The organism is Pelosinus sp. sgz500959 (assembly GCF_042610375.1).
In the GTDB taxonomy this organism is placed as follows: Bacteria; Bacillota; Negativicutes; order DSM-13327; family DSM-13327; genus CTSoil-075.
The window spans coordinates 346,028-461,370 of the sequence record NZ_JBGJZL010000002.1; the positions used below are offsets into that span (position 1 = coordinate 346,028).

A 115,343-nucleotide genomic window follows, 5' to 3' on the forward strand; every position below is an offset into this window, starting at 1 on the left:
TCCTGTCATATCAATATTCCATGCATCTTTCTTGTAAGTTACACCTAATTTATAGCCATTAGGCTGTGTATTAGCAGGATCTAGTGTATAATCGCTGCTAGAACTAGTCTTGCTCTTCATCTGCAAATAAGAATATCCTGCCATCAGACTCCAATTTTGTGTGATATTTGTACGAACTTCTAATTCTGCACCTTGTTTTTTCATCTGATCTACATTAGAAGGAGTTGAAACTGTACCTACAGAGTCCCAGCGAATTGCATCTTTTAATTGACTTTGGAAGTAACTGGCTTTAAGTTCTGTAGTGTCATTCAGTTTCTTGTTCATTCCAATCGTAGTTGTATATCCAGTTTCAGGTTTCAAATTAGGATTGCCACTTACAATCCAAGACCCCATAGCAGAATATGGCCAAAATAAGTCATCAGTAGTAGGAGCATTAAAAACCTTACCCCAAGATACATAGATATCTGTCTTGTTATCCATCTGGTAATTGACAGCCGCACGTGGTGTTGTTGCACTGCCAAACATACTATGATGGTCATAACGCAAACCTGGAGTAAATGTCCATTTGCTAGATAAATTCATTCTATCTTCTAAGTAAACACTTTTATTATTGATACTTTTACCATCGTAGACACCTGGATAAGTCACATCTACATCACGCCATTGTATACCGCTCACTAAAAAGTTTTTATTATCTAATTTCCAACCATCTTGCCATTCTAAACCCTTTTCTTTATTTGTATACAAATAATTGCTGCTATTCATATCATAGTTATAATCATTTTGGTATAAACGCAGATAAGCTGGCAATTCGGATTTTTTGTCGTAGTTATAGGTCAAAGCCCAATTATTAGATGTAGTATCAAGATAAGATGTAGTATCGGGCAATATAGCTCCCCACGGCTGACCTTTGTGATCATCTGAATGCTCAATATTAAAGGTGATAGAGGAATCTTCATTCAATTTTTTATCCAGGCGTACTGTCATGCTATTTTTATCATATGCACTATTAGGCATTGTGATATTCTGCCCTGTGCTTGCTTTTTTATAGGAAAAATGATCTTGTTTGGCTTTACCAGCTGTAACAAACCATTGCCAGTCCTTTTCATGCCCTGAAGTTGTAAAGTTATAATTTTGTGTTCCCCATGATCCGGTACTGATATCGAGTGTCGACTTAGCTTCTGTCCCTTGACGTGTAATAATATTAATGACACCACCTACAGCGTCAGATCCATATTGTGCTGAAGATGCACCTTTAACGATCTCAATGCGTTCGATGTTATCGAGAGAGGGAAATGCATTTAAATCATAGGTGGCGCGATCAAAATTACCTGCTAGTTTACTTAAATTTAACCTGCGCCCATCAATCAAAATACCAACCCGTTGGTCACCATTTAATAATGCATGTTGTTCACCTCCGCCAAATCCTTGACTGATGATGGCAACACCATTAACATGTTTTAAAATATCTGTAATAGTTTTATAATTTCCTTTTTCTATATCTTCCCTAGTAACAACTGTAACATTTGCAGCAGCTTCTGAGGCTTTACTTGGTACACGATTAGCGCTAACAATAACTTGATCAAAACTGTACCCTTCTCCTTGTTCTGCCGCCAATGTAATGCCCTGTAACTGCAAAAATAAGGCACTACTCACCATAGCACAAAGTACAGCTTGTCTTTTTCTAATGCTTCTTGTTTGTTTCATCTTATTTTCCCCCTCAATTTTTTTGTGTTTCATCTTTGCTGTTGACATAAATGTATATATTTATTCCAGAGACCCTCTATCATGTGGCATGAACCACGCAGTCCCATGAATGGACGATCTGTAAGAATGACTTCGTCATGTACTGGTAAGGCGATATGTTGGCAAATTACATTTGCCACCCCTTTTTGTTGCAGTATGGCTTTTTCACGACTACTCCCTAGCAATAATCCTGATGATAACTCTGCCAGTCGACGTTCTATTTCTATACTATTATTTTGTCCATTTATAATATCCATGCTATCTGGTACTACAGAAGATGGCATACCATCATGGAGTATGGCAATCAATGGACCAGTGTCCGCCCATTCCAAATTTAGCGCCCGAGCTATCCCAAGAGCAATGGAAGAAGGTGCAGCAACCACTGCGCGCTCAAACTGCAGTTCCCCCCAAAGTCGTTCTGCATCCCGTATATTGCTACGCAATTCTTTCACCAAACAATTAGCTTCCCGCTTTATTATCTCTAGACTCTGTTCATCCATCCACATGGTTTGTCCTAAGGTTTTCAGCCAATGCAGTGATCCTTCCATACCATAAGGTGGTAATAAGGATAAATACGGAATACCATATTGCTTTTGTAATTGTTGGGCGAGATCTTTCCCTAGTTCTTCATGGACGATAAGATTCAGTTCTGCTTGCGCCATTGTAGCAATTTCACTAGTAGTGCTACCCGCCCCAGGCATTGCGAGGACCTGATATCCAGCTAGGGTTAACATACGCTTTAGCTCTTGCAAATCATTCCTAGAATTATAATAGCCGATGGTACACCCTAATAAGTTTATCGTTCGTGGCTTTACCATTCTCCTTGGCTGAAGAGGCATAGCTTCAAAATAAGCTTTTGCCGCCGCCCGATACCCTTCCCAAAATCCGCCAATCAAACCACCGCTATCAATACATATCACAGGGCAGGGCATATTTGCTTGAGTAGCAATTCCAACAATATCATCGCCAATCAAACTGACGGCACAGCTATTTTCAATAAAAAGTACAGATGGATTATATGATTCTCGTACAGATTGTAGCAGTTCCAGCAAACATTCTTCTGTTCCATAGATAACAGCATTATTATCTGGTTGCGTACCCCAAAAACGCTGCCCAATACTAGGACATGATTTTTCCAGATACCGACGAGCATAAAAATAACACCAAAGGGGTCCGTTCGCTACAATTCCAGCATCAGGAATACCAGCGAAAAAGGCCGCTGCACCAGTCAAAGCACAGGTATTGACCTGTGTACACACATTATCCCATTCCTCTTTACCAGCCATATAGGACTCCCCCCTTATGCGCAGACCGTCTTGCTAGTCGTGCCAGCTTATTTAATAAGTGGATCAAACCGCCTACGCCTAAGGGTGGTAATACTGGCAGGAAAAATTGACGTTTAGCCTCGTCTTCCAGTTCGTGAGTCGTTATTAGAATATCTGCCCCTTCTATCATGGCTTCACCCTCGTCCTCTTCAAGAACAGGTATTATCGTATATTTTTTTAGTTTTTTCTTTATAGCTTCCTTCTGCTCTCCAGTAAGCCCACTAAATAAGATAATTCCTTCAATGTTCACTCCAGCCAATTCAAGTAATTCAAGAACCCACTCTGGTTGGAAATGGAGGAGAGGACGACCGATGCACATTACCACTTTTATGGCCTGCAGATCACCACGACACTTAATGACTTGCTGCTGTAACCGCTCATTTTGCTCTTGAACGATCATTTTTGCCTTCTGTTCCAGCCTGAGTAGTTCACCTAGTTTTCTAATCCAGCTTTGGGTATTTTTCCAGCCTATAGGATCATTATGGTCGAGAAAAGGAATTCCAAACTTGGCTTGAATATCAATAGCAAGCTGCTGCATCGAAAAAGAAGATGGACTTCTTCTCCCTCCTAGGGGAATACAAAGGGCCGAAGCTGTGACTCGGCGAATTTCTTCTAATGAAGCATATCCAGGAAAATGGCAGTGTACCAAAAGACCAAAGGATTCTAGTAATTGCTGAATTTCTTGCCCATCCGTACTATTTGGACCGCCACGCCCGCCCAGTAAGGCAACAGTATTAGCATGCGTTGGTTGCTTACTCATGAAGCGATCAGATAAAATTTTTGCAGCATGATAAAAGCCAGCATAATACTCACCATCTAGAAAACCACTACAAGGTACAGTCATTATAGGAATATTCCATTCTTCTTCCGCTTCTTGGATAATAGACTCAGTATCATCACCAATTACGCCAACTACGCAAGAATTAGCCACCATAATATATTCAGGTTGATATTGCTTGACAACATAATCAATGCATCGACGCAATTGCTCAGTACCACCAAAAATCGAATGTTCTTCCTGTAAATTACTTGTGATTAAGGGAGCTGTATATTGCTTGGGTATAAACGACTGACGAGCTATAGAATGATAATGACTACCGAGTTCCATATCACTACTCACGTGACCACATGCCTTCGGACTATGAAAAATGACCACCGCTCCTTGATTATGGGCTACGGCTCCCCACACACCTGGCATACTACAGCTACAACTTCGTTTCATAGTCACCATATATCGTTTATTCATTGCCATACTCTAATACCAACTCCTCTAAGGTTTCAAAACTAAGGGGCGTCGGTACTGTTAAAGCACTATTATCCATAAGCAAGTCCGCTAATCCTTTATATATACAGGCTTGCTCAGACTGGTTTGCCCATTCAATTACTGTTTTACGATTGATTTCGGCTTGATGTACCATTTGATCCCGGGGAATGAAAGCAATGAGCTTCGTATTGAGTTTTGTTGCAAAGGTTTCCAGTAATTCTTGTTCATTTCTAATGTTGCGACTATTGCCGATAATGCCTCCAAGCCGAACGGTTCCTCGTTCAGCAAACCTTGCAATTCCTTTGGCAATATTATTGGCGGCATACAGGGACATAAGTTCTCCGGAAGAAACAATATAAATATCAGTGGCATAACCCTCGCGAATGGGGACCGCAAAACCGCCACATACCACATCACCTAATACGTCGTATAAGACAACGTCTTCCTTAGTCATTGCCTGTAATTTTTTTAATTTCTCTAAGGCGACAATAATTCCACGACCAGCACACCCTATTCCCGGCTCTGGTCCACCCGCTTCTACACATTTGACTCCAGCAAAACCTGTATGTACAACTTGATCGATTGCGACTTCATCCTCAAATTTTTTCACTACATCGAGTACTGTCTCAGAACAAACTTTACCTAACAATAACCGTGTAGAATCATTTTTAGGATCACAGCCAATTTGGCAAACTGAGTAACCTTTTTCAGCTAATGCCGCTGATACATTAGCTGCTGTTGTGGATTTGCCAATACCACCTTTACCATAAAAAGCAATTTTTTTCATATTTTCCTTCCCTTCATGACTATCACTAGAAAAACCATTAAATTTCCTATAAGAAAATGAGAAACCCTCCCTGAACAAACAAGGAGGGTTGGTATCATAAGAGAAATCCATTCCATCATAACTTCTAGTATCCGTAAAGATCTAAAAAAAATCGACGACTCTCATAATCCCCTCCCCATCGCTCGCAGGTCAAACGGTGATTGATAGTTAGGCAGTTCTCCTGACTCTGGATCATCGCTCGCCCAAACCTTCCCAAAACTTTCATTTCAGTGGCATATTATGGGTTTGCTCCTCATTACAGTGGCGGGACCGCGCCGGTATTACACCGGACTTCCCTATTAAGCCCCGAAGGGCACCTAACTCAATATTATTTAATTTTATCCTAATAAATAAACCTAGCTTAAATAAAAGCTAGGAAGGAAAAATGTCTTACAACCTCATCCCCCTCCCATCACCCGTGGGCACAATCGGCGACTCATAGTTATTGATTTACTTAAAAATTCATACTGCAAATACCATAATTATCATCGCTACTCATCAAAACAAAATAAAAAACTCCAGCCATGAGGCTGGAGTTTTGACAGATTAAGTAAAACAGTTGAAACAAATAAATCTTTCGAACGTTACATACGCCAAAAAGAATACAGTACAACAGTACGAACTTAAAATCCCCTCCCCATCGCTCGTGGGTAAAAAAACGGTGATTGACAAATAGGCAGTTCTCCTGGCTCTGGATCATCGCTCGCCCAAACCTTCCCAAGACTTTCATCTCAGTGGCATACTATGGGTTTACTCCTCATTACAGTGGCGGGACCGCGCCGGTATTACACCGGACTTCCCTATTAAGCCCCGAAGGGCACCTATCTCGACTTTATTTAATTTGAGTTGACTTAATGTTTGTTATAGTAACATTATTTCGAATTTTTGTCAACTTTATATAATTGTTTCTGCCTTTTAGATCTGTTCATTATCTTGCAGAAGATCAAAAAGAGCGAAGGCTAAGACCGTTACAGCATTACCTAGAGCGGTTTCATCAAAATCAAAGGCTCCATCATGATGTCCAGCTGTCCGATTGATGCCAATCATAGCATAGCCGCCGTGTCCCCCATGTTTCTGAACACGCTCTAAAAAACAGGTGAAATCTTCACTAGCTCCTAAATTTCCGCGATCCTTAATCATGCTAAATAAACCTGATCTCTCTGCTGCTTGGCGCAAATAATTTGCGATAACAGCATCGCTTTGACCACCCGCAGCTCCGCCCATCTGGCGAATCTTTACTGACACTCCTTGCATGGCAGCTGCCCCATGAATGATCCTCAGAGCTTCTTCCTGCATAAAATCGTTAATAAGGGAAGTTTCACCTCGTGTTTCTAGTTTCAAAATTGCTTTTTCGGCAATTACATTACGTCCACTGCCAGCTTCAAGTACGCCAACATTAACTCGTGATACACCAGAGGCATGGCGAGAGATCCCATGTAAATTAACAGCGGCATTAGCTGCAGCAAGTAATGCATTGCGCCCTTCCTGTGGGGCTGCCCCAGCATGGGCGGGTACGCCATGAAAAGAGGCATCGATTTTCGTAGTAGCTAAAAAACCATCTGTACCACAGATAAAATGATTGTGATCATCAGCCAGAAAACCTAAATGCATGCCAAACAAATAATCAACATCATCGGCAACTCCAGCCTCGACCATTGCCTTAGCTCCTCGGACTCCTTCTTCAGCCGGCTGAAAAATTAATTTAATTGTTCCGCACAGCTTTAATTGTTGTTCTTGTAAAAGTTTTGCCAATCCTAAGCCAATAGCTGTATGCCCATCATGTCCGCAAGCATGCATGACACCATTGTGAATGGAGGTAAAACCTTCTTGCCATGGCCTATGATGATCATCTGTTTTTTCTTGTACTTCATTAGCATCCATATCAAAACGGAGTGCGACTGTGGGACCTGGACGACCCGTATGTAAAGTGCCAACAACGCCAGTTTTACCACCTGCCATCCTTTGAATAACAATACGGTCTGCGCCTTCTTCAATCGCTCTTTGGGCATTATTTTCTAAAATATCTTGTGGAGGTATTCCCATCATAGCCGTTTCGTTTATAACCTCAGCACCATATTGAACTTCATATCCAAACTCACTCAAAATTTTGATCACTCGATCTGCCGTACGAAACTCAGTCCAAGCTGTTTCAGGATATTGATGAAATTCTCGTCGCCATTCAATGATTTGTCGTTCCATTTGTTTGACGATAGCTTTAATTTCTGTGTACATTTTTCTACCTTCTTCATTATTTTTTCTTATAGTAATAAAAACATAGACGCTATTGCTGCGATCAGCATCCCTGGAGCATTTCGCTTTGCGACTTCCATTGGGCTTACCCCTGCTAATTGTGCACAAATAATAGCGGCTCCAGCTAGTGGTGACATCGTTCTGCCTAAGGCGCCAGTCAGTTGTGCTAACGAACCTAACTGTGCGATGCCTAGACCGAACTGTGTGGCATGTGGTGTAATTGCACCGTTAAATGCTAACGTTGCAGCATCGCCTGATCCACATAACACAGCAATCAGAAAGGGTCCAAAGGTAGCTGCCAATTTGACAACACCCTCGGAATGCTTCATTCCTTCAATTAAAGCATCGGTTAAGCCAATAAGTTGCATGCCCGTTGTAAAAGTTGCTGCTGCAATGATGATGCCCATCACTCCTGCATAAGCCGTTCCCATGGCTTCAAAAAAAGCTTTAGAGATTTCCTGAGGATTATGCAGAGTGATCAAATATCCGAGAATTGTGCCGCATATCATGGCTTGAGGAACACTAATTTCAGGAATAACGTGAAGTTGTTTGCTGCCTAAAACCAGCATAACAAGGGGGACGATCGGGACAATAGCTTTTAGAAAATTAACTTTGAAATTTACCTTTGCATCAAGGAGCTGATTTTCTGTTTGTTCGTATCCACTATGTTCTTTACGTATATATGCAACAAAGGTCAGTACCAGAGCACCGATGAGTCCTGAAATAATCGTTGTTGTGCTATGTACGGCAATGACACTAAGTACATCCATATTGGCAAGTTTAGCTACAAATGGATTGTGAGTAGCACCTGGGCTGAGAACACTACCAATGGTTCCTGCAAAAATAGCTGCACCAGCTACAGCTGGATGAATCCCAGCACTGATTAAAGTGGGGATCATAATGGCACCAACGGCAGCTGCACAACCTGCAGCGCTCGGCAAGGCAATATTAATTAGAAAAGTAATGATGACTGTACCTGGAATCAAAATAGGTCTACATTTGCGTAATATACCTGCCAACATATGGACTAGATGGGCATCACACTGGGTTAGCTTCATAACATAGGCAAAACCCATCACTGTTAAGATGACAGTAACCAGTCCAGGATTGACCATAGCCTTTGCAAATGCATCGATTGCCTCTAAGGGTTTCCCAGCCAATGCAGCCATCAATAGGCCAGACAAGAAGAGAACTAGGCGAACTTCATATCGTTTGAGCACGGCGACACCAGTCATAAAAATGATTAATACTCCTACATAAACCAATTTTCATCCATCCTTTTCTATAAATTGAGACTAGAATTATAATGAGTCCAGTCACTAAATTCATTATAAACGTTTTTAAGGACTATTAAAAGACATTTCCTTAAATAAAAATATTTTATTTATTCATGACCATTATTTATTCGATTGTTTTTCTGATCGCGGCCCCAAATAACAATGCCGTTTCAGAACTATATAACAGGAATGGCTAGGATTCCACAGTTCTAAAACGGCTATAAGGATTTTATTTAGATAGGGAATCTAAGAGTAAGCGATATAAATTGCGAGGACGACCTTTATGCAAGGCTTCTTGGCGTGATACGACTGCTAGGTTATGATCTACCAGTGCTGACAATAAGCGCCTGGCACTGCGTGTCGTCATGGATAAATGAGTTGCTAATTCCTCGGCATCTACAGCTTCAATATCCATTTTATTCAGGCTTGCCAACAAACGATTAATCGTTGTGCCACTGACGCCTAATTGATTTGCTAATTGCTGGCATTCTACATCATCCATGCGCAATGAATATTGCAAGTAAGAAGGCGAACTCAAGGGACCGCTCACTGTCCCATCATCGGAAACGACCATCCAATTCCCTTTTCCGTTGTGGCGGGCAAATCCCATAGCTTTATAAGCATTTTCTTCTGCTGCATGCGCTGTCATACCAAAACCAATACCTCCGCTGACAGGCACAGACAAGGCTTTAATCAGATCTTCTTTTATTGGCATGACTGTAAAGTAGTCAGTAATCTTTTCAATAGCACCACGTGTTGAGTAAATGCTATATTGACCATGACCATGTACATTAATTGAGCCTTTGACCATCTCAGTATAATTAATTAAAATCGTATATAAGGTTGCTTCCAAGCGCCGCACTTCATAACTGGAACGAGCCTCTCTCACCACAGTCGAGTAATCATCAATCGCGATATACTGTACTGCAATCTGGCTTTCTTTAAACGCAGCGGCTTTCACTGTCTGGATGGCCAGATTCAAAGTCGTGCGTATATTATCGCGTAAGGGCCAAATCCGAAATACGGGCATATTTTTCTTTTTCAACTCGGCATATGCAGATTGCAATGTCGTTACAGCTGCTTTCGTCTTTCCATCTTTCCATAGTTTGTAATGATATGTTACCAAATCTTCAGCTGAAATAATGTTGTCAAATTCTTTTACATAAATATTTTTTACCTGCAATGGGATATCAGCAAAGGTGTCCTCAATTTCACTTCGACTTAACAAATCAAAACTAATGCTGTCAAAATCCAACTTCTCAATACAAGAAATTTGCAGCAATACTCGATATAGACTGGAACCTGTATGAGGAATATAAAACAATGGTTTTGTTGTGAGTTGCTTATCGAGGGCATAGTAATAAGGAACCTGTCCGGAAAATAACCAAGCATCAGGACTGATAGGCATTTTCTCCATCAAATGAGGAACTTCTGTCGGTTTGGTATAGGTTAAAGTCGTAAATTCAACCTGTTGTGCATACTCCTTGCCGACTTCTTTAATCAAGGCCACAGAGTCAGCTGGTCCTACGACTGCAATATTGATTTTACGCATAAAGTATCTCTCCAAAGGATTATTTTTATCGATCATATTGTAATTTCTATCTGATTACCATCGGGATCTAAGACACAACTTTCATAATAACCATCCCCTGTTGTACGAGGAAGGCTTACGATTTGATATCCGGATTTTTGTAGTTTGGTCGTTAATTCATTAACCATTTCTTTACTTCCCACAGAGAAAGCCATATGTACAAAACCAAGATAGTGGTTGTTTAGATCAGTTTTACATTCAGTTATCCCCTGCTTACGCATAAGTTCTAATCTAGCACCTGATTCAAATGTAATAAAATAAGATTCAAAGTGTTTTGAGGCATTAGTATATTTTTCATTTGCGCAGCCATTAAAAAATTCTATATAGAAATCTTTCATTTCTTCAAGTTGGTTAGTCCATAGGGCGACATGTTCTATTTTCATTTTGAAACCTCTTTCTGGTGAAACTATATAGCATTCCACCCAATTTTTTATACTAAAAATGTAAGACACCCTAGATTAAAATTACAAAGGGAAAAATCTTGTGAATAAGATATACAATTATTTTACCATAAAAATACAACGTCTCACAATTTTTAAATCATCTCTTTATTCTCATGTTTCTCCATATTTCATGAACAACCCTTGCTATTTATTTTTATCTGTGGGATAATATCCAGCAAATAGGAGTGATGATATGTTTACTATGTTTAGATCGGTTCCCAAATATATATGGCTGATTGCTTTAGGTCATGGTGTAGCGGATTTGTCCCCAGGGGCGCTGTATGTCGCATTGCCTTTTCTAAAAGCGAAGTTAGTTTTAACTTATGCTGAAGTCAGTGCCATTGTATTAGTGCAGAACATTACATCTTCCCTTAGCCAACCTTTTTTAGGGTACTATAGTGATCGCAGGCCACGACCTTGGCTAATGCCGGCAGGGTGTCTATTGTGTGGGGTAGCGATGCTGAGTTCTTTAATCGTAGAAAATTATTATTTGGTCTTACTGTTTACTGCCCTTAGTGGTTTTGGTAATGCTGCTTTTCATCCAGAAGCTGCGAAAATCGTCAATCGTTTGAGTGGTAAATCTGTAGGAAAAGGAGCGAGCTTATTTAGCGTTTGGGGAAGTATTGGCGTTGCATCAGGGTCAATGCTGATGGCCTTTTTTCTTTCTCAAAAATCAGAGTCTATCGTATATTACTATATTGTCCCCTTTTTGTTGGCGAGTGCTGCGTTAACTTATGTAGCGATTCATTTACCTGCAGCTCCGGCCATTACCAAGAACAGTTTACATCAGTTAAAAGCATCTTTTAATTGGTCAGTTCTCTCCTTATTAGGAATGGTCGCTGCTAGAGCAACTGTTTCTTCGGGTATTAGTGCTTTTGTACCTCTGTATTATGTTTCTTATCTCCACGGTAGTGCCTTATATGCGAGTTCTCTTCTTACTGTATATATGGCTTCTGGTGCTGTAGGGACAATGATCGGCGGTATTATGAGTGATAAATATGGCAGTAAAACTGTTATGATTTATTCGATTTTACCTCTATCCCTATTGATGTATTTCTTCCGGTTTGCAGATGGCATATGGCCTTTTGTGATTTTGTCATTGGCCAGCATATTATTGACAGCCACTTTTACGAGCAGTTTGGTTCTGATACAAAAAATGATGCCAGGCAATGTTGGCATGGCATCAGGACTTAATCTAGGTTTTAGTGTAGGATTAGGAACAATGGGGGTATTGGCCTTAGGTAAAGTCGCTGATCTATGGAGTATGCCGGTGATTTTTGATATTTTAGCATTTCTGCCGATCATCGCTTTATTTTTGACATGGTTTATCCGCGAACCTCAAAATGAGAATGTGGTAGGTGTTCGTGTTTAAGAGTTCCCTTTTTAGTTAAGAAAAACGCCGTTTTTACGGCGTTTTTTATTATCCTTTGCTATGAGACGCACTTTGTTAAAAGTTTGGAAGATACCATCTAGAAGATATCATCTAATGGTTTATTTCATTCAAAATAATCTCTAATCGTTTTCTTTGTTCTTCCCGATCGAGAGGAAGACCATATTGATAACAATCAAACACATCAGCGTCTTTTACGATTTCTTCTAAGGGAGTTCCGACTTCTTTTTTACTACTATGATTTTTGGCTGCTTGTGCAAGGAATTCAATCTCATTAATAGAAAAATAACCACTTTCTGTAAGAAAAATTTTGAGCGGTTCATAGCCCACATCTGCATGTCCAGCCTGTTTTCCTGTTATAATGCGACCATAATCATGCACTGAGCAAGCGATAGCAGCTAATTCAGGATCAACGCCACGCTTTAAAGCCATGATTCTTCCCACTGTTGCGCAACTGACCATATGTATTCTTTCCCAATTTAATGAAATGTCTCTTTCTTCAGGACTATTTTCAAATTCTGCAATCTTTTGCAACATTTTTTCCTGTACCTTAAACACTCGATTCATTACATCAGCTCCTTATTATCTAGAAAAAAATTATTGATATAAAAGCTCCAAATTTAGTATACTACGTATCTTACTAGTGATCAAATCAAACAGGAATTTGTCTTTTTCTTCTAGATTTTTTCTATGTGTAAGAATTTTTACACGATATGATCTCTTTTTGGTCACTATACCTCTAAAGAACTTGACGGAGTGAGCATATGTCTGCTTGCAATTTTAGCTTTAAAGAGGCTGATAATCCATGACAGGATTCCGATGGATAAAAGAGAATATAAGGCTTTAATGACCCCAACTGAGAGAACTCCAGACATAACAACCAGAAAATCAATAATAAAGGTCATTTTACCTGGATCCCAGCCAAATCTTTTTTGTAAATATAATACTAAAATATTTGCGCCGCCAAGGGAAGATCCATGGAAGAAAAGATAAGCAACTCCTAGACCAATCGTAATCCCTCCTAAAATAGCACCAAGTAAGGCAGAAATCACAAAATCAGGTGCCCAACGGTTGAGTTCTGTCATACAAGACAGACTCATAACAGCGAAAATGGTAGAGATGGTAAAATTAAGCCCCATACGCATGAGAGCGAGAATATAAAAAGGTATATTAATAATAAAAAAACCAATTGAAAAAGGTATCCCCCAATAATACATTAAACTAAAGGCAAGTCCAGCTGTTCCCCCTGTCATTAATTGGGCATGCTTTAAAATAATAATACCGATACTAACAATCATGCAACCACTTAAAACCTTCGCGAGCTTTATTAAATCTACGTTTTTTCCAATGTGTAAAAATTTCATTATATCCATGACACCTCCATTTTTCTTAAAAAAAATGGAGCCTTTGCTTAAAATGCAAAGGCTCCATTGCCATTTGAAATAAAACCTACAGGGTTTCCCCCATGGCTTCATTGCCGTGTTTCCACTATAGATGTATATTAACAGTAATTATCCTCGATAGCAAGACATTTTTTTTGTGGAAGATAAAAATATAGTAAATTATCTATCCATAAAAAATGATATGTTGTTTCATTTGACTATATTTTGAGAGGTTATTTTCCCTACATATTTTCCAATCATATCCATAGTTTGAGTAAGACTAATGGGCTTACTAATATAGTCGTCCATACCGACTTCCAAGCATTTTTCTCTATCTCCTTTTAGGGCATAGGCAGTCATTGCTATAATCGGTGTGCGGTAATTCATTTGTTTTTCTTTTGATCGAATGGTGGCAGTCGCTGAATAACCATCCATATAAGGCATGTTGACATCCATCAAAATTACATTAAATTTATTCTTTTCAAAAGCAGAAACCGCTTCTATTCCATTTTCTACAGCAGTCACTTCAAAACCTTTTTGTTTTAGCATGATCGTTACCATATTCCTACTTACCATATCATCTTCCGCAAGTAAGACTTTTTTGATGTCTTCGTTATCATACGGAATCGGCTGGTTATCGGTACTATCTTTTTTTATTTCTTTTATTTCCTCTTTTGGGAGTTCAAATACTGCTGTAAAAAAGAAAGTGCTTCCGAGATTTTCTTTACTTTCTACGCCGATCTCTCCATCCATGATTTCAATTAATTTTTTTGAAATAGCAAGTCCAAGCCCTGTTCCGCCAAATTGTCTGGTATTTGAGTCATCGACCTGGCTAAATCTTTTAAATAGTTTATCAAGTTTATCTTCTGGAATTCCAATTCCTGTATCTGTAACGATAAATCTTAATTTTATTTGTTTCTCATATTGTTCGATAACGTCAACATTAATACAAATTTCACCTTCATATGTAAATTTAATGCCATTACCGACTAAATTAGAAACTACTTGACGTAATCTGACAGAATCACCAATGATACGTTTAGGTACTCTCTCATCAATCTTCAATGTAAGGAGTAGCTCTTTTTGTTTTGCACCTATGTCAAACAAATCAATGACTTCATTCATTGTTTCTGTAAGATCAAAGAGCCCTTTTTCCAATTCAATCTTTCCAGCTTCAATTTTTGAATAATCTAGTATATCATTTAGTACGCGCAGTAGTGAAAGTGTCGATGTTTTTACAATCGTTAAATATTCACGTTGTTGTTCTTCTAAATCTGTCATTAACGTTAAGTCTGTCATTCCGATGATTCCATTCATTGGAGTTCGTATTTCATGAGACATATTAGCAAGAAATTGGCTCTTTGCAAGGTTTGCTTTTTCGGCCTTTTTTAGAGCTGCTACCATTTCTTCTACTGCTTTTTTGCGCTCAGCAATATCAATTCCAATTCCGGCAAAATGCATTTTTCCATCGATTTTTAAGGGAACTGCAGTCAAATAGGCAACCAGTTTTGTACCATCTTTTCGTTGTAAATCAGCCTCGATATCTGCAAATCCTTCCTTAAGTGCTCGTTGTATTTTATTGGTAATATGAGTAGTGGTCTCTTCATCTCCCTTGTACCAAGCGAGGATATCCATACCTGATAATTCATCGGGTGAATACCCTGTCATTTTCTCATGCCGCTTGTTCCAACGAACGAGCTTGCCTTGATCATCATATAAATAAAGCATTCCAGGAACACTGTCAAATAAGGCATCTGTCAATAATTTTTCATGATATAATGCTTCTTGAGTTGCTCGTAGATTTTCAAATTGTGCCCGTAATTCTTCGTCTGTAGCTTGTAGTTCTTGATAGGAGGCCATCAATTCAGAGGTTCTTTCTTCGACACGAATTTCAAGTTTTTCGTTCATCACAATAAGCTCTTCATTCATTGACTTGATTTCTTCATTGCTTGCAGATAATTCCTTGGTTCTTTCTGCTACTTTGTTTTCCAATTGTTCGTTTGCTTCTTGCAAATTACCTTCCAATCGGACTGCCTTATGAAAAATAATAGCAGCTAAAAATAGAGATATTCCAAAACTGAGCAGAAGAATTTGAAGAGTTCTACTACGTGTTTCTTGAGCTTCAGAATGAAAAATATTTGCCTTATTATTTGCAAAATCAAGGAGAACGTTGATTTTATTTTCCATTTCTTCAATTTGCTGATTTTCTGTATTTTGAATGAGGGCAACAGCCTCTAGTTTCTTCTCTTGGATGACTAAGGATATGATCTCTTCTCTAACTATCTTCCAATTCAAAAAAGCTTGTAACGCTTCTTGTACCATTTGGGGTTCACCAAGAAATCGCCCCTCGACCAACTGAAAATCAGTCAAAACCTTATTTTCAGTTTGATTAAGAATGGTCTTATAGGTTTTGATTTCTTCTGGTGTTGTTGCTCGAAGTAAGTCGTTCATAACTAAATGCATGCTAAGGATATTGGCATTGATGCGAAGGACGGCTGTAGATACTGTATATGGATGATCATATAAATTGGCTGTCAGATTTGCTACTGTATTAACTGCTCCATAACTGATCCATCCGAGTATGAGTAAAATGACTGACAAGAGCACCACTAAATATGGCATTTTTCTTTTTTTGGGCATTAGCATCATCAAATCTCACCTTTCCCCTGCGCATCAGCTTATCCCTGGACTCAAGGCTTCATTATAATAGGCTTAACTATATATTTATAGATATAAAGACAAAATCCTCTTTATGATTGCTAAATTTGTCGAATTATTTGGAAATTTATAAGGTATTACACTGAAGGCAGTGGTTTCAAAATTTGTTTCGACCACTGCCTTTAGTGTAATTTTATGAGAGTAGTTTACCATAATTTCATTTATTGGAGTTCAGCTTAAAGAGTGAGTAGTGTTTTATTTCCAATAAAATAAAATCAGTAGAATTAAACTCGGAATTTGCTGACAGCTTCTTGAAGATCCATGGCAAGTTTGGACAATGCCTGACTGGATGAGGCTATTTCTTCCATAGATGCTGATTGCTCTTCTGTTGCAGCTGATACAGTCTGGGATTCTGAAGAAGCATTTTTACTTAAATCATTGATTTCTTTCACCGATCCGACAATTTGTTGACTGCTCGTAGCAAGTTGTTCAATGGCAGCAGAAATTTCTTTCGTTTGGCTAGAACCTTTACTGATCATGCCTACAATTTCTTGGAAAGAAATTCCAGAAGCATTTACGACTTCTGCTCCAAGTTTGACTTCGCGTGTACCATTATTCATTGCAATCACAGCTTTTTCGGTGTCGCCTTGAATTCCACTAATCAGTGTGGCAATTTGCTTAGCGGCATCTTGTGATTGTTCTGCAAGCTTACGGACTTCTTCAGCAACAACAGCAAAACCACGTCCTTGCTCTCCAGCCCGTGCTGCTTCAATGGCGGCATTTAAAGCTAATAGATTGGTTTGGCCAGCAATTCCAGAAATTGTATCTACAATTTGTCCAATTTCCTTAGAGCGTTCTCCTAATTGAGCGACAACTTGAGCTGAAGAAGCTACTGTTTGTTCGATATTAGCCATCTGAGTTACGGCTTTATTTACGGATTTATTTCCTTCATTGGCTTTATCAACAGCTTGGGCCGTTTGCTTAGCGACTTCATTGGCATTAGTGGCAATCTGCTGAATTGTTTCTGCCATATCTTGTACCACGGTCGAAGTATTGCTAGCAACTTCTAATTGTTGCTCTGCACCTGTTGCTATCTCGGTGATAGAACAGGCAACTTGGTTGGCTGACTGAGCTGACTGATCGGCACTGGCTGTTAATTCTTCAGAAGAAGCTGCCAATTGATCAGCAGAACTATTAATATTTTTCATCAGTAACGAGAGATTACTTTTCATATCTAGCAAAGAAATTGCCAATTGACCAAATTCATCTTTTCGAATTAAAGTATAGGGTTTATCACGGAAATCTCCAGCAGATAGTTCTTTGCAAAATGTGACCATCAGTTGGAGAGGTGTTGTAATGATTCGAGTGATATAGAACCCACTTAATCCTAATATGACAATAAATAGTACTAAAATACTAATTGTAATTTGTGTTGATGTTTTAAGTGAAGCCTTATTATCTATATTGATTTCTTTAGCTGCGTTAAGAGAATAGGAAGAAAGATCCATGCACTTATTGAGAGCTGCTGTTTCTAAGGGTGCTACACTCGAAAGATATAATGCATAGGCTTCTGCATTTTTATTTTGTGTAGCTAAATCAACTACAATCGTTCGAGCTTCTCGATATTTTTTCATTGCTGCTTTAAGATCTTCTAATTTTTGTTTCTCATTCGTATCTAGATTTGTTTTTTCAATTTGAGCGATATTGGCATTAAAGTTTTTTGCACGATCACTGATCACTGTTTTTAGTGCTTCTTTTTTATTACTATCTGTTGTGAGCATTAATTCTAGTACTGCGGCACTTACCTTATTGATATGAGCCTGATTTTCATTGATGAGTTCCACTGGTATCAAGTTATCCTCAAACATGGTATTCATATCTACACTTGCTTTCTGCAAGTAATAATAACCTGTAGAACCGATCGCTCCTAAGGATATGATGGCGATCATAATCAAAATACCTAACTTTAAACTTACTTTCATGTTGTTCAAAAAATCCACTTAATTTCCCCTTTTCATTTTGTAATTATTTAACTTAATTATTTATCCAACTTTTGCTTTTCGACATAATTCATCATTTTTCCTGCGTTTTATCCAAAAAATGCTATAAAATTCTAAAATTTCTTATTTACTATTTTTTCCTATAAACAATGTGTTTTTGTTTTAAATGACTTGTAAATAAAATAAGGAACGCCTCTTGCAGAGTAGGCGTCCTTCAATGTTATTTATAGAATTGTAAGATAGGTAAATAAATTCAAACTGAAATCGTTTTAGTATAAGACTAAATTTCAGCAGGATATTTTAGTCCCCATTGCATTCTAATATGATCTAATGTCTTCATAATATCTAGGGATTCTTGCAGAGGCATGATATGACTTTCCAATTTTCCTTCTCGTATGCATTTCATCGCTTCGGCTGCTTCATACTGGTAACCTGTACCAAGATATGGAATGTCAAACTTCTCGATTTCCATACCTTTTAGAGAGAGAATTACTGATTGAGCATGCCAAAAATCAGGGATTTTAATATAACCATCGGTACCTAAAATCAAAGCATCATGAGGAGTTTCAGTTCGCACAGCACCGGATAAAGCAGCTAACTTCCCACCTTGATAACCAAATAGTGCCATATATTGTTCATCTACACCTGTTTCTCCCAAATATGAAAGGCTACTGATTTGAGAAGGTTGAACGCCAAATACCATTGAAGCAAAGGATGTGGAATAAATACCGACATCCAGCAGCGCGCCACCACCCAATTGAGGATTGAACAATCGATTTTCTGGATTCCAATCAGCTTGAAATCCAAAATCGGCCTTTACTTGTCTGATGTCACCAATAACCTGATTTTTTAGTAACTCCCGAACTTTTACGATTGCAGGTAAAAATCGAGTCCACATTCCTTCCATAAGAAATTGTTTCACACTTCGAGCGCAATGTATGACTTCTTCTGCCTCTTTGGCATTAAGAGTAAAAGGCTTTTCACACAGTACTGCCTTACCAGCATTTAGGCATAGTAAGATACATTCTTTATGTAGTGTATGGGGCGTTGCTACATAGATAATATCAACTTGTGGATCATGAACTAATTCTTCATAACTACCGTAACTGGTAGCAATCTTATATTGCTGAGCAAATTCCCTGGCTCTTTCCAGTGACCTTGATCCTACAGCACTGATTACTGCGTCAGGTAAGGCTGTAAGCCCCTTAGTAAAACTGTGGGCAATTGCCCCTGGACCTAAAATCCCCCATCTGATATTTCTCATGTTATCACTCCCCATTACTTTTAGTGACAGTACCTTAAGATTCATTCTGCTTTTTAGGCCAAGTGAAAATAAATGTCGCGCCTTCACCAGAGTCTGATTGTAAGATAATGGTCCCGCCTTGGTCTTCGACAATCTTCTTCACCAATGCCAGTCCTATACCTGTATTTTCTTTCTGGTCGCGAGGTTGAAGAACCTGGAATATCTGAAATACTTTATTATGATATTGGGGTGCAATCCCCGGACCATCATCTCGTACTGAGAATTCATAGAACTCACCGAGATCTCGGACTGAGACATGTACAAAACCATCTAGGCGATTGTGATGCTTCATTGCATTATCTAATAGATTTGCTAATACCTGACGCAATTTTAAGGATTCAGTTTTTATTACAGGCATATTAGCAGCAAATTCCATACGAAAAGGTGGCTGCAGATTAAAATCTTCCTTGATATCCTCAAGGAGTTCCCCTACATCACAGACTTCAATCGCTCCTTTCACTCTTCCTGCACGTGAATATTGCAAGATCCCTTGTATAAAATTATCCATACGCTGTACCCGGCGGCGTAACAACTCCATATTAGTGTGAATTTCGTCTGGTGGTGATAATTTAGCCAGATCTTCTTCCATCCAGATCGATAAACTACTAATCGCTCGCAATGGTGCTCTCAGATCATGAGATACGATATAGGCAAATTGATCTAATTCTTGATTAATTGCTTTTAATCTATTTTCGGCTTTCTTACGTTCTGTTAAATCGCGAGCAAGGGAGAAGATGACTGCGTGTTGATTAATAATGATATGACAGGCACTAACCTCCACGGGTATATAGGTTCCATCTTTTGTAACATGAATGGTTTCAAAGGAACCGCGTCCACTAATTCTAATCTGTGCTAGAAAATCCTGTGCCTTTTCAAGATCAAAATTTGGTAAATTAATATTTCCAAAAGTCATATTCTTGAATTCTTCTTTGGTATAACCTAATCTTTTACAAGCCATATCATTCACTTCTAAAAACTTACCTGGGCTATTATTAGGTAAAAGTTCATAGATAAATACTGCATCATTAGCATTTTCAATAAATAGACGATATTTTTCTTCACTTTGTTTAAGTGCCGTTTCGGTTCTTCTTCGAACCCTACGATTGAGCAAGAGTATGACGATTAAAATACCTTGTATACTGACCAGACAAGTTCCCACAAGAATTTGCCATTTATATAATTCCCAGATACTTTTTTCTTTAAATTCAATCTTACTCTCAGAAGGTAACTTATTTTCGTCGATTCCCCAACGTTTAAGCTCTCGCCAGTCAAAGATGTATTCAGCCGCGACCGCCTTTTCAATCGGTCCATGGGATGTTATATTACCTCTTAGTATATCTAAGGCCACTGCGGCTACTTTATTTCCTAGTACGTCCTGGCTAGACATGTATCCGCCCACCGTTCCACGACCGATAAATACGGATACAGAACTGTAGATTGGTACCGGTGCTACCTCGTGTATTTTTTGCAGAACATCTCCGGGAATAAAGGCATTGCCAGCAGCATCCTTGTACATATAAAAATATAAAATAACTGAGTCACCGCTAATTTCTTTTATTGTCGATAGCATTTCTTCCAAGGGCAATTTATTCAGATATACGAATTCCACCCGTCCAGTAAAGTCTAGAGCCACATCTGTAAAAGACGCTATTGCCTTACGTTCTCTCTGTCCGTCTCCTGCTGCCACGTATATTTTTTTTGTGTTGGGCTGGGCTTGCAAGATGAGATCAATCGCTGTTGTCATGCCGTATATTCCCACCACATCGTAATAATTCACAGGAGGATTTTGGTAGGATTCGCTTTCTCCTTCATATAATCCCCTAATTGTCGGTACGCCAGGAAAGATCTGTTCCCCATAGGATGCCATAAAATTACTTGCTGGTTCTAAGTAACTGATAATTAAATCTGGCTGTTTTCTCCCATACTTCTCTCGTAAATACCTCGATAATAATTCTCCGTAGTCCTTCTCGCTAAACCTAGACATATCGAGATATTCATATACATAATCAATTTTATATCCATCATCTTGTCGCAGTCCTTTTTGGAGACCGTGAGTGAATAAACCCTGAACTGGTACATCGGCAGCGAAGGAATATAGAATCAGTACCTTTTTTGTCTGTATTGGCTCGGCTGCTAAGCAAAAAAGATTAGAAGTTCCCCAAAAAAATACAATAAAGCAGGCAATAACAGTTCGTATACATTCACCCATTAAACAAAGCCTCCTTAATGTATTGACATATATACGTAATTATTAAATTGATTTTATGTCATTATTGATAGTTGGTAAATATAGAAATATATAGAATAATCAATATATGATACTATATTTACCTTAAAAGCAGAAACTCCTGCCAAATTTAAACCTACTTTGGCAAGAGTTCATGTACTTTACCAGCGCGTGGTAGCTATGAATTTATGAACTAGATAAGGATCAAATTGTTTTCCCGCATATTTTAGTAATTCTGCAATGGCTTGCTCTTGGGATAATGCCTTTCGGTATGGTCTATCACTTAGCATGGCATCATACGCATCTGCTATGGCAAGAATTCTGCATTCGATAGGAATTTCTTCACCACGAAGTCCTAAGGGATAACCACTGCCATCAAACCATTCATGGTGCTTTAGCACCCAATCAGCAATGACTGCAAATTCTGGAATAGACTGAGCAATTCGAAATCCAATTTTAGAATGGCGGCACATCTCCGTCTTTTCTTCTAGCGTTAGCGGACCTGGTTTAAAAAGTATTTGGTCTGAAATCCCGATTTTACCCAAATCGTGAAATTGAGCAAATAGTTTTAATTCATTAAAACTTGTCACTGGCAAATTCAATTGCTGTGCTAAATTACAGACAAGATGCTGTAATCTGTCGCCATGTTCTTCAGTAAGAAAATCACGCGCCTTTAACATTTCTTTTACCGTTAAGGCTAAAGCGCTTCTATGGCTTTGATTACGAAGTAGTTTTTCTTTCTGCATAGCATCATCAACTCGTTTAAATAATTGATCAAAAGTTTCATTTGCGAGATTGGTGGTAGCGTAACCGCAAGAAACACTAAGAGGAATCATTCCAAGACCAGAATCAATTTTTTTTATACTGCTATCAATTTGAGAACATAAAGATTCAAGTTGAGAAACTTTTATATGAGGAATGATAACTGCAAATTCATCGCCCCCAATTCTAGCAGCAGTTCCCTGTCTTGCAACAATATCTTTTAATACCTTCGCTACCTGAATGAGTATTTCATCACCTTTTCGGTGTCCTACTGTATCATTAATAATTTTTAACCCGTCTACGTCACATATAATAAGACCAATCTGAGTTATTCCCTGAGATAATAAACGATTTGGCGTTTCTTCAAAATATTCACGATTAAATAGATTGGTTAGCCCATCATGTTCACTAATATAAATAAGATTTTCTTCCATTTTTTTACGTTCTGTAATATTGCGGCTTACACTTAGAACCCCTACAATTTCACCGGAAAAATCATAGACAGGATTTTTACATACTTCAAAATGTTGTTCTGTACCATCCGCTAATAATTCACTCTCTAAAAAAATATATTTTTTTCCTGCTTGCACCACTTGATTATCATTGCGAAGGGATTGGACCGCTAGATGATATGGATGAATGTCAAAGTCAGTTTTGCCGATGACTTCATGAGTTGCTTTTTTATAGCGTAGGGCAAATGATTCGCTGATCATCACATAACGTCCATGCAAGTCTTTTACCCATAAGACATCAATGATATTATCTAGAATCGAAGTCGTGACTTGAAGATTTAAAATCTCTGCCATTAAACGTTCTTTACTTTTCTGTACACCACTCATGCTTTAGTACCCCCATACCCGACTCATTTACTATGACAGATCCTTTTTAATAATAAGATCTCATTGCCACGACGATTATAAAGAACTCGATCACACCAATTTAGTATAATCGGTATACCGCGACCACGTTCGTTATATAACACAACTTGAAATATCTGTTCTAGACCGATTGCTAAGATTTCTTTAATCCTTTCATTGCCCTTAAAACCTTTTCCATCATCTTTAACTCGTAGAACAAGTCGATCACCAAATTGATTGATTTTTACTCTGATATGGATACCATGCTCTATCGCATTCGTAATCGCTTCACCTAAAGCCAATCCTATTTTAGATTGTTTTTCAAATGTAAGTTGATTTACAATCCAGTTAATTCGTGAGCGAATTTTATGATGATCATTCTGACGGGAAAAATAAAAAAATAAAGGGAAGGGTTTCTTATCAATAAATTGCATACAGATGGCTGTACAATCATCATGTCTGGTGCGCATAAGCGCTAATTGCTGCAGGCCTTGTACGCTGTCATCAAATTGATATATTTTTTCACTAAATTCCTTTGGTAACATTTCAGAAATTCCATCAGTCATAAAATAAAAAGTATCGCCATGTTGAACTGGGAGCGTCATGGTACTAAATTCGGGTATTTTTGACACTCCAAGGTAACTTCCTCGTATGGTTAATACACTGCTTTGCTCTCTTGTACAAGCTAGTAAATAGTTAATACCACCAGAAATACACGTCAATTTCTTATCTTCTAAATTTAACCAAAACCCCATAAAAGCAACGAAAGAATGATCTTGGAAGTAATCATAAAGATAGTTATTCAAACGTGTAAGTATCTCCACGGTCCAAACCTGTTCATTTTCCATGACCTCGTTTAGCAAGCTGCTGACCGCTGAGGTATGAAGAGCCGTAGCTACGCCATGACCAGTAACATCGATTAAATAGCCATAAAGTATTTTACGATCAGCAGACCAGCGATAGTTGTAAAAATCCCCACTGACCATGGTTAAAGGTTGAAAAATAGTACGAATACTTAATTGTTCATATTGACGATCTGGGAGAAGGAGAGATTTTTGTACGGTAGCAGCGAGTTCCACTTGTTTTTTGATTTCTGCTTGAAGTTTCTGTTGCTCTGTGATGTCCCGATATGACAATAGGAGCAGATAATCACCTCGATGATGAATTAATGAACCAGTTCGTTCAGCATAAATGACTCGACCATCTTTTCGTAAATAATATCGAATATCTGATTCAATATAATCATTTTCTAGGGATTTAACCTTAATCATTTTCAAATCTTCATGGTTAATGAGGCTGAATTGAGTGATTTTTTTGCCGACTACTTCTATTCCTGTATAACCAAACATTGCACTAAAGGCATAGTTCACATCGATTATTTCATTTGTATCTAAACGAATTACGATAATTGCATCTGACGATTGTTTCATTAACGCCTCGTAACGCTCTCGACTTTCTAGTAACTCTTCTTGCACGGCTTGACGTTCCATGACTTCTTCTTCTAATATCGCATTGATATCTTGTAGTTCTCGTGTTCGTTCTTCTACTTTTTCTTCCAATGCGATCGTTAATATACGTAATTCTTCTTCCCTTTGCCGTAAATCATTTTCCGCCTTTGTACGCTCTACTATTTCTTCTTCTAATATTGCATTCATATCTTCTAGTTCCCGCGTCCGTTCGGCCACATTCGATTCTAATTCTATATTTAACTTTTGCAAGGCCTTCTCGGCTTTATCTTGTTCAGTAATATCCCGAACGACACTAAATAAAATATGTCTTTCACCCACTTGCTCAGAGCGTGAACTGACTTGAACAGGAAATAGACTACCATTCTTACGTTTGTGAACTGTATTAAATATAATACTATCTTGAACAGCAACATTCATTTGTTCTATCGTCAATCCGACTTCTCGTTCTATTCTTAAATCCAAGATATGCTTATTTAGAAGTTCATCTCGTAGATAACCATAAGCTTTTTCAGCAGCAGGATTTGCTTCAATAATGTTACCATTTTCTTTGTCAACAAATAGCATAATATCTCGGCTATGAAGAAAAAAGAGTTGGAATTTTTGTAATGTTTCGTGTGTTTCGGTCATTCACGTAGACACCTCCTTTACTTTTCCCACTCTCTCTACAAATAGAAGTCGTTATAGTCGATTCTGTTATTAGCTAACTTGAATATTAAATATTTTATTGAGATATGTGATTTCAAACAATTCTTTGATGTTATCGCATAAATTAATCAATATCACATTGCCTCCTGAATGCAAGACGCTCTTATTAACGGCAATGAGTGCTGCAATACCCGAACTATCAATATAAATCAATTCGCTCATATCAATCACTAAATGATTGTTTCCTTGTAATGCATAGTTTACTAATTCTTGTCGTAATTCTTCGGCATCTTCAAGATACATTTCTCCACTTAATTTAACAAGTAGATCCTTTTTCATAAATGTCATCTGCTTTTTCATTCTAAGGCCCTCCTTGATTAATTTTCATCCGTATTTGCGTATATTTTTTTAGTGCATTTTCAAGATGGCGATAGACAAGAATTGTATCTTCTTCTGTCTGGTTTTTACAATTATGAATCTGCTTTAGAAGTTCTTCAATTTCATCTACGAGTTTACGTTCACGTACCTTATATCGCGAAATAGTCATCCTATTTCCACCCCACAGTACTCTTTAAAGAAAAATGTTATCTTATTTTTTTATTATTCATTGAAATTCGATAAAATTATTATATTGTTTCTAAAATCTTACAACATCCTACTTTTATATACTATTGGTAAAGAACAACAAAAAAGAATGTATTCATTGTTGCTTAATAACAATGAATACATTCTTTTTATTTGATTACTATATTTAAGTTTAAAAGTTTCCAGACCTTTAAGTACAGAATTAGCATACATTTAGTTTCAATATGATCCAAAGAAAGCGACAAGATTTTTTCAATCCGCTGTTTCCTCCAGATCGCTGTATTATAATGAATAAAAAGTTTTTGTGCAGAAATTTTCAAATTCCCATCTTCAAGAATTTGTTCGAGTGTTACTAAAAGATTGCCTGCATTTACCTCGTCATAGTCAGCAAGCTTGCCGATAATTTTTTGGATGGATCTACACTGACTTGTGTCTTTTAATAATTGAAATGCGATGTCATAAACCCCAAGGTCTTCATAATGTAGGACTTGTTTTTGAGTCATTGTAGTAGCGACTATCAGAGAGCGGCGAGCCTGCTCATATAACTCTTTGATATTCAAAGAGTTATATGAGGTACTAGAAATACCGCTTTGTGCTTCAATAGAAAATTTATGTTTAATTTTCCATAATAATACACGTATGAATTGAATTTGATCTTCTTTTGTGTGAATATTATTTTTTATAACAGGAGCAAGAAAAACGATATGTTCATTATATTTCCATACCCAGCCAATTGTTTGTTCAAAAAACCATACTACGATTCTTTCTATAACCATTTCATTGACGGTTATATTTTCCTTATAATCGGAGTCTCTATTCCATTGAAGTATATAACAGCAATATACCATATTGCAATCAATTCCATATTCATTGAGCTGTTGAGTGATATAACTTACAGGATAATCAGTCATGAGTAAGTCATTGAGATATACGCTTCGGTTATAGATTTCATTGGCAAAAGTCTTAGTTTCTTCTGCTTTCTCCATGTGTTTTTCCTCAGTAATGTCTTGAATGGTTCCAATTCTCTTAAGTAATGTTCCATCATCATCCAAAATGCTATAACGACGCACATACAGCCAGCGAATTGAATCGTCCTTCCTAATAATCCGGTATTCGATAGTCGATATGTTTTCTGTGCCAGCTGCTGTAACATTTTTTCTCGCCATTTCTTTATCCTCAGGATGGATGAAAGTAAAAAGAGTTTCAATCGATGGCATAATTTCTTGTGGTGCTAGCCCTAAAATTAGATACATTTGATCAGACCAATAGAGTTCATCCTCAATTACATTCCATTCATAATACCCGAGTTTAGTTGCTTCTTTGCCTTCTAGTAATTTTATTCGTTTTTCTTTTAAGGATGCCTCGATTGCTAATCGCTTTTCTGTTCTTCTTAAGATTGCGTTACTATCCTGTAATTCCTTAGTCCGTTCAATGACTCTAGCTTCTAGCTCTGTATTGAGCATCTCCAAAGTTTCTTTATCTCTTTGCCGTTCGGTAATATCTCGAATAACACTAAATAAAAGGCTATTTTTACCATTCGATTCGCAACGCGAACTGACTTCAACTGGAAATAAACTACCGTCTTTACGTCGATGGATTGTTTCAAATAAAATACTCTCTGTAATGGCAAGACGCATTTGTTCGATTGTCAGGCCCGCCTCTGACTCTACTCTCAAATCAAAAATATATTTACTCAGGAGTTCATCTCGCAAATAGCCATAAGCTGACTCAGCGGCAGGATTTGCTTCGATAATTTTACCATCTTTGCTATCAACAACTAGCATAATATCACGGCTATGGATAAAAAAGCTTCGATTCGCCATGCATATATTCTCCTACCTTTCCAGAGGTATATCCTCATTAAATAATATATATTTACCAGCAATAGATAAAACCCTGCAGATGAGTTAGAAAATTTTATTTTTATACATTTAATGTCCAGATCTCTATTTATAAAAAACATACGAAGAGGTGCAATTTTGAAATTGCACCTCTTCGTTAAATAAACGCAACATAAACCACATTCATTATTCCTATTTTAGCTTATCCTTAATGACCTGCCATGAAGCTGGATCTTCACCACCTAGTTTCCAAAGAGCAATTCCAGCAATATTATATTGATTAACAAGATCTAACTTATACTTTAAACTCTGACTATTTTCATACCATACTTCATGGTTTGTACTATCAGTTTCGGTGTAATTAAAATGAGGAGATTGGGATGCTTCATCCCACTGAATGGTAGCACCAAAACGAGTTATTAAATTATGGATGGCATCATTTTCAACACTTTCTACCCCTTTGCTTGACCAATCATAACCATAACCAGCAATTCCTAAATAGATCTTATTTTTAGGAATTAGGGTTAAAGCGTATTTTAAGTCAGATTCTACAGAGCGAATATCGGCAATAGAACCTGCACCATTCCAACCTGCATGGTAATCGTAAGTCATCAAAATGATTTTATCAGCGTAGTTTGCAAGGGCAGCATAGTCATATGCTACGGCAACGTCATTCTCTTCATTATGTTTTGGGAAAACATCAATCGAAACAATATATCCTTGAGGTTTTAGGCGATCTGCTAATTCACGCATGAAAGCTGTCAAATGATCACGATCACTTGCTGGTACTTGCTCAAAATCAATGTTAATACCATCTAAATTATATTTTTTAATATAGGATTCTAAGTTATCAATCGCAGTTTTTCGTAGTGATGAATCGCTTAAGACGGTATGGATGTCCGAATTTGAATTTTCTTGTTTAGCATTATTCACCATGAGCAATGCAGTCACTTTATTATTATGTGCATATTTGACTACTGAAGCATGGTCATTACCACCGCGGTCTGTCACTGATCCATCACTATGAAGCGTTGACCAAAATGGTGCAATGGTGCCGATTGTATCGATATGATCAACAAGATCATGATAAGAAGTAGTATCTGTTGCAAACCATTCCGTATAAAACCCAAGTACATCTTTGCCTCCAGATGTATTTCTCGTTTGCACGGGAGTCGTTGTATTTGTATGAGTATCTTTAGGATTTAAATCCAAATGAAAAATACTCACTAAGGCATCAAGTAGAGTAGTAAGGAAGCCTTTACTTGAATGATCTGTTGGTGATGCAGCATATACGGGCAGCGGTACTACAATGCTTGCACATATGACAAGCAATAATAAAATAACGGTTGCTTTATGAGTACGCATTGTATAACCTCCTTTGATCTTTTTCATACTCTGCAATGGTAACATAATAAGAAAATATTATCAATACAAATTAATGGTAAAAGTAATGCATATTATTGCCATATTGATATACTTTCTTCTGTATTTTTTCTTCATTTCCTATTTGAAGAAAAAAGAAACAAGGATTTACTCAAAGCTAGTAAATCCTTGTTTCTTTTTACCATTTTTACGGAATCAGAAAGATGAAAGAATCAATTATGCTTGAATCATTTCAAGGAAAGCTTCAATACGCACGCGGAGTTGTTCTGTATCGCTACTTGAATAATCAGTTTCCACTTGCATAAATGGCAGACTAAATTGTTCATCAAGATATTTTTTGATTGAATAGGATTCTACATTATAAGTATGGCAGCCAATCCAGGTCAAATCTAGCACCCCATCGACCTTAAATTCTTTTGCTAAGCGACCTAGTAGTTCATAGCGACCAGGGTTAGGTGACATACAAGAGCAAGCTATGGCTAGATACTTCTCGGCAATCGCTTCAAGAGGATCTTTATTTTCATCTTCGTCAATCAGCAAGTCTACAGGTTTATAGCCAGTACAGTTTTCTTGACAAACAACGGTTCCTCCTAGCTCTTCAACTAGTTTGATCACTTTTTCTGAACCCAGTCCAACGGGTACTCCTGTGAGTAAAATACGTGGTCCTACTTGATGATCATTTTGCCCTAAATTGTCTTTAACAGCAGTTGTCAGCTCTTCCAACATGGTGATTACTTTTTCTTTATCGGGATAGAATCCTCGATTATGGGCAACAGTCAGTATTTCTAAACCGGTAAGGGGGGCGGGAATATGCTGGTTAAGATCATATAGGTTACGTAATGCTCGTCGTTCCCGGTTGACAAGCTTAATCGCTGCCCGTAGTTTATCGGAAGTAATCTCGATGTTAAATTCCTGTTCGAGTCGTTCTTTTAGTTTTTGTACTTCTTGAAACCAAAGTTCTCGAGATTGGGGCGAGGCCTGTTCTTGGGGTAATTGTAGTAAATGGATTGGTTTATACTGAGCCATTAATTCATACATTTTCTTTTTACCATCACAGGTAGTTTCTGCTACGAGTAGATCAGAAAAATTAAAGAAAGGACAGGTATCTGTTGCAGCAAATCCATAGCTAGACTTAATGAGTGGGCACATATTATGAGGCAGGACTTTTTCTGCTGCTGCAATGGGCTCCTGCTTCGTACCGCATAAAGAAACGGGATAAGCGCCAGCTGCTAAAATTAATTCTTGTGGCGAATAGGTACAATACATACCAACAACCTTTTGTCCACTTTCTTTCTCCTCTTTAATTTTCATCATTCCTTGCTCACGCAGTTTGGAAAATTGCTCCATTAATAAGGAATCAATCATTTTTTATCACTCCTTTATTATGATTACGATTTTTTAGCAATCGTAGCGATCGCTCTGATAACGGTTTCCATTTCTTTTTCAGTATTAAAAAAGCCTGGGCTAAGACGGCAAGTCCCTTGTTGTAATGTATGAATGGTCTGATGGGCCAAAGGAGTACAATGAAGTCCAGAGCGAGTCACAATGCCAAACTCTCTTTCCAGTAGGAAACTAAGGTGAGCGGAATCCATCTCACCAATATTAAAGGAAAGAACCGCTGTTCGATCTTTTGGGTTTTCTGGTCCATAGATCTTTATGTCAGTCATTTTTTTTAGATTATCCCATAAAATTCCAACGAGACTTTGTTCATGGGATCGTATTTTATCGATACCTTGCTCCAATACAAAACGAACGCCTTCCCCTAGTCCAATAATTCCTGGGGTATTTAATGTCCCGCTTTCCAAACAGTCAGGCATACATTGAGGTTGTTTAGTATCTTGGGACTGTGAGCCAGTGCCACCTTCTTTTAAAGGTCTAACCGTAAGGCTTGGCCTTACATAAATTCCGCCTGTTCCTTGTGGTCCAAGCAGACCTTTATGTCCGGTGAATGTCAAAATATCAATCGATTGGTCGAAAACATCAATTGGTAAAACCCCTGCACTTTGTGCTGAATCAACCAAAAATAACAGGCCATGTTCACGGCATATTTTTCCTACCTCTTTAATCGGCTGGATCGTTCCTGTTACATTAGATGCGTGCAGTAACCCTACCATTTTGGTATTTTTCTTTATGGCTTTAACGAATGCTTTTATATCAAACAATCCTTCAGAATTACATGGAATCACGGTGATTTCAAGGCCGTGTTCGTTCAATGAAAAAGCTGGTCTAGCTAAAGCATTATGTTCCATACTGCTAATAATCAGATGATCGCCTGGTAATAAACTTCCTTTTAGAGCTACGTTTAACGCCTCTGTAATATTCAATGTAAAAGAAATACGCAGAGGATCACTGATATTAAATAATTGGGCTAGACGTTCTCGGGTTTCTAATACCATACTAGTGGAAGCCAAAGAAAACCTAGTTGTACCTCTCCCTGGATTACCACCAATATTGCGATTGAAATAATCAACAGCACGGTAAACAGCCTCTGGTTTTGGCCAAGAGGTTGCTGCATTGTCTAGGTAAATTTTTTCCATCGTAATACTCCCTCTATCTCCTCTTCACTTTCACGCCCCGACGTACCATGTCGATCCCATTCTCTTCCAAGAATATTACAGCTTGATCAATATCTTCTTCTTGCAGCTGAGCAGCCAATCCTTCACACGGTCCACTTAACTCATGAGGAATGGGAATAAGTTCAACACTAATTTTCTTGTCTTTAAGAAGCTTCTCTGCCCGTAGTGCATGTGTGATAGATAAAAAAGTAATGACCCATATGTCTAATAGCAACCCTATCCCTCCTTCTGCATCATTTCAGTAGCGATTAACATGGCTCCCATTGCACCCGTAAATTGACAGTTCTCAGGTACGATGATCGGCATATTAAGTTGCGCAGAAAGACTGTGAACCAAACTATTGTTTTGTGCAACTCCACCAGTAAAGATGATGGGAGATTCTGGAGTCATTCGCTCAGCCATAGCACTGATTCGGCGTGATATCGCCTGATGTAATCCAGCGATAATTTCCCCTTTTCCAATTCCCTTTGCTAAGAGTCCAACGACTTCTGATTCAGCAAATACAGTACACATACTATTGATTTCTACAGGTATTTTACCTTTACCCAAATCTGATAACTCAGTGATATCAATACCAAGCTTAGCTGCAATGACTTCCATGAATCGTCCTGTACCAGCAGCACACTTATCATTCATTACAAAATCAAGAACTCGCCCTTGTGGACCTATTTTAATGATTTTACTATCTTGTCCACCAATATCGATCACTACCCGAGTTTCAGGTAGTAAATAGGATACGCCACGTGCATGGCAAGTAATTTCAGTAACGGCTTTGTTGGCTATTGGTAGTGCGATCCGTCCATAACCTGTCGCGACGACAAAATCTGCTTTATCAGTAACGCCTGCCTGCTTTAGAGCAGCTGTTAATACAGATTCCCCTGCTTGGCGAGGACTCCAGCCAGTAGGAATAACAATTTTATAGATTTTTTCATCAACTGACAGTGCTACCTTGGTGGAAACTGAGCCAACATCAATACCTGCAACAATCATAAAACCTCCTAAATATTCTACAACAAAAGTGAAATGAATTTTTAAAAATTTTCTGATAGAACTCTTATAAGTATTCGATTTGTAAGCAAATATTTCCTTTTGCTTCATAAATAAAATACTTATTTTTTCTAACATAAATGATTGTTGATATATATAAAACAAGGATAATAAATTCTTTTGTCAAATTACATAGTAAGGTATTATAAATTTTCAGGATAAATCTGTCTATATCTTATGAAAAGTTAAGTTAAGTACTATTTTTCTAAAAAGTGTTTTGATAATTTTTGGAGGTGTTACTCATTGGATTTTGAAATTGCTAACCGAATTATTAATTTTATTTTTGACGAAACAGGTCTTTATTCCATTGTATGTAATGATAAGGGACAGATTATTGCAGCCAAAGTAGCGTCTAGAGTCGGTTCTACACACAGTGGCTCACAGAGAATTCTTGCAGAAAATCTTGACGAAATTATTATTACTGCTGCAGATGCGGAAAAATCCGATGGGAGCATTAAAGCGGGCATTAATTTACCTGTTGATTTTAAAGGCAAACGTATTGGCACTTTTGGTATAACAGGTGATCCTCAGATTGTCAAATCTGTTGTAAAGATCGCTGCTGGACTTGTTCGTATGGAGTTAATGAATAAAGAAAATAAAGAGAGTCTTCGCAGCCAAGTCATTCGGGCAAGTGAGTCTACAACGGTTATTGCAAAAACCGTTCAAAATTTAGAGAGTACACAGCGAGAATTTTCCGCCACTATGCAAAAAGTAGCAGAACTTTCAAGTAAAGCTTCTACTGATGTTAATAATACCAATACCATCATTACAACCATTCAGCAAATTGCAAGTCAGACCAACTTATTAGGTCTAAATGCTGCGATTGAGGCGGCACGAGCAGGCGAACATGGACGAGGATTTAGTGTAGTTGCAGAAGAAGTGCGCAAATTATCGGATCAAAGTAATCAATCTGCTAAAGATATTAAAATCATGCTTCAACAATTAAAAGATTCTATGGAAGCAGTCATTCAAAATACTCAGCAAACAGCTGCCATAACGAGCAATCAAAGTACTGCAGTTCAGTCGATTACTGCAATGGTTTCCAAATTATATCATGTTTGCGAGGATCTTCGATCTATGGCGGATGAAAAGTAAATCTCTTCATATTTTATTTGGAAAAGAATGATAAAAATTACATAACGATTTCATATTTTACGGCACACTGCTTATCTAATTAACATACTATATAGTAGATTAGGAAGGAGTGTTATTTATGAATAGTCGTTGTCCGTATTGTGGCAACTATCTATCTTCCTCAAATAACCGTGTTTGGGGTTGGGGCGGTCATGGCGGTTGGGGCGGTCATGGCGGTTGGGGCGGTCATGGCGGTTGGGGCGGTCACGGCGGTTGGGGCGGTCATGGCGGTTGGGGCGGTCACGGCGGTTGGGGCGGTCATGGCGGTTGGGGCGGTCATGGCGGTTGGGGCGGTCATGGCGGTTGGGGCGGTCATGGCGGTTGGGGCGGTCATGGCGGTTGGGGCGGTCATGGCGGTTGGGGCGGTCATGGCGGTTGGGGCGGTCATGGCGGTTGGGGCGGTCATGGCGGTTGGGGCGGTCATGGCGGTTGGGGCGGTCATGGCGGTTGGGGCGGTCATGGCGGTTGGGGCGGTCATGGCGGTTGGGGCGGTCATGGCGGTTGGGGCGGTCATGGCGGTTGGGGCGGTCATGGCGGTTGGGGCGGTCATGGCGGTTGGGGCGGTCATGGCGGTTGGGGCGGTCATGGCGGTTGGGGCGGTCATGGCGGTTGGGGCGGTCATGGCGGTTGGGGCGGTCATGGCGGTTGGGGCGGTCATGGCGGTTGGGGCGGTCATGGCGGTTGGGGCGGTCATGGCGGTTGGGGCGGTCATGGCGGTTGGGGCGGTCATGGCGGTTGGGGCGGTCATGGCGGTTGGGGCGGTCATGGCGGTTGGGGCGGTCATGGCGGTTGGGGCGGTCACGGCGGTTGGGGCGGTCACGGCGGTTGGGGCGGTCACGGCGGTTGGGGCGGTCACTGGCGAGATGAAGATTAGATGAATGCTGACATGCTCATTTGAATCTTTCTTGAGTTGAATACATAAAAAGCCTAGCGATTTGCTAGGCTTTTTATGTATTCACTATTTTCCCCATTTTCAAGCCACATGTCCACTATCGAACTTAATTGATGAACGTCAACTGGTTTTGAAAGATAGTCATCCATTCCGGCTGCCAAGCATTTCTCACGATCCCCACGCAGTGCATATGCAGTCATTGCTACAATTGGCGTATGACGATATAGTGCTTGTTCCTTTTGTCGTATGAGCTTAACGGCTGAATAACCGTCCATATAAGGCATATTGATGTCCATTATGATTAGATTAAAAATCATTTTTTCAAACATTTCAATCGCCTCTTTGCCATTTTGAGCCAAATAAATATCTAATCCTTTTTTGTACAGTAGAATGCGAATGATATTTCGACTTACTTCATCATCCTCACAAACTAAAACTTTTTTGTTTTGAGTGTTTTCGATCAACAATGTCTCTTTAGTAGGTTCAAATGAGATTTCTTTTCCTACTTCAAATAGTGCTGTAAAACAAAATTTACTTCCAGATCCTTCTTTACTTTCGACCCATATGAGTCCATTCATCAATTCAGTTAATTTTTGAGAAATTGCCAATCCCAGTCCAGTCCCTCCAAATTGCCGAGTATTTGAATTATCTACCTGACTAAAACTTTTAAACAACATGTCAATTTTATTATCAGCAATTCCAATTCCCGTATCCGCTACTGTAAATTTTAACTTAATGTTACCATTACCTGATTCTAAACAGGAAATATTCACGTCGATTGTTCCACTATTCGTAAATTTTATCGCATTACCAAGCAGGTTAGAAAGGATCTGCCGGAGCCTAAAAGGATCACCGATAAGAGTTTTTGGTACTTCTCTAGCGATGTTTTCTGTAATTTTTAATCCTTTTTGTTGTGCGGCAATATTAAATAAAGCAATAACCTCATGGGTTAGTTCAGTTAAAGTAAATGGTATCTTTTCTAATAGCATTTTACCTGCTTCAATTTTTGAATAATCAAGTATGTCATTGAGAACTCTCAGGAGTGACTTGGTTGATTCTTTTACAATTTGTAGGTATTCTCTTTGTTCATCCATTAAATCTGTCATAAGGGTCAAATCAGTCATTCCAATGATTCCATTCATCGGTGTCCTGATTTCATGGCTCATATTGGCAAGGAATTGACTTTTAGCTGCATTGGCGCGTTCTGCTTCATCCTTGGCTTTGCGCAATGCCTCTTCACTATTTTTACGTTCTGTGATATCAAGAAAAATAACAATACCCGCTTTGACTTTTCCAGATAAGTCTTTAATTGGTGCCGCATTGGCCCAGACTATACAGTCTTGGAAGTTTTCTCGCCTGATAACCAATTCGTTGCTGCAAGTTTCTCCATAAAGTATTGTTCGTGCTAATGGCAGTTCATTACGTTTAAAAGGACTTTGATCTTCATGTAGAATTTCCCAGCTAGCAATATATTTATCAATATCTATTTCTTTAATCATCTCTTCATCAGATTGATCGCTAATAAGCAGTCCCGCTTTATTGAGATAGCGTAATTTTCCATCTGGAGCATCGACAATTGCGATACCTGCTTGACAATTATCCAATGCTGCCTGCAATATAGCTTGCGTTTCTTGCAAGGTTTCCTCTGTCGCTTGCCGTTCCATAATTTCTTCTTCGAGTACTGCATTCATATCCGTCAATTTGAGTGTGCGTTCTTGTACTAAGGCTTCTAAATCCACATTTAGAAGTCTTAGTTGTTCTTCATAATGTTTTTTATCTGTAATGTCGCGAGCACTGATTGCCACCCCATCATGCAACTTGATGACTTGTCGTTCATATATTCCAGTAAGATGCTGATTTACATCATCAGAGTAAAAAAATTGTTCATCCATCAATGATTTACCTGTTTCACAAACATCACAGTATTCGTCAAAAATTTTACCTTTTACACCAGGCCATATTGTGAGCATACGCTTTCCGATTAATTCTTCCCGTGTCTTGCCATATTCTCGGCATTCTGATTTATTGACAAATTCGCAGATGAAATCTATAATTTTTCCAGATTCATCTCGCAATGCTTTAAAAAAAGTGTAGCGGTCATGAACATTATCAATGCATTCATGGAAGTGAATTTCACTTTGCCGCAAACTCTCTTCGGTCATTTTTTGCCGAGTTATATCATGACTGACTTCGAAAATTGATACAGGATTGCCTGCTGCATCACGCTCTAATGTCCAATGACATTTAATAAAAATTTTATCTCCAGACCTTCCTGTATCGATTAGTTCTCCTTCCCAGTAATCCTTAATTAAAAGTTCTTCTATAATTTCTTTCAATGGCTTTGGAAGATCAGTTTTTAATAAGTCGTAAATTCTATGACCTAAAACTTGATCTTTGGACAAGCCATAACAGAGCTCAGCACCTCGATTCCAGTATTTGATTGTACCGTCCAGCGTAAAAATGATGATATTATTATGAGCTAAATCTAGCATTTGAGCTTGCTTGCTAATCTGTTCCTGCGCTTCTCTTCTTGACTTTAATCCGGCATTGACCATTAAGATAAATAAACCAGCTAAGAGAATTGTAAGTAAACTTCCCCATAAAATAGTTTGTCTTAAAAATTTTTCACTTTCGCGAAGTAGCTGCGCTCGTTCTTCACGTAAGATTTTTTCATCATGATTGAACTCGCTTAGCAGAGTACGCATATTGTCCATATATTGTTTACCGTACATTGTACGTACTGATATGCTAACAGTGTCTGATGCTACCCGACCATTATCGACATCGCGCCTTAGATTAATAAGACTTGTTGCGTAATCCTCCCATTCTTGCTCGTCTTGTCGTAATTGCTCAAGTCGTAGCTGTTGACCAGGATTATCTTTAGTCAATAAATTAATAGTTGCAAAGTGTGCCTTAAAATCATGTTTTCCTTGCTGAAAAGGCTCCAGAAATGGGTCAAATCCACCAGCAGCAAAACCGCGCATTCCGGTTTCCATGTTCAGTAAACTGGCTAATAAGGCATCCGACTCTTCCATTACTTGATAAGTATGAATATTCCATTCGAGTGCGCTTGATTCATTAATACTATTTCGATATGTAATAAAATTTATTGCACTCATTAAAAGAAACATTAGGAAAAAGAATAGATACGTTCGTTTCAAGTCTTTAAAATTCTTTATAAAAAACATACAATCACCTCCTGCACTATATACAGATATTTCAGAAATTTCTTCCTACGTTAAATTTAATTAGTGTCTTTATGCTTCAACATTTTTACGTAAAGTCCTCTTAATCCTTCTATATTTAATTATAATTCTGAATTTTAATGAGTTGTATAAAGAAATTCCATATCATAGTTGATTCATATAAAAAACCTGCTAATGATTCTTTCGAAAAAATATCATTAGCAGGTTTTTTTGAGTATTTTATTTCAAGTCCTGTAAAAAACTTGTACCGTATTCAGGCATCTTCACTTGAAAATTCTCTGCGATCGTTGCACCAACATCTGCAAAGGTTTTTCTGATGGGCAGCTCATTACCGTGAACGAATTGAGGAGAATAAATGAGCAAAGGTACATATTCTCGCGTATGATCAGTACCACGATAAGTTGGATCATTTCCATGATCAGCCGTAATGATTAATAAATCTTCATTCGTCATTTTTGTAAATACTTCGGTTAAACGTGCATCATACTCTTCTAAAGCCTTACCGTAACCTTTAGGATCACGACGGTGACCGAATAAAGCATCAAAATCAACTAAGTTCAAAAAACTAAGTCCCGTAAAATCTTCATCTAAAAGGGCGATTAATTTATCCATACCATCCATATTGGATACCGTATGAATGGCTTTGGTAACGCCCTCACCCGTATAAATATCTGAAATTTTCCCCAGAGCAATCACATCATATTGGGCATCCTTCAGTTCATTCATTACAGTGCGTCCAAAAGGCTTTAATGCATAATCATGTCGATTCGCAGTACGAGTAAAGTTACCTGGTTCTCCTACGAAAGGACGAGCAATAATGCGTCCTATTTTATAAGGTTCTTCTAAGGTGATTTTCCGACAAAACTCACAGATTTCATAGAGTTCTTGTAAAGGAATCACTTTTTCATGAGCGGCAATTTGCAATACTGAATCAGCTGATGTGTAAACAATGAGTGCTCCTGTTTTCACATGTTCTTCCCCTAATTCTTTCATGATTTCTGTCCCGCTTGCTGGTTTATTGGCAATTACTTTTCGTCCAGTTTTTTCTTCAATTTTCTTGATCAGTTCATCTGGAAATCCGTTGGGAAATACGCGGAATGGTTTTTCAGTATAAAGGCCCATGAGTTCCCAGTGGCCAGCCATTGTATCTTTGCCATTCGATAATTCTTGCATTTTCGTATAATAAGCAAGAGGATGTTCTACTACTTTGATTCCCTGGATATGGTTAATATTCGATACACCCAATTTCTCCATATTGGGCATCTGTAAACCGCCACACTCCTGAGCGATATGTCCAAAAGTGTTCACATCAAAATCATCAAATTTCGCTGCATCAGGTGCTTCACCAATTCCAACAGAGTCCATTACGATCAAATGAATTCGTTTAAAAGTTCTTGTTACCATCTCTTTTCCTCCTTAAGTATGTACCTTATAAAAAACCTTGCAGATGATACATATACTAACTTTTCTTTTATAAAGAAGCTTAAATCTAACTACTTCTATCTATAGGTTACCAAGTTTTCGAGAAAATTACTACATCAATCATATACAACATTATGAATATTCATTGGTAGCATATTCTATAGTTGAATAAAGTCAAACAAAAATCAGAAAAATGGTTACAATTACTTTTATAAAGTAATTGTAACCATTTTAATATAACAGCTTTTTAAAAATATTAAACTACTCTTTATTCAGTTTAAATCACTCATTAAAAATACTCTTATTCTGTGCAGCCATCACATCCGCTACTAGGTTCTATCTTGCTCTGCTTACGAAGTCGAGGCACACTATAGGAAGCAGGTTTCGTAGCAATAGTCTTTAGAGTGTCTATATAGATCTCAGGCAGTCCTTGTTCTTTTGCTCCTTCTAAAATAATCGATAAATATTCAGTACTTGGTAATTCTTCTTTTCCTAACCGAGCTTTTTTATAGATACTTGCCTCTCTCACTGTTTGCTGCTCATCAAGAACTTCTACTGGATAATGGAAATACTCTCCCGTTCCATCTAACCTAGCATCCTCACAATTGTCCAATTGATCCCAAGCATAGGCTCCCAGTTGATATAAAACCCCCCACACTTCTGATTGATCGTCAGCTACAACGGTTTCTACAGCTCCATCCCATATAACAGAGTGTCCATAAAAAGCGATTTTATGATTTGCCAATCTGGCAATGCTGACTGGGATTGGCTTATGGCATTTTTCAAGCATTTTTTCTAATTTTAGATTAGAGCCATAGGCAAAATATAACCGTGTTTGATTCACTGTTTCCATAGTATTATACTCCTTTTACATGTACTAAATTCCTGGGCAAGCTATCATAATAAGCAGAAAGAGCCCTGCAAAAATGCAAGGGCTCCATTGCCAAATCTGATCTTCTTTGTTCTTAGGATAACAGATAAAAATAGGATTGACAAGAATTAAAATTTTATGGATATTTTTAATTTAATTTAGAACCTTTTGTTTCTGGAACTAAGAAAAATAAATTGACAGCTGCAGCTATGTAAATAAAAGCAAGTACCGCAAGGGCACCACTCAATGTGTATTGCTGTGCTAACATGCCAATCACTACGGGTGCAAAACCACCGACTGCTCGACCAGAATTAAATATAAAGTTTTGCGCTGTAGAACGGGCATCTGTTGTGTAATGCTCAGATAACAGCGCGCCAAAGCCAGCCATTGTCCCATTGCAGAAAAAGCCAAGCACTGCGCCCCCTATCAATAACTGCAGGGGATCAGTTAAATTAGAATAGATCCAAACTGAAGCGGCTGAACCAGTGTAAAAAATCATATATATAGGACGTCTACCGATACGGTCAGCAAAATATCCGAAAAGGTAAATCCCTAGCATCATGCCGATGACTGTAACGATCATCCATGTTGTAGTCTTATTTAAAGACAGGTTGTGTTTTTGCATCAATATTGTTGGAAGCCAAATCATAATTCCATAATAGCCAAAGTTTTGTACACTTGTCATAACAGTAAGAGCAAATGTTATCGTTGTTTTTTTTGTATCTGCAAAAAGATGTGATAGAGGGAATTTACTTGAATTTGTCAATAATTCTTGTTCTTCTTGTGAAATGACTTCACCACTAGCCAGTTTGGTATTAATCATTTTCTGTAGTGATTTTCGTTCAACCCATATATCTGGTTCTGGTAAATTACGCCTCGACCAAGCGGCAAATAATGCGGGTAATGCACCTACTAGAAAAAGGCCTCGCCAGCCGTATAAAGGCATGAGTAAGGCTGCAAGTACAGCTGCCAACACTACACCTAGCTGCCAGCCAATTGCTACACCAGCTGTAGCGCGTGCACGCTTTTCTGCAGGCCAAGTCTCAGCAACGAGCGTCATACCAATCCCAAATTCTCCTCCGAGACCGAGCCCTGCCAAAAAACGATAGATGTTGAGCTCATTCACAGAGTGTGCGATGGCACATAGTCCAGTAAAAATTGAAAAGATAATAATTGTCAGGGCGAAAATTTTAACTCGGCCAACATAGTCAGCTGCAATTCCAAAGATATATCCTCCTAAGACAGCACCAATTAGCGTATAGGTCGCAATCCACCCCCCATCGACGTATGATATTCCAAATTCTTTAATAATAGCTGCCATTGCAAAAGATAGGATTAACATGTCCAGTCCATCCATCGCATATCCAGCTACGGATGCATATAACATTTTCCAGCGACGTTTCCACGTCTCTTTGTCATCTCCTGAAAATAGATTCTGTTTATTAGGTACATCAATCATAGTTTTTTTTCCTCCTGCTATTTAATCGAACCTTACTCATTTTGAGAGTTCTAACTACATTCACTCCTTCCATAAATCACCGACAAGAGTAAACACAAGACGTTCTTTCATATAAAAAAATAACTTGTTACCCTTTAAAAAATAAAAAATGCCCGCAAAAATTTCTTTTCACGAGCATCGTTGTCGTATTCATTACTATGTTATTTTCAGATCATTCTCTTTATCTTTTTAATTATATCGCAATCAGTAAAATAAGTAAAACATATAATGAAAAATTATCATTTATTTTCTATACTTTCATACAGCAATATCTTGGCTTGCCGTGTGGCCCACTTGATTTCATTTGCAGTTACAGCGACTTCAAGTAACCCATGTAAATAATAACTATCTGTAAGCTTTGACTGCCATTGCTCAATTGCTTTAGTTAAGCTTTCCCAATAATCTTCACTGATTTTTTCAGGTATAGCTGTACCTCCATCGACGATAACAGACATAATTTTTCCGTTTACGCGGATCACGATTGTACATCCACTTTCTAATATTTCTAAAATCGCTTTGAATTCATCACTAATAGGTGGAGCACCAGATTTTATCCTGCGTTCCAATCGCATAGGTAAAAGATCAAAGATACGGTCACCTTTTTTAGTGATAGATTCATTATAATCAATCAGCTTTTCTGCTAAGGAAATCCATTCTCTTGGTTCAGAAGAGTCAGAGACTACGTGCCGCTCTCGGCTTAGTAAATCCAATAACATCCGCGCTTCTTTATTTAGTTTGTAAACTCTCTTTTTTTGCTCCAGATCCATATGGATCTCTCTGCTAGTAAGACCTACATAATCTTGTACTGCACGGCAAAAGTAAAGAACAGATGCTTCGTTGCTTTGTCGTAATTTCTCTTTTAATAGTTTATTATACTTCGGTGGCCATAATAAGACATTGACAAGCATAGCTGATCCAAGGCCGACGAATATCACCCCTGTTCTCGAAAGAGCATGGATCAAAAATTCTTCAGTACTAGAACTTAGAACAAAAAGAGCAGCAACGATCCCCATCGTAATACCGCTATGTAATCTTAATCTTATGTATATTGGTATCAATAGAATAACGATTAATCCTGCTGAAAATGGATTAACGCCAAGAAAATAACCAAAAAAGAAGCCTGCTAAGACACCTAGAATATGGACTAAAATCTGATCGCGAGCTGCCCGCAGTGTTAAGAAAATTGATGGCTGTATATTTATCACAGCGGAAACAGCACCAAAAAAGGCAGGATCGAAACCAAAAAATTTACATAAAAACATTGTTATTGCTACGGCTATACCAGTTTTAATAACTCGTGCGCCTATTTTCAAATTACCATCTCCTCATTCACAATTTTAACAAATCCACCCTATTATTTGCAATATGATTGACAACGATTGAGTGAAAGAGTGATATTTCCATGGCTTAATCATACTATATTTACCATCATTAGACAAACTCCTGCAAAGTTTGATTGCTTTACAGGAGTTTATCTTATTGGTAATGATGTTTTTTTTATTTTTTAAAAGTCTTCTTGCAAGGAGCAAAAAGACCATATCCTTCAATGAAAGGATTACTTTTGGTTTTGATATTGTGCGAGTATGTTGCGAATCGTTGTTAATTATTGTATTATTAGAACGGTTATTAAGAGCTGTACTTATGGTATAAGATTTCTTGATTTTATGTGATTTTCAGATTGGCAATAGATTAAAAAAATGAGATGGAGGGACTAAATGTGGAAATTGTAATCATGAGTTTACTGGCTGGTTGTTTATTAGGGGTCAGTAATATAATGACGGAAAGATGGATTGGACATTTAGATAAGATTATAATGGTCGTTTTATTTATCTTATTAATTGCAGTAGGTATTGGAATCGGGAATAATCAAGAACTTATTAATAATTTAACTTTATTAGGTTGGAAAGCAATGGTGATCGCCATCTTAAGTACGGTTGGCAGTGTATTAACATTATGGTTCGTGGTTTCCCGCGTTGATTTTCTAAAAAATAATAAAATAGAGGAAAAACAATCATGAAAATGATTAGCTGCATTGTAGCAGCGGTTTTAGCTGGTATTGCTGTTGGGTGGATGTCCCCTTCTATTATGAATTCAGAAGTATTGGATCATGTAGTCACCTATGTACTGGCGATCATGGTGTTTGGAGTGGGGATTAGCATAGGACATAACCGCCGTGAATTGATAAAAATAAAAGAAGTCGGTTGGCGCATTATACTAGTGCCCTTAGCGATTGCTGGAGGAAGCTTTTTGGGAGCTTCCATTGCTAGTTTATTTTTTAATATGTCACTAAAAGAAGTCTTAGTTGTAGGGGCTGGATTTGGGTGGTATAGTTTATCTAGTGTACTCATTACCCAACTTTATAGTGCTGAATTAGGAGCGATTGCATTTTTGGCTAATGTGTTTCGTGAATTAATGGCCTTTGTATTAATTCCTTTTTTAGCTATTCATGTTGGAAAAATTGTAGCGATTGCTCCTGGTGGTGCCACAACGATGGATTCCACTTTACCCATTATTGCTAAAATGACAGATACATCTACAGCAATGATTGCCTTTATAAGCGGCCTTATATTGACAACAATGGTGCCATTTCTGATTCCGTTATTATTGACGATTCATTAAGGTTTGTCACATAAAAAAACTTTTGTAATAACCGTCCTGATTATATAAAAAGAAAAAGCTATTGCCTATAAATTAGACAATAGCTTTTTCCTATTGTTCTACAGAACAGCTTCCTACGACTGGCAATCAGGGAAGGATATATGTAATCGTGGCTTTTTGACCTGTGGTAAGTTTAGGGTCATCTGCTGCAGGCTTTAACTGCTGACCGCTAAAATCAGATATCCCTCTAATCCCCTCAAAACGACCAGTTCCTTTTAAAATAGTTCCGTGTCCTTGATTGTAGGGCAGTCCATCCTGAGTTCTGCCTATCTCTGACTTCCAAGAGAATATAATCTGGGATCCATCAACAAAAGTAAAAGTGGAATATCCTTGGGCTATTCCGCCTGTAGTGCGACGAGAATCAAAAGTGGAGACCGTTGCATACTTGGCAGTCTCTCCATTACTGAATACCCCTTCTCCTTCTCGTTTTGCCATACCAATTGCATGTCCTGCTTCATCCCCAGCAGGAAGCCATTGGGAAGAGATAATGTAACTTGTAGCTTCCACCTGTAGAGAATGCTGAGTTTCTGCCCATACTGGGGTACAAAGCCATAAGATTCCAACCCAAATTGTCATTACAATAGATAACTTGCTGATTTTCATGTTATTTTCCTCCTTCTATAATCTCCTATTTATTCTTATTTTCCATTGGGGCGTACAATGATGGCGGCATCTTTGAGTGGGCAGCCATTTTCGCAGCCTCCGCATCCAACGCACAGATTCTCGTTAACATAAGGGCGATTTTCCTCATCGACTTCCACTGCATGGACAGGACATTGCTCACGGCATAGCAGGCATAATTTCTGTTCTGTCCAAACCAAGCACCTACGACGGTTTAGTTCTGCTAGGCCCATTTTGACCTGTTTTAAAGGTATACGATTGATAGCACCCGTAGGGCAAACCTCTTGGCATGATAGACATAATTCACACTTAGCCTGACGAGGTATTAGCCTAGGGGTAAGGAAAGCAAGAAAACCTTCTTCCAAAGGCATAGGAAAAAGACATTCCGCTGGACAAACTTTAGCGCATCGTCCACAGCGACTGCAACGAGCTAAAAATTCCTCCTCTGGTCTTGCTCCTGGCGGTCTAAGAATACTCGCAGCATCAGCTGTTGGTTTTAGGTATTGCCAGCCAAATCCACTGACAATTACCGCCATCCCACCTTTAAAAAGCTGCCGACGGGACAAAGTCCACAGTGAAACATTTGGTTCTGAGGGAGTAAAGGAATCGGAGTTAGACCATTTAATCGTTTCCACTGGACATGTTTGCCAACAGCGCCCGCATAGCATACAATCCTCTGCCATCTTGCCTTCCTCTATATTCACTGCCTGGGCAGGACAAGCTTTGCTACAGATCCCACAGTCCATACAATGACTTCCTACACGAAAGCGAAAGAAGCGATAACGGGATAACACCGCCAGCAGTAGCCCTGTTGGACAAATATAGATACACCAAAATCGGGGAAAAAACAGCAAACCCAGTAGTACCAAACTTGCCAGCATCCAGGGTATCTTTCCCTGCCACAATCGGGTAAGTTCTTCGGTCATTAAATGAAAGGGAGTCAGAAAGAGAGGCCAACTACTGTTCATCAGTAGTATGAGTAACAATATCAACCATATGTAACGGTTTTTATAGAGTCCTTGTGGTATCTTTAGCCCATTATGACGATGGGGAATCTGTGCCAATAATCCTCCAACTGGACATAGCCAGCCACAGAATATCCGTCCGCACAGAAGGGTCAGCGCAATTAACCCTAAAGGAAACCAAAACCAACTAGGTAAAGCCCCCTCAGCTCGCCACTCAGCGATTAGCATTAGCGGGTCGATCCGTGACAGCCAGAGCAATAAATTGGCTGCATCTGAAGATAAGGGATATTGATGATGCCAGAGTAATAGGATCGTTGTCAAGAAAAATGTGAGGGGAACTAGAAGGCGCAAAATAGGAAGAAAACTCATTCTATCGCTTTTCATATACGTTTTACGTTTAGTTTTTCCCAATCGATTTGTCCACTCCCCATTTCTGCCGCCATACGAAGATAATTAATTTTTGTGGGTTTCATCCCAAACAAAAATGCTCCATAAGCGTCAACGGCGACAGGATCGGTACCAAAGACCAACTGATTATATTCCTTAATTGGGCCAGGTCCAGTCGGGCCACTAGCCGTTATACCACGGAGTGCATCCAAGATAGTAAGATGTGGTTTCTTGAAAGCCGCCAACTCAGCAATGCATTGGTGTAAGTCATAGGTATGAAAAATACCACGATCCCAGACGAGGCCCATCATATTTTTGAGTCCCATTGTTACCTCTGTAATATAATGATGCTTGAGAATTGGCATGTTAATAAATACATCTGCATCTAATACATCCTTTGAAAAATAAACCTCTCCAAGCATCGTTCCATTGGTTTGCACTCGGCTAAAATATTTTTCAACACCGTTATTCAAGGCGTAAATTTTACCGCCGGCAGCTGTAACTGCATTTTTGATTCCTGTCTTTTCTAAACAAATGATAGGATTGGTAAAAGGATAATCAATCACCTTTACTTCCTTAGCGCCGACTTGTAAGCACATCTTAACGAGACTGGCCACCAATACAGGATTCGTTGTACATGCTTCTTCGGGCAGCCTAGGCACGCTGAAGTTTGGTTTCAATACAACCGTATTACCTGGTTTAACGAAATTACTAATTCCGCCTAAGGCATCGAACCCCTTGTTGAGCATGGCTGCCGGATCATTGCCTTCTACCATAATCAAATCTGTTACTCTTGGTGGGCTACCTTCGACTGTAGCTGCTTTTTTGGGGGGCATTTGCGTATGAGAACCCTGGAAGCTGCATCCAGGAAGCAAAAGACTCCCAAAGCCGGCACAGGCTGTAAGTTTGATGAATTCCCTACGATTCATAATGAATTCTCCTCTCATTCATTCTATTTTGCCCTTTTCGCCACCCTATGGTATGTCATACTTCACACTTAGGGCTTAAGATACTGTTCAAACCATTCAGTGGCCGCAGCAGAAACTTCGGCAAATTGAGGACCTTCATAAGGATCAAAATGTCCACCTTGGAAAATAACTAACTTCTTTGGTTCTCCAGCACGTTCAAAGGCTTTTATTGCACCTTCAGTGGATGTCAAAACATCTTCACTAGCAACGATCATCAGCAACGGTGTCGGAGAAATTAAATGAATGAATGTTGCTGGAGCAAATTCTTTGTAGATATCAAGTGACTCCATCGTAATTTGGTTTTTCCAATTCGGAGCTTTCTTAGCTGCTTCTGTAAAATACTCGTAGGCTGCTTTTTGTGTGAGACAAGCGGGCTGCCCCACAGGCGCAACTACAGGATAGTAGTTCACAATGCCTTTTTTATACTCTTCTACCCGATTGCGTGCATAAAATACTGCCCTCCTCTCTTGGTCTGACTTACTCAGATTTTGGTAACGGGCGTTAATTGTTGGTACTTGAGCAACTACCGCCTTCACACGTCTATCAAAGGCCCCTAAATGCAGTACATGTCCACCACTATCTGAAGTGCCCCAAATACCAATACGCTCAGCATCAACCTCATACTGCAAAGATAGCCAGGTAATAGCGTTACGATAATCCTGTTGTTGATCAAAATAGAAAACTTGACCACGGGGTTCTCCTTCACTGGCGCCGAGATATCGATAATCAAACACTAATACAGCAAAGCCAGCTTTTGCAAAGGAATCAGCGAATTTATCAAGACTCATTTCCTTGACTCCGGTAAAGCCGTGTGCCATAACAATGGCGGGATGTTTTACTTCAGGATTTACTTCAGTTGGAACATAGTACCAAGCCGCGCACTCTAATCCTTGACTTTTGAATCGCACATCACGTCGCTCGAAATCAGCACCCCAAACGACAGATTGCAGTGAAATGACTAGAATGAAAGCAAGTACTCTGGTAGTCCAAATTTTCCGTGTGATTTGAAACATCAATTAACCTCCTCCATTTATGTTTTTGCAAAATGACTATTCATAAAGTAATACGATTTCAATCTTTCTTAGGTTCACTAAATTTTAGATAACTTGGTAACTTTTTATAAAAAGTAAAAGCAACACATTCATTATTGTGCTGCTTTTACTTTAATTTGGGTACCAAAATCCCATGTTAACTTAAGTGCCAACGTACTACGTCTTTTATTTTCTAGAGGATTGGCTAGGAGATGCTCTAAAGTATTTATGCTGTTACGGTAATTTATTACTGTAACTGGCGAAATCTTTCTAGGATTATCATGATTGGGAAGGGCGCCGATCAACTCCAGAGCAGTCACAATGTCAGTCACATTAATCATACGTTTATTTTGATAACTAGTATTAATAATACGCAAAAATTGATTGACACCATCATCTCCTAAATTTGACTGTCTAATTCGATCCAACAGCAAGAATATTTCTCGTATGACCCACCCTCTTTGTTCTAACATCATCTCATTATCAGGAGATTCATCATTATAAGCCAGCCAATACTCTCTGGCATTATCATAAATTTTTTTGCCATGTTCATTTTCAAGATATCGAATATACATGTATAGTGCCAAACCGTCAGCAATATCTCCTTTTGTCTTACTAAAACAATTTGGCCACCATAAGTTTAAGCTACGAGCTTCACTCAGAACACGCCCTGCTGACTGTGACCACCAAGGAGAACCTAATGATTTCGTTAGAAAAATTGCTTCGGGAATGGCGATTGCATCAACAAATCCTAAATTACTCGTATTCATCAAATTATCATAGGTAAGAAAACGAGGAGATTCAAATATGAGGTACCCTTTTTCCAAGTCCCCAAAGGCAGAGGTCTGTATGTTCCTAGGAACTAAGCTATTATAATAGTCGATTTGTCTAACCTTATAAGCCATGTGATTCAGATTTTGCTGATGGTTAGGGAAATGATAAAAATCAACTAATTTTTCTGTCCCAGCAACCATTATCTTAGTATGTTCATAAGGGCCAGCGAGTAAAAAAACATCCCTACCTGCTGGTGAATTGAATTTGTGCCGTTCTATATTACCATTCCTAATCTTTTCAACCAATTCTATATTTGAAATCAGTGTTATGGTTTCATCACTATCAACGGTCATCTTAAAAGGAACCGGGATGTGAGAAACAAGTAAATGTTCTATAAGTTGTTTCTTTTGCTGAGTCCAAGGCAAAGAATAACTTGTTATGGTATAGAGGGTTTGCCTCCCTAAAATAGGATACCAGGCAAACCCCCCTCGTAAACAGGTAAATGGAGAAGAAACAAAATTAATCAGGCCTGTCCCTTGTCCATAAAAATCCTCGGATTGCTCCCATACCATGCCCGAGTAAGTTATCTCTATGGTCAGTAATCCCGCGTCGGTGAAACTGTCTGGAGGAAGACTTACTGTTAAATATGACCCCTGCTGCTGCCATGTCAATCTCTCACCTGTAGCTACGTTAATCACTTGTTGTACGCGAAAATAGTCACGAAGAGTAAATTCAACAGTGGAAGGCAAAAGACTTCCTAGATCCTTCATCGTCACCTGTGCCTGTGCCATTAGATTGTGGTTCTTGGAATCCAATACAATATATAAATCGTAAGCGGCAATAGATAGATTGGGGTGAATACTGCTATTTACGACTCTCGGTAATTCAATATCAGAGATTGAGGTTGGTTGTTTGTAGCTTATATTCTGAAGATCAAAATACTGCCATGTTGCAAAAAAGGTCGCTAGGATCATAATAATACCAGTCAAAACTTCAAACAAACAGGCCTTTAAAATCATGCCATTGGAGTCGCGCCTCGCGTTTTCAATAGCCACCCCAAGTGTAAATAATAAAATTGAGCAAATTATTTGGAAACCAATAATGGCTATGATCAAGCCATCATTGGGATATACCCCGGCAACTTCTGAAGGGTTACCTCCAAAACCATGAATAAAAGTAAAATTAGCAATTGACACCCATTGGGGAAATAATGTCCCAACATTACCTGTCAGAAAGATTCCTATCAACCACCAAAACAGTAATATAGAATAAAAGGGTATTGTTTTCTTGGTCAAGCTAGATGCTAAAAAAGTTATACCAATCACATTTATACAGGAAACAAGATATTTTACCATGAAAGCCCAACAAGCAGACGAGCTAAGATGTACGGGCAACCCTATACACGTGGCGATTAGCATGGTTAACAACAGTTCCATTCCTAATAGTATGAACCAAAGCAATACAGCAAGTGCCCGTCCGCTTAATAAAAATCCATTATGATATGGAAGAACATACATAATTTCTGTGAAGTTTTCCCTTTTATCTTTGATGATCCCTTCAGCGGTCACAAAAAGTAAAGCAGGTATAAACATTTGGGCCGCACCTGACATTACTTGTCCTGCCAAAAGAAATGCTATCCAAGCATAAGCATTAATCAGAGAAGCTGCGAGCCAGAAATTCCTACTCTTTAGATATAACTTGATTTCAAATTGAATTGTTTGCGTAATTACTGTTATCATGAATGGACCCCAGAATGCAGCAAGGTTAAATATCCTTCCTCCAATCGTGCTTTCGCTGCAATTGCCTTTCCAGGAGGTTTTTGGGGAGATAAGATTCTTACTACCATATACCCATCTTTTTGTTGTATACCAACGATGTTAAAAGTTGCTTTTAGCTGTTCGATCTGTTGAAAAGTTGCTTCTACCTGCCATACTAACCCATCAGCTAGGCTGATTAGTTCCGCTGGGGTTCCATCATACAGCATATAACCCTGACGTAAAACCAATAAGGTGCTGCAGCCAAACTCAACATTACTTAAAGAATGTGTTGAAATGATGACGAGACTCTGACTAGCCATCTCGCCTATTATTCTCCCCAGCCTAATAGTTTCTCCAGGATCAAGCCCTTCCATAGGTTCATCTAAAATCAATATACGAGGTTTTCCCAGCAATGCTTGCGCTATCCCTAGCCTGCGTTTCATACCGAAAGAGTATTCCTTGATTGTTAGCTTGCGAACATCGTTAAGATTAACTAAGTCAATTACTTCATCCACCCCATACTGGCGCATTTTTTTATCATCGATTCCCTTTAAAACAGCAATATAATCTAGTATGGCTTCACCAGTACTCTTGCTATAAAAACCAAATTCTTGAGGAAGATAACCTATCATTGAACGAAAAATCTGCTTATTTTGCCTTAACTCCAATCCATCAAAACGTACTTGACCAGAAGTTGGCTCTTCTAATCCTGCTATAATCTTCAAAAATGTTGTTTTCCCAGCGGAGTTTGGGCCAATTACCCCAACGATTCCTTTTTTCAAACTACAGTTAATATCATGTAAAGCAGCTATGTTTCCTTTATACGTTTTCATTAGATTTGTTATCTGCAATAACAATTTTTCATACTCCTTTTTGCAAGAATCATTTCACCTGACTAGATAGGTATAGGCGTCTTCAACTCTAGGTTCCCCAGGTTCTACACCCAGAATATCGGGTAGGGTATCACTTACAATTCTTATTTGGCAAAGGGTATCCGTACTATGTATTCCGCTTATAGCCCATGTCTTAGCTAATAGCGGGACCATTTCTACTGGTACATGGACTATCCAGACTTTCCCAACTATAAGATCAATCAACTCTTGGATACATCCATAAAAACGTATTTCTCCTTTTACTAGCAATAATACTCCATCACTGAAGGTGATGAAATCCCCTAAGATATTACTGCTGAATATCACGATCCGATTTCTTGAGAGACGAAAGAAATAATTCCAAAAAAATAATTTTTCTTCTGGGTCAAGTCCAACCATGGGCTCATCAAGAATTAAAATATCAGGATCATTTAGCACTGCTTGGGCTATTCCAAGGCGCTGTTTGAGTCCAACGGACCATCCGCCAACTTTTCGATCCAAAAAATTGGTTACCCCTACACAGTGGGCAACTTCTTTGACCCTACATGGGTATAAACTTGATGGAATCCCTTTCAAGCGTGCCATGTAGTGTAAAAATTCTCTACCAGTCATCTCAGGGTAAAAACCAAACTCTTGGGGTAAGTAGCCAAGTCGTTGTTTATATTGGCTATAATCTTGACTAATATCCTGCCCATTGAGTAATACTTTGCCTGAGCTAGGCTCTAAAATACCAGCTAACAGACGAAGCAGCGTTGTCTTTCCTGCTCCATTAGGACCAATTATTGTAAAAAGACCTACTTTCATAGTAGCTGAAATATGACGGAGTATCCACGAATTTACTTTATATTTTTTTGAGACATCTGCGAATTCTAGCATTAACATTCTTTAATACAACCCTCCTGCCGTACTTAGATAAACCTTTCTGAACGTTGCCAAATGCACAAAGAAAAATAAAGTAATCCAATTCCCAAGAATATACTGACAACATCTGTAACTAGATTTGGTAAGCCCGGTAAGAAAAAGTGTAAAAAAGAATCTCCGCCCACAAGAGTTAGCTGTGCAGTCCATATTGCTCCTGCCGTCATACAACCACCTGTTATCCCAAACTTTAAAGAGGTAAACAAGGCAATCCCTACGATCAATAATAAGGGGGCTAACCAGTTTATCATTAAATGTCCAATTAGAAGGGAAAATGAAGATTCAATCATTAACGTGGCTGCAGTACATAACACTACATTATAAACCAGAACCACTAATATTCGTGCAACAGCCACCTGAGCAGGGGAATAATGACAAGTCCCTTCCATTTCTTCCACTTTATATAATTGGGCACGATACTCATAGAATAGAGTAAGCAGACCCAAGAAAGGTGATGCGGTGACCAAAAATTTTGATGAACTACTTTCAAAAATATTGGCTAATAGTAAACCAAAGATCAGAAAAATGATTGTCAAAGTCACAAATCCTCTGTCTATTAATGCCGTCTGTGATCCTACTAGCTGTAATATGATTGGGATACCATTTTGAGATCGTTTATCTTCCATGATATCTCTAAAACGCTGCCCCTGATTTACTCCTAATCTTTCTTGCTTAAATACAGGTTTAAGATTTTGAATGAGCTGGTTAGTCGCTGCCATTGGCGGCGGTTTAATATGGTATGTATCTAATCGATCAAAAATATCGTTCATATCCGTATTGGCTAAACTCTCATCCATATCACTTACTAGTTGTTGTCTTTTATTCATAATCACCCCTCCTTTATGGAGAAAATCTTTTTTAACTGTGATAAGCCATTTGATAATCTTGATTTTACTGTACCTGTGGGAATCTTAAGAGTGCTGGCAATTTCATCTAATTTTAATTCATCATAGTACCGTAGGATTAACGTTTCACGGTAAATATGACCGAGACTATTAATGGCCGTAATTAATTGTGTTCTTTCGTAATCTTTTAAAAAATTTTCTTCCGGCGTGACAATGTGAGTCGAGCAATGGGTTTCATCCTCTAACCCAGGAATCACTTTCCGTGTATATGCTTTTTTTAGATGATCTTTATAGGTATTACTAGCAATACTATACAGCCATGGTTTAAAGGGCATTCCTGTTGTATAAGACTGTATCCCACGGCACATTTTAATGAAAATTTCTTGAGTCATATCATCAGTAGCATAATAATCGCCGCTCATTCTTACTAAATAGCCATGTATTGGTCCATGATAGCGCTTTACAATCTCCTCTAAAGCTACTTCACTGCCCAATTGCATTTGTAATACCAATTCTTCGTCAGAGACCAATAGATCACCACCCTTACAGCACCTATATTAAATACGAGTGTCTTACGCCTTAGGTTCATTTTTAAAATTAATCGGCAAAGTTTTTTATAAGAAAAAAGATATCCATAACCTACCTATGTGGTAAGTTATGGATATCTTCTCTTTATCAAACCTTAATTCCTGCTATTCTATTTTTACAAGGTTATGAGGGATTTATATCTGAAACAAAATAGTACGTTATTTTTTACGTAATCAGAAAGTATAGCACTTTCTAGGGTTACAAGTAAGAACGACTAAGGATTTTGCCTACGTCTGAGGACTTGGCACAAGCCAAGTCTGTTCTTATGCCGATGATTGGTAAAATAGAAAAGAATAGCAATCAATATAACAACAAGTGAACAAATCAAATACATTGTGCGATAATCTGTATAATCAACGACTAAACCAAGTACAAATGATCCTACCCCTACTCCGATATCCATCGATAAGAAGTATGTTGATGTAGCTAACCCACTTTTGTGTGTTGGAGCAGCCAAAACAGCGATTGTTTGAAAGCTTGGATTTAATCCTCCGAATCCGAGACCAATTATGGCGCCTGCTAATAAAAATTGTATAGGGTTATTCGCTTGGCTTAAAACAACCATTCCAATGAAGTAAACGAATACAGAGACATAAACGATTACGTTTGCCCCTATTCGATCAAAAAGTTTACCGATAAATGGTCGAGATAAAACGATTGCTAATGCATAAACAGCAAAAAAATAACCAGCCGTATCAATCATTCCTAGTTTCCTGGCATAAAGAGGTAAAAAACCAAGTAAACTACTATAAACAAAAGATAGAAGGCCCCCACATAAAGCAATAGGCAATGCATGTGGTTCAAATAAATCTTTCCAGCTAAAAGTTTCTTTATTGGTTATTTGACTTTTGTTTTTTTTCCCTGTTATTGATGAAATATTTCCGCATAAAAACGCCAGTAGACCAAAGACGGCACATACGGCAAATAGAACCGTAAATGAATAATCAACAATCAACTTCAAACCGATAAATGGGCCAATAACCATGGCAATGCTTGTAAATACGGCTAAGTAGCCAACACCCTCTCCCATACGAGAAGGGGGAGCAAATACCGTTACCATTGTAGCCGTTGCCGTCGTGCCTGTAGCAAAACCTGCTCCATGAAAAAAACGCAGTATGAGAAGAAAGAAGACTGTTTGTACACCAAGATACATAAAGCATATAATACAAAATAGTCCTAATGAAACAAATAAAACCCTTTTTTTCTCGAAATCGTCCATCCACTTTCCGGCAAATGGTCTAAATAAAACAGCACCAACCTGAAAAAAGGTCAATACCAAGCCAGCTTGATTTTCGTCCATTTTTAAAAATTGTACAACAAAGATCGGTAAAGAAACAAGTAAAGTGTAATGCGTTAAATACTGAAAGAAACTACCTAAACACATTCTAATATAACTTATATTCCATAATGATTGTTTTTCCAAAACGATACTCCTTCACATCACGCACACACCAAGGGAAGACTCTCATCATTATTTTAACCTGTATCCACCTTTGAAATGTCATGTAAATTTCTATAAAAACATTATATCATCTTACTATTGTAATTTCATAAAGAAAACTTGACTTCGGTCAAGCCACAGCGTAGACCAAAGTCTTAGTTGCCCTTACTTGTAATCAAGAAAGTGTCATACGTTCTGATTACGTAAAAAAATCCATAAAATAGTAAAAACCTGCGAGTTTCGCAGGTTCTAATAAAATTAAGTAGAGTTAGCGTGCAAATATTTTATTTGCCCATGCGAGGCCTGTTGGTGAAACAGCGAGACCACCTTGGGCTGTTTCTTTTAGGGAACAAGACATGGCATTTCCGACTGCTGACATGGCATCAATTACTTCATCAACTGGTATTACGCTTTCGATGCCAGCTAAAGCCATTTCAGCGGCTGTCATAGCGACTGCTGTTGCTCCTGCATTACGTTTAACGCAAGGGACTTCCACCAGTCCCGCGACTGGATCACAGACTAATCCCAGCATATTCTTTAATGTCATAGCTACTGCTTGTCCAACTTGCGCTGGGCTGCCACCATATAACTCGACTGCCGCCCCAGCGGCCATTGCTCCTGCTGAGCCACATTCAGCCTGACAACCACCAGCTGCACCTGATAATGTAGCTCTAGAGGCAATAATCATTCCGATTGCTCCTGATACGACTAGGGCTTTCGCAAGAGCTGATAAATCGATTCCTCGAGCCTCAGCTAAAGAAAAGAGGACTGCTGGCAATGTGCCGCTCGCACCCGCAGTAGGTGCTGCTACAATACGGCCCATGGAAGCATTGGCTTCACCCACGGCCAAAGAAATCATAATTGCTTTGGACATCACGCTACCAACAATACTGTCTCCAGCATGCTCATTTCGATAGTTCTCCATTCGTTTAGCATTGTCACCAACTAACCCACCCATTGATTTAATGCCGCTGAGTCCGATTTCAATAGACTCTTCCATTACTTTTAGCATAGTTTCCATACGCTGTAACAATTCATCTTTTGTAATTTCTAATTCTTGCGCTTGAAATTCTACACAAAAATCACCAAAACTCATATTTCTTTCTTGGGCTAAGCCAATCCAATCTTGTAATGATAATTTTTCATCCATAACACTGTTCCCCTTTCTATTAGCTAACCTAATTGAATACGACGTACTGACTCAATATGAGGCAAATTGCCTATAGCTTTAAATTCCGCATCATCAACAGGTTGATCCGTTTCAACAATCATCGCTGCCAAGCCACCTTTTTGTTTTCGAAATACTTTCATTTGAGCCACATTAACACCATGGGTTGATAAAACACTTGTTACCAAGGAAATAGCGCCAGGTCGATCATGATGCATTGTCAAAATTGCTGGAAATTCACCATTAAAATCTACTGGAAAATCATCAATATTTGTAATACATACGCGACCGCCACCAATGGATACTCCTGTGACTTTACAATGATTACCGCTTATGCCGATCAAAGAAAAATTAACCGAATTAGGGTGGGCTAAATCACCTAAATTGATTATTTTAAAAGAAATCTTAATCCCTGCTTGCTCTACTGCTTCAAAAGCTTTTGGTATTCTAGCATCATCAGTTGCCCATCCTTGAAGACCTGCGACAAGAGCTAAATCAGTACCATGTCCCCGATAGGTTTGGGCAAAAGAGCCATGTAACCCAATTACAGCCTCTTGCACGGGCTCACCTAAAATAGCCAGTGCCAAATTCCCTAGCCTCACTGCACCAGCCGTGTGAGAACTAGACGGACCGATCATCACTGGACCAATTACGTCAAAAATATTCAAATGAATTCATCTCCTTTATGAGTGTTATTCTACTCGGTGTATTAAGTATGAGTTGTGAAGTTTTCGTATAAAATAGATCATATAATTAGAAAAAGGAGATCAAAAAGACCCCCTTTTCTGTTTAACTATTCTTTAGTTGCCGCAACTTCCTGAATGATTGTATCATATTGGCTAGCTAATCGCCTATAGCTTTCTAGTCGATCTGTTGCATCTTTTTCGGTTTTTTCAAATAAAGCTCCAGCTGCTTCAGGAAATTGTTTCTTTAATGAAGAATAACGTACTTCTCCCATGAGGAATTCCTGGAAGTTCATCGTTGGTTCTTTGGAATCTAAAGCAAATGCTTTTTGACCAACATCCTTCAATTGAGGATTGTATCGATACAGTGACCAGTAACCGCTATCCACGGCCCGCTTAGCTTCTAAATGACTACAACCCATACCGACTTTCAGACCATGGTTGATACAAGGAGCATAAGCAATAATCAAGGATGGTCCAGGATATGCTTCGGCTTCTGCAATGGCTTTGATTGTTTGATTTTTATCAGCACCCATGGCAATTTGTGCGACATAGACATAGCCATAACTCATTGCAATCATGCCAAGATCTTTTTTCTTGGTACTTTTACCGCTAGCGGCTAATTTGGCAATTGCCGCTGTTGGTGTAGATTTGGAGGATTGACCACCTGTATTTGAATATACTTCCGTATCAAATACGAGGATATTCAAATCTTGCCCAGATGCGAGTACATGATCGAGTCCACCGAAACCGATATCATAAGCCCAGCCATCACCACCAAAGATCCATTGAGATCTCTTTACCATAAAATCTTTATTTTTATAGATTTCATTAAGCAAAGGATTATTATCTTTATATTTTTCTAAGTTGGCAATGAGTTGATTCGCTCTATCACGAGTATTTTTACCCTGATCTTTATGAATGAGCCATTCTTTACAGGCAACTTTTAATTCTGGTTCTATATCCAATTCACCTGCTGCTGTGATATTCTGCGCTAATTTTTCTCTGAGTTGTTTGACACCAAGCAACATGCCTAGCCCATATTCAGCGTTATCTTCAAAGAGGGAATTACCCCAAGCTGGTCCATGACCTTGATGATTTTTAGTATAAGGCATTGATGGTGCGCTAGCGCCCCATACAGAAGAACAACCAGTAGCATTAGCAACCATCATCCGATCACCAAATAATTGGGTTACAAGTTTAGCATATGGAGTTTCGCCACAACCTGCGCATGCACCTGAAAATTCAAGTAATGGTTGTTCAAATTGACTCCCTTTTACAGTGAGAGGATTGAGAGGATTAACTTTTGGTGATATGGATATAGCATAATTCCATAAATCCGCTTGCTCAAGTTGGGTTTCAAGTGGTTTCATTTCTAGGGATTTTTGTTTGGATGGACAGACCTGAGCGCAGTTACCACAACCTGTACAATCATAGGCAGAAATGGCAATGCGGAAATTCAGATCTTTCGCACCAGTTGCGGGTTTTGTCGTGAAACCTGTAGGAGCATTTTTAAGTTCTTCTGCATTGCTCAATATAGGTCTGATCGCAGCATGAGGACATACATAGGAACACTGATTGCATTGAATACAATTTTCTGGTAGCCAGCAGGGAATATTAATGGCAATGCCACGTTTTTCATAAGCTGCAGTTCCCATAGGGAAGGTTCCGTCTTCCATGCCAACAAAGGCACTAACTGGTAGTTGGTCGCCTTCTTGTCTGTTCATGGGAACCAAAATATTGCTAATGAATGCTGGTACTTTCCCTTCTATAGGACTTTCATCGTGAGCATCTCCCCAGGAATGAGGAATGGTTATTTTTACAATGCCTTGCACACCCTTATCGATGGCAGCATGATTCATATTGACGATTTTTTCACCTTTATTGCCATAGGATTTCACCACTGCTTTTTTCAGGTATGTTACCGCATCTTCAACAGGAATAATATTGGCAATTTTGAAAAAAGCCGATTGCATGATCATATTAATTCTGACACCTAGACCAATTTCTTGGGCAATGCCGACAGCATCGAGAGTATAAAAATTAACATGATTCTTAAATAGATAGCGTTTCATAGCAGCAGGCAGATTTTTATCCAGTTCCTGCTCTGTCCAATTACAGTTTAGAAGAAAATTTCCTCCTCGTTTTAGACCCTCTAATACATTGTATTTATCTACATAGGATTGATTATGGCAAGCAATGAAATCAGCTTTATTGATAAGATAAGGAGATTTTATTGGATTCTTACCAAATCGCAAATGAGAAATGGTTACACCGCCAGATTTTTTGGAATCATAAGCAAAATAGGCTTGAGCATACATGTCCGTATGATCACCAATAATGGTAATAGCACTTTTATTCGCACCAACCGTTCCATCTGAACCAAGTCCCCAGAATTTACAAGCTGTTGTTCCAACTGCCGTGGTATCAATATCTTCACCAAGCGGTAAAGACGTATGAGTGATGTCATCCACAATACCAACGGTGAAGTGATCTTTTGGTTGCTGTTGATTCAAATTTTCAAAAATGCCATGAATATGGCTAGGAATAACGTCTTTACCACCAACCCCACAGCGACCGCCGACGATCGTCGGTTGCCATTCCCTGCCGCTAAAGACTGCTTTTACATCCAGGTAAAGAGGTTCGGCAAAAGAACCTAGCTCTTTCGTTCGATCTAAAACAGCAATTTTTTTCACAGTTTTAGGAATATACTTGAAAAAATGTTCAAGTGAAAAAGGTCTGTATAAATGAACTGTTAATAGACCAACCTTTTCTCCTTTAGCATTCAAATAATCAACTGTTTCTTCAATGGCTTCGCAAACTGAACCCATGGCTATAATCATTCGGTCGGCATCAGCAGCACCGTGGTAGTTGAAAAGATGATAATCGCGGCCAGTCAGTTTATTGATTTCAGCCATATAGTTTTCAACAATTTCAGGAAGAGCCTCATAATATCGATTAGAGACTTCTCTTTGTTGAAAATAAATATCAGAGTTTTGTACGGTGCCTTTTATGACTGGATGATCGGGATTGAGTGCTTTTCTTCTAAATTCATCAACTGCATCCTGATCGACTAATTGAGCTAATTCATCATATTCAAGAACTTCGATTTTTTGTACTTCATGAGAAGTTCGAAAGCCATCAAAAAAATTGAGGAAAGGAACACGCCCTTTAATGGCCGATAGATGGGCTACTCCTGCCAAATCCATCACTTGCTGTACGCTACTTTCAGCGAGCAAGGCAAATCCGGTTTGGCGAGTCGCCATCACATCTTGATGATCACCAAAGATACTTAGTGCATTTGCACCTAGAGCTCTCGCACTGACATGAAATACAGCTGGTAAAAGTTCACCAGCAATTTTATACATGTTAGGAATCATGAGTAGCAGGCCTTGGGATGCCGTATAAGTAGTCGTTAATGCACCAGCGTGCAGGGAACCGTGTACGGCTCCAGCTGCACCTGCTTCTGATTGCATTTCCACAATTTGCATTTTTTGTCCAAAAATATTTTTTCGACCTTGAGCAGACCATTCATCAGCATGCTCTGCCATATTTGTTGACGGAGTAATCGGATAAATGGCCGCTACATCGGTAAAGGCATAAGAAATATGAGCTGCAGCTGTATTACCATCCATTGTTTGCATTTTTCTTGCCATAAATGAATCCCTTCTTTCTCTATAATAAGATTTTTATTTAGCAGCTTCTTGCACTTCTTCTAACTCTTCATTTTCCTGTCTTTTTCCCATACCAGAAGCATAATAACTTACAGTAACGATTGCGCAGAATACGGCTCCGACAATTAATGATACACGAGTATCTGCATTAAACCACATTCCAATCAATACTAAGGTTAAAAAGATGATGGTTGCATAGTTGCTGATCGGGAAGAAAGGAGATGTGAATGGATGGTCTTTTATTTCATCTTTCCATTTCTTTCTGAATTTAAATTGACTAAATGCCAATACAAACCACGGAATCATTCCTGGAAGAATGCTTGCACTATAGATATAAAGAAATAGCTTGGAGTCTGGAATAAAGAAATTAAAAACAACTCCTAATAATAGGCAGGCGATTGTTGTCATAATACTATTTCTTGGTACACCGCTTTCAGATACTTTGCCAAAAAATTTAGGAGCTTGGCCATTTTCAGCTAATGTATAAAGCATTCTTCCAGCGCTATAAATACCGCTATTACAACCTGACATGGCTGCTGTCAGAACAACGAAATTAATAATACCAGCAGCGGCAACAATACCAACTTTAGCAAAGGTCATAACAAAAGGACTACCAATTGCACCAATTTGGTTCCAAGGATAAATGGAAATAATAACAAAGATTGCACCAACATAAAAAATTAAAATACGCCAGATAATATTTTGGATAGCTTTGCGTAATGTATTTTTAGGATCTTCAGCTTCACCAGCTGTAATTCCAACTAATTCTACGCCTTGATAAGCAGCTGTTACGAGACAGAGAGCAAACAAGAAACCTTCTAAACCGCCAGCGAAGAACCCACCATGGATATAAAGGTTTTCGATACCAATTGGTATGCCGCCATTACCTAAACCGAAGAAAATCATTCCCGTACCAATTACAAGCATCGCGACAATTGCAACGACTTTAATCATAGCAAACCAAAATTCGAATTCCCCATAATATTTTACAGCCGCTAAATTAGCTGCCGCAACGATTCCTACCCCTGCCAAAGCCGGCAGCCATTGGGGAAGATCAGGGAACCAATAACTCACGTAAATTCCAATGGCCGTAACTTCTGACATTCCGACCGTAACCCACAAGAACCAATAACACCAAGCGGTCAAGTAGCCAGCTAACGGGCTCACATATTTATGAGCATAGGTCGCAAAAGAGCCTGTAACTGGTTCGAGAAAGAGCATTTCTCCCATGATACGCATGACAAAAAACATAACAATACCAGCTAAGGCGTAAGCCAATAACACAGAAGGACCAGCCCATTTTATTGTGCTCGCTGAACCCATAAACAACCCAACACCAATCGTACCTCCGAGTGCAATCAGTTCGATATGCCGCGCCTTCAGACCTCTGGTTAATTGTTTTTCTTCCATAAAAAACACTTCCTTTCTTATCGAATATTTACGCTATAGTGACGTTCTTCCATGAGTCTTTTTATCTTATAAATTTGTTCATCGTCTGCAGTTTCTAATTCTAATTCTACTCTGGCACAGCCCAAGTCTACATCTCTATTTTCTCGACTGTGCGTAATTGCGAGTACATTAGCGCCTGCATTGGCAATTAACTGTAATAGTTGCCACAAAACTCCAGGTTTATCTGAAATCATGGTATCAAAGAATACTTTACGTCCGGATTTTACAAGTCCTTTGTTAATAATGCGCGTCATCGTATTCACATCAATATTTCCACCACTGATGACGGCTGCAATCTTACGATTTTTATAGCCTGAAAGCCTATTTAGGATTGCTGCAATACTTGCAGCACCTGCGCCTTCAGCGACAGTTTTAACTCTTTCAAGTAGTAATAAAATTGCACTTGCTATTTCTTCCTCATCAACAGTGACGATATCATCTACATAATGCTGGACGATATCAAAATTTAAATCGCCAGGAGTTTTAACAGCGATACCATCAGCAATCGTTGGAATTCCATCAATTGTCACGACGTGTTTTTGCGAAATTGCTTCTACCATAGACGGCATATTTTTTGTCTGTACACCAATGATTTTTATCGTTGGCTTTATTTGTTTTAATGCGACTGCCATTCCAGAGATTAGTCCGCCACCGCCGATTGGTACAACTACCACTTCCACATCTGGCAGATCCTCTAACAGTTCTAAAGCAATCGTTCCCTGACCTGCAATGACCATTGGATCATTAAAGGGATGAACAAATGTGGAATTTTCTTCTGCTTGAATTCGTTTGGCCTCTGCATACGCTTCATCGTACACATCACCATGTAAGACTACTTTTGCTCCATACCCACGCGTAGCATTCACTTTTGACAAAGGGGCATGCTTTGGCATCACAATCGTGGATTTGATGCCAAAAGTGGTCGCCGCAAGAGCTACCCCTTGGGCATGATTACCAGCAGAAGATGCGATAACACCATTTTTCTTTTCATACTCACTTAGATTTGCTACTTTGTTGTATGCACCTCTGAGTTTAAAAGAACCAGTTCTTTGTAAATTTTCCATTTTGAGATAAATATGATTACCGCTCATCTCGCTGATGGTATTGGTATAGGCTAATCCAGTTCTGCAAATTACCCCATCTAAGATTTTGCGAGCTTTTTGTATCTCTTCTAACGAGACATGCATTTCATCACATCCTTACTTATGTTGGCAGTATGCAACAACTTCTATTTCGACTAAGGAACCTTTTGGTAGATTGGCAACCGCTACGCATGAACGAGCAGGTAGAGTATTAGTAAAGTATTTTTCATAGACTTGATTGACAGCAACAAAATCGTCCATATTCAGAATAAAGACCGTGGTTTTTATAACATTGTCAAAATCCACCCCCCCAGCAAGTAAAACTTGTTTTAAATTGTCCATTACCTGTTTGGTCTGAGCTTCGATTCCACCTTCAACCAGCATAGCAGTTTTTGGATCAATTGGAATCTGACCTGACGTGAATAGATAATCTCCAGCCTTTATCGCTTGGGAATAGGCACCGATTGCGAGAGGAGCTTCTGAAGTTTTGATTATTTCTTGCATAGTCATTCTCCTTGTCATTTTTTTCGTACCATATCATCTATATTTATATCAGGTTATTCCGTGCTGATCGTGTTCTTATGAAGACACTTCAATTCAGGAAATCCTGAAAGGTACCTAAAAGTCATATGATATCACTAGTTATTTCATAGCTAAATAGCGATAAATAGTGCTTTCTGATGTTTTTAAAGTAGTAGCAACTTTTGTAATGGCACCTTTGATCTTAAAAATTCCATTTTCACGTAATTCTTGAACAATTGCACTTTTTTCTTCAATTGACATTCTTTCAGCAGAAATATTGTATTTAGCAATTATTTTAGTTACTGCATCATCCACTACATTATCTAAGGAAGTACTTAAGGATTCTGTCACTTCTTCATTTTCATCCATTCGGACTACATTATTAAATAATGCATTTAGTGGGAATTCTGTTGGAATCTTATTAATATGATGATCTGGTGAATTTAAAATATTTACACAAAGCATTCCGATTAATTGTCCTTTCTCATCTTTGATATAATAGGTAGACGATATTAATTTTTCACCACTATCTGTACGACTGCGATAATTTACGAGAGCATTTTGATTTAAACGGAATTTGTCTTCCAATAATTTAATTCCTAAATCTGTTAAAGGACATCCCAAATATCGTCCGCTAATATATCCATTTCGAATTGCAATAACAGAATTTTCCACATCTACAATGTCGTGCAAAAGCACTTCACAATGAGAACCTATGATGTCTGCAATAAAATCCACGAGAGGAATATATAAATTTAGCAATTTTTTGTATCCCATAAATCCACCTTCTTGTTGTTTGAATTTTCTATATTGCATGTATTCTCTAAAAAATAATAAATTCCTTCCATGATAATAAATTTTTATTATCATTTTAAAAAGTCTTAATCACAGTATTAGAAGTAAAGGATAAAATATACATCTAAGGTAAAATTATATTTCATCAATAAAGTAATCTAAGTATCGTAAAATCAAAAAAGCCTTTTATTACCTACACTAGAATAGATAATAAAAGGCTTTTTTGGATTTTATTTTGAGAAGCTTTTATGAATAGCTTATTTTATAATAGTTACAGTACCTTCTTTGCGTGGAGTCGCTTTCGGTTGATTGCCTGACACATATCCTAAGGCAGCTGCACCACATATTTTATAATTTTCTGGAATACCAAATGTCGTTAATACTTCTCGGATTTTTGGTTGATCGCCAAACCAAGTCAATTGGTTGATCCAACATGAACCCATATGTAATGAATGTGCAGCTAAAAAAATATTTTGCAGAGCTACTGAGGAATCAGCCATAGCATTTGAATACTCTCGATCATTAGACACGATAATTAGAGTAGGAGCATGGTAATAAAAGTTATAACGATTACTTTCTGCTGCTTTTTTACCGGATACTTTTGAACGATATGTTGTATTATCAATAATCAAATCTTTAAAAGCTTCACGCACATGGGCATTGAGTTCTTTGAGTTTTTCTTCATTTTGTACAACAGAAAAATGCCAAGATTGAGAATTGCCACCACTTGGTGCATATTGAGCCGCTTTTATAATTGCCTCCAGCTCAGTATCTAAGATTTGCTCTTTCTGATAGGCTCTGATACTTCTACGAGTTAAAATATTTTGTAAAATCTCATTCAAGTAATATTCCTCCTCATTTTTAAATCATAGTAAGATGACTTATTTCAGATATATGTATATACATGTTAACTTATGGTATATTGAATGTCAAACATTAACTTTTTAGGAGAATAGATAGTCAATTTTCTTGATCCAAATAGTTTAACTCATCCAAAGATAAGAAAAAACTAGGTGAAAATACTTCCATGAAATAATTAACCTCAGGCAAATTGCTCTCTGCCAGCTCTTGTCGGAGCATTTTTAAAGCAACAGAAAATTCCTGATTACCAACTTTGAGCTCCTCAACGCATTTTAGATAGGCACTAATTTTGTCTGCTGCTTTAACAAGCCGCCATAACTCTGCATCTTCTTCCTGGTATATCAGTAGGTTCTGGTAATAACTTTTCAACTCATTGGGTAACATATTATACATCTTCTTTTGCGCCATCCCCTCAATGTCTTTATAGACAGTTTTAATCTGGGGATTAAAATATTTTACAGGAGTTGGTAGATCTCCAGTGAAAATCTCAGAGATTTCATGATACATGCCAATCAAAGCGACTTTTCCAACGTCGAGCTCTCCACCGAAATGTGTATTTCGAATGACAGCCAAGTTGTGAGCAATCATGCCAACTTGAAGGCTATGCTCTTGGATGTTTTCCATTGTTGTATTTCGCATAAGCCCCCAACGTTGGATAAATTTCATTCGGGATAAAAAAGCAAAAAAATGACTCATCGTGTTTACCTTTCTTTAACGCCTTTCAGATTTTTCAACATATGCTAAACAGTCTTGGCCCGATGACTGTCTAACGACTTCACAAGGTAATCGACTACTTTTAAACCCAATTGCTTTACAACCATAAGGAAAGTGCTTATCCCAAGTTGTATATAGATAAATGCAGCGTGTACAAAAAGGTTTTTTACTATCCACAATCTCACCTCTAGGAATAACTTTGGTTGTTTATTTTTTACCAATCATGATAAACAAGGAATAGTTTGTATTTACATCTTCAATGATTTTTTGATCATGATAAAAAGTCGAGGATTCTATCTTTTTAAACCCACTTTTTTCAAGACTGCTTTTTAAATCTGTTTGATTAAATCCATTATGACCAGTAAAATCTTTCTCCAATTGATGAAAACTGCCATCATCTTCATCAAGTTCAACAATGCATATCGATCCATTATTTTTTAATAAGCAATATAAGCTTGCCAAAGTCTTGTCGATATCTAGAACATGGTGTAATGCCATTGAGGTATAAATTAAATCATATTTTGGTATTAACAAATTTTCATCATTAATATCTCCTTGATAAGCGATCATATTATTAACTTTATATTGTTGAATCTTTGCATTTAATGTATCGATCATACCTTGGGATGTGTCAATACAGGTTATGTCTTTAAGCTTGTCATGAAGATTAAAGCTAATGAGCCCTGTCCCGCAACCAAACTCTAGGGCACTATAAGACTTGTTTAGTTGAACGGAATGAGTGATCTGCTTTGCAATGACTGTTGCTCTTTTGATTCTTTTTTCATTATCCCAACTTATGGCCTGAATATTAAAATCCATCTTTCCATCTCCCATTTATCCTACCTTGTATTATCTTTATTTTATAAAGAATTTATATCAATTGCATACTCTATTTTACGTGCCACTTCTTGTGATAAGTTTGCACTAAATAATTGTTTTAGTAAATAAAAACCCAATTCTAACCCTGAACTGACTCCACCTGATGTAATGATTTTTCCATCTTGGACTACTTTTGAAGAAATAACGTTTACGGAATATGATTCTAGCTCGGAAAAAGCCGTATGATAAGTCGTTGCTTTCTTACCTGTCAGTAAACCAGCCTCTGCCAGCAAAAAAGCCCCTGTGCAAACAGAGGTAACATAGGTAGCGGCGATCATTTGCTTTTGAATGAACTCTTTGATAGGGGTGCTTTTCATCGCGTCTATTCTGCCTTTACCGCCTGGGATGACTAAAACGTCTAAATTAGGACAATCTTGCAGAGTCATATCAGGGATGATTTTCATACCATTAAAGCCGTAGATTAACTCGGCAGTTTCAGCGACGAGCAGGACCTTAGTACTGCTTGGCTGTATTTTATTCACGTAGCTTAACACCTCAAAAGGACCTACAAAATCCAATTCTTCTACTTGAGGAAATATAAGTATACCGATTGTTACCATATCCATCACTCCTCTTCTTTTAGCAACGAGTCATTATTTGTATTGGATAGACAAAAGACACTAACCAGAAAAAAGTTAGTATCTTCTATATCATAACTCACTTTATTTCCAGCATATATCCGCGAGCTCGCACCGCTTTTAGCATCTCGCCGCGTTTTCCTAGTTTTTTACGAACACGATAAATCAATACATTAATCTCATCTACTCCAACATCTGGAGAACTATTCTCGCTAAGAATTCTCTCGGGCCATACTGCCGACCTAATTTCGTTATAAGTCACGACTGTATTTGTATGATCGTATAGGAGTTTGAAAAAATTCCATTCTTTTTCTGCTAGGAAAACAGGTTGCCCATCAATACGACATTCCCATTTTGCACAATCCAAAGCAATTGAAAGATCTTTCTTCAAGGACATGGATTGGGTTTGACTCAGATCCATTGTTTCTTCATTTTGTGAGAAAGTGGCGATACGGAGATCCACTATCCCCATAGATAAGCTAATTTTATCGCCATTCTTAAGCAAATATTTTTCATAAGGAACAATTACTTTTCCATTCAATATGGTACCATGCTTACTACCTAAATCCCACAATATTAATTCATTTTCACGATACATAAGGCAACAATGTTTACGAGAGATTAAGAAATTCGAAAAACTAGCATCTACTTGGTGAGCATGGCTGGAACGCCCAAGGTAAAATTCGTAAGTTGGTAGCTCCAGCCGAGTGCCTGCTTCGTAAGGTTCTCCTCTTTCTATTATAAGACAAGCACGTGATTGCAAAACCAACCCTCCATAGTCACAATGATTTTATTTTACTATACTCTTTTAATCCAATTTTTTCAATTATAACATGGATCATCTGATTATAAGTGGCTATTATTATGCTTGTAAATCTTTTTAAATCTTATCGAGTCAACAATTTATATTTTTTAAGAATATCAATCGTCACTTTTTTGGCGACTGGACCAGCGATTATCTCTTTCTGATCGAGGTTAGTAGCAAATACATAAGGATGTCCCTTCACAATAATAAAACCGACAAACCATCCTGTTGAATAATGATCAACAACTCCTGAACTCCCTGTCTTCCCATAGAGGGTATACTCATCACCTTCTTGTAAAATCATCATACGTTTAACAGTTTTCATGATATCTTTGTCAAAAGGAAGAGTTTCTTTATATAACCCTTCTAGAAAATGAATTTGCGCCAAGGGGGAAATTTTTAATGAGCTATTGAGCCAAAATTGATCAATACCACCATGGATATCACGGTTACCATAGGAACAACGATTCAACCATTCTTGCATACGTTCTTCGCCAATGTCACGAGCCATCGCCTGATAATACCAGACAACAGAATTTCTCATGGCTGAACCAAGCGTATGATCTTGATTCCAAACAGGTAGTGCGCGAGTCTTACCATCCCAATATTTGATGTCATATTCATCTTTTACGGTCTTTACCTGTAAACCAATCAATGAATTCATAATTTTAAAAGTAGAATTAGGGGATCTCTCTTCTTCAGCTCGTTCCTCGTTGTATATAAATATTTTTCCTGATTCTACATCTTTAAGGATGAAAGTACCTTCTGCTTTTGGAAAAAATTCATCTACATTGATACTGCTAATATCTAGTTCTTGACGAACAGGCTGTATCTTACTGGTGCAAAAGGCTACAACTGAGCCTATAATTAAAAAAAATACAGTTAAGATCATAATAGTCTTATTTTTCATTCTACTAATCATTCCTTCCGCTATTTTCAAATCCTAAATACAAACTTCTAAAAAGTATCTTGATTGTGCAAAAGTCTATCTATTCACGATCAATCACCTCAGAAAATTCTGATACTGCCTTTAATTATAATAGTAGAAAATTTCAAAAACAATAACAGCAAACTAATACTTTCCTAACTTAATTACGATCGATTGGAAGTTGGATTTCCTTTGTCATACAATAACCTATCAATATAGTAAAAATACCATTCAAGCTTGCATCAAGCAAGCTTGAATGGTATTTTTGATTGAATGAATTAGAGTTCATATCTCATCGACATTGATTAGCTCTTGCTCATCTTCTAGATAACGAGCAAAGGTGTATAATACGTCAGATAGTCGATTTACATATTTTAAAACAAGAGAATTAATGGGTTCTGTTTCATCTAGCTCGATCATGGCTCGTTCAGCTCGTCGGCATATAGTACGAGCCACATGCAAAGCACCGGAATCCTGACTGCTACCTGGCACAATGAATTTAGGAGCAGGGTTCATTTTCTCAACATATTCATCAATCCAATTCTCTAAGCGCTGTATTTCTTCATTACCCAATTGGGGTGAATACACCTTGCCTGATGGATCTGCCAACTCTGCGGCAACTTTGAACAATTCTTTTTGAATCGTGTGGATTCTTTCAAAAATCACTGCATCTTTTATAAAATGCTTTGCAAAGCCCAAAAAAGAATTTAGTTCATCAATAGTTCCGTAGCTCTCAACCCGTATGTTGTTCTTACGAATCCGCGTCCCATCTAATAAACTTGTAGTACCTTTGTCACCTGTTCGGGTATATATCATTGCCACAATCATCACCCCTGTATTTTATTTGATTTGGATTCAAAAATTAGGACCTGGGATAATACATTATGATACAGACTCCTATCAAACAAATAATTCCTCCGAGAATATCGAATTTATCAGGTGGGACTTTATCAATTCCCCATCCCCAATCACCTTTTTCCATCTTGCTGTAAAAATTCCAGTCGTGAGATGATTGTTGACATGATCATATCTTGATGTACTAAATGCTCCATAATAACTTTTATTTCCTCTTCAGCTTTTTTATTGATCTGGTAATCATGCTCAGCAGCTAACCTATCTTTTTCATTTTGCCGATTTTGGCTCATCATCACAACTGGTCCAGTATAGGCCGCTTGAAAACTGAGTACTAAATTAAGTAAAATAAAAGGATATGGGTCCCACGATTGAAAATAACTAGCATCATTGGTTGCCATATATACTAAATAACTATTTACTCCCATCCAGATTACAATCATAATACTTTGATAAATAATAAATGACCAACTTCCCACAACCTTAGCCAACCAATCTGCAACTCGTTGCCCAGTGGTTATTTGATCTTGATATTCTCGATTTATGTTTTTTATGATATGTCCGCCGTGTTGATATCTCTCTGCTGGTCCTCGTATTTTAACAGTACTCATCAGTAATGACTCCTTATTTCTTTATTCCCTTAAAAATCAGTAGCTGTCTTTAATGAAATCAAACATAAAGCAGCTAGTTCCATAAGAAATATCACTGGTGTATAATAAACCTAAACTAGACGGCGAACTGTTTCTAATTTTTTTGCTTCTAATCGTACTTGTTCTTTGGGAAGATTATTTAATTGCCTTGGACTACTTGTAGCAATACTTTCGGTTTATCTAATTCGTATATTTGCGGTTCGAGTCGTTGTAATTCTTCTGCTATCCATCCGTGCTCTTTGGTTAGTAATATCAAGGCCTCATCCATCGTTTCTGCAACTACAGCAGCAATTGCATCTGTATAGAAATCTTGATGTATATTAGGTTCATTCATCATACTCCAACTATGAAATTTTCGGTTATGTCGCCATAAAAATACTTTCATCTCATACCTCCACTATCATATGTAAGGACATCCTTAAATTATCACTATACCGTGTGCAATATGCGTCCTAATGAAAGTAATCCTTACTTATATAAAAAGCATCGATATTCTAAACAAATCTTTCATTGTGTCTAGTCTATAGATACTAATTTAGTTCTCTAAACTATATTTTTTATGAAATTTCGCTCGTTTTAATTCCCATTATCCTTTTCATGATACTCTTTAATATGAGAAATATATGCACGGTCAGCGTGTAATTTCGAATAACTAGGAGGTAATTCTTCAAAATCTATAATAAACAGTTCAGGGTTTTTTAACAGATCAAGTTCAACAATTCTATTGTTGTTATTACCATCTTCGTTGGACGTAATACGAACGATAGGAATATTTTTATTTTTTATATCAACCCCAAGAATGACGCCAATTTGTTGGTTATTAAGTCTCACCATTTTTCCAATCGGATAGATAGCAACATTTTTGTTAAACTTATCGATGATAACTGGATTGAAATATTCATTTGCAGCTTTGTTTAAAATCGCTGTTGCATAATAGACTGGTGTGGGCTGACGATGTGGCATTCCAGAGATTAGACGATCATAGACATCAGCAATACCTATAATTTGCGCATATTCAGAAATGGCATCTCCCTTAATACCCATAGGGTAACCGCTACCGTTCCAGCGCTCGTGATGCTGGAAGCAGGCGTTAAGTATATTGACTGATAGACTATAATTTCCTCGTAGTATCTCCAAAGAATAGAATGGATGTCGCCTGTATTCGTCTCTTTCTTCTTTCGTTAACTTATTGGAAAACTGTTGCGCTACGTTCTTTGAAAATTTAATTTTTCCAACATCGTGAAGCATCGCGGCCAAGCCTAATTCATCTAACTGTTTATCATTATATCCCATCGCAATACCAGTCATAATTGATAAGATACAAGTATTAACAGCATGGGAAAACATATACCCTTCTTTACGGCGTATATCCAAGATCTTAATCATATTTTCTGGTTTCTGCCCAAGTTCATTAATCCATTCACCAACAAGTTTTTTTACGCCATCTAGGTTTACTCCTTTACCAACACTAAAACGCTGAATGACTTCTCGTGCATCCGCAACTGCTTCTTGGCGATTTTTTGAACTATAGAAATCTTCATTCATTTCGGAAGTATTTTGAATTTTAGGGTCTCCAACAAATAAGGACGTAAAACCTTGATTGCGAAGATAATCAATGTATCTTTCTTTTATTACGATGCCCTCATGTAATAAAACCTTGCCATCAGCTGCAATCAGTGGCTTTGATAAATACATGCCTGGCTTTATTTCATCTAATTGTATGCAATATATAAGAATCTCTCCTCACGACAAGCATATTGTTTATTATTTCTACCATATACATCGAAATATAAAGCAAAATACTTAAAACATCAGAGATAAAAAAACTAAGTAAAAAGCTCTGCAGAATGCAGAGCTTTAGAATATTGTTATCAAGTATTCTTTTTTATTCTAATAAGAAGATCCAAATAAGAAGAGACTCTCATCGTTACCCATTCTTTAATGGTGATGATTTCTAAAAAATAAACTATGCGCGGCTTCAATTATTGCGCAACATAAGAAGAATACGAAGACAACTCTAACTGTAAACTTAAGAACGTCCATGATAACTGAACAATAAATATTCCACGATCCGATGATTGGTGCACTAAATGTAATCACTAGAGCAACGGTCAGAGATAATAGAAATAGATAAATAGATGGATAATTCTTCAACATAATATCATCTCCTATAATATTATCTTCTTACCTTTATTATATCTCTTATGATTAAATTTTTCCACAAAATAAACTGAAATTTTGCATTTTTTAAAAAATTCTTTATTGCAGTTGCTTATCAAGTAAAGTATTTAATCATACTATATTACCAATAAATACCCTCTGTAAAGCTTAGCTGCATTACAGAGGGTATTTATTGGTAATACTATTTTCTTCTCCAACGACTGCTGAACTCTGTGTCAAAGAACCTATCCTTTTGTATTATAATACGTGAATTTTACAACATCCCCTGCATAAATTCCAGTCGTTCCCCATCAGGACCAAGGAAAAAGAAGTTCTTCAAGCTAGTTCCTATGGAGCGAGGTACATCAGACAAGGGCATGATTCCAAGGGAATGTAGTCTTTCCATTTCAGCGAAGACATCTTCTACTTCAAAGGCAATGTGATCTACTATTCCAGCTGTACCATGTTCCGTTGCATTCTCTTGTAAACGTTGTACTAATTCAATTATTTGTCCGCCAGAATTGAGGAAAATGAGTTTAACCCGCTCATCTTGATAGGAATTTACCACCTCACAGTTTAAAACCTGCTGATAAAATAGACTTGATTGATCTGCGTCTTTTACTACGAGTCCAATATGTGCTACTTTGTACATTGCATTCACTCCTCTTCTATAAAAGACGCCTATACCAGACCGGCTATCTATATGTATTCTACCACAGCTTCTGTCTCAGTAACTACGGCTCAAATAGATGATGCTCTTACGATGATTACTATAGACGGCTTCTAATGTTTCAGCAGCAGGCAGCTCAATTACGATATATACTTTACTCTTCTTGGAAAGAAGGTCTAAATAGATTTCTAAAGATAAATCATTACCACAAATAATGGGTTGATTTTCACCATTGATGGAACTCTTTAAATGTGTATAAGAAATTCTTTCAATATTTTCTTTAAAGAACTCTTTAACATCATTTGGATCATTCTTAGACCGCGACACAGAAAAGAAATTGGCGGTGTCCAATTGCCAATCGACGTTACCATTGACGCCTTGTACTCCGAATAATTCGGTTGTGCCAAAGGTTTCCACGCCATCTCCACGCAGCCCCTCCCGAGCATTTTCAACAGAAAGCCTTAAGCCGGCTTTTTTTGCTGAATTTGCTCCTTGATTTATATTTTGTACTAACATCGCAAATTCCTCAGTCGTCCAATATAACTTTTTTTCGTTATTTACAAATTCAGTTCCATTGCATCCAGACCGAATCATCTTTGGCCCATCAAAGACAAGAGTATTAGCAATACCTCGGACAAGAACTTCTAAGTAACGTGGAGATATTGCACCCACATTTAATGCGTAAACGACCTCCACATGTTTTTGACGAGCGTAAACCGCTAGTTCCTTACATTCCTCCAATGTCAGGTTAGCTTCAGGATCTCTAATTTCAATAAAAGCAAATCCCTGATACCTAGCAAAATCAATCATTATTTTTACATTAGGTGAGGTTAGTGGGAGGATTTTTATAAAGTTCGCGGTGGTAAAACCAATCTTTATATTGGGATACTGACTTAGCCTAATCCTTTTATCTAGAATCTGCTTACTTATAATGATTCATCCCCTTTGAGTTACATTTTTTTATTATTTCTGCGATTGCTTTTATGAATCAGTTGTAGAAGTACTAATTTACAAGGGTTATTAACTCAAATTTTGCCTGTTAGCAACTCTCTTTAACCTTAGGATTTAGACAGTTAGGCGGCATTTTTCCGTCAAGAACGGCAAAAATATTTCGCGCGCAACCTTCTCCCTGTTGGATTCTAGCATCCATCGTCGATGTGCCAATGTGCGGGGTTAGGACAACATTAGAGAGTTCAATCAATTCCGGTTCAAGGTCTGGTTCGTGTTCAAATACATCAAGTCCGGCTCCCGCAATGGTTTTGTTTTGCAGCGCTTCTACCAAAGCTTTTTCGTCAACTAAGGGACCACGAGCGGCATTGACCAGTATTGCGGTCTTTTTCATCAGCTTTAATTCGTTAGCACCAATAAAGTGGTGCGTTGCAGGAAGCAACGGAACATGGAGGGAAATGAAATCGGCTTCTTTTAATAGGGTTTCCTTATCGACAAATGCCCCACCAGTGGCTTCTTCAAATACTGGATTCGCCTGTACATCAGTATAAATAATCTTCATGTCGAATCCTTTGGCGCGTTTCCCGACAGCCGTGCCGACACGGCCACCTCCGACTATACCGAATGTCTTTCCACTAACCTGTGTACCTAGCATATTTGTCGGACCCCAGTCTTTTTTCCCAGAACGTACATAGCGGTCAGACTCGATGGTCCGTCTTGCTGCGTTTAAGAGCAGTGTCCATGTTAGATCGGCTGTTGCCGCTGTAACCGCATCCGGGTTATTACTCACATACATTCCATACTTTGTCGCTGCATCTACATCGATATTATTGTAACCAACACCATAGCTAGCTAATATTTTGCAATGAGACTGGATGGCTTGGCAAATCTCTTCGTCGATCTCAGTATGAGATACAAGTACAGCATCCTTACCTGCTAGTTTTGCTAGCAGTTCTTCCTTCGGTAAAACTTCATATCCAGGATTCATTTCTACATCACAACGTTCTTTGAGCATCACAAGTGTCTCAACAGGCAGAAGGCGAGTTACATACACACTAGGTTTAGACATTTGATTACCTCCCTATATAATCTTTATTTTTCTTTATTCTTAATATCTTGCAGTGTCCACTTCTTTTCTAAACGGCCGTATTGGTGGGCGCTGCATCATCCATAGGTTCATCAATGGTGGTGACAAGTGTGAAGCATATGATCGAACTGATAGCCAGATAAATGAATACGGCATTCCAGCTATAAGCATCCAAGATGATGCCAACAATCAGCGGAGCGCAAGCGCCACCCAACTGTCCGCCAGTATTGACGATAGCGAAAGCAAGGGGGTATGCTTCTTTGGTTGTCAGACCCATAGGATAAACCGTATAACCGGAAAATCCGAAACCGATCAGCAAGCCAGACAACATGAGCATTAACCCTAAATATAGGGCATTATTGGGAGCGTAGATGAGGGCTACCATCATAATAATTGTGCACAAAGCGGCAAGGAGCATCGTTGGTTTACGCCGTTTATCTAGTACACGGTCTGAAAACCAGCCGCCAAGGGTATTTCCGATGACAGATCCGATAAAGGGAGCCGAGGCCAAAAAACCCATTTTTATGGATGTGAAGCCCTTAACATTCATCAGATAAGAGGGAATCCACATCATAAAGGTATTACTGATGCCGATCATACAACCGTAAGCGAGAGCGTTTCCAATGACATTCCAGGAGCGAAACACCTGACCGATAGTTTGCAATGGGGCGACTTTTTTAGTACGATTCAATTTGTCCAACCAGCCGAAATCATGATGGGACCTAAGGGTTGATGACTGACTACTTACTGCGGGTGCTTGTGTATTTTGAATATATGAAACTTCAGCCGGTGAACAGAATTTACTGTCTGACGGTGAATTTTTCACCAGGAACATCCAGGCGACAGCAAGGAAGATTCCAGGAATGGCAAACACATAGAAGATTTCACGCCAGCCATACATTTCAGCAATAAGAACACAAACAGGTGGTGCTATGACCGCACCTAGCTTAGAGGCCGTATTCCAAAGTCCCATAGCTGTTCCTTTTTCCTTGGCAGGAAACCAACGGTTCATAATGTTTGTACAGCCAATGCCTAGTGGACCTTCGGCAACACCCAACCCTACGCGATATAATTTCAGTAAGAAAGTGGAAGAAGTCGTACCCATAAGACCGGTAAAAACAGAAACAAGGAGCAAAAATACAGGAAATATCTTTTCTTGAGTCTTAGTGCTTATTCTTTTATAGAATAAGCCTGCTGGAATCTGGACTACCGCATAAGAGAAAGCAAACAAACTGACAATGGCCCCGGCTTCCGTATTACTGAATCCAAACTCCTTCTTCATAAATGGCAAAGCCACTCCCAGATTGGCCCGGTCGGCGCAAGCAATAGCCCACACACCAAAAATCAGTCCCATAACTACCCAACGGTAATTTGTTTTTTTCCCTACGGATTTTTGCATTTTTTCAAGAACTTTTTCAGGTTGAGACATAATAAATCCTCCCTCTATCGTCCTATACCGCTTAGTCTACTATATAATAAGTTTAGCCTTCGTTTTTTTGGATAATTATTTGCCCACATTTTTAAACGCTGCGCATGTTAGCGCCTATGAAACAGCGTTAGTTAGACGATTTTTTAGCAAGAACGCGATGTACAGCTTTAACAATAGACGGAGTATCAAGCCCGAATTTTGCCAATAGCTGCCCATAATCACCCGATTCACCAAATACATCTTTAACACCTACAAATTCTATAGGTACAGGTTTATTCACTGCTAATACTTCTGCTACTGCAGAACCAAGGCCACCCATGATGGTTCCTTCTTCCGCAGTTACTACAACACCCGTTTTGGTAGCCGACTGAATAACAAGTTCACTATCAATCGGTTTCACCGTATGCATATCGATAACTTCAGCGTCAATGCCCTCAGTCAGCAGGAGTTCTCTAGCCTCCATCGCCCGATGAACCATATAACCATTAGCAATAATGGTTACGGTTTTGCCCTCAGCCAAAACATTGCCTTTACCAATCACAAAGGGGCAATTGTCAGTGCTGTATACAGGAGGAACTTCGGCTCTGCTTAATCGTAAATATACAGGCCCCAAATAGCCAGCAACTGCTGCTACGGATACCCGAGCTGCATATTCATCAGCTGGTACAATTATCTTTAAATTAGGCAGCGAGCGCATGATTGATACATCTTCAATAGCTTGATGACTACCGCCATCATAGGAGTCGGAAAAACCGCCATAAGCACCGATAATCTTAACATTCAGTTTGTTATAGGCGATCAGGCTCCGAATGGGATCGGTAGCTCTTAGTGCCATCAAAAAGGCAAAGGTGTTAATAAAAGGAATTTTGTCTGCCAAAGCAAAACCTGCCGCCATCGCTGCCATGTTACCTTCAGCAATTCCTACATTGAAGAATCGATCAGGAAAGGCTTTCCCAAATAATGCGGAGCGGGTAGAACCGGATACATCTGCATCTAAGGCTACGACCTTGCTATTCATTTTCCCCAATTCTACGAGGGCTTCGCCGTAAGCTTCTCTCATTGCTTTCATGATATGTGACCTCCCAGTTCTGCTATGGCTGTTTCATATTCTTGCTTGCCAATGGCTTTACCATGCCAAGAATTTTTGCCTTCCATGAAGGAAACGCCTTTCCCTTTTATCGTTTTTGCAATAATCACTGTTGGTTTACCTTTTTCTTGTTTGGCTGCCGTAAAGGCTGCATCTAAAGCCATTAAGTCATGACCGTCGCACTCAACCACGTGCCAATCAAAGGCTTCAAATTTCTTACGCAAATCGCCTAGAGGCATTATATCATCGACTGTACCGTCTAATTGAACACCATTATAGTCAACAATAGCGATGAGGTTATTCAGTTTATATTTGGCTCCGGCCATGAGAGCTTCCCAGTTTTGTCCTTCCTGAAGTTCTCCATCTCCGACGAGGACGTAGGTATTATAGTCCTTATTATCCATTCGAGCAGATAATGCTAAGCCGATACCTGCAGAAAGTCCAAGGCCCAAAGAACCGGTAGATAAGTCGATTCCTGGAATTCGTTTCATATCAGGATGCCCTTGCAGCATACAACCTAGCTGGCGTAAATTGCCTAGTTCTTCTTCCGAGAAATAGCCTTTGCAGGCCAATGTAGTATATACTACTGGCGCACAGTGCCCCTTCGATGCGATGAATCGATCTCTGTCTGGACAACCTGGCGAAGCACAATCTACGCGCATATGATTAAAATAAAGGGTGGTCATGATTTCTACCGCTGATAAAGATCCACCTGGATGACCTGTTTGTACCTTATATAAAGTATCGATAATATTGATGCGCATTTTTTGGGTAATCTGAATCAACTCGTTGATTTTTTCTGTAGTTAATGCCATGTAATAGTCTCCTCCTCTGACATCTATTTCTCTATAAGATCTTATAACGTTGCTGCTTACTCAAAAATTTCGTAAAGCGTTATTTCTTCAATATCCCGATTGGCGGCTAAGATTAAATCAGATTTTCCTGTATTAAGCACTGCTATATTGGTAGGACCTCCAGTATTATCTATGGTAAAATGCTTAATTCGACCCGATCCTTCTTCCGTTTGAAAACAATTTAATTCCCTGTGTCCATCTCGTCCACCAATGATAAAGGATGGCTTATTCAATATTTTCCCACCCCATACAACATGACCAAATTCGTATTCATATTCATAAATCGGTGAGAGTTTACCATCCTTATTCTTATATATAATTCCTCGATTACCATGAAAAGGCTCTATCGTTGCTAGTTCCATACAACCGTCATTATCGATATCACAGATCGCCATATCACTTATCTCATGGTGCAATAGTTGCTCTATTTCCCAAGAATCACTGGCTTTTTTAGGCAGATACAGAGCGAACACGCCCTCTACACCAGAAATAAGATAAGCATCTTTATGATTCCATTTCCCTTTACAAAACCCATGATTTTTTGTTATGCCTTCGAGTATTGGTCGTAATGCAAAAGGCTCACTAATCTCTTCACCGATTTCACCAACATATACTTTCCCCGGCTTGGACCAGTCTTCCTTAAATTCTTTATCGTCGCATAGGGTTGAACCAATGAAACAAAGCTTATTATTTAAAAGGAACAAGTCAAACCTGTGTAAATATGGGATTGTCATAATGGGATTAACGACCCAATTAAAGTTACTATCGCATTTTGCATGAACGATCTTTGATTCTTTTGCCTGAAAGCCAGCGTAGAAATCCCGAGTTGCAATGAATTCATTTTCTCTGCCGGGTATAGGCACAATGTTCATTGTACCACCTCGTTCATCCCAAACAGAAGTACCTTTCCAGTCTGATTCATTAAATGCCATGCAAGCTTTATCGCCTGCCGCTAAGAAGGTTGGCGTCCCATTAATTTTCATAATTGCAGGTGCGTACACCGTATCCAATTGACCAAGGATTCTTTTATTTATTTTCATTCTCACCACTTCCTTTATTATTTTCCGCCAACAACTCTTCTTACCTCCAATCATTTTCAAAATTCCGTCTATTGAAATATAAATGCAATTATCGTGCCATAGCCTGGCCGAATTTTTCTTAAATGGATCATCATCAAAATTTCTTGATTATTTTTTCTAATCGGGGCCCTTTACAAGGCGATACTCCCCTTGATTCTCATTTTTTATAAGTTAAATTTTAGATTATATATTTTTTTTAAAAAGAAAGAATTTTGAGAAATAAAAAAAACACTATGTTGAAAAAAGCAACATAGTGTTCATCTGTTTGTTTCATTTTGTAAGTTCCCATAATTGTATCTTGCGCCACAGTGTGGTTCTGTTAATACCAAGACGGCGGGCTGTTCTGGTATAGTTATACTTTTCCTCTAATAACACTTGTTCAATCTGCTTTCTTTCTAAAACCCGCAGTTGGTCGCCAGTGGCCTCCTGATGTGGCGGTTTTTCAGCAATAAGCAATTCACGGCGCAGGTCAGCTTCTTCAATCATTGATCCTGTAGCCAATAAGGCTACACGCTCAATTACATTTTCCAATTCCCGTATATTCCCCGGCCAACGATAAGTTTGCAACAATTTTATGGCCTCTACAGTAATTCCTATATTTTTGGTACGTGATATATGTAATCTTCCCAGTAGACTGGTTATCAAAGCTGGAATATCATCTATCCGGTCACGCAGCGGTGGAAGATGAAGTCGGAGTACATTTAAACGATAATATAAATCATCACGAAATTTCTTTATTTCAATAAGTTTCTCCAAATCTTGATTCGATGCCGAGATAATACGGACATCGATAGGAATGACATTATCTGCTCCTAGCCGCATGACTTCTCGCTCCTGCAATACTCTGAGCAATCTGGCTTGTAAAAATAGAGGCATTTCACTAATTTCATCCAGAAAAATTGTCCCGCCATGAGCTAGCTCAAATAAACCCTGTTTGCCGCCTTTCTTCGCACCAGTAAACGCACCTTCCACATAACCAAACAATTCACTCTCTAGCAGATTTTCTGGTAAAGCCGCGCAGTTAACTGCGACAAATGGACCATTTTTCCGGTTGGATAAATTATGAATACTCTGCGTAACTCGCTCTTTGCCAGTTCCAGATTCACCAGTAAGCAATACTGTCGCGTCAGTCAGCGCATATTGACGTACTCGCTCTTTTACGGCTTGCATGGCAACGGAAGAACCAATTAGATTCTCAAAATGATATTTAGCTAACAGGCCTTTTTTATTGATTTTCTGTCGAATCGCCTGTTCAAATTGTTGCAACTGGGTTACATCCTGAATATTGGCGACAGCTCCTACCACTTCATCTCCCAACTTTATAGGAATTCGCTTTATCGCAAGAAGTTTATCCCCAATCTTTTTAATGCCTTCACGTTCATAAGAATTGCCACGCAGGCAATTTCTCAATTGATCATCTGGCCTAATATCGCCGATATATTTGCCGATGACAGAAGTTTCTTGAAGTTGAAACGCCTGTCCGGCAACAGGATTGCATACCGTGACAAGACCGTTTTTGTTAACCGCAATGATCCCCTCTGCCGATGAATTCACAATGATTCGAAATAATTCATTACGGACCCGTTCTACTTCTTGGGCTTTGGCAATTACGACAGCTTCCTCGATAGCCTTTTTGATTGTTTCCGGTCCAGAATTGAAGGATTCGACCATGAAATCCCAACATTTGGCCGCTTTAACTCCGTCTCCATCACCGACGACTCCCATCACGCCTGCTTGCGCAATTTGCTGCAATATATGCTGTAAATTTTTGATACTAGACCATGGACGCATGAAAATCTGCGTCGACCCAATTTGGAGATCTTGAACCGTAGCATCAATCATATTGCTATTGGTTACAATGGCAATTGTGTCTACTCCTTTTGTAATCAAACGGTGAATTGGTGGCAAAAAATCATAAATTGTTGTGGTGATACTTACCACAGGTTTGCCCGTTTCTTTATGTATCTCCGTAGCTCTGCCACCACGACTGATGAAAATGTTAACATCCGGATAGGCTTGGACTAATTCTTTAACTGGAGTTGTGGTATCAATACGGATGTTAAGCCCCATTTCTTTCAAGACTTGAGCGGCGACTTCCGCCATGCTTTGAGTAATAGCCACAAAGAGAATGGCTTCCATGACATTTCCTCCTTTACGATCGATTTGATCATATCAAACATTTTAATTCTTGTGATATATCAGATCGATCAGTTTGTATTAACTGTTTATTAACCTTAACTACCGTTTTGTCCTTCACCAGTAAGAAAAATAATACTCATAATATAAGAAAAGGCTTGGCTTGTGCCAAGTCTTAGTCATTCTTACTTGGAATCAAGAAACCGTTATACTTTCTGATTACGAAATAAAGCTGCAGACAATCTTGATGTCTACAGCTTTATTTCGTAATCAGTTGTATGCTTGATGCACTAGATCGGTAAATTTACTATAAAAGAACTGCCATATCCTGGCGTACTTTCTACGCTAATACTTCCTTCGTGAGCATCAACTATCCATTTGGCAATCGATAAGCCAATTCCTGTGCCACCTTCTTCTCTGGATCTTACTTTGTCTACCCTATAAAAACGATCAAAAATGAGGTTTTGGTGTGCAGCCGGAATGCCTACGCCCTTATCTTGTACAATAATGCGAACACTTGGCTTTGGACCCTCTATCATTCTTATTACAATATCGATCCTGCCTCCAGGAGGAGTGTACTTTATAGCATTATCAAGCAAGATTAACAGTAATTGGTTTATTCTCTCTTTATCAGCAAAAACGACGATATTATTTTCACAGTCTAATCCTAATTCTAGAGTCTTTTCATCAGCCACTGGTTGAAAGGAACGAATAATCTGTTGCGTAACAGTATATAAATCAAATTTTTCTTTAATAATATTAGTTGCTCCTGCATCAGCTCGTGCAAGGGTCAATAAATCTGAAACCATTTTAGTAATTCTTCTAACTTCGCTTTTCATATCATCTAATACTTGGGTGGAAAAGGAAGAAAGATGATTATCATCATCCGATTGGACAACTTCAACAGAAGTCAAGAGTATACTAAGAGGAGTACGTAATTCATGAGATGCATTAGCAACAAACTCACGTTGTCTTGAAAAAGAATTATTGATTGGAACGATCACGCGTCCAGCCAATAAATGCCCTACGAAAACAGCAGCTATAAGAAACAATATGGAGATCACAATTAATACAATCAGTAAATTTTTTAGTATCTCATAATATGATGTTATATCTTCACCGACATAAACTCTGCCGAGGAGTTCCTGTCCATCATAGATTGGCATACTACACATGATTAGAATGACCCGTTCTCCATCAGCAATATGGAATTTCTTAATATTCCCTTCACCATCCGTATCTTGCCAGCTGCTGATCATATCTCGAACTTTAGAGCGCATTTTAACGACAGGCTCTTCGGTGTCAACTAATTTTCCATCGTTATCAAACACATAAAAGAAAATTTTACCACCTATATTATTTGCATTGTCATCATCTTTTAACATTATCCTAGATTCTTTTCGCTTAAGCATCATGACGTGCTCTTTTACCTCTTCTTGAGTAAAAGCCTGTATATCTTGTTGTTCCTCGCGATGGAGCACCCAAAGTATTCCAGCGTAGCTTACGGCAATAAATGCTAAAAGGAAGATCGTCATAACTACAGCGTATAGAATTGTTAAGCGGTTACGGATTTTAGAAAACATGGTGAGTTTCCAATTTAAAACCGATACCCCTAATGTTTTGCAACTCTACATCATCATCAGAAAGGTTGATTTTTTTTCGAAGTAACCGAACATAGGCATCAAGATTATTAGATGAGACATTGCCATCTAAGCCCCATATCCTATCTAAGAGGACCTCTCTTGGTACTACATGTCCTCTATTTTGCACTAATAAATCAAGTAATTGAAACTCTCGAACGGTAAGCTGTATTTCGTCATTGCCACGTTGTACACTACGAGTCGTACGATTTATTATCAGACTGCCGATTTGTAATATTTCTTCCTTTAATTTTACGTTACTACGTCGCGACAGAGCGCGGATTCTTGCAATTAGTTCCGCAAACTCAAAGGGTTTTACAAGATAGTCATCAGCGCCTGTATTCAAACCTAGAACTCGGTCACTGACAGCATCTTTGGCTGTTAAGATTAGTATAGCTCCTTGATAGTTTTGTCTACGCAAATAATGACAAACTTCTATCCCTGTTTCACCAGGCATCATCCAATCCAAAATGATTACATCATAAGGAGAATGAATCGCATAGTCGATCGCTGTATCGCCACGTAAAACCCAATCAACTTGAACCATCTCTTTCTCTAACATATGCTTAATCAATCTTCCAAGCTTGGCATCGTCTTCCGCAAGTAATACTCGCATATGAGCTTCTCCTTTTGCTATATAAAAGCACTAGCGTCTCAATCCTTGAAATAATAACTAAATCTTTCATTCTTTCAATGCTTATTTTAATATATCCAAGATAGAAATAAATCAATAAAGTATTATTAAACAGATTTGCTAAACCATACATTTCCATATATTTTAGGTGATATCTATCTTACTGTCAATATTATTTATTATCCTCGTGGACAAAAAGGACTTTATCTTCAACATCCGCTAACAACCGTACCTTTTTCTGGAGTTGAGATGGCAGATTTTGATAACTTTTCTTTTTAATGATGAAGTATGATTTATCGGTTTTGTTCAGTAACGTTGTCTCGAGATCCTGTTGGTCAAATTCGATACCTGGCATACCGCTATAAAATATAAAACCAGGTCGATAAAATTTTGCAACATAAACTGGTGCTTGTCCATCATAGTGTTGTTCGAATTCATTAACAATGCCCTTTACCGTGAAGGCCGGTACCAGAACAGGAAATAGTTGAGTAATTAAAAATGTGGTGAAAAACATCATGCCGATAACATTGGCTATGAAGACACCACCAAAGTTACGGCGATAACTCAGCCACCAGACTAAGGCAACAAGCAGTAAAAAAAATACGGCTGTTATTTTGATTAGCGGAACTAATTGAGACATTACCAACCCGCCTGCGTAAAATAACGCTACTTCGAGCAAAATGACTACGATTGCTAGAAGTAAGCCAGACCATTTCAAAATACTACTACGTTTCTCCGTCCAAGCTTTATCAAAGTACCAAGCGATTAGCAATGCCAACGGAGGATACATTGGCAGAATATAAGAAACTAGCTTTGTTTGCGATAGGCTAAAGAATAGAAATACCACTGAAGCCCAAATCATTAAAAATATAACCTGGTTGCGTTCTTTCCCCTTCTCTTTCCACCCCGCAATAAACGCTTGGGTAAAGAAGGCAGTCCATGGAAAAAAACCCATAATCAATACAGGAATATAATAATACCACTGACTTCCTGTTGCATGTTCAGGCTGTAAAAATCGTGTAAAATTATGAAATCCCAGAAAGGTGTTGATGAAATCCATACCGTGGTAATAATACATAATCAGATACCAAGGTGCTGCAATCACAGTGAACAATGCTCCACCGCTCAATAATTTCATACGCTTTAGCAGTGCTAGATTGCTTGTTAATAATAAATAAAGTCCCACAATGACTCCACAAAAAAATACGCCAATTGGCCCTTTGGTTACAACAGCCAATGCAGCGCACCCATAAAACATATAGTTGTTCTTAAGAAGAAAAGCAAGCAGTGCCCCTGTAATGAAAAATGTCAAGGTGCTATCCGTAACGGCTGCCCTACTCAGATAGAAATATTCCAGACTGGTCGAGAGAATCAGCGCAGCGAGCAACCCAACACGATCATTAAAAATTTTACGACCCGCTAGATAGAGAAGGATTGACCCTAATACCGCCAATAAAGCCGCGGGAAACCTAGCGGCGAACTCCCCAGCACCAAATAGTTTAAATGCCCCAGCTACTAGCCAATAATACATTGGTGGTTTATCATACCAAAAATCACCATAGATACGTGGAGATATAAAATCTTGATTTTGTAACATCTCCAGAGCTGTTTCGGCATATACCGGCTCATCGGGGTCAAATAAAGGTAAATTACCCAGATTAGAAAAAGTAATTAACCAGGAAACACATAGAATGATTGTGATATTGATCCATAATTTTCGATCTATCATATTAGTTGCTACTCCTTCTAGTTGTCTAAATACCATGCTATACTCGATGTTTATCTTTTTTTGCTAATACCTTATCATTACTTTTTAGTTCATCACACACCGAGTATAATGGTCATTCTTTCATTTCGTACCTAAGTATAGACTATAATTATGAAAATAAAATGAAAAGAAAAAGTCATAACTCCAATATCACTTCTATTTGCTAAAAAATTGTCAAAAAAACAGTGATAAGTGTATACTGCACTTATCACCCAATGAATAAAGTTAGGGATATTATTTTTTGTCATGTAGCTTTAAAGATGCATCTCGATATCCTTGATCAAATAAAGTTTCTAAGACTGCTGTGTTTTTCTCAAATCGATGCAGTTGTAAGCTACCATTAGGTCGGATAATGGTGGCTTTTCCTTGATGTTCAAGTTCTTCCACAAAATCAACGGTCTCGTTATAATATTGATTCCGCACTTCAAGACTCTTGACCAATTCTGGATATTTCCAAAATGCAGTTTGATATAAAAGATTCATTTTCTTTGACATAGGCTCCTTTCGATAGCCATGAGGCTGGGTTAACACCACTACCACATGTTCGCAACCGTCAGCCAGAGCTTTTCGAACTGGGATGGGATCTGCAATGCCCCCATCTAAATAAGGAATTCCGTTGATTTTGACCATAGGAGACAAAAAAGGCAAAGAGCAGGATGCTTTCAAATGATCAAGTCCAACGGTGATTTCAGCTTTATCAAAATAATCCGTTTGTCCAGTGATACAATTGGTGGCACCGATTCGAAATACTCCAGGAGAAGCATAGAATGTATCGTAATCAAAAGGGTCGAGACGATTAGGAATATCATCAAAAATAAAATCAAGACCAAAATAGGAGCCCTTAAACAATAAACTCCATAGGCTCATGTATCGCCAGTTTGTTAGATAATCTAGATTAGTGCGCCTGCCACGCCCTTTTTGGCGTGCCACATAGTTACAAGAATTGCTAGCACCTGCGGAAACGCCGACAACATAATGATAATAAATGTTTTTTTCAAGAAGGTATTCATGCACACCACTGGTATAAATCCCTCGCATTCCGCCACCTTCAAGAACAAGGCCCGTTTTCTGTAGCAATATAATCACCTTTTCTATTCAAATTTAAAATTGACTCATTATATGAAAACTCTTGCAAGAATCAAAAGAAGATTCTTGCAAGTTTTTTCTTATAAACTATCAATCGACTTTATTTGGTTCGATCTCTGGTTTTACCTTAAACCATGCTGCATACATTGTTGGCAGAACAAGCAAAGTCATAACGGTTGCCCCAAGCAATCCGCCACCAATCGCTACTGCCATCGGTCCCCAAAAAGTACTTGGAACCAATGGAAGCATTCCGAGTATTGCTGCCGCTGCCGTAAGCATAATGGGACGAAACCGTAATACTGCTGAATTGATGATAGCATCCCATGGCGATTCGCCAGCTTTGATATGTTGCTCAATCTGGTCGATTAAAATAACTGAGTTACGGATAATCATCCCGCTAAGTGCTAAAATTCCGAGCTGAGCCACAAATCCCATAGGACGCATAGTGAGTAGCATTGACAAGCTAACTCCTATAATTCCTAATGGTGCAGTAAGGAGTGTTAGAATTGTTAAGGATATCTTTTGAAGTTGGAACATGAGAAGAAGGATAATTGTTACTAACATAATAGGGACTGTTTGCAGTAGAAATCCTATAGAAGTTTTACTTTTTTCTGATGAACCTCCAATGTCGATACTATAGCCAACAGGAAGTTCTTCGCGTATTGCTTTTAGGCTTTCGTAGACTTTTTGTGTGGCATCATTACCTGTCATTCCACGAACTACATCTGCTTGTACGGTAATCGTTGGCTTTAGACTGTATCTCCAAATTAAACCTTCTTCTCCATCATAACGAATTGTTGCAATTTGCTCTAGAGGTACGAATTTACCGTTACCTATATGTACCGGCAAATCTTTGATGCTGGTTAGATCTTTGCGACTTTGGGCATCGATACGAAATACAATACCGATCGTCTTATCTTGTTCATAAAACTCAGCAATCGAAGCTCCAGACAACTGAGTTTGTAAATCTTGGGCTAATCCCTGACTATTTAGTCCTAGCATTCTGGCCTTGTCTTGGTCAATTGCCAAATGCATGACTTTGTTTTTTTCATTCCAGTCAAAGTTGATATGTTTAAGAGTTGGATTGTCTGCCATCACATCGCGAACCTGTTTTGCAATTTCACGTACCTTCTCATGCTCATAGCCACTAACGCGCAGCATGACGGGGTAAGCCGAAGGTGGGCCGCTTTGAATTAACTTGACATTCCCTCTTATATTTTCAAAACTATCCGCAAATAACTTATCAATTTTCTCATTTAATGCCTCACGAGCCTTTAAGTCTTTAGCAACAATGATAAACTGAGCATAGTTAGTGGCTGGTAGCTTCGGTTCGATCGTTAGGATAAAGCGTGGTACCCCTTTACCGACATAATAACTGTAGCTTTCGATATCCGAATCCCCTGAGATGCTAGTGGCAAATTTTTTGGCTTCTTGTTCAGTTGCTGCTAGGGATGATCCTTCAGGTAAAGTCATTTCAACAATTAACTCAGGACGAGTTGATGGTGGAAAAAACTCCTGCTTTACAAACTTTAATAAAAATATAGAACCTATAAAACAAACTACCGTTAGGCTAAGTACCATTTTCTTGTGATTCAGACACCAAGTAAGCATTCGACGAAATAATTGGTAAAATTTACTATTGTATAAATTATGTCCTTGTTCCAAATTATGCTTGGGTTTGAGTAATTTAAAACCTAGCAGCGGGGTTACTACAACCGATACTAGCCAAGAGATTAAAAGAGCAATCGTTATCACCTGAAACATGCTGCTGGTAAATTCAGCTGTTGAACCTTTCGCAAAGCCTATAGGTATGAAACCAGCACAAGTGATCAGCGTGCCTGTTAACATGGGAAAGGCTGTAACTGTATAAGCGTAGCAAGCTGCTTCGAATCGCCCCCACCCTTGCTCTAATTTTACACTCATCATCTCAACGGCAATGATAGCGTCATCTACTAACAATCCTAATGCAATGATTAATGCTCCCAGAGATACTTTGTGTAAATCAATACTCCATATCTCCATACATACAAAGATACTGGCAATGACTAGTGGAATACAAAGAGCAACAACAATACCTGAGCGAAAACCGAGGCTAAAAAAGCACACTGCGAGTACAATGATGATGGCTTCCCATAGTGACCTTACAAACTCGTTAATTGCTCCTTTAACCGCCTGGGGTTGATTCGATACTTGATTGAGTTCTAGACCCAAGGGTAAATCTTTTTTGATCATGGCGGTCGCCTTTTCCAAATCATTTCCTAGAGTAAGGATATTTCCTCCCTTATCCATGGAAAGAGCGATACCTAAAGCTGGCTGCCCATTATAATACATTTTTGGCTCCATAGGATCTACGTAATCACGTTTAATTTTTGCAATATCACCCAGACGGAATGTTCGTTCATTGACTCGAATCGGCATGTTACGCAGACCATCTACTGTTTCAAACATTCCAGACACTCGTAAATATACATTGTCTGCAGAGGTTTCAACCATGCCTGAGGGAGTCATAGCGCTTTGCGCTTTTACGGCAGCAATGATAATAGCAGGATCGATTCCAAGACTGGCTAATTTACTGCTTTCCATTTCCATAAAAATTTTTTCTGGTTGAACGCCGATCAGCTCAACCTTCTTTACATTGTTTACACCAAGCAAAGTTCTGCGAATTTTTTCGGCTGTTTCTCGCATATCCTCATAACTGTATTCATCTGATGTAAGAGCATAAATACTACCGAATACATCATCGAAGCGATCATTAAAAGCAGGACCGACGACTCCTTGAGGTAAGGTGCCTTTGATATCATTGACCATATTACGTACTTCAAACCAGGTGGGTCTGACATCTTTTTCTTTGACTGTCTCTTTTAGATTTACATAGATAATAGCTTGACCTGGGCTTGAGTAGCTTTTTAAATAATCTAGACCCGGTGTATCTTGTAACTTCTTTTCAATTTTGTCTGTTACTTGTTCTTCCACTTGGCGAGCACTAGCACCTGGCCAAGCAACTGATACAACCATTTGGCGAATGACAAAATCCGGATCTTCCATTCTTCCTAATTTTTGGTAAGAAAATATTCCTCCTACAAAAAGCATTATGATGAATAAATAAACTAATTGTTTATGTTTAAGTGCCCATTCTGTCAAATTTAGGTTGCTCATATCCTCACCTTCTCGCCTTCGCGCAGTTTTTGAACTCCACCAGTAACAATTACATCTCCATCTTGAAGTCCTTCTAAAATTTGAATTTTTCCGTCACCAAAAACTCCAACTTTTACAGGTTGCAAATTAACTATCCCATCTTTAATGATCCATATATTAGGAATATTGCCAGTTTGGTAAATTGCCGTTAATGGAACATAAACAGCTTGTTGGTTTATCGAATTTCCCACTGTCACGTTTGCAGTCATGCCTAACTGTACACTTGCAGGAGGATTTAGTAAGCTCACTCTGGTTTTATAGGTTCGGGATATTTTATCAGCCATTGGTGAAATTTCTCTGATTTTCCCTTCAATTACAACATCTGGTAGCGCCCAAAAACTAATACGAACTTGCTTTACATTACGCATTTGGTCAACACGGTTTTCTGGAATGTTGATTTCAATTTCCCGTTCACCATCTTTCACTATAGTGAGGATTGCTTGACCAGCGCTAACGACTTGACCAGCTTCGGCAGTAATGCTAGAGATGACTCCGGTACTATCTGCCACTAGAGTGCTGTAGCCTAGTTGATTCGTACCTTGCGTATATTGGGCTGATGATTGACGGACAGCAGCTAAAGCAACTTCATATGCATTTTGATATTGATCTAATTGAGCTCGGCTAATGGCTCCTTGCTCACATAGAGTACGATAGCGTTCTAGATTGGTCTCAGCTAGCTTTAATTGGGATTGGGCTGAAGCCACTTGTGCAGCACTCATGTTGACTGTTTGTGTAATATCCTTCCCATCGATTTCCATAAGGATATCTCCAGGTTGAACAGTACTGCCAAGCTCCACATTGCGTTTTATCACTTTGCCTCCAACCTGGAAAGCAAGCTGAGTCTCATAGCGCCCTCGCACTTCACCAGAATAGTTTGCTCCTTGCCCAGAAGTCTCCATTTTGACTATTTGTGAGCGAACGAGGGGTATTTCCGCTTTGATAGTTTCTACTTTTGAACATCCAGTAAGACTAAAGGATAAAAGTAGAATAAAAATTACGGTACAACTAGCAATCGACTTTTTCACAAAAAAACCTCCCGAAAATTTAAGTACACTTTGACTAATCATGTTGCAACCAATAAACTATAACGGTGTTTTAGTTTATTGGTTGTAAAAAAACCAACACCCATTATTTAAAATATAAAGAAGACTTGATTCAGGTGAATTTTTAGCTCCATCTGAATCTTAGTCGCCCTTATCCAGGGACTTAGTCGCTTTAAAGCGACTTGGTCATCGGACAAATCGTGGTGAATTGGCTGGATTTTTCTCTATTTCTTTATAAGGGCATTGACGAGAAAATCAATGAGAACATCTGTATAATCCTGATCTTTGCGAAGTGGCTCTGTACGTGCATAGCTAAAGGCTTGAAACAACTTAAAACCAGCATAAGCTACAATCCTTTCATCGACATCACGAAACTGTCCTTGCTTTTTGCCTTCGCGAATAAGTTGAGCAATGATTGAAATGATTTCTTCATCAATCACTTCATGATATTTTCGCTTTACAAAAGCTAAATATAATTCATCATCCTTTAAGATTCTTGTGACAAAGTGATCCTGATTAAAATGAGATATAGCATTCCGTGTTAGTAAAATTAACTTCTCAAGAGGATCTGATACATCTTCTAGTTGGGAAAATAGTATTTCTATAGTTTTATGACATTCACGTAATAAAAGACATTTAAACATCCCCTCTTTGTCTGTAAAATGTTCATAGATTGTCTTTTTAGAAATTCTACAGTCTTTACTAATTTCGTCCATTGTTGTCTTTTTAAAACCAAAACGTTCCATTCGTTCTTTGGCTTTATCAAGGATAAGATTCTTTATATCATTCACTGTATTTCGCCTCTTCCTTAAAGTCCAATCATTAAGCAACATCATTTTCTGCTTATAAACTATTATAGTTTATTGGTTTCCTGAAATCAATAAGTAATCTGGTGATTCACTATAAAATGATTCGGCAGAAAATATTCTAATTTATACCTGTTGTTAAAATAATCAGAAAATAACTGCAATTATTATATATTTATGTTGAAATTATCCTCCTTTTTTGAGTGATTGTAGAGTAAAATATAAACATAAACTTTAAATGAGGTGTTTTTATGAGCGATGATCTGAATCCGGAACTATTAGATAAATTAACCAAAGTATGTCTATGCAAGGCCATTAACAAAGCTTCTATAAAGAAAACAATTGCCAGTGGTGCTGATACTTTAGAAAAAGTACAGAAAGCTTCTGGAGCTGGTTCAGGTCCTTGTGGCGGCAAGCGATGCACTCCTAAAATACTATCCTTATTGGAAGAAAGCAAATTTAGCAGCAATTAAATGGAAAATGCCCTAGAACCTTTCGAATATTTTCCAGTTAATAAATCTGCAACAAGAGAATTATAGGGTGTAACGCTTAATTAAAAAAATGACCTAAATAAAGCATATCATTGATGCGTCATTTAGGTCATTTTTTCATCTGATCGTTTACGATAGTACTGCTTTATCCCAAAACCATTGTTCTTTTGTTAGATCTGTAAGTGCATTGCTTTTTATCATTTCATTTTTTTCATTATTGATTGGTTGCCCCCCAGTTTGTCGATTTTGCGGTACAGTAATTTCTCTTTTCAAATTGGGAACTGATGCCTTCATATATAATCAAACTCCTTTCACCTCATTATTATCCTTGATCAAGCACTCTAACGTTCCAGCTGATATAAGTCTTTTCTTATTATTATTGTAATAAATGCATACCGATTAGTGAAATGCGGATATTGTATCTGGTGTATTTAGATATTAAATAAAAGGCTGTGGTACTAAAAAATTAGTGCCACAGCCTCTTTTTCAATGTACATTATATGCAATTTAAGATGTTGTAAAAGAAAAAACAGAGCTATTGTCAACGATTGTCGCGGAACAACATTATTATGGTGAAACTACTTTACCGATTACTATGTTGCCTTTAATCCAACAAGGAGATCAAGTGGAGCTGGCAATTAGCAATATTGGTACATAGCAGCTTGATATTCGGGTGAAAATGCGACAATCTTTAATTTCTGGAATCTTTGCACCAGAACTTTCTACTCTGTAGTACTTTGATCTATATATTCTTCCAGGCAAATATTACGCTCATATATCGTCTTAGCATGTTCTAGTCCAACATAGCGAAAATGCCATGGTTCATAACTAATATTAGTTTTTCCTTCTTTATCTTCGGCATATCTAAGAATAAAACCGTATTTCCAAGCATTCTTTTTAAGCCAATGACCTTGTATTGTATCAGCAAAATCATAGTTTAGCACATACTCATAATCTAAAAAAGCTTTTAAAGTCAGGTCTGCAGCCAAACCAGTTTGATGTTCACTAGCACCTGGCGGAGCAACCAATTTTGCGGCCTCTACTTCGGCTAACTCTCCATACTTAGGGCGCAGGCTAGCAATTTTATTGTAATATACTGCCGATTGTGTAGCATATGAACGATAACCACTGTAAGCTACGAGATCATTGATTCCCTCGCTTTCGGCAGCATAGAGCATTTTGACTAAAGCAGAGGCTGCCATTTCACGTAAATATACCCCTTTTACAGGAACTAAATCGATTGGTTCATATTCTTTGTCTAAACGAATCGATTTATTGACCAATTTTAATTCAGGTAAATCTTTTAAAATAACACTTTGCTTATGATGCTCAACTTCTGGTATTTGCGGAGATGACATTTGGGCAGTTGGCATACTCTTGCCAAAAAACATTTTTTCAATATCTAGATCTCCATAGAAATAGTTGAATCCCAGAGATGCTAGGCATAATACAGTTATAATACAAATCATACTATTCGACTTAACTATAATCATTATTAAAACCTCATTCTTTATCATAATGTTCTTTGGCAAAGGTTATAAATTCGCGAGCTGCGTAGGAAAGATATCTGCCCTTTTTCCAAACTAAGGCCAATCGTAAGCATGGCTGAGGATCTGTAAAAGGACGAGAAACAATGACCTTAGGGTCTAAGTTTTTACAAATCTTGCTGGGCAATAATGCGATACCTAAATTGTCTATTACCATTTGTGTCATCCACTCACGTTGTGAAGTTTCTAAAATAATTTTAGGTTGAAAACCAGCTTTTGTACATTCATTGACGATCATATCATGTAAATTATAATCGCTATTGTATAAAATAAATTCTTCATCACTAAGCTTATTATAATCAATCACTTCATATTGGGTGAGCCTATTTGTTGGATGCATAACGACTTCAAGGGGATCTTGTTCAAACCAAATCTTTTCATAGTTTTCGTTATTCTCTGAGGGAGTGAATATGCCAATGTCTAAAAGACCATCTTGAATCGATGTTTCCACTTTTTTAGGGCCAAACTCATATAAATGAATATGGATATTAGGATATTCTTTCTTAAAAGAACTGAGTAAATAAGAAAAAGTTGTAATAGCAGTAATTGAGGGTAAACCAATATAAATTTTCCCCGACTGCATTTTTTTCAGATCTCCTAGCTGAGAGGTTATATTTTGAAAAGATGATACGATTTGTTGAGCCTGTTTTAAAATGATTTCTCCTGCATCTGTTAATTCTACAGACTTAGTATCACGATAAAATAAAATGATACCAAATTGAGCTTCTAACTCCTTAATTGCCCTACTAATGGATGGTTGAGATATATACATCATTTCAGCAGCCTTGCTAAAGTTTTTATGGCGGGCAACCTCAATTAAACATTCTAAATTTCTTATATCCAAAGTTTCTCCCCCCTCGTATTTCATAAACAAATTTTTAAGAATATCAATATCATTCACGCAAAAAACATGATATTCTACGAAAGCGCCTTTGGGGCAGACCTCTGTAAATATTCTCTCATCATAATCATTCCATATTTTTTATCCAAATTCCTTCAACAACACATTTATTACCAGAAGAAAACCCCACTGTTATAAAAAAAACGCTTAAACTTAAGTCTAAGCGAATCGATAAAATTAAATTAAGCTATTCGTTAGCTAGTCTTATGAGCCACTCGTTAAAATGATATCATAAATAGTGGGTAACCTCCGTTCGATATGTGAGCACTGCTGGAATCAGCCCAGCTAACATGCCAAATAAAGTTCCGCCGATCATAATGTATACTTCGTCAGGCGTTAAACCTGCTGTCAGCACAATTGCTGTTTTACTTTCCATTATTTTTACTAGTAGTGAAAATATTCCATGCCCTGTTAGGATGCCAACAGTAACACCGCTGACAGTCAAGATCGTACTTTCAGCCACGATGATTGCAAGAATATCGTGGGAACTGGCTCCTAATGCGCGTAATATGGCCCGGTCGTGGGCACGGCTTAAAGCTGACCAGTACACAGATAAGGCCATAATCATCAATCCCATTATAATCACTACATAGGCTACTGTTCTTAGCATATGCTCACCTTGTCCTAACATAGCAAAGAGCTGAACAATAACTTGAGACGGAAAAACCATCTGTGCTCCTGGTTCTTGTTGAAACTGTTGGTATAAGCGCATGGCTTCACTATAACCTTTGGGTTTTACTAAAATGGCAGTGACATCATGCTCCTGTTCATGATCATCCCGATCTTCCACCCCAGGTTTATGTTCATGTTTCTCATGGGATAACCAGATACTTTCAATGGGAACTAAAATAGCTTGGTCGTAAGGACCATTTAGCGTTTTCAGTATTCCGACAACATGGTAAACATGCTCATGTGCCTGACCGTCAGCTATAAGGCCATGAGTCGATTTAAACTCATCACCTAACCTTAGGTTCAGCTTTTGGGCAACGCTGGCTCCGATAACAGCTTCAAAAGGTATGCTAAACATATGCCCTGCTGCCAATTGCAGCCATTCTCCTTGTCCGATTTTTGGTTGATGCTGAAAGATACTGTTCTCGCTACCAACGATAGGATAACCTTTATAGTTATCGCCGAAAGCCAATGGAATTGCTGATGCCGTTAATGGGTTGGCTACTAATTTTTCTACGATCTCATGACTCACATTACCGATCGGCGCATCCTGTAGAAAAACCGTATTTAATACGAGTTGATTAGGACTGCCTTTAGCCCCAACAATGAGGTCGAAGGGTTCCGTAGCGATAACCAGACCGTTATGAGTACCCGTCGATAATAAGGTCACCAAAGTCAACATGGTAATAGTAGCGGCTACGATAAGTACCGTTAGGGCACTTTGAACTGGCTTTGCCAACAAATTACGCCAGGCTATTATAAGTCGCACTTTAGCTCACCCCCTTCTTTACTTGTCGTAAAGAATAAATTCGTTCAAATTCATTCATAATTTGTTGGTCATGAGTGGATACCAGTAAGATACTATTGGATTCCCTTGCAAACTGTCGTAACATTTTGAGTATGAGCAAAGCATTATCTTGATCCAAACTGGCAGTTGGCTCATCAGCCAAAATAAGCTGAGGCTTATTAATGATCGCCCTGACGACAGCTACTCGCTGTTGCTCACCCATACTAAGTTGGTGAGGAAATTTAGCCGTTTTATGGGACAAATTCACCTGGTCCAACAGTTGGCTGGCCCATTGTTGACGCTCTCTTTTAGGAATTGAATTTGCAAAACTCATGGCGACTAACAAATTATCTAGAATGTTCAAGCTGCCAAGAAGATTTAATTTTTGAAAAACGTAGCCAATTGTTTTAGCTCGCCAGATATCTCGGCAAGTTTCCGGCATATCTGAAATACTAATATCATCAACTATTATCTCACCAACAGTCGGAGTCATGAGTCCTGAGATAAGATGTAATAGGGTGGTTTTACCTGAACCGCTTGGTCCCACTAACGCCACTTGTTCACCATCTTTTATGATAAGACTGTCAATGTCAACAGCCGTTACTGTCTGTAAAACGTCATGATACTCTTTGCGGACCTGCTTTACTTCTAACATCTTATCATCCCCAACAATTAATTAGCCTCTTCAAGGCTTTCAGCAACGATACGCACCAAGCTGATAAAACCAGTTTCCTCATCCATCTGATAACCTACTTCTAATTCCCCTGTCACGGTAATCAATCGATCAAAAGGCAGAGCATTGACAGGTTTTGAGAGTTTGATCAGCACAATATCATTAGGCCAGTCTGCATCCGTTGAGCAGAAAGGACAGATGGACATCGGCACTTTGGTTAAAACGAAAAAATTTAGAGTTGGCTTAAGAGGGGGCGCCATAAAACCGCTGATCTGCACTTTTTTTCCTTTTAGACTTTCTAATTTTGGTGATAGTGTCAGACCGAGCGCCGAAGCACCACTATATAATTCATTAAATTCAAGGAGTGTCGCTTGCTCATTAAACCATGGTAGCCATGTCGGAGCTGCCTCAGCGCGAGTACAAAACAGGGACGATTCACTGTAAGGAATCATCCCTTCTTGCCCCATCCAGCTTAGTGGCAACCAAGTAAGCAGCATCACAAAAATAACGTTGCTTATACGTTTGGTTAATTTAACCATATCTCGCCTCCGGGTTATCTATTCATTTATTTTTGATGTTTACGACCGTCTAGACCCAATGCTCGGACAATACCGTGAAATACTTCAGTATTATCCATAATACCTTTAAAGTAATCAGCACCAGGACCTTCAGCAGTTAAAGGGACATCATCAGCAGAATGGACTTCTGACGAATCAGAAGTAGGGATATTACCCACTTTCAACTCTCCGCCCTCTAAAGATCGTTTTGGATTGGCAATTGCTTTACCATTTGCCATAATTGCTGGTGAAGTGGGAACTTCTTGGAACTTATAGTTCTCATAATAATCTGGGTGATTAGCAAATTGGACAGCTAACGTTACACTTGGGTTAGGATCATCAGGGAAACCATCTCCGTCTACATCAGCAAAAGTAGGCCAGCCAGCATCACCATAAATGCGAACGGCTTCACGACCTGTTTTACCATCTAATTCATGATAGGTTCCAGTAATACTGGCGCCATGAGCATGGTCTGCTACAACAATAACCAAGGTATCTCCTTGTTTTTTAGCAAATTCTTTGGCAATACCTACTGCTTTATCCATTTCAATCGTATCATAAGTAGCCCGTTGCCAGTCCATGGTATGAAGCTGTTTATCGATGCAAGCACCTTCTACCATGAGGAAAAATCCGTTCTGATTTTTACTTAATACGTCAATTGCAGTTTTAGTCATGTCCATAAGGGTAGGTTGATCATTGAAATTACCAAGAACAGCTGGATTTTTTGTTACTTCACGATCAATATATACATCCATGTTGTCAAGTTGGAAGAGGCCGAGCAGTTTATCTGGGGAACCAGCTAGCTTTAGTTCTGTTTTGCTAGTTGCCAGCTTGTACCCTTGTTGCTTAAACTCTTCAATTAGATTACGATCATCACTGCGTTTAGATCCAGGTACGCTTTTAGGTAAAAAGTGTCGAGAGCCACCACCTAAAATTACATCTGGACGATGGAGAGGATTGAGCATTTCTTGAGCAATGAAGTTTTGTTCACTTCGTTTACGAGTATGGGCGAGCATCGCTGCTGGGGTTGCATCTGTGATATTAGCAGTAGAAACAATACCAGTGGCCATACCACGCGTACGTTTTGCCAATTCAATAATGTTTTCGACTTTGGGATCATCAAAAGGATCTTTTGTACTATTGGCATATACACCCATAGCATTGACAGCGCCTTTTTGACCTGTTGCATAGGCTGAAGCACTATTAGCCGAATCAGTTACTAAAGAGTCACTGCCTGACGTAGTGATTAAAGCTAGATTTGACATCTTTTCCATTTCAAGCAAATCGTTATATCTGCCTTCGGTAATACCTTTAGAAAGAATACGAGCCATTTGTCTCGCTTGCAAACTCATTCCATCCCCAATAATGAGAATAACATTTTTGGCTGGTTTTTTTATTCCATCAGAAGTAACTTCATAGTTTATCCTGCGTTTCTCTATACCATTTTCAGTTTTTACAGTTACTGTTACGGCTACTTTACCAGTTTGAGGAAGAGAAACTTCATTAATACGATATGTACTCATTTTGTCAAACTTAGTCACTGCTTGTTTGCCAAAGAAAACTTCAGCGGCTATTCCATTTACCATCACTTCGATGGCGCTAGCAGGAGTTTCTGTCTTGACTTCAATTTCAAAATCAAATTTTTGACCGATAAGAAATTTTGCTCGATCAATGGGCATAATACTGATGTTTGATGCTTCTGGCGCATTATAAGCGGCATAGGATACTGTCATACTAGACATGAGTGAGGCTACGACAACGAGCGTCAGTAACAAACGAGAAAAACGTGACAGACATAAAACAGATGTTTTAGAATGATACATAAGACACCTCCAAAAAAATTTGTACTTGGTAGGCTCGACCTTATTCTTATTATTACATTCATGTTAGTCTAAAATATTAACAAACTGTTAAGTTTTTGTTAATATCATCCATTTTATGTTTTATTACTATTGATTACTTTCGTAATTCTAATGTTACTCATCGTCACCGCCCAGGAAACTGCCTAACCCACCAAGTAAAGTGCCTCCTAGAACAGACTTGCCAAGTACACTCCCTTCCTCTCGATTTCCACCATTCTGTGGTGCTGCTGCCAACATCCGTCCTGCTAATCGAGAAAAAGGAAGTGATTGCAGCCAAATTTTCCCTGGTCCTTGTAAAACTGCAAAAAATAATCCTTCGCCACCAAATAAAGCGCTCTTAATGTTTCCCGCTTTTTGAATATCGAATTGTACACTAGGTTCAAAAGCTACGATACATCCCGTATCAACGTGTAATACTTCACCTGATTGGAGTTGACGTTCAAGAATGGTACCACCGGCATGCATAAACGCAAGCCCATCACCATCAAGTTTCTGCATGATAAAACCTTCGCCGCCGAACAATCCTGTCATGATCTTACGTTGAAAATAAATTCCGACTGAAACACCTTTTGCCGCACATAAAAAACTGTCTTTCTGGCAGATGATCGTGCCACCAAATTGAGATAGAGGCATGGGTATAATATTACCAGGATAGGGCGCTCCGAAGGCAACTTTTGCTTTGCCAGCACCACGGTGAGTAAAAACGGTCATAAACAGACTTTCACCTGTCAATAATCGCTTACCGGCACCCACTAGCTTATCAAACAAGCCCCCTTGGCTGCTTTTAGCCGATCCATCACCAAAAATAGTATCCATTTCCACAGTACTGTCTTTATACATCATGGCTCCAGCTTCTGCAATCACGCTTTCACCAGGATCAAGTTCGACTTCAACAAACTGCATTTCAGTGCCAAATATCTTGTAGTCGACTTCATCAGAAGTACGAGTAGGTAAACTTGGCGGAAGTACACTACGTACTGGCGGACTAGACGCAGTGGATGATGTTGTTTGCAATTCAGATATTTCTTTTATAGGGAGCCACTCAGGAAACCCTTCTCGCCAAGCCAAACCATTGGGATTTGTTCTAACATAACTTCTTGCTTGAGTCACAGTCAACGGACCAAATTGCTTACCATCATAATCTAAGTACCACTCCATTTTCATTCCCCCTTATTTAACTACTATTATATGGCAAAAAAAATAGGAGAGCAATAAGCCATAGGTTTATGAAAAGGAGGCTAATCAATGATTAGCCTCCTGCTTAAATTTAGTTTATGATTATCTCGCCATGGTGTAGATTGTTTCTATATCCTCCATATTGAGAATTTGGAAATTACCGATCGTTCTGCTGTTTTTAAAGCTACACTTGTAAGCCAGTTCATGAATTTGTTCGTCCGTTAGTTCGACACCCAATTCTCTAATCGAAGTGGGCATACCGATCAACCGATAAAAATTCTCCATGGCTTTGATACCTTCTAGGGCAGTCTTTTCAGGGGCATTGAAATCATTGGATACACCCAGTACATTGACCGCAAATTGTACAAAACGCATTACATTAGTCTTATATACATAACGTGCCCAGCTTCCCCACACCGCTGATAAACCAGCACCGTGAGCTACATCAAACATACCGCCCAACTCATGTTCTAGCTGATGACATGACCAGTCTCCAATAGAACCGCATCCTGTCAAACCATTGTGAGAAAGACTTCCAGCCCACATCACTTCTGCACGTGCCTCATAATTTTGGGGTTCTTCTATTAGTATCTTTGCGTTGCGGATCACAGCTCTCATTAGACCTTCGCCAATACTATCCGTCACTTCCATACTTCTTTCTGTGGCGAAATAACGTTCCATTGTATGCATTAGGATATCGGTACAACCACTTTGCGTCTGGTACTGTGGTAAAGTATAGGTCAACTCTGGATTCATAATAGCAAATTTACATCGAGCATAGTCTGTATTACAACCTCTTTTCAGCCACCCTTCTTCCTTGGTGATCACAGAGGAATTACTCATCTCACTACCAGCAGCCGCAATAGTCAGGATGACGCCGATTGGCAGACAGCCAGTTGCCTGTGCTTTGCCACTGTATAAATCCCACACATCGAAGTCATTTGCCATACCGTAACCGATGGCTTTGGCGGAGTCAATAACGCTGCCACCACCGACAGCTAAAATGAAGTCCACATTTTCTTTTTTGCACAATTCAATGCCTTCGTATACCTTAGAAAGCCTAGGGTTTGGTACTACACCACCCAGAGTTACATAGTCGATTCCTGCGATTGTGAGAGAATTAAAAACTTTATCCAGCAGACCAGATTTTTTTGCACTGCTACCTCCGAAGTGAACCAAAACCTTTTTACAATTCTGAGCTTGAATCAGGCTTCCAGTCTGCGTTTCTGCATCCTTACCAAAAACCACTTTAGTAGGGGTAAAGTATTCGAAATTTTTCATAACTAACACACTCCTGCATTTTTTATAGTGGAGAACAAGCTACGCTACCATACCATTTTACTCCTTAGTGTAGCCTCTAAGTCAATAGTGTAATTTTTTTTTATTTTAGCTAGGTTTTTTACATCCTCAATTTACTTACGGTTTTGAGGTAATCGAGCAATAATAGTCTGAGGAGTTATCTCCAACATTCTTTCTTTAATTATCTCACGATTTTTATGGCAAAACCACCCGATAAGAATGATAAAGAGTCCAAAGCCTGCCAACGCAATTGGAAAAAATGAAGAAGAGTAAAAGATTGAATAAGCTAAATGTCCAATATATCCAATACATCCTAATGAACCGAAAATAATAAAAACTGTACGATTTAACAAAGTTCCAGCGCACATCATCGTAATATTGATGATAAAATACAGCAATTTTGACCATTCATTGGTACTATCGAGTGCAGATATTCCGCACCAGAAAGTGATAGTTCCAAAGATATAAAGCCATTTTGGATAATCAATTGTTCTTCGATTATCTATGATGAATGCAGCAATGATCATGTTCACACCAAAAAAGATAGAAACATATTTCCGGTAGTTCCAGTCATCATCATATCCAAACAATAGTGGTGTTATATCCATAGATATATACCATAAAACGAAGGCTGGTATTGCCATAGCAAGGGAATTTTTAATATAGCGTAATGCCACTGTACTGACCAATAAAGTAACCAATTCTATAGTCATCCAGCCACCCTTAATATACATATGAAATTCCTGATAATCTCCAGGAAACTTGTCTGGCCAAAATCCTAACCACTTTTGTACTCCGTAAGTGAAGAGTGGAGTCATAGCCACTGCCATAACATAAAATTGATCACTTAAAACTTTGGATTTTTTCGAAAAAATCCTGCCTATTAAGATAAAAGCTAATGCATAGAATAATGCAATTCCACCAATACCTGCGCCGTTCCAAGAATTCCATGCTCTATTCATAAACCAGCTCATTGCACCAATAATGATGAATGCACCAGAAGAGTAAAGCATTTTGACGAATGTTGATTCTTCTGGAGTAATTTTTGAATTTTCCCTATCTATGCTAGAATTTGTACAAAATAAGTTCCATAACTCTTCCTCTTGGCGTTGCGTAATGATTCCTTTAGATGTTGCTTCGGACAACTTATCTTTAGTGATGATTATCTTCATATTCATCCTCCTGCCACTGTATCATAGGGGAAAAATCACTCTACCTCTTTGAATTCGCTCTATCACGATAATATCCTTTAATATTCCGTATAAATACGAAGTTCCTGCCAAATCTATTTTAAATCTGGCAGGAACTTTTTTGCTTTATATTTGTTTTATGGCTTTACAGTTTCTTTATAAACTTGTTTACCATCTTTCATTTCGATAATGACGACACCTCTAATGGCATCATGAGTTGGACTTAAATTCATACTTCCGCTTACACTTTTAAAATCTTGCGTTGCAGCCAGTGCCTCGCGTATTTTAGCAGACTCTACACTATTAGCTCGTTTGATCGCATCAACTAGCAAATAAACAGCATCATATCCCATAGCCGCCATGGAATCTGGCAGTTGGTTATATTCTTTCTTATATGCTTCAACAAAGGCTTGCGATGCTGGATTGGTATCTTGTACTGAATAGAAGTTAGTGAAGTATGTATTATTCAATGAGTCGGGACTACCAATTTCAACTAATCTAGGTGAATCCCAAGCATCACCACCAAGAATAGGTATCATAATGCCGAGTTCACGAGCCTGTTTGACAATCTTACCAACGTCTTCATAATAACCAGGAAGATACAATATTTCAGGGTTCTGGGCTTTAATCTTAGTCAAAACAGATTTAAAGTCCTGATCTTTTTGAAGATATGCTTCTTCAAGAACGACTTGGCCTCCTCCTTTTGTAAAGACATCTTTAAAGATTTGCGCCAAACCTTTACTATAGTCGCTGGAGTTGTCAATCATAATAGCACTTTTTGACTTTTTGAGGCTGTTTAAAGCAAAATTGGCACTTACTGTACCTTGGAAAGAATCAATAAAGCAGGCACGAAAGGTGTAATTTTTTACTTTACCAGTTTTTTCGTCAACTGTTACTCTTGGGTTGACAGTCGCTGCAGCTACAAGAGGAATCTTATTGTCTTCAGCAACAGCTGAACCAGCAATCCCGCAAGAACTGACAGTAAATCCAGTAACGGCGACTACTTTATCCTGAGTAATTACCTTCGTCATAGCATTAGCCGATTCAGAAGGTTCACCTTTGTTATCAGCTGTCACTATTTTAATCTGTTTTCCCAAAACACCACCGCTGGCATTGATTTCTTTAAAGGCTAGTTTTGCACCATCAGCAGCTGAAGTACCATAAGATGCAGTATTTCCCGTTAATTCATAGACCATGCCGATTTTAATATCATTGCTTGCGCTGTCTGCGCAACCAGAAAGTAGACCTGTTATCAAAATAAGAACAAATAATAGACAATACACTCTAGAAGATACTTTCATTATATACATCCTCCGCTTCATTTACGTACCTTTATTCATATAAATAAAGACCATTTTTTTCGTTGTTTACCCTGGTATATTTTATTGCAATTTTCCCATATTGGCAAGATTTATTAAAAAACAGCAGCAATATAGTATTTAACAGGACAATTGATCATTTATCTTTCCATGCATCTTCATCTTCTGCATTGAAAGTAACACGTTTAAAGCCAAGTTCTTGGGCCGTGCTGATAATCTTATCTTCATCAGAATACTTTTTCAATAAGGAACGTGCCAATAATTTATATCTTACTGTTAAATATTCGCTATTATCGCCAGATGTAGTAACCAAAATATTCATCTTACTTTTACTCGTTAAATCATCCTCAATACTTCTTGCATATTGTTTACGCTTTTGTATTTCTTCCATTTTTTTGAGTACTCGTTCCGTCTCACATAATTGATCATTTACCAACTTTGCTGCATTCGCATATAATGATTGCGTACTAATATCCGCTAGATCATTTCGTGCTTCTTGAATCTTGGACTGCTCAATATTTCGTTTTGCTCGCGCAAGTAAACTTGCATCGAGTATTTCTGTAAATTCTGGGGAAAGTTCCTTTGCTTGCTGGTAATAGCGATTAGTGACTTGTACATACGTGAAAATTTCTTTGATGTTCTTTGCTCTTTGAATATCCAGTTCTGTGATAGTATCATTTTCTATTATTTTTTGTGCGTCCACGATCGCGATACCTGTTTCACGAGCTGCAATTTCTGCAGCAAGACTATCTGCCTCTTTTCGAACACTCGAATTATCCGATAATTTTAGTAATAATAGTTTCGCCTCATTTACTCGTCCCCATGTTACTTTTGATAATTCCTCATTATCAGAATATCCCTCGGCAAGAAATAGCTTTGCTTGACCAATTACCGTTTCATCTTTTTTCGATGTATTATAGCTTAAAAGTGCAGGTATTCCAAGTGCTAAAATAACAATAACGACAAGTATTTTCCAGTCGGTTTTAAGCATATTCAGCATGATGGAATATTTCCATTCTCCAGTCTTATTTTGAACAGTGCTCGATTCAGCACCTTCAGGCTCAACTAATAATTTAAAACAATGCGGGCAATAAACTGTATCTGACTTGCATTCTTGTTTACAATAAGGGCAATGCATAACGCACCTCTTTATATTGGCTACAACATAATAGCACTATTCATTTCACGACTTTTATTTATTCGGCGAAAAATAGATAGATTCCTTTGTATCATCATTATTATTTTTCCAAACAAAAGAAATATAATCACTTTTTTATAAAAAATACAGAATGCCTATATCATCAGTGTTTTGAGGATATAGGCAGGAAACGGGGACAGAATACTTGTCCCATAATTTACTTTTTCAACCACTTATTAATTACCCTACGAATTTCAGCTAGGTTAATTGGTTTTGAAATGTAATCATCCATACCTGCTTCCAAGCACTTTTCTCGATCGCCCTTCAAAGCATACGCAGTCATTGCTATAATCGGTGTGCGAAGGTTTTTATCTTTCTCGCTCGATCTAATTTGAGTTGTTGCAGAATAACCATCCAAATAAGGCATATTCACATCCATCAAAATCACGTCAAATTTTTCCTGTTGGAATGCATTAATCGCTTCTCTTCCATTTTCTACAGCAATGACCTTAAAGCCATTTTTCTCTAATAGTATAGTTACCATATTTCTACTTACTGGATCATCTTCAGCAACTAACACTGTTTTAGTTGCTGAAGATTCATACTGAATAAGTTCATCATCCATACTATTGATTACCTTTGTCACTCTGTCTTGAATTCCAAAAACGGCCGTAAAAAAGAACGTGCTTCCTCTACTTTCTTTACTTTCTACACCAATCTCGCCTTCCATTAGCAAAATGATATTTTTGGAAATTGCAAGCCCAAGCCCTGTACCTCCAAATTGTTTCGTGTGAGAATCATCTACCTGACTAAACCGTTTGAACAGTTTATCCAGTTTATCCTCTGCAATTCCAATTCCCCTATCTTTTATGGAGAACTTTAATTTTATTTTCTGGTTAAGTATTTCTTCAATCACAACAGCGACAATAATTTCGCCTTCTGTTGTAAATTTAATTGCGTTTCCGACTAAATTCGAAAGTACTTGCCGTACTCGAACTGAATCACCAATGATTTGATCTGGTATCTTCTTATCAATATGTAACCTAATAGATAAGCCCTTTTGCTTCGCACCTATGTCAAATAATTCGGCAACTTCATGCATAGTATCTTGAACATTAAAGGGTGCCCTTTCCAAATTAATTTTACCCGCCTCAATTTTCGAGTAGTCCAAGATATCGTTTAGTACGCGCAGGAGTAATGTTGCTGAGCTCTTAACAGTCTTTAGATATTCCCGTTGTTCTTCTTGTAAATCCGTCATAAGAGTAATATCTGTCATTCCAATAATTCCATTCATTGGTGTTCTAATTTCATGACTCATATTCGCCAGAAATTCACTTTTTGCTTGATTTGCTTTTTCTGCCGCTTGAGTGGCTATTTGTAATGCAGCATTGGTTTGCTCTAGTTCCTGTGTACGTTCTTTTACTTTTTCTTCAAGATTAAAAATAAATTTAGATAGTTGTTCAGCCATTTTATTAAAGGAAGTTGATAATTTGCCAATTTCATCGTTTCTGATAACTTCTGCCCGTTCAAATAACTCACCTTTTGAATATTTTTCCGTGGTTTGAATCAAATTATAAATAGGTTTTAGTATATATTCTATGCGTTTTTTCCAAAGTAAAATAGAAATGATGATGACGATTAAAGTGGCAGTGATGAAAATATGAATACCATTTAGTATTTCATTGGTAAACTGACTTTCCGAAATTATGGTGATAATCAGCCAATTAAGTCCATTCTTTTGATAATCTGTCAGTTTTATATGTAGTTTGTCATGGGGTGTAGTCACAAGCATATAAGGATTGCCATCCTGTTTATAGCGTTGATATGCTTTTATGACAGATGGATTATCGATTTCTTCTAATTTAATACCCTTTATATTTTTATCAGGAAGGATGATAAAGTTTGGCATTTCAACAGAATTGGCTATCATTTCACCTGAGGACTTATCGACAATATAAGCCGTCGCCTTCTTATCTTCAACAATTTCTTTTAAATAAGTATTGATTTTTGACAGGATCAAATGAGTACCTAATACGCCCTTAAGTGTACCATCTTGTCTATAAATAGGATAAGAAGCGGTAATTGCTAAATCATTCATAACGAAATGTTTATAAATAGGAGAAAATATAGGTCGTTTCTCCTTGGCTGCAACTTTATACCAATCTCTTGTTCGCGGGTCGAATTCACCAAATTCGCCTACGAATTCTCCAACTGTAAGCTCTTCAGTGATCGTATAATAGCGAGATTTTCCATGGGTTGTATCATCGCTTTTCATAATCTCAAGCTGATTGTGAGTATTACGACGCACACCATAATATTCACCTGTTTCCGTACCAAAACTAAAACTATAGACTTCACTTGGATTGGCTTTCATAACCCCAGCGAAATAGCTATCACGCTTTGCTTGCTGATCGATATCGACAAGGTCTCTTTTGATTACATTAGCATTGACTTCATTAATATATAGAGGAATACTCAAAAAAGTTTCGACCTTGTTTATGATATCCTTAGTTGCATCATTTTCCATTTGCTCAACGAGGGTATCGATTGACATTTTCCATTTAGAAAAAGCAACATAACCAATGATACTACTCATTATAATACTCATTGCAATAAATGAAGTAATAATTGTATTTTTAAGAGAATTCCTATCTTTATCCATTTTCCTCCTTAAAAAGTTATTTTATCAAAACTTTTGTATTTGATAAAATAAAAGTTAAATTAAAGTTTTGCTTTAATATTTAATAGATTAATAAAAAGCACTCTCATAAATTATTCATTTTATTTGGCTTAAACCTTAATAAATGGTTCGCTAAAAACAAACAAATTCCTTTAAAAATCAACATAATTTTCCCCAATAAATTCTCTCATTCAGAATTTTCATACATAAGAGACGTGGGGATAGGATTAAATAAAAAATTTCTGCCAGATACATTTTTAATCTGGCAGAAATTTTCTCACATTATATATTTTTTATGAGTTTAAGGAAAAGTGATATGGGTTTGTCTATCACCTCTAACGGCGAAATCTTAGTTAGTCTTATAAAGCAACAAAGCTTTAAATATGAAATTTTTGTAAGCTACCCTGCAATTCACTGGCCATTAAGCTGAGTTCATCACAAGATGTAGCAATTTGCTCCATGGCAGCAGACTGCTCTTCTGCTGCTGCCGAGACGGTTTGCGTTTCATCAGCATTTTCTTTGTTTATAACTGTTACTTCCTTCATCGTCGTTACAACGTGTTGACTACCACTTGCCATATGTTGGGTAGAAGTTGATATTTCGTGAATCTGAGTTGAAACCTGGTTGATAATCTTTACAATCTGATTAAATGCATTGCCTGCTGAATCGACAGTAACCGTCCCCAATTCAACTTCCCGAGTGCCGATATTCATCGCTACTACCGCTTTATCAGTTTCACTTTGTATTTCACTTATGAGAGACGCAATTTGCTTTGCAGCTTCTTGGGATTGCTCCGCAAGTTTTCGCACCTCTTCCGATACCACAGCGAATCCACGACCTTGTTCACCTGCTCTAGCCGCCTCAATAGCTGCGTTTAGTGCAAGCAAATTGGTTTGTCCAGCAATACCGGAAATAGTATCTACAATCTGACCTATTTCCTTCGAACGTTCGCCAAGTTTAGTTACAACTTCCGCCGATTTTGTGACCGTTTTCTCAATATTATTCATTTGGTTTACTACTTGGCTAATAGCCTGGCTACCATCCTTAGCAGCTGCAGCGGCGTCTCCAGTAGCGCTCACAACTTTACTTGTATTAATGGCTATTTCCTCAGAACCTTGTGCCATCTTATGAATTTCCGTCATTGTATTATTGATCGAATTAACTTGACGTTCAGTCCCTCCTGCTACCTTCGCAATGGAACCTGCTACCTGACTCGCTGCCTGAGCCGTTTCTTCTGTACCTACTTTTAGCTGAGTCGATATATTTGTTATATGTTCAGTGACTTGGGTAACTTGTGTCAATATAGCCCACAGTTTTGTCCGCATTTGTTTCATGGCCACTCTAAGATCACCTATTTCATCTTGAATATTATGCTGGATCTTACTATTTTCTAGCATTGTTCCTTCTGTAAAATCTCCCTCTGATACTTTTTTGACATATTCAACTATTTCTCTAAGGGGACGAACAATTCTATCCGCAAGTTTATTTACAACGAAAAAAGTAATAAGCATACCTAATAAGAACAACCCGGCAAAAACCCACTTCAATCTAGAAACTGGCAGGAATTCTTCAGCACTCGGAGCGGCAACGAAGACACCCCACTTGTCTTGGGTGGGTGAAAATGCCACCAAATATTCAATTCCATCCAACATTGCAATTGTGTATCCCGTTTTCCCGCTTTTCATGTCATTCATCGCATTGACCAATTCAGGACTATTTAAATCTTCTATTTTCTTATTCATAATAATTTCTTTATTTGGGTGACTGACAATAATTCCGCCAGGTGACACCAACATGCCATAGCCAGCCTGACCAATTTTAAACTCATCGATTTCCTTCGTAAATTGTTCTAAAAGCATTCCGCCTGTTACTGCACCAACTACTTGACCACCTATTGAAATAGGGGCGGCTCCCACCACGATTGGTTTATTATAGAGTAATGAAATAATTGGTTCACCAAAAAAAGGAGTTCCTCCTGACAAACGTTTTACATATTCTAGTTTTGATGCATCCACTACTTTACCTAAACTAGTTATGGCAGTTTTTCCAGTCAAATCTGGAAAAAAAGTAACAGGATTCCACTCAGGGAAGTCATCATGCATCCTTTTGACAAATTCAAGTTGTTTGTCGGAATTACCAGTGAGCAGGAAAAATTGGGACGTTCCCTGCTTCCCAAAAGATATCATAACTGTTTTCTCTTGTTGCATATGAACATCGAATCCCCTGCCCAACTCTTCTGCACGAATCTGAAATTTTTCCTCAATGTTACTGCGTACCAAGTTGGACGTATTCCAATAAGCGATCAATATAACTCCAAGTAACACCACACCAATAATTGCCATCACTGAAGTAATAAGCTGCGTCTTCAAGCTTTTCATCCTAAAATTTCCTCCCTCTTTGCATATCAATTTAAAACGTACAGACCTCTGACAAATACGAATGCATTCAATAAAAGAATAAAACTGACACCATATAAAAAACGATGCCAGTTTGTGTAAGTTAAAGATATTTTACGAATGAGCTTTTATGACTGCCCGTTAAATTCGCAATCGAGTTTTACCTAACACTGGAAGTTTATAGCGTCACCCTATCATATTTTGCTCACAATATTACTAGGAAAAATAACATAAGATATTCGATTCTGGTATAGTACTCATATAAACTAAAACCACTTTCATTGAAAAAGCCTCCTTTTATCACGAATATACTACATACTACATCCCACGTTGATTATTATTACACATCGTAAATTAAATGTAAATAATAATTATTCAAATTTTGTAATTATTAAAAAATCTAAAAGGTCTGGTTGATGTGATTTATAAACACATCAACCAGACCTTTTATTAGTTGCCACGTAACTTTTGAGAGTCCATCCAGAATCCCGATATATAGTTCTTTCCATTTCTATCACTGAAAACACTTCTAACGATTACATCACCTGACTCTTCCGAAAACTTGGCTTTATAGGTCACTACTACAAATTGATCTTTCTTTTCAACAGAAACAAGTTCTTTTGATATATATTGACCTATCTTGTTTTTCATTCCTGGAATAGTATTGTAATACTTTATTTCATCTAAGCCGTTCTTCATTTGCTCATCAAAATCCTGTGAGAAGCGGGAGTAATTATCTTCATTCATTGCTATCAGAATATTCTCTGTTATAGGATCAGCATATTGTTTTACCTCGGCAAGAGGAATTTCTTGAGCCGAACAACCCGACAATATTATTAGAAGAATTAGTGCTGTTAATAACAAGATATTTTTATACAATTTCACTTTATCAATCTCCATATCATTATTTTATTCTATATTATAACTTATTTGTATATTGATTACAATTGATAATTTCCTTTATTTGCAAAATATAATTATACATGTCCAAATTAGTTAGATACCTTAATTATTGAAAATAAGCTTTATCACCATAGACCTATTTTATGTTGCTTCCCTATATGTTGACTTTTCAGTGGTTTCAACCTGTCCCTATATCCCTCTTTTGTCAAAAATGTCAAGTTTAAATATAGAAATAGAATGTCAATACCTCCTCTAAAGGTCAGTTTGCGTAAATTGGCTATTATAAATATCTGCGTAAATTCCCTTCTTATCCAGCAGTTCCAGATGGGTCCCCGTTTCTGCAATATCTCCTTGATTCATAACCAAAATACGGTCAGCCTCATAAATGGTTGACAGACGGTGGGCAATCACAAAACTTGTGCGTCCTTTTAGCAGGCGCTTCATTGCACTTTGGATGATCATCTCTGTACGGCTGTCTACATTAGAAGTAGCCTCATCTAAAATTAATATATCTGGATTACCGACAAAGGCTCTTGCAATCGTGATAAGCTGACGCTGACCTTGGGAGATGGTATCCGCTTCCTCGCCTAACACAGTATAATAGCCATCTGGCAGTTTTTGAATAAAATCATCCGCGTAGGCTGCTTTGGCTGCGGCGTATATCTGCTTCTTAGTTGCCTTTTCATTTCCGTAACGAATATTATCGTAAATCGTACCGGAAAATAGCCACGCATCCTGCAACACCATACCGACCTGCTTTCGGGTTTTGTCACGACCTACATTGCGTATATCCGTTCCATCAATGCGGATTCCTCCGCCCTCGATTTCGTAAAAACGTTCCAGCAGATTGATGAGCGTCGTTTTTCCCGCCCCAGTATGTCCCACAATCGCGATCATCTGTCCGTCTTTGACTTCCATACAAAAATCCTTCATTAATAGTTCATCGCTATAGCCAAATTTTACATGCTCAAAAACAATCTTCGCCGTTTCTTCATCCTTATTGGGAAACTCTGTTTTATATTCCACCATCTCCTCTGCATCCAATAGTTCAAAGATACGTTCAGCGGATGTGATGGCCGATAAAAGATTGCCCCAAATTTGCGATAGTTTTACCAATGGCAATGAAAACTGTGTGGAATACTGTAAGAAAGCTTGCATATCTCCGATGAGGATGGAGCCCTCCACAACTTTGAGTGCACCTACTACAGCGAAAAGAATATAAATGATATTTTGTATAATAGACAAGCTTGGTATCATACAACCACCAAAAAATCTTGCCCTCCAGCCGGAAACTACCATTTTTTCATTTATAGCATCCAGCTTTTTAAGCGCTTTTTCTTCACCATTAAAACTTTTTGTTACTAAAAACCCTTGATAGACTTCCTCGATTTGTCCATTGAGTTCGCCTTGTAGAGCGTAATATTTTTTGTTATTTTTTTTTGTTTGCGGCGTCAGAAGGGCCATCACAAACATACTGCCCGGAATGGATATGCAAGCAATCAGGGTAAGAATTGGACTGATAGAAATCATCATTCCTACCATGCCGACGATGAGAATCACACTAAAAATTATTCCAGACAGGCTCTGCTGCAAATTCGCTCCAATATTGTCTACATCATTGGCAGCGATTGATATAAGATTACCAGTTGGATGTTTATCAAAGAAGGACACGGGAAGTCCATTCATCTTTGCTTTTAGTGCATTTCTCAGGGTATAGGTGGTCTTTTGTGCAACAACGTTCGTCATTTGCTCCTGAGCAACGGAAGTAATAAATATGCCTACATATAATACAGCTACCAATAATAGGGTGGCAGATAGTTCGCTAAAGTTAATGCCGCCCTGCTCACTCATTCCATTAAATAGTAGAGTAAAAGCATTTCCAAGTATCTTAGGACTTATCACTTGCGTGATGGTTCCGGCAATCACTACAATAATCGTTACGACAATAAGCCAGCGACTTTTTTTCATATATCCTAATAGCCTTTTACTTGTACTCCATATATTTTTTGGGGGTGGGTTTATCTTGCTGGTTTTATCGTTTATACTTTTCCCATTCACTTTGCCACCCCCTTGTAATACTGGGAATCCATAATTTCTTGGTAAACAGAGTTTGAAAGGCTTAACTGCTCATGAGCACCAAACCCAGCAATTTTGCCCTTATCTAGAACAACAATCACATCCGCATTTATAACGGTACTGATTCTTTGGGCCACAATAAGGGTAATCGCATCTTTCAATTTTGCTTTTATAGCTGTGCGGACTTGTACATCCGTCTTAAAATCCAGTGCAGAAAAAGAGTCATCAAAGATATAAATTTGGGCATCTTTCAGTAGTGCTCTGGCAATACAAAGCCGTTGTTTTTGACCACCGGAAAAGTTACTGCCGTTTTTTTCTACAACTTGGTCAAGGCTTGTAATAAATTCTGCAGCAGATGCTATGGTAAGTGCCGCCCATATTTCATCATCCGTAGCATTCTGTTTGCTAAGCAGCATATTGTCTCTGACAGTCCCCATAAACAATATGGATTTTTGCGCTGCCATACTCACTACTTCATGAAGCTTACTTTGATGTAATGCACGAATATCTGTGCCGCCAATTGTAATACGCCCTTTTTCCACATCGTAAAGCCGCCCAATCAGATTGACCATAGAGGATTTACCGTCACCGATGCTGCCGATAATGGCAAGAGTTTGGCCTTCCTTCACTGCTAGGCTGATATTTTCCAGGGTTTTCTGTTCCGCACCTGGATAGGAAAAATCCACCTGTTCAAAGCAAAGTGCTCCCTTATCTGGCTCTGA

At 38.3% G+C, this 115,343-nt stretch carries 96 protein-coding genes and 2 riboswitches (2 of these 98 running past the window's edge); of the genes, 6 read left to right on the plus strand and 90 right to left on the minus strand.

All coding sequences use genetic code 11. The features are described 5' to 3' along the window. The 8 genes from ACAN52_RS04305 to ACAN52_RS04340 form a co-directional block, all read right to left on the minus strand. Window positions 1-1,707 carry the 5' portion of a TonB-dependent receptor plug domain-containing protein gene (locus ACAN52_RS04305; RefSeq protein ID WP_378952769.1) on the minus strand. The gene continues 216 nt to the left of window position 1, outside the view, so 1,707 of the gene's 1,923 nt are visible here — the first part of the coding sequence; it begins with the start codon at window positions 1,705-1,707; its stop codon lies beyond the left edge, outside the window. 29 nt (window positions 1,708-1,736) lie between these two features. Then, window positions 1,737-3,032 (minus strand): nitrogenase component 1, encoded by a 1,296-nt coding sequence (locus ACAN52_RS04310; RefSeq protein ID WP_378952772.1) that lies wholly within the window; start codon window positions 3,030-3,032, stop codon window positions 1,737-1,739. After that, window positions 3,022-4,323 carry a nitrogenase component 1 gene (locus ACAN52_RS04315; protein ID WP_378952775.1) on the minus strand — a complete coding sequence of 434 codons (1,302 nt, stop codon included), beginning with the start codon at window positions 4,321-4,323 and terminating at the stop codon, window positions 3,022-3,024. The genes ACAN52_RS04310 and ACAN52_RS04315 overlap by 11 nt, the downstream gene beginning before the upstream one ends. Further along, the gene (locus ACAN52_RS04320) at window positions 4,310-5,122 is read right to left on the minus strand and encodes an AAA family ATPase (RefSeq protein WP_378952778.1); all 813 of its coding nucleotides are present in this window, start codon (window positions 5,120-5,122) and stop codon (window positions 4,310-4,312) included. The genes ACAN52_RS04315 and ACAN52_RS04320 overlap by 14 nt, the downstream gene beginning before the upstream one ends. 192 nt (window positions 5,123-5,314) lie before the next feature. After that, a riboswitch (cobalamin riboswitch) is annotated at window positions 5,315-5,497 on the minus strand. A gap of 321 nt (window positions 5,498-5,818) precedes the next feature. Beyond that, window positions 5,819-6,001: riboswitch (cobalamin riboswitch) on the minus strand. Window positions 6,002-6,076: 75 nt separating this feature from the next. Then, window positions 6,077-7,393, minus strand: a complete 1,317-nt coding sequence (locus tag ACAN52_RS04325) for an amidohydrolase (protein WP_378952779.1) — start codon at window positions 7,391-7,393, stop codon at window positions 6,077-6,079. A 26-nt stretch (window positions 7,394-7,419) separates the two neighbouring features. Then, on the minus strand, window positions 7,420-8,676 hold the full coding sequence (dcuC, locus tag ACAN52_RS04330) for a C4-dicarboxylate transporter DcuC (protein WP_378952781.1): 1,257 nt from the start codon (window positions 8,674-8,676) through the stop codon (window positions 7,420-7,422). Window positions 8,677-8,917: 241 nt separating this feature from the next. After that, complete coding sequence (locus tag ACAN52_RS04335) at window positions 8,918-10,240, minus strand: GTP cyclohydrolase (RefSeq protein WP_378952783.1); 1,323 nt, start codon at window positions 10,238-10,240, stop codon at window positions 8,918-8,920. Window positions 10,241-10,272: 32 nt separating this feature from the next. Next, window positions 10,273-10,662 (minus strand): VOC family protein, encoded by a 390-nt coding sequence (locus tag ACAN52_RS04340; RefSeq protein WP_378952785.1) that lies wholly within the window; start codon window positions 10,660-10,662, stop codon window positions 10,273-10,275. A gap of 253 nt (window positions 10,663-10,915) precedes the next feature. Between ACAN52_RS04340 and ACAN52_RS04345 the strand changes: the two genes are divergently transcribed. Continuing rightward, a complete protein-coding gene (locus ACAN52_RS04345; RefSeq protein ID WP_378952788.1) occupies window positions 10,916-12,094 on the plus strand; it encodes an MFS transporter in 1,179 nt (392 codons plus the stop codon). Window positions 12,095-12,205: 111 nt separating this feature from the next. Here the strand turns inward: ACAN52_RS04345 and ACAN52_RS04350 are convergent, their stop codons facing one another. The 16 genes from ACAN52_RS04350 to ACAN52_RS04425 form a co-directional block, all read right to left on the minus strand. Beyond that, complete coding sequence (locus ACAN52_RS04350; protein WP_378952791.1) at window positions 12,206-12,679, minus strand: HD domain-containing protein; 474 nt, start codon at window positions 12,677-12,679, stop codon at window positions 12,206-12,208. Window positions 12,680-12,843: 164 nt separating this feature from the next. After that, a complete protein-coding gene (locus ACAN52_RS04355; protein ID WP_378952794.1) occupies window positions 12,844-13,485 on the minus strand; it encodes a YitT family protein in 642 nt (213 codons plus the stop codon). A gap of 219 nt (window positions 13,486-13,704) precedes the next feature. After that, entirely contained in the window at window positions 13,705-16,143 is a 2,439-nt protein-coding gene (locus tag ACAN52_RS04360) for an ATP-binding protein (RefSeq protein ID WP_378952797.1), read from the minus strand. A 293-nt stretch (window positions 16,144-16,436) separates the two neighbouring features. Then, complete coding sequence (locus ACAN52_RS04365; protein WP_378952800.1) at window positions 16,437-18,152, minus strand: methyl-accepting chemotaxis protein; 1,716 nt, start codon at window positions 18,150-18,152, stop codon at window positions 16,437-16,439. Window positions 18,153-18,432: 280 nt separating this feature from the next. After that, window positions 18,433-19,416, minus strand: a complete 984-nt coding sequence (locus tag ACAN52_RS04370; RefSeq protein WP_378952803.1) for a Gfo/Idh/MocA family protein — start codon at window positions 19,414-19,416, stop codon at window positions 18,433-18,435. 34 nt (window positions 19,417-19,450) lie between these two features. Continuing rightward, complete coding sequence (locus tag ACAN52_RS04375; RefSeq protein WP_378952806.1) at window positions 19,451-21,664, minus strand: ABC transporter substrate binding protein; 2,214 nt, start codon at window positions 21,662-21,664, stop codon at window positions 19,451-19,453. A gap of 179 nt (window positions 21,665-21,843) precedes the next feature. Further along, a complete protein-coding gene (locus tag ACAN52_RS04380; RefSeq protein WP_378952809.1) occupies window positions 21,844-23,283 on the minus strand; it encodes a diguanylate cyclase domain-containing protein in 1,440 nt (479 codons plus the stop codon). A 23-nt stretch (window positions 23,284-23,306) separates the two neighbouring features. Beyond that, the gene (locus ACAN52_RS04385) at window positions 23,307-25,397 is read right to left on the minus strand and encodes a PAS domain S-box protein (protein WP_378952812.1); all 2,091 of its coding nucleotides are present in this window, start codon (window positions 25,395-25,397) and stop codon (window positions 23,307-23,309) included. A 69-nt stretch (window positions 25,398-25,466) separates the two neighbouring features. Then, window positions 25,467-25,775, minus strand: coding sequence for an STAS domain-containing protein (locus ACAN52_RS04390; protein WP_378952815.1), 309 nt, complete (start codon window positions 25,773-25,775; stop codon window positions 25,467-25,469). 1 nt (window position 25,776) lies between these two features. Then, window positions 25,777-25,962 (minus strand): hypothetical protein, encoded by a 186-nt coding sequence (locus ACAN52_RS04395; RefSeq protein ID WP_378952818.1) that lies wholly within the window; start codon window positions 25,960-25,962, stop codon window positions 25,777-25,779. Between the two features lie 187 nt (window positions 25,963-26,149). Continuing rightward, a complete protein-coding gene (locus tag ACAN52_RS04400) occupies window positions 26,150-27,823 on the minus strand; it encodes a PAS domain S-box protein (protein WP_378952821.1) in 1,674 nt (557 codons plus the stop codon). A gap of 210 nt (window positions 27,824-28,033) precedes the next feature. Further along, entirely contained in the window at window positions 28,034-29,206 is a 1,173-nt protein-coding gene (locus ACAN52_RS04405) for a glycosyl hydrolase family 18 protein (protein WP_378952824.1), read from the minus strand. A gap of 234 nt (window positions 29,207-29,440) precedes the next feature. Further along, on the minus strand, window positions 29,441-30,589 hold the full coding sequence (locus ACAN52_RS04410; RefSeq protein WP_378952827.1) for a double-cubane-cluster-containing anaerobic reductase: 1,149 nt from the start codon (window positions 30,587-30,589) through the stop codon (window positions 29,441-29,443). Window positions 30,590-30,612: 23 nt separating this feature from the next. Beyond that, window positions 30,613-31,761: an aminotransferase class V-fold PLP-dependent enzyme gene (locus ACAN52_RS04415; RefSeq protein ID WP_378952830.1), complete on the minus strand. Its 1,149-nt coding sequence runs from the start codon at window positions 31,759-31,761 to the stop codon at window positions 30,613-30,615. Between the two features lie 13 nt (window positions 31,762-31,774). Further along, window positions 31,775-32,014 carry a DUF3343 domain-containing protein gene (locus tag ACAN52_RS04420; RefSeq protein ID WP_378952833.1) on the minus strand — a complete coding sequence of 80 codons (240 nt, stop codon included), beginning with the start codon at window positions 32,012-32,014 and terminating at the stop codon, window positions 31,775-31,777. 2 nt (window positions 32,015-32,016) lie between these two features. Further along, a complete protein-coding gene (locus ACAN52_RS04425; RefSeq protein ID WP_378952836.1) occupies window positions 32,017-32,790 on the minus strand; it encodes an acyl-CoA dehydratase activase in 774 nt (257 codons plus the stop codon). 300 nt (window positions 32,791-33,090) lie between these two features. On the opposite strand from ACAN52_RS04425, the gene ACAN52_RS04430 reads away from it, so the two are divergent. Both ACAN52_RS04430 and ACAN52_RS04435 read left to right on the plus strand, forming a co-directional pair. Then, a complete protein-coding gene (locus tag ACAN52_RS04430; protein WP_378952839.1) occupies window positions 33,091-33,942 on the plus strand; it encodes a methyl-accepting chemotaxis protein in 852 nt (283 codons plus the stop codon). A 118-nt stretch (window positions 33,943-34,060) separates the two neighbouring features. Continuing rightward, entirely contained in the window at window positions 34,061-34,855 is a 795-nt protein-coding gene (locus ACAN52_RS04435; protein ID WP_378952841.1) for a hypothetical protein, read from the plus strand. Window positions 34,856-34,908: 53 nt separating this feature from the next. Here the strand turns inward: ACAN52_RS04435 and ACAN52_RS04440 are convergent, their stop codons facing one another. The 5 genes from ACAN52_RS04440 to ACAN52_RS04460 form a co-directional block, all read right to left on the minus strand. Further along, a complete protein-coding gene (locus ACAN52_RS04440; protein WP_378952844.1) occupies window positions 34,909-38,061 on the minus strand; it encodes a CHASE3 domain-containing protein in 3,153 nt (1,050 codons plus the stop codon). A 237-nt stretch (window positions 38,062-38,298) separates the two neighbouring features. Next, a complete protein-coding gene (gene deoB, locus ACAN52_RS04445) occupies window positions 38,299-39,483 on the minus strand; it encodes a phosphopentomutase (protein ID WP_378952847.1) in 1,185 nt (394 codons plus the stop codon). 319 nt (window positions 39,484-39,802) lie between these two features. Beyond that, window positions 39,803-40,354, minus strand: a complete 552-nt coding sequence (locus ACAN52_RS04450; protein WP_378952850.1) for a gamma-glutamylcyclotransferase family protein — start codon at window positions 40,352-40,354, stop codon at window positions 39,803-39,805. 166 nt (window positions 40,355-40,520) lie between these two features. After that, entirely contained in the window at window positions 40,521-41,831 is a 1,311-nt protein-coding gene (locus tag ACAN52_RS04455; protein WP_378952853.1) for an MFS transporter, read from the minus strand. 278 nt (window positions 41,832-42,109) lie between these two features. Next, the gene (locus tag ACAN52_RS04460) at window positions 42,110-43,183 is read right to left on the minus strand and encodes an aromatic acid exporter family protein (protein WP_378952856.1); all 1,074 of its coding nucleotides are present in this window, start codon (window positions 43,181-43,183) and stop codon (window positions 42,110-42,112) included. 404 nt (window positions 43,184-43,587) lie between these two features. On the opposite strand from ACAN52_RS04460, the gene ACAN52_RS04465 reads away from it, so the two are divergent. Then, window positions 43,588-43,887, plus strand: a complete 300-nt coding sequence (locus ACAN52_RS04465) for a LysO family transporter (RefSeq protein WP_378952859.1) — start codon at window positions 43,588-43,590, stop codon at window positions 43,885-43,887. After that, window positions 43,884-44,489 (plus strand): lysine exporter LysO family protein, encoded by a 606-nt coding sequence (locus ACAN52_RS04470; RefSeq protein WP_378952862.1) that lies wholly within the window; start codon window positions 43,884-43,886, stop codon window positions 44,487-44,489. Before ACAN52_RS04465 ends, ACAN52_RS04470 begins: the two co-directional genes overlap by 4 nt. Before the next feature lie 126 nt (window positions 44,490-44,615). On the opposite strand, the gene ACAN52_RS04475 is transcribed toward ACAN52_RS04470, so the two are convergent. The 44 genes from ACAN52_RS04475 to ACAN52_RS04690 form a co-directional block, all read right to left on the minus strand. Continuing rightward, window positions 44,616-45,131, minus strand: coding sequence for a hypothetical protein (locus ACAN52_RS04475; protein ID WP_378952865.1), 516 nt, complete (start codon window positions 45,129-45,131; stop codon window positions 44,616-44,618). Between the two features lie 35 nt (window positions 45,132-45,166). After that, window positions 45,167-46,525, minus strand: a complete 1,359-nt coding sequence (locus tag ACAN52_RS04480; RefSeq protein ID WP_378952868.1) for a 4Fe-4S binding protein — start codon at window positions 46,523-46,525, stop codon at window positions 45,167-45,169. Continuing rightward, on the minus strand, window positions 46,495-47,430 hold the full coding sequence (locus ACAN52_RS04485; protein WP_378952871.1) for a DUF362 domain-containing protein: 936 nt from the start codon (window positions 47,428-47,430) through the stop codon (window positions 46,495-46,497). The genes ACAN52_RS04480 and ACAN52_RS04485 overlap by 31 nt, the downstream gene beginning before the upstream one ends. A 68-nt stretch (window positions 47,431-47,498) precedes the next feature. After that, on the minus strand, window positions 47,499-48,482 hold the full coding sequence (locus tag ACAN52_RS04490) for an alpha/beta hydrolase (protein WP_378952874.1): 984 nt from the start codon (window positions 48,480-48,482) through the stop codon (window positions 47,499-47,501). 131 nt (window positions 48,483-48,613) lie between these two features. After that, complete coding sequence (locus tag ACAN52_RS04495; RefSeq protein WP_378952877.1) at window positions 48,614-51,013, minus strand: ABC transporter permease; 2,400 nt, start codon at window positions 51,011-51,013, stop codon at window positions 48,614-48,616. After that, window positions 51,010-51,888, minus strand: a complete 879-nt coding sequence (locus ACAN52_RS04500) for an ATP-binding cassette domain-containing protein (RefSeq protein ID WP_378952880.1) — start codon at window positions 51,886-51,888, stop codon at window positions 51,010-51,012. The genes ACAN52_RS04495 and ACAN52_RS04500 overlap by 4 nt, the downstream gene beginning before the upstream one ends. A 30-nt stretch (window positions 51,889-51,918) precedes the next feature. Then, window positions 51,919-52,785, minus strand: a complete 867-nt coding sequence (locus ACAN52_RS04505; protein WP_378952883.1) for an ATP-binding cassette domain-containing protein — start codon at window positions 52,783-52,785, stop codon at window positions 51,919-51,921. Between the two features lie 26 nt (window positions 52,786-52,811). Further along, window positions 52,812-53,648 carry a hypothetical protein gene (locus ACAN52_RS04510; RefSeq protein ID WP_378952886.1) on the minus strand — a complete coding sequence of 279 codons (837 nt, stop codon included), beginning with the start codon at window positions 53,646-53,648 and terminating at the stop codon, window positions 52,812-52,814. A 2-nt stretch (window positions 53,649-53,650) separates the two neighbouring features. Further along, complete coding sequence (locus ACAN52_RS04515) at window positions 53,651-54,196, minus strand: RNA polymerase sigma factor (protein ID WP_378952889.1); 546 nt, start codon at window positions 54,194-54,196, stop codon at window positions 53,651-53,653. A 272-nt stretch (window positions 54,197-54,468) separates the two neighbouring features. Continuing rightward, window positions 54,469-55,677 (minus strand): MFS transporter, encoded by a 1,209-nt coding sequence (locus tag ACAN52_RS04520; RefSeq protein ID WP_378952892.1) that lies wholly within the window; start codon window positions 55,675-55,677, stop codon window positions 54,469-54,471. Window positions 55,678-55,963: 286 nt separating this feature from the next. After that, window positions 55,964-56,845: an L-serine ammonia-lyase, iron-sulfur-dependent, subunit alpha gene (gene sdaAA, locus ACAN52_RS04525; RefSeq protein ID WP_378952895.1), complete on the minus strand. Its 882-nt coding sequence runs from the start codon at window positions 56,843-56,845 to the stop codon at window positions 55,964-55,966. Window positions 56,846-56,868: 23 nt separating this feature from the next. Then, on the minus strand, window positions 56,869-57,531 hold the full coding sequence (gene sdaAB, locus ACAN52_RS04530) for an L-serine ammonia-lyase, iron-sulfur-dependent subunit beta (RefSeq protein ID WP_378952898.1): 663 nt from the start codon (window positions 57,529-57,531) through the stop codon (window positions 56,869-56,871). 125 nt (window positions 57,532-57,656) lie between these two features. Then, window positions 57,657-61,202: a pyruvate:ferredoxin (flavodoxin) oxidoreductase gene (nifJ, locus tag ACAN52_RS04535; protein ID WP_378952901.1), complete on the minus strand. Its 3,546-nt coding sequence runs from the start codon at window positions 61,200-61,202 to the stop codon at window positions 57,657-57,659. A gap of 33 nt (window positions 61,203-61,235) precedes the next feature. Next, window positions 61,236-62,630, minus strand: a complete 1,395-nt coding sequence (locus ACAN52_RS04540; RefSeq protein WP_378952904.1) for an amino acid permease — start codon at window positions 62,628-62,630, stop codon at window positions 61,236-61,238. A gap of 17 nt (window positions 62,631-62,647) precedes the next feature. Next, entirely contained in the window at window positions 62,648-63,856 is a 1,209-nt protein-coding gene (gene ilvA / locus ACAN52_RS04545) for a threonine ammonia-lyase (protein ID WP_378952907.1), read from the minus strand. A gap of 12 nt (window positions 63,857-63,868) precedes the next feature. After that, complete coding sequence (locus ACAN52_RS04550) at window positions 63,869-64,255, minus strand: RidA family protein (protein ID WP_378952910.1); 387 nt, start codon at window positions 64,253-64,255, stop codon at window positions 63,869-63,871. A 138-nt stretch (window positions 64,256-64,393) separates the two neighbouring features. Further along, window positions 64,394-65,089 (minus strand): transcriptional regulator, encoded by a 696-nt coding sequence (locus ACAN52_RS04555; protein ID WP_378952913.1) that lies wholly within the window; start codon window positions 65,087-65,089, stop codon window positions 64,394-64,396. Between the two features lie 236 nt (window positions 65,090-65,325). After that, window positions 65,326-65,910: a nitroreductase family protein gene (locus ACAN52_RS04560; protein WP_378952916.1), complete on the minus strand. Its 585-nt coding sequence runs from the start codon at window positions 65,908-65,910 to the stop codon at window positions 65,326-65,328. 118 nt (window positions 65,911-66,028) lie between these two features. Next, a complete protein-coding gene (yfbR, locus tag ACAN52_RS04565) occupies window positions 66,029-66,625 on the minus strand; it encodes a 5'-deoxynucleotidase (protein ID WP_378952919.1) in 597 nt (198 codons plus the stop codon). A gap of 225 nt (window positions 66,626-66,850) precedes the next feature. Next, entirely contained in the window at window positions 66,851-67,462 is a 612-nt protein-coding gene (locus tag ACAN52_RS04570) for a class I SAM-dependent methyltransferase (protein ID WP_378952922.1), read from the minus strand. 41 nt (window positions 67,463-67,503) lie between these two features. Continuing rightward, on the minus strand, window positions 67,504-68,082 hold the full coding sequence (locus tag ACAN52_RS04575) for a DJ-1/PfpI family protein (protein WP_378952925.1): 579 nt from the start codon (window positions 68,080-68,082) through the stop codon (window positions 67,504-67,506). A 97-nt stretch (window positions 68,083-68,179) separates the two neighbouring features. After that, on the minus strand, window positions 68,180-68,863 hold the full coding sequence (locus ACAN52_RS04580; protein WP_378952928.1) for an FHA domain-containing protein: 684 nt from the start codon (window positions 68,861-68,863) through the stop codon (window positions 68,180-68,182). Window positions 68,864-68,987: 124 nt separating this feature from the next. Beyond that, window positions 68,988-69,815, minus strand: a complete 828-nt coding sequence (blaOXA, locus tag ACAN52_RS04585) for a class D beta-lactamase (protein WP_378952931.1) — start codon at window positions 69,813-69,815, stop codon at window positions 68,988-68,990. A gap of 303 nt (window positions 69,816-70,118) precedes the next feature. Further along, entirely contained in the window at window positions 70,119-70,649 is a 531-nt protein-coding gene (locus ACAN52_RS04590; protein ID WP_378953100.1) for a cob(I)yrinic acid a,c-diamide adenosyltransferase, read from the minus strand. A gap of 46 nt (window positions 70,650-70,695) precedes the next feature. Beyond that, window positions 70,696-70,815: a hypothetical protein gene (locus tag ACAN52_RS04595; RefSeq protein WP_378952934.1), complete on the minus strand. Its 120-nt coding sequence runs from the start codon at window positions 70,813-70,815 to the stop codon at window positions 70,696-70,698. After that, the gene (locus ACAN52_RS04600; protein WP_378952937.1) at window positions 70,802-71,296 is read right to left on the minus strand and encodes a DUF1003 domain-containing protein; all 495 of its coding nucleotides are present in this window, start codon (window positions 71,294-71,296) and stop codon (window positions 70,802-70,804) included. The genes ACAN52_RS04595 and ACAN52_RS04600 overlap by 14 nt, the downstream gene beginning before the upstream one ends. A gap of 178 nt (window positions 71,297-71,474) precedes the next feature. Continuing rightward, the gene (locus tag ACAN52_RS04605; protein WP_378952940.1) at window positions 71,475-71,720 is read right to left on the minus strand and encodes a hypothetical protein; all 246 of its coding nucleotides are present in this window, start codon (window positions 71,718-71,720) and stop codon (window positions 71,475-71,477) included. 191 nt (window positions 71,721-71,911) lie between these two features. Next, window positions 71,912-73,030 (minus strand): HD-GYP domain-containing protein, encoded by a 1,119-nt coding sequence (locus tag ACAN52_RS04610; protein WP_378952943.1) that lies wholly within the window; start codon window positions 73,028-73,030, stop codon window positions 71,912-71,914. Window positions 73,031-73,273: 243 nt separating this feature from the next. Then, window positions 73,274-73,492 carry a hypothetical protein gene (locus ACAN52_RS04615; RefSeq protein ID WP_378952946.1) on the minus strand — a complete coding sequence of 73 codons (219 nt, stop codon included), beginning with the start codon at window positions 73,490-73,492 and terminating at the stop codon, window positions 73,274-73,276. 277 nt (window positions 73,493-73,769) lie between these two features. Beyond that, complete coding sequence (locus tag ACAN52_RS04620; RefSeq protein WP_378952949.1) at window positions 73,770-74,147, minus strand: VOC family protein; 378 nt, start codon at window positions 74,145-74,147, stop codon at window positions 73,770-73,772. A gap of 75 nt (window positions 74,148-74,222) precedes the next feature. Continuing rightward, complete coding sequence (locus ACAN52_RS04625; protein ID WP_378952952.1) at window positions 74,223-74,975, minus strand: hypothetical protein; 753 nt, start codon at window positions 74,973-74,975, stop codon at window positions 74,223-74,225. A 229-nt stretch (window positions 74,976-75,204) separates the two neighbouring features. Then, window positions 75,205-76,182: a 2-hydroxyacid dehydrogenase gene (locus ACAN52_RS04630; RefSeq protein ID WP_378952954.1), complete on the minus strand. Its 978-nt coding sequence runs from the start codon at window positions 76,180-76,182 to the stop codon at window positions 75,205-75,207. Window positions 76,183-76,249: 67 nt separating this feature from the next. Next, complete coding sequence (locus ACAN52_RS04635) at window positions 76,250-77,629, minus strand: MFS transporter (protein ID WP_378952957.1); 1,380 nt, start codon at window positions 77,627-77,629, stop codon at window positions 76,250-76,252. 127 nt (window positions 77,630-77,756) lie between these two features. Further along, a complete protein-coding gene (locus ACAN52_RS04640) occupies window positions 77,757-78,698 on the minus strand; it encodes a transketolase family protein (protein ID WP_378952960.1) in 942 nt (313 codons plus the stop codon). Beyond that, window positions 78,695-79,531 carry a transketolase gene (locus tag ACAN52_RS04645; protein WP_378952963.1) on the minus strand — a complete coding sequence of 279 codons (837 nt, stop codon included), beginning with the start codon at window positions 79,529-79,531 and terminating at the stop codon, window positions 78,695-78,697. Before ACAN52_RS04645 ends, ACAN52_RS04640 begins: the two co-directional genes overlap by 4 nt. A gap of 56 nt (window positions 79,532-79,587) precedes the next feature. After that, the gene (locus ACAN52_RS04650) at window positions 79,588-80,610 is read right to left on the minus strand and encodes a hypothetical protein (protein WP_378952966.1); all 1,023 of its coding nucleotides are present in this window, start codon (window positions 80,608-80,610) and stop codon (window positions 79,588-79,590) included. A 309-nt stretch (window positions 80,611-80,919) separates the two neighbouring features. Continuing rightward, window positions 80,920-82,788 carry a sigma 54-interacting transcriptional regulator gene (locus ACAN52_RS04655; RefSeq protein ID WP_378952969.1) on the minus strand — a complete coding sequence of 623 codons (1,869 nt, stop codon included), beginning with the start codon at window positions 82,786-82,788 and terminating at the stop codon, window positions 80,920-80,922. 287 nt (window positions 82,789-83,075) lie between these two features. After that, window positions 83,076-84,368 carry a sensor histidine kinase gene (locus ACAN52_RS04660; RefSeq protein ID WP_378952972.1) on the minus strand — a complete coding sequence of 431 codons (1,293 nt, stop codon included), beginning with the start codon at window positions 84,366-84,368 and terminating at the stop codon, window positions 83,076-83,078. Next, window positions 84,358-85,041, minus strand: coding sequence for a response regulator transcription factor (locus ACAN52_RS04665; protein ID WP_378952975.1), 684 nt, complete (start codon window positions 85,039-85,041; stop codon window positions 84,358-84,360). Before ACAN52_RS04665 ends, ACAN52_RS04660 begins: the two co-directional genes overlap by 11 nt. A 190-nt stretch (window positions 85,042-85,231) precedes the next feature. Then, a complete protein-coding gene (locus tag ACAN52_RS04670) occupies window positions 85,232-86,788 on the minus strand; it encodes an ArnT family glycosyltransferase (RefSeq protein ID WP_378952978.1) in 1,557 nt (518 codons plus the stop codon). A 273-nt stretch (window positions 86,789-87,061) separates the two neighbouring features. Further along, window positions 87,062-87,904 (minus strand): patatin family protein, encoded by an 843-nt coding sequence (locus ACAN52_RS04675; RefSeq protein WP_378952980.1) that lies wholly within the window; start codon window positions 87,902-87,904, stop codon window positions 87,062-87,064. A gap of 99 nt (window positions 87,905-88,003) precedes the next feature. Then, window positions 88,004-91,069 carry an efflux RND transporter permease subunit gene (locus tag ACAN52_RS04680; RefSeq protein WP_378952983.1) on the minus strand — a complete coding sequence of 1,022 codons (3,066 nt, stop codon included), beginning with the start codon at window positions 91,067-91,069 and terminating at the stop codon, window positions 88,004-88,006. Beyond that, a complete protein-coding gene (locus tag ACAN52_RS04685) occupies window positions 91,066-92,133 on the minus strand; it encodes an efflux RND transporter periplasmic adaptor subunit (protein WP_378952985.1) in 1,068 nt (355 codons plus the stop codon). Before ACAN52_RS04685 ends, ACAN52_RS04680 begins: the two co-directional genes overlap by 4 nt. A 242-nt stretch (window positions 92,134-92,375) precedes the next feature. Further along, on the minus strand, window positions 92,376-92,942 hold the full coding sequence (locus ACAN52_RS04690; protein WP_378952987.1) for a TetR/AcrR family transcriptional regulator: 567 nt from the start codon (window positions 92,940-92,942) through the stop codon (window positions 92,376-92,378). Window positions 92,943-93,208: 266 nt separating this feature from the next. Here ACAN52_RS04690 and ACAN52_RS04695 point away from each other — a divergent pair, with 266 nt between their 5' ends. Next, window positions 93,209-93,430: a (2Fe-2S)-binding protein gene (locus ACAN52_RS04695; protein ID WP_378952989.1), complete on the plus strand. Its 222-nt coding sequence runs from the start codon at window positions 93,209-93,211 to the stop codon at window positions 93,428-93,430. 147 nt (window positions 93,431-93,577) lie between these two features. On the opposite strand, the gene ACAN52_RS04700 is transcribed toward ACAN52_RS04695, so the two are convergent. The 17 genes from ACAN52_RS04700 to ACAN52_RS04780 all read right to left on the minus strand — a co-directional run. Beyond that, window positions 93,578-93,742 (minus strand): hypothetical protein, encoded by a 165-nt coding sequence (locus ACAN52_RS04700; protein WP_378952991.1) that lies wholly within the window; start codon window positions 93,740-93,742, stop codon window positions 93,578-93,580. A 428-nt stretch (window positions 93,743-94,170) separates the two neighbouring features. Further along, the gene (locus tag ACAN52_RS04705) at window positions 94,171-94,941 is read right to left on the minus strand and encodes a D-alanyl-D-alanine carboxypeptidase family protein (RefSeq protein ID WP_378952993.1); all 771 of its coding nucleotides are present in this window, start codon (window positions 94,939-94,941) and stop codon (window positions 94,171-94,173) included. 10 nt (window positions 94,942-94,951) lie between these two features. After that, the gene (locus ACAN52_RS04710; RefSeq protein ID WP_378952996.1) at window positions 94,952-95,839 is read right to left on the minus strand and encodes a LysR family transcriptional regulator; all 888 of its coding nucleotides are present in this window, start codon (window positions 95,837-95,839) and stop codon (window positions 94,952-94,954) included. A 286-nt stretch (window positions 95,840-96,125) separates the two neighbouring features. Beyond that, the gene (locus tag ACAN52_RS04715; RefSeq protein WP_378952999.1) at window positions 96,126-97,334 is read right to left on the minus strand and encodes an ABC transporter permease; all 1,209 of its coding nucleotides are present in this window, start codon (window positions 97,332-97,334) and stop codon (window positions 96,126-96,128) included. A gap of 1 nt (window position 97,335) precedes the next feature. Further along, window positions 97,336-98,007 carry an ABC transporter ATP-binding protein gene (locus ACAN52_RS04720; RefSeq protein ID WP_378953002.1) on the minus strand — a complete coding sequence of 224 codons (672 nt, stop codon included), beginning with the start codon at window positions 98,005-98,007 and terminating at the stop codon, window positions 97,336-97,338. 17 nt (window positions 98,008-98,024) lie between these two features. Continuing rightward, window positions 98,025-98,564 carry a hypothetical protein gene (locus tag ACAN52_RS04725; RefSeq protein ID WP_378953005.1) on the minus strand — a complete coding sequence of 180 codons (540 nt, stop codon included), beginning with the start codon at window positions 98,562-98,564 and terminating at the stop codon, window positions 98,025-98,027. A gap of 26 nt (window positions 98,565-98,590) precedes the next feature. Beyond that, the gene (locus ACAN52_RS04730) at window positions 98,591-100,405 is read right to left on the minus strand and encodes an alkaline phosphatase (protein ID WP_378953008.1); all 1,815 of its coding nucleotides are present in this window, start codon (window positions 100,403-100,405) and stop codon (window positions 98,591-98,593) included. Between the two features lie 153 nt (window positions 100,406-100,558). Further along, entirely contained in the window at window positions 100,559-101,602 is a 1,044-nt protein-coding gene (locus ACAN52_RS04735; protein ID WP_378953011.1) for a TIGR00266 family protein, read from the minus strand. A 120-nt stretch (window positions 101,603-101,722) separates the two neighbouring features. Beyond that, window positions 101,723-102,901, minus strand: coding sequence for an iron-containing alcohol dehydrogenase (locus ACAN52_RS04740; protein WP_378953014.1), 1,179 nt, complete (start codon window positions 102,899-102,901; stop codon window positions 101,723-101,725). A gap of 131 nt (window positions 102,902-103,032) precedes the next feature. Beyond that, window positions 103,033-104,091: a hypothetical protein gene (locus ACAN52_RS04745; protein WP_378953017.1), complete on the minus strand. Its 1,059-nt coding sequence runs from the start codon at window positions 104,089-104,091 to the stop codon at window positions 103,033-103,035. Between the two features lie 155 nt (window positions 104,092-104,246). Then, entirely contained in the window at window positions 104,247-105,410 is a 1,164-nt protein-coding gene (locus ACAN52_RS04750; RefSeq protein ID WP_378953020.1) for an ABC transporter substrate-binding protein, read from the minus strand. A 154-nt stretch (window positions 105,411-105,564) separates the two neighbouring features. Then, the gene (locus tag ACAN52_RS04755) at window positions 105,565-106,566 is read right to left on the minus strand and encodes a hypothetical protein (protein ID WP_378953023.1); all 1,002 of its coding nucleotides are present in this window, start codon (window positions 106,564-106,566) and stop codon (window positions 105,565-105,567) included. Window positions 106,567-106,783: 217 nt separating this feature from the next. Beyond that, entirely contained in the window at window positions 106,784-109,228 is a 2,445-nt protein-coding gene (locus ACAN52_RS04760) for a response regulator (protein ID WP_378953025.1), read from the minus strand. A 395-nt stretch (window positions 109,229-109,623) separates the two neighbouring features. After that, complete coding sequence (locus ACAN52_RS04765; protein WP_378953028.1) at window positions 109,624-111,624, minus strand: methyl-accepting chemotaxis protein; 2,001 nt, start codon at window positions 111,622-111,624, stop codon at window positions 109,624-109,626. A gap of 468 nt (window positions 111,625-112,092) precedes the next feature. Next, entirely contained in the window at window positions 112,093-112,527 is a 435-nt protein-coding gene (locus ACAN52_RS04770; protein WP_378953031.1) for a DUF3887 domain-containing protein, read from the minus strand. Between the two features lie 270 nt (window positions 112,528-112,797). After that, on the minus strand, window positions 112,798-114,603 hold the full coding sequence (locus ACAN52_RS04775) for an ABC transporter ATP-binding protein (protein ID WP_378953034.1): 1,806 nt from the start codon (window positions 114,601-114,603) through the stop codon (window positions 112,798-112,800). After that, window positions 114,600-115,343, minus strand: the end of a protein-coding gene (locus tag ACAN52_RS04780) for an ABC transporter ATP-binding protein (protein WP_378953037.1). 960 nt of this gene lie beyond the right edge of the window; the window shows 744 of its 1,704 coding nt (coding positions 961-1,704); the start codon falls outside the window, past its right edge — the gene reads right to left on this strand; it ends in the stop codon at window positions 114,600-114,602. The genes ACAN52_RS04775 and ACAN52_RS04780 overlap by 4 nt, the downstream gene beginning before the upstream one ends.

Excerpts from the sequence above, each read along its gene's own strand:
- ACAN52_RS04310 (WP_378952772.1), bottom strand. The coding sequence starts at position 3,032 with ATGGCTGGTAAAGAGGAATGGGATAATGTGTGTACACAGGTCAATACC.
- ACAN52_RS04315 (WP_378952775.1), bottom strand. The coding sequence starts at position 4,323 with ATGGCAATGAATAAACGATATATGGTGACTATGAAACGAAGTTGTAGC.
- ACAN52_RS04320 (WP_378952778.1), bottom strand. The coding sequence starts at position 5,122 with ATGAAAAAAATTGCTTTTTATGGTAAAGGTGGTATTGGCAAATCCACA.
- ACAN52_RS04325 (WP_378952779.1), bottom strand. The coding sequence starts at position 7,393 with ATGTACACAGAAATTAAAGCTATCGTCAAACAAATGGAACGACAAATC.
- ACAN52_RS04335 (WP_378952783.1), bottom strand. The coding sequence starts at position 10,240 with ATGCGTAAAATCAATATTGCAGTCGTAGGACCAGCTGACTCTGTGGCC.
- ACAN52_RS04340 (WP_378952785.1), bottom strand. The coding sequence starts at position 10,662 with ATGAAAATAGAACATGTCGCCCTATGGACTAACCAACTTGAAGAAATG.
- ACAN52_RS04345 (WP_378952788.1), top strand. The coding sequence starts at position 10,916 with ATGTTTACTATGTTTAGATCGGTTCCCAAATATATATGGCTGATTGCT.
- ACAN52_RS04350 (WP_378952791.1), bottom strand. The coding sequence starts at position 12,679 with ATGAATCGAGTGTTTAAGGTACAGGAAAAAATGTTGCAAAAGATTGCA.
- ACAN52_RS04355 (WP_378952794.1), bottom strand. The coding sequence starts at position 13,485 with ATGGATATAATGAAATTTTTACACATTGGAAAAAACGTAGATTTAATA.
- ACAN52_RS04360 (WP_378952797.1), bottom strand. The coding sequence starts at position 16,143 with ATGATGCTAATGCCCAAAAAAAGAAAAATGCCATATTTAGTGGTGCTC.
- ACAN52_RS04370 (WP_378952803.1), bottom strand. The coding sequence starts at position 19,416 with ATGAGAAATATCAGATGGGGGATTTTAGGTCCAGGGGCAATTGCCCAC.
- ACAN52_RS04375 (WP_378952806.1), bottom strand. The coding sequence starts at position 21,664 with ATGGGTGAATGTATACGAACTGTTATTGCCTGCTTTATTGTATTTTTT.
- ACAN52_RS04380 (WP_378952809.1), bottom strand. The coding sequence starts at position 23,283 with ATGAGTGGTGTACAGAAAAGTAAAGAACGTTTAATGGCAGAGATTTTA.
- ACAN52_RS04385 (WP_378952812.1), bottom strand. The coding sequence starts at position 25,397 with ATGACCGAAACACACGAAACATTACAAAAATTCCAACTCTTTTTTCTT.
- ACAN52_RS04390 (WP_378952815.1), bottom strand. The coding sequence starts at position 25,775 with ATGAAAAAGCAGATGACATTTATGAAAAAGGATCTACTTGTTAAATTA.
- ACAN52_RS04395 (WP_378952818.1), bottom strand. The coding sequence starts at position 25,962 with ATGACTATTTCGCGATATAAGGTACGTGAACGTAAACTCGTAGATGAA.
- ACAN52_RS04400 (WP_378952821.1), bottom strand. The coding sequence starts at position 27,823 with ATGGCGAATCGAAGCTTTTTTATCCATAGCCGTGATATTATGCTAGTT.
- ACAN52_RS04405 (WP_378952824.1), bottom strand. The coding sequence starts at position 29,206 with ATGCGTACTCATAAAGCAACCGTTATTTTATTATTGCTTGTCATATGT.
- ACAN52_RS04410 (WP_378952827.1), bottom strand. The coding sequence starts at position 30,589 with ATGATTGATTCCTTATTAATGGAGCAATTTTCCAAACTGCGTGAGCAA.
- ACAN52_RS04415 (WP_378952830.1), bottom strand. The coding sequence starts at position 31,761 with ATGGAAAAAATTTACCTAGACAATGCAGCAACCTCTTGGCCAAAACCA.
- ACAN52_RS04425 (WP_378952836.1), bottom strand. The coding sequence starts at position 32,790 with ATGATTGTTGCAGGTATTGATGTTGGCTCAGTTTCCACCAAGGTAGCA.
- ACAN52_RS04435 (WP_378952841.1), top strand. The coding sequence starts at position 34,061 with ATGAATAGTCGTTGTCCGTATTGTGGCAACTATCTATCTTCCTCAAAT.
- ACAN52_RS04440 (WP_378952844.1), bottom strand. The coding sequence starts at position 38,061 with ATGTTTTTTATAAAGAATTTTAAAGACTTGAAACGAACGTATCTATTC.
- deoB (WP_378952847.1), bottom strand. The coding sequence starts at position 39,483 with ATGGTAACAAGAACTTTTAAACGAATTCATTTGATCGTAATGGACTCT.
- ACAN52_RS04450 (WP_378952850.1), bottom strand. The coding sequence starts at position 40,354 with ATGGAAACAGTGAATCAAACACGGTTATATTTTGCCTATGGCTCTAAT.
- ACAN52_RS04455 (WP_378952853.1), bottom strand. The coding sequence starts at position 41,831 with ATGATTGATGTACCTAATAAACAGAATCTATTTTCAGGAGATGACAAA.
- ACAN52_RS04470 (WP_378952862.1), top strand. The coding sequence starts at position 43,884 with ATGAAAATGATTAGCTGCATTGTAGCAGCGGTTTTAGCTGGTATTGCT.
- ACAN52_RS04475 (WP_378952865.1), bottom strand. The coding sequence starts at position 45,131 with ATGAAAATCAGCAAGTTATCTATTGTAATGACAATTTGGGTTGGAATC.
- ACAN52_RS04485 (WP_378952871.1), bottom strand. The coding sequence starts at position 47,430 with ATGAATCGTAGGGAATTCATCAAACTTACAGCCTGTGCCGGCTTTGGG.
- ACAN52_RS04490 (WP_378952874.1), bottom strand. The coding sequence starts at position 48,482 with ATGTTTCAAATCACACGGAAAATTTGGACTACCAGAGTACTTGCTTTC.
- ACAN52_RS04495 (WP_378952877.1), bottom strand. The coding sequence starts at position 51,013 with ATGATAACAGTAATTACGCAAACAATTCAATTTGAAATCAAGTTATAT.
- ACAN52_RS04505 (WP_378952883.1), bottom strand. The coding sequence starts at position 52,785 with ATGTTAATGCTAGAATTCGCAGATGTCTCAAAAAAATATAAAGTAAAT.
- ACAN52_RS04510 (WP_378952886.1), bottom strand. The coding sequence starts at position 53,648 with ATGAATAAAAGACAACAACTAGTAAGTGATATGGATGAGAGTTTAGCC.
- sdaAA (WP_378952895.1), bottom strand. The coding sequence starts at position 56,845 with ATGGATGAAAAATTATCATTACAAGATTGGATTGGCTTAGCCCAAGAA.
- nifJ (WP_378952901.1), bottom strand. The coding sequence starts at position 61,202 with ATGGCAAGAAAAATGCAAACAATGGATGGTAATACAGCTGCAGCTCAT.
- ACAN52_RS04540 (WP_378952904.1), bottom strand. The coding sequence starts at position 62,630 with ATGGAAGAAAAACAATTAACCAGAGGTCTGAAGGCGCGGCATATCGAA.
- ilvA (WP_378952907.1), bottom strand. The coding sequence starts at position 63,856 with ATGCATGTCTCGTTAGAAGAGATACAAAAAGCTCGCAAAATCTTAGAT.
- ACAN52_RS04550 (WP_378952910.1), bottom strand. The coding sequence starts at position 64,255 with ATGCAAGAAATAATCAAAACTTCAGAAGCTCCTCTCGCAATCGGTGCC.
- ACAN52_RS04555 (WP_378952913.1), bottom strand. The coding sequence starts at position 65,089 with ATGCAATATAGAAAATTCAAACAACAAGAAGGTGGATTTATGGGATAC.
- yfbR (WP_378952919.1), bottom strand. The coding sequence starts at position 66,625 with ATGAGTCATTTTTTTGCTTTTTTATCCCGAATGAAATTTATCCAACGT.
- ACAN52_RS04570 (WP_378952922.1), bottom strand. The coding sequence starts at position 67,462 with ATGGATTTTAATATTCAGGCCATAAGTTGGGATAATGAAAAAAGAATC.
- ACAN52_RS04575 (WP_378952925.1), bottom strand. The coding sequence starts at position 68,082 with ATGGTAACAATCGGTATACTTATATTTCCTCAAGTAGAAGAATTGGAT.
- blaOXA (WP_378952931.1), bottom strand. The coding sequence starts at position 69,815 with ATGAAAAATAAGACTATTATGATCTTAACTGTATTTTTTTTAATTATA.
- ACAN52_RS04590 (WP_378953100.1), bottom strand. The coding sequence starts at position 70,649 with ATGATATATACCCGAACAGGTGACAAAGGTACTACAAGTTTATTAGAT.
- ACAN52_RS04595 (WP_378952934.1), bottom strand. The coding sequence starts at position 70,815 with ATGGAAAAAGGTGATTGGGGATGGGGAATTGATAAAGTCCCACCTGAT.
- ACAN52_RS04600 (WP_378952937.1), bottom strand. The coding sequence starts at position 71,296 with ATGAGTACTGTTAAAATACGAGGACCAGCAGAGAGATATCAACACGGC.
- ACAN52_RS04605 (WP_378952940.1), bottom strand. The coding sequence starts at position 71,720 with ATGAAAGTATTTTTATGGCGACATAACCGAAAATTTCATAGTTGGAGT.
- ACAN52_RS04610 (WP_378952943.1), bottom strand. The coding sequence starts at position 73,030 with ATGTATTTATCAAAGCCACTGATTGCAGCTGATGGCAAGGTTTTATTA.
- ACAN52_RS04615 (WP_378952946.1), bottom strand. The coding sequence starts at position 73,492 with ATGTTGAAGAATTATCCATCTATTTATCTATTTCTATTATCTCTGACC.
- ACAN52_RS04620 (WP_378952949.1), bottom strand. The coding sequence starts at position 74,147 with ATGTACAAAGTAGCACATATTGGACTCGTAGTAAAAGACGCAGATCAA.
- ACAN52_RS04625 (WP_378952952.1), bottom strand. The coding sequence starts at position 74,975 with ATGATTGATTTTGCTAGGTATCAGGGATTTGCTTTTATTGAAATTAGA.
- ACAN52_RS04630 (WP_378952954.1), bottom strand. The coding sequence starts at position 76,182 with ATGTCTAAACCTAGTGTGTATGTAACTCGCCTTCTGCCTGTTGAGACA.
- ACAN52_RS04635 (WP_378952957.1), bottom strand. The coding sequence starts at position 77,629 with ATGTCTCAACCTGAAAAAGTTCTTGAAAAAATGCAAAAATCCGTAGGG.
- ACAN52_RS04640 (WP_378952960.1), bottom strand. The coding sequence starts at position 78,698 with ATGAAAGCAATGAGAGAAGCTTACGGCGAAGCCCTCGTAGAATTGGGG.
- ACAN52_RS04645 (WP_378952963.1), bottom strand. The coding sequence starts at position 79,531 with ATGGCATTAACTACAGAAAAAATCAACGAGTTGATTCAGATTACCCAA.
- ACAN52_RS04650 (WP_378952966.1), bottom strand. The coding sequence starts at position 80,610 with ATGAAAATAAATAAAAGAATCCTTGGTCAATTGGATACGGTGTACGCA.
- ACAN52_RS04655 (WP_378952969.1), bottom strand. The coding sequence starts at position 82,788 with ATGGAAGCCATTCTCTTTGTGGCTATTACTCAAAGCATGGCGGAAGTC.
- ACAN52_RS04660 (WP_378952972.1), bottom strand. The coding sequence starts at position 84,368 with ATGTTTTCTAAAATCCGTAACCGCTTAACAATTCTATACGCTGTAGTT.
- ACAN52_RS04665 (WP_378952975.1), bottom strand. The coding sequence starts at position 85,041 with ATGCGAGTATTACTTGCGGAAGACGATGCCAAGCTTGGAAGATTGATT.
- ACAN52_RS04670 (WP_378952978.1), bottom strand. The coding sequence starts at position 86,788 with ATGATAGATCGAAAATTATGGATCAATATCACAATCATTCTATGTGTT.
- ACAN52_RS04680 (WP_378952983.1), bottom strand. The coding sequence starts at position 91,069 with ATGAGCAACCTAAATTTGACAGAATGGGCACTTAAACATAAACAATTA.
- ACAN52_RS04695 (WP_378952989.1), top strand. The coding sequence starts at position 93,209 with ATGAGCGATGATCTGAATCCGGAACTATTAGATAAATTAACCAAAGTA.
- ACAN52_RS04700 (WP_378952991.1), bottom strand. The coding sequence starts at position 93,742 with ATGAAGGCATCAGTTCCCAATTTGAAAAGAGAAATTACTGTACCGCAA.
- ACAN52_RS04705 (WP_378952993.1), bottom strand. The coding sequence starts at position 94,941 with ATGATTATAGTTAAGTCGAATAGTATGATTTGTATTATAACTGTATTA.
- ACAN52_RS04720 (WP_378953002.1), bottom strand. The coding sequence starts at position 98,007 with ATGTTAGAAGTAAAGCAGGTCCGCAAAGAGTATCATGACGTTTTACAG.
- ACAN52_RS04725 (WP_378953005.1), bottom strand. The coding sequence starts at position 98,564 with ATGGTTAAATTAACCAAACGTATAAGCAACGTTATTTTTGTGATGCTG.
- ACAN52_RS04730 (WP_378953008.1), bottom strand. The coding sequence starts at position 100,405 with ATGTATCATTCTAAAACATCTGTTTTATGTCTGTCACGTTTTTCTCGT.
- ACAN52_RS04735 (WP_378953011.1), bottom strand. The coding sequence starts at position 101,602 with ATGGAGTGGTACTTAGATTATGATGGTAAGCAATTTGGTCCGTTGACT.
- ACAN52_RS04740 (WP_378953014.1), bottom strand. The coding sequence starts at position 102,901 with ATGAAAAATTTCGAATACTTTACCCCTACTAAAGTGGTTTTTGGTAAG.
- ACAN52_RS04745 (WP_378953017.1), bottom strand. The coding sequence starts at position 104,091 with ATGAAGATAATCATCACTAAAGATAAGTTGTCCGAAGCAACATCTAAA.
- ACAN52_RS04750 (WP_378953020.1), bottom strand. The coding sequence starts at position 105,410 with ATGAAAGTATCTTCTAGAGTGTATTGTCTATTATTTGTTCTTATTTTG.
- ACAN52_RS04755 (WP_378953023.1), bottom strand. The coding sequence starts at position 106,566 with ATGCATTGCCCTTATTGTAAACAAGAATGCAAGTCAGATACAGTTTAT.
- ACAN52_RS04760 (WP_378953025.1), bottom strand. The coding sequence starts at position 109,228 with ATGGATAAAGATAGGAATTCTCTTAAAAATACAATTATTACTTCATTT.
- ACAN52_RS04765 (WP_378953028.1), bottom strand. The coding sequence starts at position 111,624 with ATGAAAAGCTTGAAGACGCAGCTTATTACTTCAGTGATGGCAATTATT.